Below are 115,343 nucleotides of genomic sequence, written 5' to 3' on the forward strand. Positions count from 1 at the left end.
GCGAATGGGCAGCGCCGGTGAGAGGGCGCTCGTGGCCGCCTTTTGCGAATGGGCAAGTGCGGCGTTGTTTCGGCTTCCTGACCTGCATCGTGCTGGCGTGCGCGATACCCGCCTGTGGCGCGGAAGCAAGTTCCGTTCGTGCCTGTTTTGCTGATTTCTCATACAAATTTTCCTTTCTGAACGTAAAAACGGACATAATACTGCATAAAAACAGTTTTACGTCCGTCGTTCGTGATAGTCTATATTGTAGGCTATTCGGTGTTCTGAAATTCTTACGGTCCGGAGGGCAGACTGCTCCCCGGGCGGGCTACTCTGACTCATGAAAAATCTTACCTAGTTACAAGTTCAGTATACAATTAAAAGTAACCTTCGTAAATAGGAAGTTTTTTCGTATTGCACCATGGATGAAAAAGTGGTTTACTAAAAAGTTCAGACTATCGGTACCCTCGTTCATTTTTCCTTTCCTGAGTAAAAAGGACATAGCACTGCATAGCAGTTCTATGTCCTAAGGGCTTCTGATTTCATGTGAATTTTGTGCGTATACCTGCGGTATCGCGTCAATTCTTGGTTGCCAATCCATTTATAACGGCGCAGAAGGCAGACTGTCCCCTGGGCGGTGATACGATGACAACAAAAAATACGAAAACCTGAGTTCATTTTTATTATAGCGCGGCTGATGCCGCTTGTATAGTTGACATTTTGTCGGGTATATAAATTTATTTGCTGATAGGAGATAATTCAGCTTGCATTTTGAAGTTGCTTTGTCGACGAAAGAATACTGATTAGATTTATCACAATCCAATGCTTTACAAAATTGCGCGAATGTGCGTTGTTGTCTGGAAAAATCAACTAGCCTGTGCTATGCTTAATTAAAACAGAATTATTTCTGGGAGGATATGCTACCATGACAGATGTGCAGCAGCGGGCGGCGGCAAAAGATTTTACAAAATATTGGACAGGCCGAGGGGACGAGAAACAGGAAACACAGCGTTTTTGGATTGACTTGCTGCGGAACGTCTACGGCGTGGAAGAACCGGAAAAAGCCATTGAATTCGAGTATCCCGTGAAGCTGGATCATGTCAGTTTTATTGATGGATATATCCGGGAGACTCGTGTGCTTATTGAGCAAAAGGGCGCGGACATTGATCTGCGGCGGGGCTACAAACAGTCTGATGGTTCCATGCTGACACCCTATCAGCAGGCTCGTCGCTATGCAGGCTATCTGCCCCATGATATGAATCCACGTTGGATTGTGGTTTGCAATTTCCGTGAGTTTCATATCCACGATATGAACCGTCCGAATGACGAGCCGGAAGTAGTGGCACTGGACGATCTAGAGAAAGAATATCATCGCTTGAACTTTCTGATAGACACCGGGGACGAGAATATCAAAAAGGAGATGGAGGTCTCCTTACAGGCCGGCGAAATCGTTGGCGTCCTGTATGATGCTCTCTTGAAGCAATACAAAGACCCGGAATCCCCGGAGACACTGAAAAGTCTGAACGCCCTGTGTGTTCGGCTGGTATTTTGTCTGTACGCCGAGGATGCGGAGATTTTCGGCGGTCATGGTAAATTTCACGACTATATGCAACGGCACCAGAGCGATGCCAGACGCGCCCTGATTGACTTGTTTCGGGTGCTGGATACAAAGCCGGAAGCCAGAGACCCCTATATGGACGACGATCTCGCCGCATTCCCCTATGTCAACGGTGGTCTGTTTGCCGATGAGGATATCATTATCCCCCGGCTGGATGAAAACATCGTAGATCTGATTCTCCACCGGGCAAGCGAGGATTTCGACTGGTCTTCCATTAGTCCCACCATCTTCGGTGCTGTGTTTGAAAGCACTTTGAACCCGGAGACCCGGCGCTCTGGAGGAATGCACTATACCAGTATTGAGAACATTCACAAGGTCATTGACCCGCTGTTTCTGGATGACTTAAAGGCTGAATTGAAGGAAATTCAAGAAATCGCTATCGAACGGACTCGAAAACTCAAGCTCAAAGCGTTTCAGGCCAAACTGGCTGGTCTAACCTTTCTCGACCCGGCTTGCGGTTCAGGCAATTTCCTGACAGAGACTTACTTATCTTTACGTCGATTAGAAAATAAAGTTCTGGCAGTGCTCAATTATGATCAGATAATATTGGATATGGACAATCCAATTCAGGTCTCTATTAGTCAGTTCTATGGCATCGAGATCAATGACTTTGCTGTGACAGTAGCCAAGACAGCATTGTGGATCGCGGAAAGCCAGATGATGAAAGAGACCGAGGACATCATGCACATGTCTCTGGACTTTCTTCCGCTGAAATCCTACGCGAATATTGTGGAGGGTAATGCCTTGCGGCTGGATTGGGAGAGCGTTGTTCCAAAGAATAAGCTGAATTACATTATGGGTAACCCGCCGTTTGTTGGTTTCACCTATATGACCTCAGCACAAAAGGCAGATATGCAAACAGTTTTTCCTAAAACAAAAAATCTTGATTTTGTTTGTGGATGGTATAAGCGGGCTTCTGATTTTATTCATGGCACAGTAATTGAGTGCGGATTTGTTTCTACGAATTCTATTGCACAAGGCGAAACTGTTTCGGCATTATGGAAGTACCTGAATATTAAAATCAATTATGCATACCACACATTTATATGGGATAGTGAAGCAAAATTAAAGGCTCATGTTCACTGTGTTATCATTGGTTTTGCAGATTTCGACAGAAAAGTCAAGTGGATATTTCAGGGAAACAATAGGATTCAAGTAGAAAATATCAATGCGTATCTATGTGACGCGCCCAATATTATCGTTGCGAGTCGAAGTAAGCCATTGTGTAATGCCCCGGCAATGGTGTATGGAAACAAGCCAGCGGATGGTGGAAATTTGCTCATTGAAGATAGCGATTATAATGATTTCATATGTAAAGACCCAGATTCAGCAAAGTTTATTCATCCATTATTAGGAGCATTTGAGTATCTACACAATAAGAAACGATGGTGCCTATGGTTGAAGGGTGTATCACCCGCTGAACTGCAAAAGTGTCCATTAGTAATGGAACGCATTAAACGTTGCAAAGAAACAAGGGAAAATAGCATTGCCGCTGGCATCCGAAAATTTGCTGATACTCCGATGCTATTTGCTCAAATAACCCAACCAGAGGGTGCAGATTATATTATCATTCCGCGAGTATCATCTGAACGCAGACGGTATGTGCCGATGGGATTCATGAGTGCAGAGACGATTGTTACGGATTTAGTTCAAATTGTTCCGAATGCTTCACTCTTCGAATTTGGTGTTCTAACCTCAAATGTACATATGGCTTGGATGCGCGCTGTAAGTGGAAGATTAAAGAGCGATTATCGTTATTTAAAAGACATTGTCTACAATAATTTCCCTTGGCCCACGCCCACCGATGCTCAGAAGACTAAAATCGAGGAGACCGCCCAAGCCATTCTGGACGCTCGCGCCCTTTATCCAGACTCCAGCTTGGCTGATCTTTATGATGAGGCCACCATGCCCCCGGAACTGCGCAAAGCCCATCAGCAGAACGATAAGGCCGTCATGCGCGCCTATGGTTTTGACATCAAAACCACCACCGAGACATCTTGCGTAGCGGAGCTGATGCGGATGTATCAAAAATTGACGGAAGAAAGCAAGAAATAGATGAGAGATTTAATTATTGGCGTTGTTTCAACCCTGATTTCGACAACTATTAAAGGAAAGGCTCGACGCATTTTACGCCGAGCCTTTTATCTGCCGTCAACATGGCAGAAAGGGGAAGCTTACTTCGTAATGATTTGTCCATGGCCGACATTGCCGAACGGAACAAACGCGATTGTTTTATCCGCAGGCTCAGTGACGATCAACATGGTCGTCATATCATAGCCTTTGTTGCGAAGCATGTCCACATCTACGCGAAGGATGGGCTGTCCGGCCTGCACGGTGTCGCCTTCGGCCGCCAGAAGTGTAAATCCGTTGCCCTTTTGCTCAACCGTGTTGATTCCAACGTGTATCAATACCTCTACGCCGTCCGGGCGTGTTATACCGAAAGCATGTCCGGTATCGGCCAGCATACCGATTGTGCCGTTGCAAGGTGCGGTGATGAGACCGTTTTCGAGCACGAAGGCAACGCCGTCGCCCAAAATCTTGCCAGAAAAGGTTTCGTCGTTAACGGTGGTGATGTCTACCATCTCGCCGTCTACAGGTGCGGTCAGCACATCATCTGCTGCAGGGGCGAGGACGGGCGTGTTAGTGTCCTGCGTCGTGTTGGTCGAGGAATCGGTATCCGACGTAATTAGAAAGGTGACCACTGCCGATACAACGATGGCCATAGCAATTGCAGCCGCTGCAGCGATAATCGTATCCTGGAAGATTGGCAGCGCCAACAAGGTCGAATAGCCCATGATGTATACACGCGCACCCAACAGTGCCGCAACAATGCCGCCAGCCGCGCCGCCGACCATCACGCCGATCATTGGCTTCTTACGCGGCAGATTGATGCCGTAGATTGCCGGTTCAGTTACGCCGGCTACAATGCAGCCGAACGCGATGCCCAGCGCTTCCGAGCGCTGGTTTGCATTTTTGGCGCGCAGTCCGACGCCAATGCAGGCGCCGCCTTCGGCCATGTTATGCAGGATGAAAGCGGGACGGAAAATCGAATCATAGCCCGGCTCCACAAGGGCTTGCGTCATAAAAGGCACAAGTGCCGTGTGCATACCGCACATGACCAGCCACGGCAGGCAGGCCGCCAGCGCACCGACTGCCACAAAGCCGATATTGTCGCCAAGGAATACAAAGATTTTGGCAAGATAAGTGCCCAAAAATCCGCCGAGCGGTGCAAGCGCCAGAAAACCGATGCAGGCGGTCACGGTGACGGTGCAAAGCCCGACCAGAAGCGACTTGAAAATACCGGGGATGATTTTGTTGAAGAACTTCTCCATGTAGAAGGCCAGCAGCGAGATCAGAAGTGCCGGCAGCAGGGAACTGGAGTAGGATGCCAGCCACAGCGGCAACCCCAGAAAGCTGACCGGCTCACCGGCTGCGACGAGTGCGGTGTAATTGCCGTGCAGCAGTGCCGCCGCCGCGATCATGGCATAAATGGGGGTTGCGCCCAGCTTGGACGCCGCTCCGTAGGCTACAAAAATCGGCATGAAGAAGAACGCCGCATCCGCTACGCCGCTGAGTACGGTATAGGTGGTCGAATCCGCAAAACCGCTGTTCACCAACGTAATCAGCAGCAGGACAACCTTGAGCATACCGCCTGCCACCAAACCGGGCAGCATAGACGCTACTGCGCCGGATACATAACCCAGCGCACCCAGTACCGCGGTTTTAGGGGTGAGGGGCTGCTTTTTTGCATCCAGATTTTCCGTTGTTTCCGCACTGGCATTCAGGTGGAAATCACGGATTGCTGTTTCGTAGACCGGCAGCAGATTCTGGCCCAGAATAACCATATACTGCCCGCCGGCAGAAACCACGCCCAGAACGCCCTTGACCGCTTTAATCCGCTTGGTATCGGCGCGGCTCTCATCTTTGAGCACAAAGCGCAGACGTGTCATGCAGTGCCCCAGTGAAATAACATTTTCCGCGCCGCCGACCAGCTGGACAATGTCATGCGCCATTTCCGTATAATTTAATTTTTCCGCCATGATTCTTTTCCCCTTTCCCTTTAGTCTTGCGCCCACAGGGATTCGCCTTGCGTGGCGATCACCTGATGCATCCAGTCGTAGGACTTTTTCTTGCGGCGTTCAAGGGTACCGTTGCCCTTGTCGTCCATATCGACATAGATCCAGCCGTACCGCTTTTTCATTTCACCCGTGGAAAGGGATACTAGGTCGATCGGTGCCCACATGGTATAGCCCAGTAGCTCCACACCGTCTTGGCACATGGCCTTCATCATTTCGCGCAGATGGTCGCGCAGGAAGGAAATACGGTAATCGTCCTGAATCGAGCCGTCCGCTTCGATCGTGTCGACTGCCCCCAAGCCGTTTTCCACGATAAACAGCGGTTTCTGATAGCGGTCGTAAAATTCATTGAGCACATACCGCAGGCCAATCGGGTCTACCGGCCAGCCCCACGGTGTGGACTCCAGATAGGGATTGGGGTCACCACTGATTACATTCACCCGTGTTTCCGTCGAGATAACGTTGGAACGGTAATAACTAAAGCTGATAAAGTCCAGCGCGCCCGCAGCAAGAATTTCGTCATCTCCCGGTTGCGTATGCAGCGTTACATCACGGCGGCGGAGCAGGTCGGCCGCGTAACTGGGGTATTGGCCACGCGCCATGGTATCAATGAAATAATAGGTTTCCCGGCGCTGCTGCATATGGCAGAAAACGTCTTCCGGTTTACAGGTGGCGGGGTAAATGGCGCTCGAAGCATACATTGCACCAAACATCGAGCCGGGCATCATCTCGTGGCCGAGCTTGACCGCCTGTGCCGATGCCAAGAACATATTGTGCACCGCGTTGTAGTGCGTCTGATTGTCGCATTTATGGGTGCCGCAGGCTGCAAAACCGCGTACAGCGTTGATCTCGTTGAATGTCAGCCAATAGCGGCATTTGCTGCCATAGCGCGAAAACAGCACCTTGCAGTATCGCAGGTAGCAGTCGATGGTGTGACGGCTCGACCAGCCGTCATAGTGTTCCGCCAGATAGACCGGCAGTTCATCGTGGTGGATGGTGATGAGCGGCTCCATGCCCAGCCGGATCATCTCATCGATCAGTGCATCATAAAAGTCCAGTCCGGCTTGATTGGGCTCGGTTTCCTCGCCGGTCGGGAAAATGCGGCTCCAGCAGATTGAAAAGCGGTACACATTGCAGCCCATTTCTGCCAGCAGGCGAAGATCTTCTTTCCAGTGGTGATAATGGTCAACCGCCTTGTGGCTGGGGTAGTAGTATTGCGCATCCAGACACGGTTCAGCGCCATCCGGCAGGCTTTCCGGATTGAAGAAGCTGCTGCGCGCCAGCCCGATGCTGCCGTCCGGCATGCGGTAGGTGATGCAGCGCGGATGCTCAACCGATCCGTCTGTTTCAAAGTCGTGCGTGGATAAGCCGCGCCCGTCTTCCTGGCAGCCGCCGTCAAACTGAAAGTCTGCGGTTGCACCGCCCCAAAGAAACTCTTTTGGTGTTTTCATGCTTATTCCTCCCGTTTTCTGCCTGTTGTTTGACTTGGATGAATCAATTTTAGCACCAAAAGACAGGAAAACTGTTTTTTTCGAAAAATGGAAACTATGGAAAAGAACAGAACCGGAAGGCAAAAGCTTTCCGGTTCTGTTGATTGTAAGAATGCACAAGTTCATTCAAATATTTTGGCTTTTCTGCACATACTCCCGGTACTTATAGGCGATGATATCCGTAATTACCCCATACACTATGCGATGGGTACATAGGGAGCGGGTTTTCTGATAGCGAACACAATAGGCCACCCGTGGGTCATGCTCGATTTGCGGGTTGGAGGTGATGACAACTACCTTGGCGTGTGTGCGTGAAAAGGCGCGCTTGTTTGCAAAATCATCGATTTGCTGATATTTATCCAGAAAGTCTCCCGAATCGCTGAATACGATAATCAGCACATCTTCTCCTGCATTTTGAATAAAATTGTCTTGCTTCAGGTCGTTGAGGTTAGTGACAATAAATTTTTTGTTGTAAGCCAGCTTGATCTGAAAATCCAATGCAGCCGTTTCGGAGAACATCAGGCCAAACGCGCCGACCCGCTGATAGTGCGCCAAATCCCGCACCAGACGATCCCCCGCACTCCAGTCCAGAGAGCGGTAGGTTTCACCGATATCCTGTTGTACGGTGAGCATATAGGAGTCAAGGGAGGTATCCCGGATATAATCCATCACGTTCGTTACATAGTTAAACTGGTTGTGGTATTTGTTATCCAAAAATACCGATGCATCGCGGAAGTCGGCAAAGTCATCGTATCCAATATAGCGGATGAATTTGGAGATCGTGGATTTGGAAACCATACAGGCTGCCGCCAGTTCACTGATAGAGTAATGCTGTAGTGCATCAAAATTTTGCAGCATGACAACCGCAATGTGATAATAGGTGGAGTCCGCTTCTTCCTCGTTTAAGAGAATCAAAAGACGGTGGAAGAGCATACCCATGATAAACCCTCCTTTTTGTGTCGGTTTGCGACAAACGTTGAATGTGTAAGTTATATAATTGAAATGAACGCATCAAACGATTCACGAAAATCAGATGTCTGTTAGAATTAAGGTTCTCATACGTATTCTGACAGAAAGGGCTAAGTGATAAGATACTCTTTATTCTATCATAGATTTTGCAGACCGCAAGAAGGGGAAGTATCTGAGAGCTGAAGAACACAGTACTATCCAAGTTTTGAAGAAGCAGTGATTCCGTAACCGTATGGCGACCCGTATCATCTATTGCCGCTATCCATGCATAAGCATGTTCGTGATGAAACCGTAATACAGCGAGCGTAGGAAAAAGTTTTTCTGTCATGTTAAAGAAATAGATAATCTGGGATGAAATAGCATAAGTTTATGATAAAAAACCACCCCCGAGAGTCAAGACGCAATGTGTCCCAGTGAACTGCTCCGGATTGTGCGGACAGTACAAAAAAGCCCCCTGATAGGAAATGTTGCGTTTTAGGAGGAGAGGCGTTGCGTTAGCGGCGGCTCTCCTGTTTTTAACTGGATGCGCTCGTGGTTATAAAAGTGAATGTATCGGTCAATCATCTCATTGGCCTCGGAAAAGGTAGCAGGCTTGTGCCGGTAGATACACTCTGTTTTGCGGATAGAAAAGAAATTTTCCGCCATAGCGTTGTCATATGGATTTCCTCTTCTTGACATAGATGGTGTAATGCCGTATTGTTTAGTTAGGTTAAAGTACGCTTGGGAAGTATACTGAAACCCTTGGTCGCTGTGGAGCTGCAACTCCGCAGCGATCTTCTTTTTCTCCTGTTTCATAGCCAGACGAATGGTATCCAGAACCAGATTTACCGTCTGCCGGGTTCCGGTCTTGTAAGCCACAATGCTGTTGTCATAGAGGTCTCGGATCATAGACAGATACACGACACCCTGTTTGGTTTGAATATACGAAATATCCGTTACCCATTTCGAGTTTGGCCTTTGTGCGTGAAATTGGCGGTTGAGCAAATTCGCGTATTTATGTACCTGTCGGCCCATCTGCTGCCATTTTCTGTGACGGCGGATTTTAGAAAGCAGATCATATTTCTTCATAATACGTAAAATTGTTTTAGGATTACGGTAGATACCCTCATTGTTTTTCAGCCATTGCCACATCCTGCGATATCCATAGGTTTCAAAACACTTCCTTTGCTGCTGACTAATTTTTTCTATCAGTTCGGCATCTTTTACCGGCCTGCCCAAGCGACTTACGAAGCTATAGTAACCACTTCGTGATACGGCAAAGAAATCGCACATAACGATTACTGGATATTCTGTTCGATGACGATAGATCACAGCGTATTTTACAGACGGCTTCACTTCCTTCCGGTGGATTGCAGAAAATCCCGCAGTAACTTGTTCTCCATTTTGAGCCGGGCAATCTCGTAAGCCTGTTCCGCTTCTTTATTGCGTGGCAACGCATCTTTCCTCGGCCGACCTACAGGTTTTGGATTGAGTCCTGCCGCGATTTTTCTTTCCCGACGCCGATAGCGCTTTAGCAAATCTTTGACTTGCTCTTTTGAAAGTCCGAAGTGATCTGCAATTTCGCGCTTGGTTTTACCCGCTTTTTTCATCTCGACAATCTCGGCTTCCCAAATTTTAAGATGCGTATATTTTCTCTTGCACATAGCGATACCCCCTGATGTAGTTCTATTTTCCTACATCAAGGGGTATTTTGTCACTGTCCGTTTTTACTGGACCCGTTCACCAGCTCTTGGGGGTTGATAGATTTCAGCACTTAAAAGGTGTAAGCTGCGGTGCGTTTTGAAAAAGCAAACGTTACAGCATGATGCGCGTCATGTGGATGGTCAGGTAGATCAGTTCTTCGCGTGGGATATCGACCTGTAGGTTGCGCTGCATATAGCCTGCGATGCGCTTGGCACAGGCATAGGCCTGCGGGTTCTGTTCCAGCACCGGCTCGAGCACCTGAATATCCTCGCCTTTGAGCATCTTGCCGTCGAGCACACGCTCGATGAAGAACTGCATGTGCGTCAAAAAGCGTGAATAATGGATAGAGTTCTCGTCGATTGTCCGGCCAAAAGACATTTGGATGATGCCGTACATGTCCTTGAGCATGCGCATGGCCTGCATGGTGCGCTCCATATCCGGGTTTTCGGTCTGCGCGTTGACCAGATGGAAGGCGATGTTTCCTGCTTCTTCGGGCGGCAGCTCGATATCCAGCCGCTCGTTCAGCAGCGCGCGGATCTGCTGACCGGTTGCGAACTCCTTGGGGTAAAACCGCTGCACCTCCCACAGCAGCCGGTTGGGCAGCACGATATGCTTGCGGCAGCGCTCGACCGCGTAGACCAGATGGTCGAATAGCGTCACGAACAGCTGGTCGCTCAGCTTGCCGGGGAACTGCTCATAGGCCAGCTGCAAGGCATCTTCGAGTGTTTCGGCAAAGGTATCCGGAATCTCCTGCAGCAGCTGCATATATCGCTGTGCGGAGCTCTCGTCCTGCAGCACGAACACCTTTTGAATTTGTTCCTGCCGCAGCTCTTCGCCCACCTGATTGAGAAAGCGCAGGCCCTTGCCCATGACGATCTGCTCGCGCCCGTTTTCGTCCGCTGCAAGCAGCAGATTGTTGTTAAGGATCTTGCGCACGATCATACCGTTATCTCTCCTACCTGAGAAGTTTCTCTGCTTTCTATTTTATAGGTTTTTGCCGTTTTCGGCAATGGTCTTTTGATACCAGTAAAAGCTGTCCTTGGGATAGCGGCGCAGATCACGCAAGTCCTGTTCGTCGCGGTCGACATAAATAAAGCCGTACCGCTTCGCATAGCCTTGATGCGTGCTGACCACATCCACCGCCGCCCACGGACAATAGCCCAGCATATCCACGCCGTCGGTAATGGCCTCGCGCATCGCGTGCAGGTGCTTTTCGTAAAACTCGATGCGGTAGGGGTCGTGCACGCTGCCGTCCGCTTCCAGCTTGTCGGGCGCGCCGATGCCGTTTTCCGTGATCAGGATGGGCAGGTGGTAGCGCTCGCACACCTTGCGAAGCGTGTAGCGGAAGCCGGTCGGATCGACCACCCAGCCGTACTGCGTTTTGCCGACATAGGGGTTTTCCGCCGCACGGTATACGCCCTCTTCGCCCAGCATGATCTGCTGGTCGCCCGCGCGGGCGGATACGTCGGATGCGTCACCGCGGCTGGCGGCGATGGTCGCGGTAGAATAGTAGTTCATCGCGATAAAGTCTGGCTTTGCGCCCGCGAGGGTGTCCCAGTCTTCCGGCTGGATTTCGGGCGTCAGGCCGCGGTCCTCCAGATAGCGCATGGCGAGCGGGTGATACTGCCCGAACACCGGCACATCCGCAAAGTTCCAGCAGCGCAGCACCTCCCAGTTGTGCGCGGCAATCGCGTCTTCGGGACGGCAGGTCTCGGGGTACATCGCGGTCAGGTTGAGCGCGGGGCCGATTTTGGCCTGCGGGCACAGGACGTGGCACAGCTTCATCACGCGCGCCTGAGCGAGCATCATGTGGTGGTTCATCTGGTAAAGATCTTTGCGCGAGGGCAGTTGGCCACCCTTGGGCAGGCCGATGGCGCCCGGATGCAGAATCATCGTGTTCTGCTCGTTGATGGTCAGCCAGTATTTGACCTCGCTACCGTATTCGGTAAACAGCACGCGGGCGTAGTTTTCAAACGCGTCGATCGTTGCGCGATTGAGCCAGCCGCCCTGCTGCTCAAGACACCACGGCAGGTCGAAGTGGTACATCGTGACGACCGGCTCGATACCGTATTTACGGCATTCCGCAATCACGGCGCGGTAATGCTCGACGCCTGCGGGATTGACCTCACCCGTACCCTGCGGCAGGATGCGCGTCCACGCGATCGAAAAACGGTAGGCTTTCAGCCCCATTTTGGCAAACAGCGCGATATCTTCGGCAAAATGGTGGTAGTGGTCGCTTGCGACCGTGAAATCCGCGTAGCCCGCCGGATGCTCATACATGTCGATGATGGACGGGCTTTTGCCGTCCTCGTCCCACGCCCCCTCGACCTGATAGGCCGAGGTGGACGCGCCCCAGAGGAAATGCTCTGGGAAATCGAGCAGTTTCTGATAGATCATGAGGATGTTTCCTTTCTTATTTCACAGTCAGCACAGTGTCGCCCGGACGTACCTCGCAGCCGGTCTGCGCTTCGATCGCGGTATAGATGTCTGTATTGGTCAGGATGATCGGTGTGACGGTTTCATATCCGGCCTTTTCGATCGCGTCCTTGTCAAACGAGATCAGCAGGTCACCCTTTTTCACGCGGTCGCCCGCCTTAACATGTGCGTCGTAGTATTGGCCTTGCAGGTTGACCGTATCGATGCCAATGTGGATGAGCAGCTCCATGCCGTTGTCGCCCATGAGGCCGATCGCGTGCTTGGTCTCAAACAGCGAGGCAACCTCGCCGTCAAACGGCGCGTAAACCTTGCCCTCGGACGGTTGGATGGCCAGACCGTCGCCCATGACTTTCTGCGAGAACACCGCGTCGTTGACTTCGGTCAGGGGAAGGGCGCGGCCCGCGAGCGGGGCGGCAGCCTGCGCTTCGCCGGCCGCGGCCGGAAGGGGAGCGGAAGGGGCGGACGGAGCGGGCGCTTCGTCTTCTTCATTGGTAGGATCGTCAAAGCCCATGATCCAAGTGGCGACAAAGGCCGCGGCGAACGAAATGATACAGGTGATGACCGCATGGACAATGTTCATCGGGTTTTCACCGATGAAGGCGGGCAGCGCCGCGAGACCCGGCGAGACGAACGCATAGCGCACCAGACCGGACAGGCCGGCGTAGATACCGCCGATGCCGCCGCCGATCATCGAGGCGATAAGCGGCTTTTTGAGCTTGAGGATAACGCCGTACAGGCAGGGCTCGGTGATGCCCATGACGGCGGTAAAGCCAGAGGAGAATGCCAGCTGGCGCAGCTGGTGGTTTTTGGACTTGCAGGCGACTGCAAGCGTCGCGCCGCCCTGTGCGATGTTGGAGGCCAGCATGCCGGGGCCATTGACGATCTCATAGCCGAGCGAGGAGATCTGCACGGTAGCGATCGGGGTCATGGCCCACGCGGTGCCGGTCAGGACAAGGAACGGCTGGAACGCGCCCATCAGCATGGGCAGCAGCCAGCTTGCGGTGGCGTTGATCGAGTTGGCGGCCGTTTCGATGACCGTATTGAGGAACGCGCCGAACGGGCCGACGATCAGCAGTGCGATTGGGGTCGAGATAAATAGGATGATCAGCGGCTTGAGGAAGAACTTGATGATCGAGGGCGTGTATTTTTCTGCGAGCTTTTCGACATAGGACATGATCCAGATGCTCAGGATGATCGGAATGACCGAGTAGGAGTAGTCAACCAGCCGCACCGGGATATTGAAAAAGTCTATCGGTTCGCCCGCAGCGACCATACCGCTCCACGTCGGATGCAGCAGGGCGCAGGCCAGCGTCATCGCAAGTACCGGGTTACATTCAAACTTGATCGCCGCGCCGTAAGCCAGCAGCACGGGCATGAAATAGAACGCCGCATCCGAGATGAAGTTGAGGATCTGATAGGTGGATGAGCTGTCGCTCAGGCCGCACAGTACCAGAATGGAGAGCACAGCCTTGATCATACCGCCGCCGATCAGCGCTGGGATAACCGGCGTGAACGTGGTCGAGATAACGCTAACGATGCGGTTGATGATTGAGGGCTTCTTTTCTGGCTCAGCAGAGGCCGTGTTACCGCCGCCCGAAGCGGTGCCGCCCATTTCGTTGATCAGTGCGCGGTAGGTGATCGGCACGTCGTTGCCGACGACGACCTGAAACTGGCCGCCCTTTTCGACCACGCTGATAACGCCCGGCGTTTTGGAGATCGCTTTGTCGTCGACTTTGCTGCGGTCGTGAAACTCAAAGCGCAGACGAGTTGCGCAGTGTGTCAATTTGCTGATGTTGTCCACGCCACCGACCAACGGCAGCAGGTCATAAGCTAATTTTTTGTAATCCATAAGGAACCCCTTTCTTTGTGGTGCAGAGCCGTCCGGTCCGCTGCGCGCGATACGGTTCAAACGGCACAAAAAAAGACCACAACAAAAAATCATCCAGAAGATGATCCTTTGCGTGGTCTTGCCTGCATTACCAGTAACAGCCATTCAATTGACTGAAATTAGTCTAGCAGAGCACAGTAGAAAAAACAATGCGCAAGTCCGACAAAAAGATGTGTGTTGAGTTGTGCAGGGTGGAGAAAGAATGCTACTGATACGAATTTTTCGCAGTTATTCTATATCGCTGCGCGTTGACACTTCGCTTGATCAGTGCTTCTGGGATTGTGATATGGTTGTTCATCTGCAAACACTCATCTCTTTTACATCGGACGCATTCGTTGGTACGGATGGGAGTACACAGCTTGCAGCATTGACTTCCAGAGAAAAGGATAGTCGGAGTTCGCCCGTGCTATCTATGCATCTATGGATTGAAGCCAATCAACAGAACAGCAGTATGGTATTGTGTTGTCAGGTGCTCGTCATGAACCCGTAACACAGCGAGTGCGGGAAGAAGTTTTTCTGTCATTTTTCTGTCATGTCAAAAGAAAGACATGATTTGGGATAAAATAGTATAAAAATAATACACAGTAATATGAAGTAATATTTGTTAACATCGATACATGAAACAGCTTTTCAATATAGTATATCACCAAATAAAACAAAACGGTATTGTAAGATACGTGAGGAGAATAACATAGCCGAACTGTAAATCTGTCGTCTATGACTTCGGTGGTTCGAATCCACCACCTCCCACCAGTTACGAAAAGCACTCCAAACGGAGTGCTTTTCTTCTTTTATGCCGTGGTTTTGTTTAAAAAAGTTCGTGTTTTGCGTTTTGGCCTTTGACCGCACAAGACGCCGTAAAACATGCAAACCCTGTCCGCAGGCATGCGTCTGCGGACGGGGTTCGTCTGTGTAGGAAAGCGTTCATTCTGCCGTGACGTCCCGCTGCATCAGCCGGATGGCAAGGCCGGTAAAGACCACCGTATATGCGGCGCAGGCCAACAGAAAAGGCACAAGTGCAATCGTCATTTGCGGGTTGTTCGCGCGCATGCCGAGGGAGAGCAGCGAATAGGGGAAAGCGTAGCCCCAGCCCTGCCCGAGAATCAGCAGGCCGAAAATCCCGCCGATCAGGCCAAAGGCCACCGGCGGCGCAGCACACGGCACCGGCTTGAAACTGGTCGCGCAGATCGCGGCGGCGCACGGCGGGCAGGCGCGCTTTTTCCCGGGCGCGGTTTATCGCTGCGAGCTGTGGCTGCCCGCGGCGCACCCATGAAAAATGCCGGCAGCCGGGCGGCATCGCATGGGTTTGAGACAGCCTGTCTGATATCATCCCAGAGAAAAAACGGTCGAAAACAGTTTGCATCCCTTCTTTAATATGATATGATGGAAGAAAATGAGGGGGGCTGGCGATGAAATGGAGATGGCTGCTTCTCGCGTTGTGCGGTGTGGTGTTGACGGTGTGGCTCTGTCTGACGCTGGGCGCATGGGGCGGGCAGCAGGAGGAGCCGCTGCGCATCGGCGCGACGTACATGACGATGAACAACCCGTTTTACAGCGTCATTGACGAAGAACTTCGGCTGATGATCGAAAGCCGCGGCGATATTCTGCTGACGCGCGACCCGGCGCTCGATCAGGACAAGCAGAACGACCAGATCCATGAGCTGCTTTCCGACGGAATCGATCTGCTGGTGATCAACCCGGTGGATTATCAGCAGATCCGCCCGGCTTTGGAAGAGGCGCGCGCGGCAGGTGTGCCGGTTGTGATCGTGGATTCGCAGGTCAGCGATCCCACACTGGTAGCCTGTACGATCGCGTCGGACAATTATGGCGCGGGCGTATTGTGTGCCGAGCATCTGATGCGCACGCGGGATGCGGCGTGCATCGCGCTGCTCGAGCATCCGGCCGCGCAGTCGGGCGTGGACCGCATTCAGGGGTTTTGCGATACGATCGCCGGCCATCCGCAGTATCAGATTGCCGGCCGCGCGAGCAGTGACGGCCAGCTGGAACTGGCCATGCCGGCACTCGACGGCCTGCTGGACAGCAACCCGGCGATTGATGTGGTCATGGCGCTCAACGATCCCACGGCGCTGGGCGCGATGGCGGCGCTGGAGGAACGGCATCTGCTCGACCGGACGCTGGTTTACGGTGTGGATGGCGCGCCGGAAGCGAAAAACATGATTTTTGAAGGTGCCATGACGGCGACGGTTGCCCAGTCGCCCATTCAGATCGGCCAGACCACGGCGCAGGTGATCTATCAGATCCTGTCCGGTGAGCCGTACGAGACCGAAATCATTGTGCCGGTCGAACTGATCACGGCGGAGAACGTCAGCCAGTTCGGCGCGGACGGCTGGCAGTAAAGGGGGAAGGCACCATGCAAAAGGACGAGAGCCTGACCCTGCTGCGGCAGGTGATGCTGCTGATCAATCTGGCGCTGTGCGCGTTTATCAGTGCCGTGTTTGTGCTGACCCCGCTGCGTGCGGCGCAGCGGGCGGAAGGCGTACATTTCTTGCAGGGACTGAGCAGCCTGCCCGCCGCACCGTGGAGCGTCGCCTTTGCGGCGATGGGCTTTGCCGCATTTGTGATGATCGACCTGCTTTGCCGGCGCGGCAAGCTGGGCAGCGGTCGGCCGGCGCTGTGGCTGGAACCGGCCTTTGCGCTGCTCGTGATTCTGGCGCTGCATTTGGACTATAACGGGCTGCTGCTGCTTGCGGTGGTCAACTTGGTCGATCGCCTGCGCGGCCGCGGACGGATGCGCTTTCTCGCGGCGATGACCTCGCTCTATCTGCTGACCAGTCTGGATGTGCTCCGGTCGGGGTTGGGCATGGTTTCCGTGTCCGAATATCTGGCCTATTACGAGGGGCAGCCGCGTCAGCTGATGCAGTCGGCGATCGGCTTGCTCAGCGCGCTCAACCTGATCCTGTTTCTCGGGTATATGGTCATTCTGGTCGGACGGCGGACGGAAGAGAACGCCGCCATCCGCCGGTTGAATGGCGAACTGGAACGGGCGAACGAGAAACTGTCCGTTCTTAATGTCCAGCTGAAAAACTATGCCGCAGAAAGCGAGCGTATGGCGGAGACCCGCGAGCGCAACCGCCTGGCGCGCGAAATCCACGATACGCTCGGCCATGCGCTGACCGGTATCACCGCCGGGGCGGACGCCTGCATCGAGATGATGGATATTTCGCCCGATATGGCGCGCAAACAGATGGAATTGATTGCGAAAACCGCCCGCGCGGGCATGAACGAGGTGCGCCGTTCGGTCAGCGCGCTGCGCCCGGACGCGCTGGAGCGTTTCCGCCTGTCCGAGGCGCTGGCCAAGCTGTGCAGCGAGATGCAGCAGACCTCACATGCCGAGATTCGGCTGGACATGCAGCAGACCGATCTGCGCCTGTCGCAGGACGAAGAGGATGCGGTGTACCGAATCGTGCAGGAAAGCGTGACAAACGCCATCCGGCACGGGCATGCGACCGAAATCAATGTGTGCCTGTCCTGTCAGGAGCGCCGCATGTCGATCGTGGTGCAGGATAACGGCATCGGCTGCGCGAAGATTGAGCAGGGCTTCGGATTGCGGCATATGCGCGAGCGGCTGCGGCTGCTCGGCGGCAGCCTGCGCGTGGACGGAACCAACGGCTTTCGGATTGAGGCCGATATACCGCTTCGATGGGGGGATGAAGTATGATCCGCGTATTGATTGCAGACGATCAGGAGCTGATTCGTCAAAGTTTGAGCTTTGTGCTGGATGCGCAGGCGGATATCGAGATGGTGGGCACCGCGTCCAATGGGCGCGAAGCGATTGAACTGGTGCGCAAGGAAAAACCGGATGTCGTGCTCATGGATATCCGTATGCCGGAGGTGGACGGTGTGGAGTGCACGCGGCTGATCAAGGCCGCTCATCCGGAGATCAAGGTTATCATTCTGACGACCTTTGACGATGACGAATATGTGTTCGGCGCGCTGCGCTACGGCGCGTCCGGCTATCTGCTCAAGGGCGTTTCGGTCAAGGAACTGGCCAATGCCGTGCGCGAGGTGGTGCGCGGCGGGTCGATCATCATGCCGGGCGTGGCGTCCAAGGCGCTGGAAATGTTTGCGCGCATGGCGCGCGGCAGCATGCAGATCCCGGTTAACGCCAAGCAGACGGACGAGCTGCAGGAAAACGAATGGCGTGTGATCCGTGAGGTCGGCTGCGGAAAATCCAACAAGGAGATCGCGGCGGCGCTCTGTCTGTCGGAAGGTACCGTGCGCAATTATCTGAGCAGTGCACTGAGCAAGCTCGACCTGCGCGACCGCACGCAGCTGGCCATCTGGGCGGTGCAGACCGGGGTAGCGGCCAACCCCTATGGAGACAAGCCATGATGAGGGCGGTCAAACGGCTGACGGGCGGGGGGCTGCTGGCGGCGCTGGTGCTCGCCGTCACAGTGTTCGGCTCCTCGCGGGAAACCGTGATCACGGTCGGCGTGATTGCCGGCAGCTACTGGGATGCCCCGACGGGCAACTGCTATGCGGTGATAGATGACGCGATTGCCCGGTTTGAACAGGCGCACCCCAATGTGCGTGTGGAATACACCAGCGGTATCCTCAAACGGGACTATTCCGAATGGCTGGCGGATCAATATCTGCTGGGCAAAGAGCCTGATGTTTTTCTGGTAATGCCAGAGGATTTCGGCATGCTGGCGGAGCTTGGCGCGCTGCAGCCGCTGGACAGTCTGCTGCAAAACGACGGCGCCGTGTCCGAGGCGGATTTTTATCCGGCGGCGCTGGAAAGCGGCGTGTCCGGCGGCGTACAGTACGCGCTGCCGTATGAATGTGTGCCCACGCTCATGTTTGTCAACAAGACGCTGCTCGAGGCGGAGGGCATCCCCGTGCCGGACAGCGACTGGACGTGGGAGGATTTCTATGCGATCTGCGCCAAAGTTACGCGGGATACCGATGGCGACGGCACGATCGACCGCTTCGGCAGCTATGGCTACACCTGGCGGGACGCGTTGGTGTCCAACGGCGCGGCGCTGTTCGACGAAAACGGCAGCCGATGCCTGATTGCGGAGCCGTCCTCGGTGGAGGCGGTGGAATTTGCGCAAAAGCTCGAACAGCTTTATGTGGACTGCGATATCACCGCGCGCAGTTTTGACGAAGGAAATGTCGCGTTCCGGCCGTTTCTGTTTTCCGATTATCGGACCTATCAGCCGTATCCTTGGCGCATCAAGCGGTATTCCGGCTTTGAGTGGGACTGCATCCCCATGCCGGGCGGGCCGTCCGGGTCCGGTCGGTCCGAGCTGAGCACCGTGCTGGCGGCGATCAGCAGCCGTTCCTCCCAGCAGGCGCTGGCGTGGGAGCTGCTCAAAGAGCTGACCTGCTCGGACGAGACGCAGGAGATGCTGTACACCGATTCGCATGGCGTGTCCGCGCTGCGGCGCGTCACGCAGTCGCCGCAGACCCAGCGGATCTTGCAGCAGGATACGCCGGGCGACAGTCAGCTCGGGCTCGAGATTCTGTCGGATGTCATGGAGCAGGCGGTCACAGCGCCGCATTTCCGGTCGTATGATCAGACGCTGCTGCTCGCGGAAAGTCTGGTGGCAACCGCGATGGAGGACGACCATAATCTGGCGCTTCAGCTGCAGCGCGTGCAGCGTGAGCTGGAGGAATATTTGCAAAATTAAATCCGATCTTTTGGGTTAAACCCCGATCAGCCGGTTCCGGCTTTGGCAATGTGTCAAAACCGGAACCGGCTTTTTTGCATTTTTGGACAAAGCAAATGACATTTGTCATGTAAAACAGGATAAGTGTCATCTGACATTCGTGACAAAGTGCAGATGTAAATTGATGGCTCGATTGGTAAAATTGACTCAACAAAAACGAGAAAGGGGAAACACAACATGAGATATCTGATTTTGGTCAGCCACGGCACCTTCGCACCGGGCCTGCACAACGCGGTGGGCATGATGGCCGGCGCAGACCGCAAGGATATCCGCTCGACCAGCCTGCTGGACGGTATGGATGTGGACACCTACCGCAAGGCGTTTGCCGAACTGGTTGCCGATGTCACGGAAGAGGATGAGATCCTGCTGTTTGCCGACATCATCGGCGGCTCACCGCTGACGACCGCGATGGAGGTGCTGACCGAAAAAGGCCTGCTGCCGCACACGGCTGCCATCGGCGGCATGAACCTGCCGCTGGTACTGACTGCTGCCTTTGCGGACGCGGACGCACCGCTCGAGCAGGTTGCAGCCGAAATCATGGAAGAGGGCCGCGGACAGCTCAAGCCGTTTGCGCTGGACGGCGGCGACGAAGACGAGATCTGAGGATAATTTGCAGCACGGAATAAGGAGGAAATCATATGTCTATTTCATTTATTCGCGTAGATGACCGCATGATTCATGGTCAGACCTGCACCCGCTGGGCGCTGGAATATCCCTGCGACGGCCTGATCGCCGTCAACGATAAGGCAGCCAAGACGCCGGTACTCAAGGCAGCGTACAAGAACGCCAGCGACAAAAAGACCTTCGTCTGGACGCTCGACGAGTGGCGCGCCAAGTGCGGCAAGGTGCTGGCCAGCAAGGACCGTTATTTCCTGATCACCAAGGACCCGATCACGATGAAGAAGATCCTCGTCGATGACGGCTTTGATCCCGGCGAGGTCAAGACGGTCATCATCGGGCCGTGCAACGACCGTGAGGGCGCGGTCAAGCTGGGCAACAACCAGTCCATCACGCAGGAAGAGGCGGACGCACTCGAGGCGATCATGCAGAAGGGCTACGAAGTGGAATTTGCCCTGATTAAAGAAGCCGCCATTGGCAACTGGAGAAAATTCCGCGGCCAGTTCGGCTATTGATCGTATCCAAAGGCTGCCTTGTGCGGCTTTGTGATAACAACAAAAGGGGTTTTATCAGAAAGGTAAGGTGAAGGATTTATGGAAATCCAGGTATGGCAGGCAGCATTGTTCGGCTTGTTCGCCTGTTTGGCGTCCATGCCCGGCCTTGGCGGCACGGTATTCGGCAACTACACCTTGGGCCGTCCGTTGGTCGCAGGTTTGGTAGTCGGCCTGATCATGGGTGATGTGCAGACCGGTATCTATCTGGGCGCAGCCATTCAGGTTGTTTACATCGCGCTGGTCACGCCCGGCGGCACGGTATCCGCGGACGTACGCGCCATTTCTTACATCGGCATCCCGCTGTCCATCGTTGCGGTGCACGGCATGGGCCTGAGCCCGGCGTCGCCGGAAGGACAGGCAATGGCAGTCACCCTCGGTTCTGCGGTTGGTACGCTCGGCACGGTGCTGTTCTACGGCACGGCAACCGTCAACCTCGTCTGGCAGCACATGGGCTGGCGCGCGCTGGAAAAGGGTAATCTGCGCAAGCTCTATCTGGTCGATATGGGGCTGCCGTGGATCTCGCACATCCTGTGCTCGTTTATCCCGACGTTCATCATCACCAAGGTCGGCGTCAACATGGTTGACCTGATGAAGGCGTATCTGCCGATGGACGGCATCGCTATGAAAACGCTGTTTACGGTCGGCTCGCTCCTCCCGGCAGTCGGTATTGCGATCCTGCTCAAGCAGGTGGCGACCAAGCCGGTCGATCTGTTGACCTTCCTGTTCGGCTTTACGCTGGCGGCCTGCATGGGTCTGAACCTGATCGCGGCGTCGGTCGTCGGCGGTTTCTTCGCGGTCATCAATTACCGCATCAAGCTGCTGAGCATGCAGAAGGCTGCGCCCGCTGCCGCGTCTGACGCCGGCACGGACGAATTCGACGATGACGAGGAGGAGATTTGACCATGGCTGAAAAGAAGCTTTCCAAAAAGGCGCTTGCGAAATCCTTCCGCAACTGGTATTACGGCCATCTGACCTGCTTCTCGCAGGAGCACATGCAGACGTTCGGCTACCTGTGCGCCATGCTCCCGCTGGTAGAGGAGCTGTATGACACCAAGGAGGAGCAGAAGGAAGCCCTCCAGACCTATTCCGCATTCTTCAACACCGAGCCGCAGCTCGGCACGGTGATCGTCGGCATGACCGCAGGCCTCGAGGAGGCCAAGGCCAACGGCGAAGAGATCGACGGCGAAATGATCAACGGTATCCGCGCCGGCCTGATGGGCCCGGTTGCCGGTATCGGCGACAGCCTGCTGGTCGGTACGCTCATTCCGATCCTGCTGGGCGTGGCGCTCGGCATGTCGTCCGGCGGCTCGCCGCTCGGCGCGATCTTCTACATCATTGTTTACAATCTGGTGCTGACGCTCGGCATGCGCTTTTTGTACTACAAGGGCTACGAACTGGGCGGCAAGGCGGTTGAGCTGATCGTCGGCGAGAAGGCAAACGCCATCCGCGAGTCGGTCATCATGCTGGGCACCATCGTCATCGGCGCGGTTGCCGCAACCTGGATTTCGATCACGACGCCTCTGGTCCTGCCCGGCGACATCGCCTTGCAGACCGGTGTACTTGATACGATCTTCCCCAAGATCCTGCCGCTGGCTGCCGTCATGTTCTGCTACTGGCTGATGAGCAAAAAGAAAATGGCGCCGACGACCGTTATGCTCATTCTGGTCGGCGTGGCGCTGATCGGCGTGCTGCTCGGCTTCTTTGATCCGCAGCTGAGCTACTAAGACAAAGATTTGGAAAGGAGTTTTCGCAGATGAAAACCAAACTGAGTAAGAAAACGCTGCTTTTGGAAGCCCAGCAGCAAAAGGACGCGCTGAAACGGCTGCAAGGCTGGCTCAGGAATGCGATGCTCCTTTCCTCGTGCGCTGCGGTGCTGGCCTGGTGGGGCCTGAGCGGAGGCGGACTCCGCCTGGCCTGCGGCGTGGCGGGCATCGTACTGGCAGCGGTCAGCGTGGCCTGTGCCGCCCTGATCGGGCTGGGCATCCACAACGGCCGCCGCAATGTGGACCACATCCTAAAGGCGGTGGAGCAGGCATGAGCAAGACCGGCAGCACAGCGTTTCCCCTTCGCCTGTTGTGTCTGGATATTGACGGAACCCTGCTCGACACCGCGCATCAGCTGCCGCCCGAAAACCGGGCGGCAGTGCGGTTTGCGGCGGACAGAGGGATATGCATTTGCCTGCTGTCCGCCCGGCCGCCGCAGGCAATCGCGCCGATTGCGCATGCGCTGGGCGTGCCGGGGCCGGTGGCGAGCTTCGGCGGGGCGCTGATTGAACAAGGAGATAAGCGCATTTTCGACCGCAGACTGCCCGTGGATACGGCGCGGACGGTGATCGATCTGGCGCGCAAGCAGGACATTTCGCTCAGCCTGTACCGCGACACCGCTTGGTGTGTCGAGCGGGAGGACGGATGGAGCCTGCGGGAAAGCGCGATCACCGGGCTGCGTCCGACGGCGCTGCCGCTTGTGCAGGCGCTGGCAGAGGGCGCGCCGCACAAGCTGCTGTGCATGGGCGAGGCGGCGCAGATCGACCGGTTTGACCGAACCTTACAGCAGCGGATGCCGGAAGCTGAACTGCTCCGCTCCAAGGACGAATATCTGGAGATCATGCCGCGGCAGGCGGGCAAGGCGGAAGCGCTGCTGACGATGTGCCAGTATCTTGGCATTGCACCGGCGCAGGCTATGGCGATCGGTGATCACGATATCGACTGCGCGCTGCTGCGTGCGGCGGGCGTCGGCGTGGCGATGGGCAACGGCTCGGACGCCGCGCGGAAGGCGGCCGACTGGATCGCGCCGGACAACGACCACGCGGGCGTGGCGGCCGCGGTGTATCATTGGATCGGGGAGGGAGACAAATGAAATATCGTTTGCTTGCGCTCGACTTGGACGGCACGCTGCTCAATTCCCAAAAGGAGATCACGCCCGAAACGCGCAAAGCGCTTGCGTGGGCCAAGGCGCGCGGCGTTTATGTGGTGCTGTCCACCGGCCGCATCGTGGGCGAGGCCGCGGAGTTTGCCCGCGAGATCGCCTGCGAGGACAAGATGGTCACTGCGGGCGGCGCGGCGATCGCCACAGCGTCAGACGAGCGCATTCTGGAAAGCTGGGCGATGCCCTGCGAGATCGGTGCGCAGGCGGTCGCGGCGGTGCAGGATCTGCCCGTGCGCGTGATGATTTATGTGGGCGACAAAATCTATATCAACCCGTTTTCCGACCGCGATTTTGTGCAGAACTATCGCGTCGAAGGGTTTCACGCCAACAAGGTCGTGCTGGACGATATTGCGGGCGCAATCCGGGCGCGCGGGCTGGATGTGACCAAGGTGTATGCAATCGGGGAGCGTGCCGATCTGGACAAGGCGCTCGAGACCATCCGCCTGCTACCGGGCATCACGATCACCAGCTCGGGCAGCGATAATTTCGAAGTCATGCCGGCGGGCGTGGACAAGGGAAGGGCACTGATTCGTCTGGGTGAAATGCTCGGCGTGGCACCCGAGGAAATGGTCGCCATTGGCGACAGCGACAATGACGCGGCCATGCTGCGCGCGGTCGGCATGCCGGTGGCGATGGGCAACGCCGACCCGGCGCTCAAAACTGTGGCGAAGTATGTCACAGCCGACTGTGACCACGACGGCGTGGCACAGGCAGTGTATCATCTTTTTTCATAAAACCTTTGGCATAAAGCATGTATGAGGCTGGCATGAAAGGAGCGTTAAAAATGAAGGATTATATGACCATTCCGGAAGCCGCAATCAAATGGGGCGTCAGCGCGCAGCAGGTGCGGAGAGAATGCGAGAAATCCCGCATTCGCGGCGTGATCCGTCTGAGCCGCCGGTGGTTTATCCCGGCGGATGCCGTATTGCCGCCTGAACTGGAATATGCGGTCATCAAAAGGATTTCCGCTTGAGCAACGACTGGATAGGGGGGCAGAGCAATGGCGCAGACCGATCTGCATATGCATTCTTCCGTCAGCGCGGATGGAGAGATCTCGCCGCGCGGACTGGCGGAGCTGTGCTGTCAGGAGGGCGTGACGCTGGCGGCGCTGACCGATCACAATGATGTTGCGGGATCGGCGGAATTTATCTGGCGCTGTGCGCAGCTGGGGGTGCAGGCGATTCCCGGCGTGGAACTGGACTGCCTGCATCAGGCAACCCATCTGCATCTGCTCGGCTACGGCATTGATATTGCCAGCCCGCGTTTGCAGCATACGATACAGGAGGTGCGCGGCCTGCAAATCGAGGCAGGGCTGCGCCTGATGGACGCCGTGGCGGCGCTTGGCATTCGGTTTCAGCGGGATCAGGTGCTGGAACTGGCGGGAGACGGCGCGGTATGCGCGGAAACGATCGCGCAGTCCGCGCTGCAACTGCCGGAAAACCGCGCGCATCCGCTGATCCGTCCGCTGTTGCCGGGCGGGAAGCTGGCCGACCGTCCACTGGCCAATTTCTATTGGTCGGTCTGTGCACCGGGCAAACCGGCAGCCGTGTCGGTTGATTTTATGACGGCAGCGCAGGCCGTCTGCCTGATCCATGAGGCGGGCGGGATCGCGGTGCTGGCACATCCGGGCGCCAGCATGTCGGACGAAGAGGCGCTGGACGAGGTGCTCGCCCTGCCGCTGGACGGCGTGGAAGCGTTCAGCAGCTATCACACCGCAGAGCAGGCAGCGCTTTATCGGCAGAAAGCGGTGGAGCGCAACCTGTTGCTCACAGGCGGCAGCGATTTCCACGGCAGAAGCAAACCGGATGTGCGCTTGGGCGCGATCGATTGGCAGGGATGCGAAAACGAGGCGTGCTCTACGCTGCTCGCTGCGCTGGCGCAGCTGCGGCAGAACAAGCCGTCATAAATGTGTTTTATGGCAAAAAGAAAGGTCGGAAGCATGCTTCCGACCTTTTTGCGTATTGGATTATGCAGCCTGCGCATTTTCCGGCTGCGCATCGATCTCTTCGGGCGTTTCGGATGCGGTATCCTCCGCGCTTTGAGGCGCGGCGATTTCAATGTCTGCGGAGAGAACAAGCTGTTCCACGCCGGTGCTGCCCGTGGGGCCGACGACGAAGGATAGCGTGTGCAGGCCGGGCTGCGCGTCAGCCGGAACACGGAGCGTGTACTGGCTGGCCGCCTGATCGTTCAGGATCGTGAAGGCGTTGTTGGAATAACCGGGGATTGCCTCGCCGTCCCACTGCCAGCCGGCGGGCAGCTGCACGCGGTAGATGTCGTTTGCGCCGAGGACGTCGGCGGTGATGGTCAGCGTCTTGCCGGGATAGACGGCTGCGCTGCGGATGTTGAGCGAGCCGGTATAGGAGACCGGACGCTGTTCGATCGCGACCGTGGTGTCGGCGCGCTTTTCCGTGCCGTCCGGCATGGTCAGCACAAAGGAAACGTCGAGGGTATCGCCGGTCAGCTCACGCAGCGTATAGTTGAGCGTGCTGGTCTTGTTGGCGGTCACCTGGAAGTTGCTGTTGCCGTAGTTTTCCACAGCTTCCCCGTTGACGTACCACTGCGCTTTTGCGGTATAGGCCGCGGAAACGCCGCTCAGCTGCACGGTGAAGGACGCGGGCTGATAGGGGCGGACGCTGTCGGGCTGCGCAGTGATGCTGACGCCGGTCGAGGCGCGCGATGCGTCGCGCTTCTGGATCTGGTCGAAGCCGTAGTCGAGCAGCTGGCGGGAATCCGCGAAGCGCTGCGCGTCGCTCGTGGACTTCATCACGACTGCGATCACGCGGCGGCCGTTGCGGACGGCGGTCGTGGTCACGCAGTAGCCTGCGGCCGAGATGGTGCCGGTTTTGAAGCCGTCCAGCCCTTCGTACGGCGCCATGGTGTTGAGCAGGTGGTTGGTGTTGTTGTAGTAAGTGCCGTTGAAGCTGAAACCGCTCTTTTTCGTGATGCGCAGGATATCGGGATAGGTGTCAATGAAGATCTTGGTCAGCTTGGCCTGTGAACGGGCCGTGATATAGTTGGGCTGCGCGCCGTGGCAGTTGTAATAGGTGGCGTTCAGGCCGAGGGACTTGGCGGTGGCGTTCATGCGCGTGACAAACGCGCTTTCGCTGCCGCTGATGTGCTCAGCCATGGCGATGCAGGATGCGCTGGCCGACGGAATCATAATCAGGTGCAGCAGGGTGTCCACGGTGTAGGTCGCGCCTTCGGTCAGCGGGACGGCGGTCGGGTAATTGGAATCGCGCGACTTGACTGCGACGTTATGGCTGATCTTCACCGGGGTGTCGAGCGTGATCGTACCGGCTTCCAGCTCTTGATAAACGATGTAGGCCGTTAGAACCTTGGTCATGCTGGCGGGCACGCGTGCGACGTCGCCGTTGTAGGAGTACAGCTCTTCGCCGGTGTCGCCGTCCATGACAAAGACGCTTTCCGCCTGAAAACTCAGCGCCAGCGCGCTGGGTACGCCGCTGCCGACGCATAGAATGGCCGCAAGACATACCGCAAGAATTCTTTTGTACATGATAAAACCCCCTTGTTGTCGCGTATGATTCCGGTAAATAGGCTGCATACGCTTGCGTATTGCCTTTTTGCATAAAAATAGAAACAATACCAAATTCATTTTAGCAGATATGACGAATATTGAAAAGGGGGTTTCATAAAAAATGACAGAATATGCAAAAAAAGAGAAGCGCTTTGCGGGCTTTATAAATAACGTGTGAATTCTGACCGCAATTGCTTGACTTTAACTGGGAAAAATGGTTAGATATATATCAATATCAAACCACAAAAATGGATGAGGGTTTAACGTTGAATCTGAATCGCGATACAATGAAAAAAATCATGGGGCTGATTGCTTTTGGGATCCTGCTGTATGTGGGTTTGCAGAACACCCGGATGGTATCGGCTGCGCTGCGCTATCTGGCGGGATTGACCGCGCCGTTTTTGATCGGCGGCTGCATTGCGTTTATCCTGAACGTCCCCATGCGCTTTTTTGAGCAAAAGATTTTTGCAAACAGCAAGGCAAAAAGCAGCAAACGCATGCGGAAAATGCAGCGGGTGTTCAGCTTGCTGCTCACATTGGCTGTGGTGCTTGGCGTGATCGTGATTGTGCTGTTTATGGTGGCACCGGAACTGTACAGTTCGTTTGCTGCCATCGGGCGCGAAATGACGAGCTTTGGAAGACGCCTGCCGCAGATTCTGGAGGAAGCGGGAGAACGTCTGCCCATGTTCGCCGATGAAATCCGCAAGATCGAGGCCGACCTGCTCGACGTCAACTGGAAAGAGATCGGCCAGATGGCGAAGGATTTCCTGCAAAACAGCAATTTCCTGAGCAGTACAGTTGATATTGCAACGTCTGTGGTCAGCGGCGTGACCAATACCATCATCGGTCTGGTGTTTGCGATCTATATCCTGCTGCAAAAAGAAAATCTGGGCCGTCAGTTCCGCCGTCTGTTTTATGCGGTATTCCCGGAAAAGCATGTTGATCGCTTTCTGGAGGTCTGCAACCTGACGTCCGCTTCCTTCAACAGCTTTCTGTCCGGCCAGTGCCTGGAGGCGTTCATCCTCGGCATGATGTTCTTTATCAGCATGTCGGCGCTGCAAATGCCCTATGCGCTCGTGATTGCCGTTCTCATCGGCGTGACCGCGCTCATCCCAATCTTCGGCGCCTTCATCGGCTGCATTGTGGGCGCGTTCCTGATCCTGATTGCCAGCCCGATGCAAGCGCTGTGGTTCATCGTGCTGTTCTTGGTGCTGCAGCAGATCGAGGGCAACGTCATTTATCCGCGCGTGGTCGGCGGCTCGGTCGGCCTGCCGTCCATCTGGGTATTGGTGGCTGTCACACTTGGCGCAAGTGTGGCGGGCGTGCTGGGCATCCTGTTTGCCATTCCGGTGGTTTCGGTGGTATATACGCTGCTGCGCGAATATGTGCGCGACAGCATCCGCGAGCGCGGCATCGCAGAAAACAAAATTCAATAAGTACAGCGGCCCGAAACCGGATTTCGGGCCGTTTGCTTTTGCCGAAATATAAACAAATCATGAATTTTCTGCTTACTACTTGATTTTTCCTTAACACAGGATTATCATATCAGTGTTGGCACTCTAAGATGGAGAGTGCTAATACCAAAAAACAGAGGTGTAGGAAATCATGGCAAAGAAGCAGTTTAAGGCGGAATCCAAGCGTCTGCTGGATTTGATGATCAATTCCATTTATACGCACAAGGAAATTTTTCTGCGTGAACTGATCTCGAATGCGTCGGATGCGACGGATAAGCTGTACTATAATGCGATGAAGGAAGGCAGAACGGGCATTACGCGCGACAGCCTGCCGATCGAAATCACGCTGGACAAGGAAAACCGCAAGTTCGTGATCGAGGATCATGGCTGCGGCATGACGGCGGAGGAGCTCGAGAGCAACCTCGGCACGATCGCGCGCTCGGGTTCGCTTGCGTTTAAGAAGGAAAACGACGCGATGGACGATGTGGATATCATCGGCCAGTTCGGCGTCGGTTTTTATGCGGCGTTCATGGTGGCAAGCCATGTGGAAGTGGTTTCGCGTGCCGTTGACAGCGAGCAGGCAAACCGCTGGGAGTCGGACGGTGCTGCTGGTTATACTGTAACGCCGTGCGAGAAGGCGGAAAACGGTACACGCATCACGCTGACCATCAAGGAGAACACAGAAAACGAGAATTACGACGAGTTTTTGGAACCGTACCGTGTGCAGGGTCTGGTCAAGAAGTATTCGGATTATATCCGCTACCCGATCAAGATGGATATGACACGCTCGCGCATGAAAGAGAAGCCGGCCGACGCAGGGGACGATTACAAGCCCGAGTGGGAAGAGTATACCGAGAACGTAACGCTCAACTCCATGGTGCCGATCTGGAAGAAGTCCAAGAAAGAACTGAAGGACGAGGATTACAACACCTTCTATACCAGCAAGTTCTATGATTATCAGCCCCCGCTGTGTCATATCCACACCAGCGTGGAAGGCGCGGTCACCTATACCGCGATGCTGTTCATCCCGGCGCATGCCCCGATGGACTATTACACCAAGGATTATGAAAAGGGCTTGCAGCTGTATTCCAACGGCGTGCTGATCATGGATAAGTGCGCGGACCTGCTGCCCGACCATTTCAGCTTTGTGCGCGGCATGGTGGATACGGCGGATCTGTCGCTCAACATCTCGCGTGAGATGCTCCAGCATGACCGTCACCTGAAGGCGATCGCGCAGAGCCTGGAGAAGAAGATCAAGAGCGAGCTTGTCAAGATGCAGAAGGACAAGCGCGAGGATTACGAGAAGTTCTGGCATGCGTTCGGCCGTCAGATCAAGTACGGCGCTTATGTGCAGTACGGCGCGCATAAGGAGCTGCTGCAGGATCTGCTGATGTACTATTCTTCGACCGAGGATAAGCTGGTAACGCTGGACGAGTATGTTTCCCGCATGAAGGAAGACCAGAAGTATATCTACTATGCCTGCGGCGAGACGGTTGACAAGATCAAGCTGCTGCCCGCGATGGAGACGCTGCGCGACAAGGGCTACGAGGTTCTGTGCCTGGATGACAACATCGATGAATTCTGCATCAAGATGCTGGCAAATTACAAGGAGAAGGACTTCAAGTCGATTGCCGATGCGGATCTGGGTCTGGACAGCGAGGACGATAAGGAAGAGATCAAAAAGCTCACCGAGGAGAAGAGCGCATTGCTCACCGCGTTGGGCGACGCCCTGTCCGGCAAGGTGAAAAAGGTCGAGTTGACGCGCCGCCTGAAGAGCCATCCGTGCTGCCTGCGTGCAGAAGGTCCGGTGACGCTCGAGATGGAAAAGGTGCTCAACCAACAGGCGATGGACGACAGCCAGCGCGTACACGCGGAGCGTGTGCTCGAGCTGAACGCCGAGCATCCGATCTTCCGCAAGCTGTGCCAGCTGCAGGAGGAGAACTCCGATCAGCTCAAGACCTATGCCGATATCCTGTATACGCAGGCGCTGCTGATCGAGGGCCTGCCGGTGGATGATCCGGTGGCTTATGCCAATGCGGTCTGCGATCTGATTTCTTGATGTAAGAAAGAATTTTGGGAACAAAGGAGGCGCGCCCCGTGAAAAAATTGCTTTGGATCGTCAATCCGCACGCTGGGCGCGGCGCAATGAGCGGCAAGATCATTGGCTGCGTCAACGCGTTTCAGCAGGCGGGCTATGAAGTGATGCTGTATGTGACGCAGGGCGCGCAGGATGCGACCCGCATGGTGCGCGAGCGCGCCGGGGAATTTGACCGCATTGTGTGTGCGGGCGGAGACGGCACGCTCAACGAAGTGGTCACGGGCCTGATGGAAGCGGACACACGGCCGCCGCTGGGCTATATTCCGGCCGGCACGACCAATGATTTCGCGCTCAGTCTGGGCATTTCCAAAGTGCCGGCGGAGGCAGCCGTGGTCGCCGTCGGGGACAATTTGCAGGCGCTCGATATCGGACGGTTCAACGACCGGTATTTCAACTATATCGCGGCGTTCGGCGTGTTTACCGAGGTGTCCTATGCCACGCCGCAGCAGTCCAAAAATATTTTCGGCCGCGCGGCATATATTCTGGAAGGCGTGAAATCGCTCGCCAATATCAAGGAGCACCATATCCGTGTAACCAGCGCGGAAATGACGATCGAAGACGATTTTATTTACGGCATGGTTTCCAATTCGGTGTCGGTCGGCGGCTTCAAGGCCATCACGCCGGACGGTGTCGCATTGGATGATGGTCTGCACGAAGTGCTGCTTGTGTATCCGGTGGAAAACCCGATGGAATTGCAGTGGCTGGTCAATGACCTGTTGACACACAATATGGAATCGACTCGGTTTGTGTATTTCCGCACATCGCAGATCACGTTTGATGCGGCGGAGGAAGTGCCGTGGACGCTGGACGGCGAGTTCGGCGGCGCAACCAAGCGGGCGGAGATTACCAACTGTGCCCGCGCGATCACCTTTGCCACCGGCAACAACAAGAATCTGGAACAGCCGGCAAAATAAGCAGAAAAAGGCCCGCAGAGCAATGCTCTGCGGGCTTTCTTGTGTCAAATCGTCTTAGTGTTCGCCTGGTGCCAGGAAAATGGGCTGCAATTGCCGGTTTTCCAGCGCGGCGCCGATGGTTTGCGGGATGCGGTCCATGTCTGCGACCAGCGAGCGCGGCTTGGCAAACGGCGCGTCCTGCCGCAGGGGCACAAAGTAATAGTGCTTGCGGTTGAGCAGCGCGCCGAGGTTGGCCGCGCTGCCGGACAGTGCGTCGTTGGTGGAAACGGCGAGCACAACGGGCTTTTCCCCGCGCAGGTGGCTTTTGACCGCCATGGTGACCGGGGTATCGGTTACGCCGTGCGCCAGTTTGGCCAGTGTATTTCCCGTACAGGGCGCGACGACCAGAATGTCGAACATCTTTTTCGGTCCGATGGGTTCGGCGGCGGGGATCGAGTCGATCGCCTCGCGTCCGGTGGCATGATGCAGACGGCTGCGCCACATATCGGCAGAACCGAAGCGGGTGTCCAGCGTTGCGGCGTTGGTGGACAGGATGGGGGTGACCTCGCAGCCGCGGGAGACCAATGTTTCCACGATGGGAAGCACTGCGGCGAAGGTGCAGAAGGAACCGGTCAGCGCAAAGCCGATGCGGATGGGTGGGGTCATAGCATGCCCTCCTCGTGAAAGATGGTGCGGATGGTGTCGTGGATCGCGTGCGCGGCGGTGAGCGGAGCGACTTTGCCGGGCAGTGACAGCGCATGCAGCAGGCGGCAGCCGGACGGCAGCTGCGCGTCGGGCGCGACGCCGCCGGGAAGGGAGGCCAGATCGATCACCAGGCAGGGCGGCGTCAGGCCTGCCAGTTCCGCGTCGCCGAGCACCGGCGCGGGCACGGTGTTGAAGATGAGATCAAATCCGGCCAGCTTTCCGGCGAGATGGCGGGTGTCCAAAGTCTGCATGCCCGCGGTTTGGATGCGTGCGAAATCGCGCGGAGAACGCGCGGAAACCGTGACCAAAGCATCCAGCGCGCGCAGTTTGTGTGCCAGCATCGCGCCGATGCGGCCGTAACCGATCACCAGACAGCGCGCCTTTTGCAGGGTGAACGCTGTCTGCTCCATCGCCAGCTGCAAAGCGCCTTCGCAGGTTGGCACCGCGTTGCGGATGGCGAGCTCGTCGCGCGCTAAGTAGTCGATCAAGCGCAGGTTGTTCTGTACGGCGCGGGCGTGCACCCAAAAGGGCACGGAACCGGCCAGCGTGAGCGTGCCTGCCGGGATGGCGTCCAGCACGTCGATCAGCGGATAGGATGTGTTGGAGAGCGGGGCGTTGAGCTGGGAATTGCCATGCTGCACGGGAAGCGGCAGGATGACGGCCTGCACGTCGGTAAAGCAGCTGCGGGGATCGCTGACAGCGGCACACCCTTCGATCGGGTGGCGTTCCAAGGCAAAGGTGCGCACGGTATACCCATCGGCATGCAGCAGCGCAGCAAGATGGGCCTGCCGGATATCGCCGCCGGCCACCGCAAGGGTTGCCGATTGATTCATAAGTAATTCCTCCTTTGTGCCATCCTATGCTGGCATTCCGGCGGCGGTGCGGCGGGGCAAAAAGCAAACCGCTTTGGCGGATAAAACGCCAAAGCGGTTGGTGAAAAGCTTTTGGAATTGAAATGCCTCAAAGGTTATTCGGGCTTGCGGTCGCCGCCGAAGAAGAACGTGGTCAATACGCCGGGGCCGGTGTGCGAGCCAATGACGGTGCCGATGCAGCGGATATCCGCACGCACGCCGCCTTTTTGCAGCAGATCGGCCAGCGTCTGCGCGTCATCCGGGCAGTCGCCGTGACCGATGCGGACGACCTGGTTTTTGTCGCTGATCTCGCGCAGGGTGCGTTCGGCCAGATACTGGATCGCTTTCTGACGGCCGCGAACCTTGCCGCAAACCTCGAGCTTGCCCTCGTCGTTGACCCAGATCAGCGGCTTGATGCCGAGCAGGCTGCCGACCACGGCCGAGGTTTTGCTCAGGCGGCCGCCGCGGTGCAGGTGGTTTAGGTCGTCCACTGTGACCAGATGGATGACATGCAGGCGCATTTGCTCAATGGCGGCGGCGGTCACTTCAGCGGTGCAGCCGCTGTCGCGCATATCGCGCGCCTTGTCCACCAGCAGATACTCGCCGCCGGTGGCGGAAAGCGAATCCACGCAGAAGATTTTCCGGTCGGGGTAGAGGGGCGCCAGTTCGTCGCGCGCCATGCAGCCCGCGTGAAACGTGCCGGACAGGCCGGACGAAAAACCGATATACAGAACGTCCTGACCGGCGTCCAGCGCTTCGCGGAACAGCTGGAGGAAGGTATCCAGCTTGGCCTGCGAGGTGGTCGAGCGTTTGCCCTGCCGCAGCAGGTCATAAAACTGATGGAAGGGGACGGTTTGACCGCAGTCCTCTTCGATGGTGCGGTTGTCAATGGTAAAGGAAAGCGGCGCGTACTTGATATCGTTCTTGGCGAAATAGGAAGCGTTTTCGTCGATCGTAGAGTCGGTGATGAGCGTGAACGGATGCATGTGCGTTCTCCTTTCGGGATGGTGGTTTTAACCGGTGATTTCCAAATCGGTATCGCACGCACCCGTCAGAGAGCGCGCCGGACCATGGGATACGATTTCGTAGGTGTTTTCGCAGCCGATCAGGCCGATGCCTTCCAGTGCGATCTTGGGTTCGACGGCCAGCGTCATACCGGCGACGAGGGGTTCCTCGAAGCCCTTGGCCAAAACCGGGGTTTCGTCCATGGTCAGGCCGATGGAATGGCCGAGGAATTTGCAGGCGTTCATAAAGCCGCCGCGGAATGCCGGGTCCACACAGGCGAGTATCTTCTGATATACCTCGGCCGGAACGGCGCCGGGCTGCAGCATGGCGGCCGCTTCATTTTCCAGAAACACGCATTGCTCTCTGGCCGCGCGGATCAGGCTGCCCTGCGGGTGACGGCTCAGTTCGCCGAAATAGAAGGTGATGCTTTTATCGGTATGGTAGCCATGCATGCCGCAGGGGATGTCCAGCAGAATGGTATCGCCCACGCGCAGGCGGCGCTCGGAAGAGCCGATGGATTTCATTGCGATGCAGGTGCCGACTGTGCCGGAGGGGCTGTCCAGTGCGGCGGCGCGCAGGCTGTTTTCGCTGAAGCTGGCAACGCCAAGCACGTCCTCGGCTGCCGGCTGGTTGAAGCGCGAAATGCCCATCGCGCCGCGCTCCAGCATGGCGGTGCAGACTTCCACGCAAAGGCGCGCTTCGCTCACGCCGGGACGCAGCAGGGCAGGGGTGATCTGCTCGATCACCTGCTGGTGCAGGCGGCCGGCTTTGCGCATGCAGTCCAGCTCGTATCCGCTCTTGATTGCGCGCAGGCCCGCGAGAACATCATCCGCCGGCTTGGGGGTAAAGGGCAAGTATTTGCGCAGCATGTTCAGCTTTTGCAGCGTCATGGTGCGCGAAGCGACATAGACGGTTTCCGGCACGTTGGGGAAGGCCTCTGCAATGCCGCGGAAGCTGCCAAGCGGACGGATATCCCCGAAAAGCGACTCCTGCTGTGCGCAGTCGAACGAGTGCCGGACAAATAAAACGGCCTCGTCCGGGGTGATGACAAGCGCCCCTTCCTGCATGGTGCCGGTGAAATAATAAAGATCGATTTTGTTGTCCAGAATCATCATGGACCATGCGGGATCGCGCTCGGTCATGACATGGCGTAAACGGTCGAGACGGGCCGACAGTTCATCGGCAGGAACAGGGGTATGGGGCATTGCTATCGTCCTCCGGTAAAGAATTTTAATTTTGTATACTTTATCATAACACAGATTTGAACCAAGGGCAATGCATGCGCATTGACTTTTATAAATTGGTGCGCTATCATGATATATGTGAAAGTTTTTGATGAAAGGAGTCGGGTTATGCGCAGACTGTTTGGCCGCCTGTTGGGCGATCGTCGGGTCGTAGGCGGCTTTTTGCTGGCGCTCCAGCTTTTGATCGTGATATATGGCTTGGATTGGCTGAGCGGAGCATGGAGCTGGGTGCCGCGTGTTTTGACCGTGCTGAGTGTGATCATTGTCATTTGGCTGGTCCGCAAATATGATAATCCGACCTATAAGATCACCTGGATCATCGTTATTTTGCTGCTGCCGCTGTTTGGCGGACTGTTTTATCTGCTCTGGGGCAACACGCCGTTCAACCGGGCGCGCACGCAGCATAAATACGAGCCCAATCCGCCGGATTTCCGCGACTATATGCGCACACCGGCAACCGAAGAGCTGGCGAAGCGCTATCCGCGCCATGCATCGCGGGCGCGTTATATTGCCTCGCTCGACGGCATGCCCGCATGGACCAACACCGAAGTGCATTATTTCCGTGTGGGCGAAGAGATGTTCGCCTCCATGTGCGAGGAACTTAAACGGGCGCATAAATTCATCTTTTTTGAGTACTTTATCATCGAGGAAGGCGTCATGTGGAACACCATCCTCGATATCCTTCAGCAAAAGGTGCGGGAAGGCGTGGATGTGCGCGTCATTTATGACGACGTCGGCTCGATTGCGACGCTGCCGCAGCACTATGACCGCTATCTGCTCTCGCTTGGCATCCGCGCGGTCCGGTTCAACCGGTTTATCCCGACGCTTAACACCTATCTGAACTATCGCAACCATCGCAAGATGATGATTATTGACGGCAACGTCAGCTATATGGGCGGCATCAATCTGGCGGATGAGTATATCAATAAAAAAGTCCGTTTTGGCCATTGGAAGGACACCGGCATCATGCTGCGCGGCGAGGGAACGGCCAACATGACTTCGCTCTTTTTGCAGATGTGGGAGTATGTGACAGGGGAGATCGTGCCGCCGCTGGACGCGTACCTGCCGACGGTCAAACTGCCGCCGGACGGTTATGTGCAGCCGTTTGCGGACTCCCCGCTGGATGATCTGAATATCGGTGAATCCATTTACCTGCAAATTATCCATAATGCACGCGATTATGTGTATATCACAACGCCTTATCTGGTGCTCGACAACGAGATGATCACCGCGCTGACAATCGCGGCCCAGTCCGGCGTGGATGTCCGCATTCTGACGCCGGGCATTCCGGATAAAAAACTGGTTTATATGATCACGCGGTCCTATTACCAGCAGCTGCACCGCGCCGGCGTCAAGATTTACGAATACCGTCCCGGCTTTTTGCATGCGAAAAGCATTGTGTCGGATGATGACACGGCGGTGGTCGGCACGATCAACATGGATTTTCGTTCGTTTTTCCTGCATTTTGAATGCGCGACCTGCTTTTATAACAGTTCGGTGGTCGGCGCGGTCAAGCAGGATATTCTGGAAACCATCAATGTCAGCCGTCAGATCACGGATGAATGGCTGCACAAGGTGCGGTGGCTGCGGTCGATCGTGGCAAGCGTGCTGCGTTTGTTTGCGCCGCTGCTGTGATGCGGCCGCGAGATATGGGGAAGGATGAGAGCATATGCAGCAGCAGGAGCGGATCTTGTTTGCCATCCTGGATGCAGGAGAGCTGTTGCTGACGGCGGGCGCAGAAGTGGCCCGCGTGGAGGATACCATCCGCCGCATGGCGGGGGCGTATGGCTTTGTGCGCACGGACGTTTTGACGATCACGGCCAGCATGGTGGTGACCGCGCAGACATCGGACGGCGAGGTGTTCACCCAGACCCGCCGCATTCTGCGGCGCGAAACCGATATGCGCCGCATCGAAGCGGTCAATGCGCTGTCGCGTGAGGTGTGCCGTAGTCCGCTGCCGCTCGAGATGCTGCATGACCGGGTCGAGGCGATCCGCAACATGCCGGACGGCGCAAAATGGCGCGTGCCGGCAGCATATCTGCTGATCGCGGGCTCGTTCGCGGTGTTTTTCGGCGGCTCGTGGCGTGACGGCATCGCGGCTATGCTGTGCAGCATGGCGCTGTACGGTGTAGGGCGTGTCGGCGCGCGGATCAATTTGCAGCCGATCGTGCTGACCGTCATCAGTGCGGCGGTGATGTGCCTTTGCGCCTTGGTGACCGTCAAGGTCGGACTGGGACAAGGGCTGGATTACATCATCATTGGCAACATCATGCTGTTGATTCCAGGGATCGCGCTGGTGACGTCGCTGCGCGATATGATTGTGGGCGATACCATCAGCGGTCTGCTCGGTGCATGCGAGGCGCTTTTGCGTGCCATCGCCATTGCGGGCGGTTGCGCGCTGGTACTGATGCAGTTGGGAGGCGTGGTATGAACGCGCAAATGATACTGCAAGTGGTTATGGCGATGATCGGTGCGCTGGGGTTCGGACTGTGGTTCCACATGTCCGGCGGGCGGCTGCTGGTGATCACGCTGGGCGGCGCGGCCAACTGGATTTTCTATCTGGTTGGCATGGCCATGTACGGCGATCGCGTGATTGCGTTTTTCGTCGCGGCGCTGGCGACGGCGGTGCTGGCGGAAATTCTGGCGCGGCTGATGAAAACCCCGGTGATTACCTTGCTCGTGCCCATGCTGGTGCCGCTCATTCCGGGCGGCGACCTGTATTACACCACGCTGGCGCTCGTGCAAGGGGATATGGAGGCGTTTGCGCAGTACGGCGGCATGTTCATCCGCGAGGCGGGTGCGATCTCCTTCGGCATCATCTTGGTGGCGTGCGCGGTGCAGATGGCGCTTCGCCTGTGGGGACTGTTTCGCGAGCAAAAGATATAACAAAAAGCGTTCCGCATGACAAAAATGCAGAACGCTTTTCAGTAAATAAAATACAGGATGAGATAGACCAGACAGCCGGCGATCCCGGCCCAGATCAACAGCGTCAGCAGCAGGCAAAACACATAGCTGACGGGAAAACGCGCATGCCGCAGGCTTTCACCGAGTTCGTCCGGATCTCCGAGACTGCGCAGGGCGGCCGAAACCGCCTGGTCGGGGGATTCCCCGCGGTCACGGATCAGATATTCTGCGCGGGATAAAATATGGTCGGTCAGTTCGCGCCGCACGCGCGCGCGGTAAGGCGGCCAGAACAGATGACGACACACCTGATTGAGATAGCGGGTGATGCGTTCATCCGAGGACACATGCCTCACCTCCGACCACCTTGCCGAATTGTTTGCAAAACGATTCCCATTCGCGGCGGCAGCGCGCAAGCGTTTTGACGCCCTGACGGGTCAGCTGATAATAGCGGCGGGGGCGTCCCGCATCGGACGCACGCTCGTAGGAGCGTACCTCGCCGCGCGCTTCCAGCCCATGCAGAATGGGGTAGAGCGTGCCCTCCTTCATGGAGAAGGTCTGGTCGGAACGGCATTCCAGTTCGCGGATGATCTGATAGCCGTATTTGTCCTCATCCTCGAGCAGGGCGAGGACAAGCAGGGTGTTGCTGCCCGGAAAAGCCGGGTCGTTTTTCTTGCGCGGCATGGGGAACACCTCCGGATACCTCGATTTTCGATGTATTCATAGTATATCCCGCAGGATACGTTGTGTCAAACATTTAATTTGGCAGATCCCTTGCTTTATGGGCGGAATTCGTGTATTATAGTCAAGTATTCGTTCGCTTTGGAGGATGAAAATAAATGTTTTCTGATTTGTTCCAATGGCTGCTCGGCGCGGGCCGAGAGCTTGCGGTTGTGATTATTTCCATGGTGCCGCTGGTGGAGCTGCGCGGCGCGGTGCCGCTGGGCGTTGCGGTCGGGATACCGGAAACCACGCTGATTCCGCTGGCGATTCTTGGCAATATGGTCCCGATTCCGTTTTTGCTGTTTTTCGGTGAGAAAATTCTGGACTGGGTATGCACGCTGCCGCCGCTGACCAAATTTGCCACCGCGTATAAACAGAAACTGCTGTCCAAGACCGATCAGGTGACCAAATATGCGCGCATCGGTCTGTTCCTGTTTGTGGCCATCCCGCTGCCGGGTACCGGCGCGTGGTCGGGCGCATTGATCGCCACTATTTTGAAAATGCCCAAAACCAAAGCGCTGCTGTCCATTCTGGCGGGCGTGATCACCGCGGGCATCATCATGCTGATCGCGTCGCACAGCGTGATCGGTGTGGTCAATCTGTTTTGAAAAAAAGTCCCAAGCCAAATGGCTTGGGACTTTTTTGGTTTACTTGGACCGGAAGGTGTGTGCGTTGAGAATGGCGGCGGCCAGCAGGCAGATCGCAGCGATCAGCAGCATGGCGAATCCAAACCGGATGCCGACATGATCCGCCGCAAGGCCGACCACAGTCGGCGCGACGGCGCCGCCGACGCCCGTGATGGAGACGAACAGGCCCATGCAGATCGGATAGCGGGAGAAAATGTCGCCGGCGTTGGACACCGAAGTGCCATACATGCCAGACATGCAAAGGCCGAGGCCCGCGGTGGCGATCAGCAGAAGCGGCAGGGCAGTGGCACAGACCAGCAGCGCGAGGAAGGCGGCAATACCGGTGCACATCACCAGCATCATCTGCCAAGGCTTCCAATGCGCGGCGATCAGGCTGCAGGAGAAGCGGCCGACCAGTAGCGCAACCCAGAGCAGCGAAGTGACGATCTGTGCGGCGCTGGCATCCAGCGCACCGGAATCGATGTAAAACGTGGTCAGCCAGCCCATCATGGACGCTTCCACCGCCTGATAGAAAAACCCGATCGCGGTGGTCTGCCAGAAGATGTGCTCGCGGAAGAACCCAAAGCCGCCGCTGGCCGGCGTTTGATAGCCTTCCGCCGGGCGTTCGTCCTCGATGTGCATGAACAGGCCGAATACCAGCGCCGCAATCAGCAGGACGAGCGCGGCGATCATCGCCAGACGCCAGCCGTTGCTGCCGCGCTGTAGGCAGACCAGCGTCAGAATCGGTGCGACGCAGGCGCCGATGGCAAAGAAGGCATGCAGCAGATTGAGGGGCGTGGCGTTGCCGCCGGAATAATCGCTCATGATGCGGTTGTTGTAGTCGGTGACCGCGCCCTTGGCCAGGCCGGTGAGCAGCATGGCGGCGATCAGCCAGAGGGGAGCGCCGTACAGCAGCATCATCAGGAAGCCGACCGGCATGAGCGCGTACAGCAGCAGGTAGGCGCGTTTGAGGCCGAGCTTGACCGATGCGGTACCGGTAATCAGGCCGACCGCAAGGTAGCCGACCGACTGGACGGACAGCAGCGTGCCGCCGGTTTTATAATCCAGCGCGTAGGCTTCGCGCAGCTGCGGCAGTACCGAACCGAGCATGATCAGGCCGATGCCCAATGCAAAATAGACCAGAAACAGCTCCGCAACGACGTAGGTTTTTTGTTTGCCGAGCGAAGCGAAAAATGCTTTCATGGGATAAGATCTCCTTAATTATATTGCAGGAAGTGAAATGGGATCACTGGACGCAAAAGAACAGCGGACCGGAATCGGTTCGCTGTTCTGGCGGTTTTTGCATCAGATGCGGCAGGATTCAAGCAGTTCGTGTTTGCAGTCCCACAGCTTTTTGGACAGGTCCACAAAATAGGTCTGCGGATTTTCAAAGCGCTTGATCTGGTCCCAAAGCGTTTCCACTTCGGACAGGCAGTAGCTGCGGATGTCCTTGATGTCCGGGCTGGTGTAAACGCAGCGTCCGGCTTTGAAAAGCTGCACGCGCAGCGGGCGCACGGTGTAATCCGTGACCACGCGCTTTTTCCAAGTGTGGATCGGGTGGAACAGGGTATACGGCTGGCTGTCGTCGATGACTTCGTCATAAACGGTCAGCACGTCGCCCAATGCCTTGCCGGTCTTGTTGTCCATCAGGCGGTAAACCTGCTTGAAATGCGGCGTGGTGATCTTTTCGACGTTTTCCGAAACCTTGATCTTGGGGATGATCTCGCCATCGGCGTTTTCGACTGCGGCAAGCTTGTACACACCGCCGAAAACCGGCTCGGACTTGGAGGTAATCAGGCGCTCGCCAATGCCGAAGGAATCCACCTTGGCGCCCTGTACCAGCAGATCGCGTACCAGATATTCGTCCAGTGAGTTGGACGCCATAATCTGCATGTCCGGGAAACCGGCTTCATCCAGCATATGGCGCGCTTCAATGGACAGATAGGCGATATCGCCCGAGTCCAGACGGATGCCGCGCGGGCGGATGCCCTTTTGCTCGACCATCTCGCGGGCGACCCGGATCGCGTTGGGCACGCCGGATTTGAGTACATTATAGGTATCGACCAGGAAAATGCAGTTATCCGGATAGATATCCGCATAGGCCTTGAAGGCTTCGTATTCGCTGTCGAACATCTGCACCCAGGAATGCGCCATGGTGCCGCCGGCAGGGATTTTGAAGTCGCGGTCCGCCAGCACGCAGGCCGTGCCCTGGCAGCCGCCGATGTACGCGGCGCGCGCGCCGTAGATGGCGCCGTCATAGCCTTGCGCCCGGCGCGAGCCGAATTCGAGCACCGTGCGGCCCTGCGCCGCGCGGGTGATGCGGTTCGCCTTGGTAGCGATCAGCGTCTGGTGGTTGATGGTCAGCAGGACCATGGTTTCCACGAACTGCGCCTGAATCATCGGACCGGCGACGGTGACCAGCGGCTCGCCGGGGAAAACCGGCGTGCCTTCCGGCACCGCCCAGACGTCACATTCAAATTTGAAATGGCGGAGGTAGTGCAGGAATGCTTCGGAGAAGCAGCCGCGTCCGCGCAAATATTTGATATCCTCTTCGGTAAAGTGCAGATTTTTGAAATAATCAATCAGCTGCTCCACGCCTGCCATGATGGCATAGCCGCCGCCATCGGGCACGCGGCGGAAAAACATGTCAAAGTATGCGCGGCGATCCGCGATCCCTTTTTCAAAGTAGCCATGTGCCATAGTAAATTCATAAAAGTCGGTCAACATGGTCAGATTTTTGTCTGTCATTGCGAAAACGCCCCTTTGCGCGCGGAAACCGTGCGCTTTTATTCATTCCCTGCATCTGTCTTGACACAGTACATTTATAGATATCATAGTACCTTTTTAACAAAAGTGCAAGCATTTCTTTCACAATGAAAATACAGAGATTGAATATTTATGCATTACATAAAATATTTATAAATTTTTCTTGCCAAACGATGGGATCGGGAGTATAATGAAACAGTCGAAAAAATGACAGGTACGGAGGTACGGAGACATGGAAAAGAAATATAACAAAGTAGTTCTGGCATATTCGGGCGGTCTGGATACTTCGGTGCTGATTCCGTGGCTGAAAGAGCATTACGGCTGCGAGGTCATTGCGGTATCCGGCAATGTCGGTCAGGCGGGTGAGCTGGACGGTCTGGAAGAGAAGGCGCTCAAGACCGGCGCGTCCAAGCTGTACATCGAGGATCTGACCAAGGAATTTGTCGATGACTACATCATCCCGACCATGAAGGCCGGTGCAACCTATGAGCAGTATCTGCTGGGCACTTCGTTTGCGCGTCCGATCATTGCAAAGCGCATCGTGGAGATCGCGCTCAAGGAAGGCGCGGACGCCATCTGCCATGGCTGCACGGGCAAGGGCAACGATCAGGTGCGTTTTGAGCTGGCGATCCATGCGTTTGCACCGCAGATGGATATCATCGCGCCGTGGCGTTTCTGGGAGCTCAACAGCCGTGAAAAGGAAATCGCTTACGCGGAAGCACACAACATTCCGCTCAAGATCAATAAGGAGACCAACTACTCCAAGGATAAGAACCTGTGGCACCTGAGCCACGAGGGCCTCGACCTCGAACTGCCGTCCAACGAGGCGCCGATCAACCGTCCGGGCTTCCTTGAGTTGGGCGTTTCGCCCGAGCAGGCGCCCGACAAGCCGACTTACGTCACCATCCACTTCGAGAAGGGCGTTCCGACCGCGGTTGACGGCGAGGAAATGGATTCGGTTGCCATCATCGAAAAGCTCAACAAGCTCGGCGGTGAAAACGGCGTCGGCATCCTCGATATCGTCGAGAACCGTCTGGTCGGCATGAAGAGCCGCGGCGTATATGAGACCCCGGGCGGCACGGTGCTGTATGCAGCGCATCAGAAGCTCGAGGAGATCACCCTCGACAAGGAGACCGCGCACTACAAGGCGCAGGTCGCGATGAAGTTCGGCGAACTGGTTTACAACGGCCAGTGGTACACCCCGCTGCGCAAGGCGCTCTCCGCGTTCGTGGATTCCACGCAGGAAACCGTCACCGGCGACGTCAAGCTCAAGCTGTACAAGGGCAACATCATCCCGGCGTCCGTCACCTCGCCGTACAGCCTGTACTCCGAGGATATGGCAACCTTCAACGAGGACGACTGCTACGATCAGGCGGATTCTGCAGGCTTCATCAACCTGTTCGGCCTGCCGCTCAAGGTTCGTGCGCTGAACGACCAGATCCTGTATCAGAAGACCGGCAAGCACTTCCCGTCGGTAGAAAAGTAATTGAAAAGATCGTGGGGCGGCATGTCCGAACGTGCCGCCCTGCGGGTGTTTTGTGAGGTAACGCAATATGGCAAAATTATGGGCAGGACGGTTTCAGAAAGAAACCGATCTGGTGGTAAACGACTTTAACTCGTCCATCCTGTTTGACTGCCGCTTATATAAAGAGGATATCACCGGCTCGATCGCACATGCGACCATGCTGGGCAAGCAGGGCATCATCGAGGAGCATGAGGCGGAGAAGATCGTCGAAGGCCTCAAGGGCATCCTGAAGGACATTGAGGACGGTAAGGTGGAGTTCTCGCTCGATTACGAGGATATCCACATGAACATTGAGCAGCTGCTGACCGAGCGTATCGGCGACACGGGCAAGCGCCTGCATACCGGCCGCTCGCGTAACGATCAGGTTGCGCTCGACATGCGTATGTATGTCAAGAGCGAGATCCGCGAGATCATCTCCATGATCTGCACCTTTATGAAGGCGCTGTGCAAGAAGAGCCGCGAAAATTTGGATACGGTCATGCCGGGCTATACGCATCTGCAGCGTGCGCAGCCGACCACGTTTGCACATTATATGATGGCCTATGCCAACATGCTCAAGCGCGATATCGGCCGTTTGCAGGATTGCCTCGAGCGCATGGATGAAATGCCGCTCGGCTCGGGCGCGCTGGCGTCCACGACCTATCCGATCGACCGTGAGTTTGTCCGGCAGCAGCTGGGCTTTGCCCGCCTGACCGACAACTCGCTTGACGGCGTTTCCGACCGTGACTACTGCGTGGAGTTGCTCTCTGCGCTGTCCATCCTGATGATGCACCTGTCGCGTCTGTCCGAGGAGATCATCTCGTGGTGCTCGTGGGAGTTCAAGTTCGTGGAACTGGACGACGCGTATTCCACCGGTTCGTCCATCATGCCGCAGAAGAAAAACCCGGACGTATGTGAGCTGATCCGCGGCAAGACCGGCCGTGTGTACGGCGCACTGACCACCATGCTGACTGTTTTGAAGGGCCTGCCGCTTGCGTATAACAAGGATATGCAGGAGGATAAGGAAGCCGTGTTTGGTGCGATCGATACGGTCAAGCAGTGCCTCGAGGTGTTCACGCCCATGTTCTCCACCATGACGCTGCTCAAGAATAACATGCGCAAGGCGGCGTCCCGCGGCTTTATCAACGCCACCGACTGCGCGGATTACCTGACCAAAAAGGGTGTTCCGTTCCGCGACGCATACAAGACGGTCGGCCGTCTGGTCAACCAGTGCATCAAGGCGGATGAGACGCTCGAAACCATGACCATGCGCGACTTTGCTGCGATTTCGGATAAGTTCGGCGACGACATTTATGACGCGCTCGATCTGCGCACCTGTGTTGCCGGCAGAAAGGTGACCGGCGGCCCTGCGCCGCAGGAGGTCACCCGCCAGATCGACAAGATCGAAAACTTCATCGCGGAGGTAGAGGGCGATGAAGCCTAAAGTATATATTGACGGCAAAGAGGGCACGACCGGCCTGCAGATCTACGACCGCCTTTCCGGCCGGGATGACATCGATCTGCTGCTGATCGACGAGGACAAGCGCAAGGACACCGAGGAGCGCCGCAAGTTCCTGAACGCAGCGGATATCGTGTTCCTGTGCCTGCCGGACGCCGCGGCGAAGGAAGCGGTCACGCTCATCGAAAACGACCATACCCGTGTCATCGACGCGTCCACCGCGCATCGTACCAACCCGGACTGGGATTACGGCTTTGCCGAGCTGTCCAAAGCGCACCGCGCGGCGATTGCAGACTCCAAGCGCGTGGCCAACCCCGGCTGTCACGCAAGTGGGTTTATCTCGTCCGTGTATCCGCTCGTGGCGCGCGATGTCGTGCCTGCGGATTTCGCGTTCACCTGTTTTTCGCTGACCGGCTACTCGGGCGGCGGCAAAAAGATGATCGCGGAATATGAGGACGCAAATCGGGATGTTTGCCATGATTCCGAGCGCATCTACGGACTGAACCTGCATCACAAGCATCTGCCGGAGATGGAATACGTCTGCGGACTGACCCAGCCGCCGGTGTTTGTGCCGGTGGTCGGCGATTTCTATAAAGGCATGGCCACGACCGTCATGCTGCCCGGTTTGGACGCGGAGCGCGTCCACGAAGCGCTGCAAGCGCATTACGAAGGGCAGAAGCTGGTCACGGTGGCGCCGCTTGGCGGGGATGCACCGGTGATTTATGCCAACACGCTCGCCGGACACGACAGCCTGCGGCTGATCGTAAACGGGCACGAGGAGCAGACCATTGTCACAGCGCTGTTTGACAACCTCGGCAAGGGGGCGTCGGGCGCGGCGGTGCAGAATATGAACATCATGCTCGGACTGGACGAGACGACCGGTCTGACACTGTAACGATCCTGACGGCGCATTGCATAAAGGAGAAATGAAACAATGAAAATTATCGAAGGCGGCGTGTGCGCCGCACAGGGGTTTACCGCGGGCAGCATCCGCTGCGGCATCAAGGCAAGCCGCACAAATGACGATACTGCTGTCATTTTCAGCGCGTGCGAGTGCACCGCTGCGGCAACCTATACGATGAACCGCGTCAAGGCGGCGCCGGTTTACGTCACCATGGAGCATCTGGAAAACGGCGTGGCGCGTGCGATCATCGCCAATTCGGGCAACGCCAACGCCTGCGCACCCGATGGTATGGAGAACGCCCGCCGGATGGCGAAGGCGGCTGCTAAGCTGCTCGGCGTGGACGAGGACGACGTGGTCGTGGCTTCCACCGGCGTTATCGGCCAGCGCCTGCCGGTCGAGTGCATTGAGGAGCACCTGCCGGAAATCAAACTGGAAGAGAACGGCTCGGAAAAGGCCAATTATGCCATTATGACGACCGATACGCGCACCAAAACCGCGGCGGTCGAGTTTACGATCGGCGGCAAGACCTGCCGCATCGGTGGCATCTGCAAGGGCAGCGGCATGATCCATCCGAACATGGGCACCATGCTGTCCTTCATCACGACCGACTGCGCGATCACGCATGAAATGCTGACGGATGCCTTGCAGGAGAACGTGCGCAAGACGTATAATCGGGTTACGGTCGATGGCGATACCTCGACCAACGATATGTGCGTCGTGCTGGCAAACGGCAAGGCGGGCAACGAGCTGATCGACTGGCAGGACGAGGATTATCAGGTGTTCTGCAAGGCGCTGAACGAGGTCAACACGCGTCTGGCGCGTCAGATCGCGGCGGACGGCGAGGGCGCGACCAAGCTGGTCACCTGCACGGTGAGCGGTTCGCGTTCGGAAGAGACGGCCGAGCGTCTGGCCAAGGCGGTGGTCGGCTCGAATCTGGTCAAGGCGGCCATGTTCGGCGCGGACGCCAACTGGGGCCGCGTGCTGTGCGCGATGGGCTATTCCAAGGCGCCGTTCCGTCCGGAATACGTCACGGTGGCGTTTTCTTCTCCGGCAGGCAGCATCACGGTCTGCGAGAAGGGCGAGGCGGTCGATTTTGATGAGGATGCCGCCAAGAAGATCCTGAGCGAAAATGAGGTCACCATCGCGATCAATGTCAACGAAGGCGAGGACAGCGCGACCGCATGGGGCTGCGATCTGACATATGATTATGTCAAGATCAACGGGGATTACCGCACCTGATCCATTCATAAAAAATAAAGGGAAGAGGCAACATGGACACACAACTTGATGCAGAGCTGAAGGCCAAAATCCTGGTCGAAGCCCTGCCGTATATCCAGAAATACTATGGCCAGACTGTCGTGGTGAAGTACGGCGGCAACGCCATGATCAACGAAGAACTCAAGGACGCGGTCATCCATGACCTGGTGCTGCTCAATCTGGTCGGCGTCAAGGTCGTTGTGGTGCACGGCGGCGGACCGGAGATTACCGAGATGCTCAAAAAGATCGGTAAGGAGTCCAAGTTTGTCAACGGCCTGCGCTACACCGACCGCGAAACCATGGATATCGTACAGATGGTGCTGTGCGGCAAGGTCAACAAGGACCTTGTCACGCTGCTCGAAAAGGCGGGCGGCCGCGGCATCGGTCTGGGCGGCATGGACGGCGGCATGTTCCAGGCCAAGCGCTTGACCGACCGCACCGGCACGGACTACGGCTATGTCGGCGATATCGTGGACGTCAATCCGGCGCCGGTCATCGACGTGCTCGAGCAGGGCTATATCCCGGTCGTTTCGACGGTCGCGCAGGGCGTGGACGACGAGACCAACTATAACATCAACGCGGACACCGCAGCGTGCAAGCTGGCGGTTGCGCTGGGCGCGAAAAAGCTCATCCTGCTGACCGATGTGCGCGGCCTGATGCTCGATCCGGACGACGAGTCGACCCTGCTGACCAACCTCAAGGTTTCCGAGGTGCCGCGTCTGATGCGCGACGGCGTCATCAAGGGCGGCATGATCCCCAAGGTGGATTGCTGCGTCGAAGCGGTCCGCAAGGGTGTGGATCAGGCAAATATTCAGGATGGCCGTGTCAAGCATTCGATTTTGATCGAACTGCTGTCCAAGGTGGGCGTCGGCACGATGTTCCAGTGAGAAGGAAGAGAAATCAATGACATATCAAGAACTCAAGGCCGAGGAAAACAAATATGTAATGAACACCTACGGCCGTTTCCCGATCGCGCTTGACCATGGCGAGGGCGCGACCGTATGGGATGTGGAAGGCAAAAAGTACATCGACCTTGCCTCGGGCATCGGCGTCAACTGCATGGGATATAACAACCCCAAAATCGTGGACGCGATCACCGAGCAGGCGCACAAGCTGATGCATGTTTCCAACCTGTTTACGACCGCGCCGATGGTGCAGGTGGCCAAAAAGCTGGTGGAAAAGACGCATCTGAACGGCAAGGTGTTTTTCGCAAACTCGGGCGCGGAGGCGAACGAGGGCGCGATCAAGCTGGCGCGCAAGTATTCGTTTGACAAATACGGCGAAGGCCGCTATAAGATCGTAACGCTCATCAATTCGTTCCACGGGCGCACGGTGACCACGCTCAAAGCGACCGGTCAGGACCGGTTCCACAATTACTTTTTCCCGTTTACCGAGGGCTTTGATTACGCCGAGGCCAATGACTTTGACTCGGTCCGCAAAAAAGTGGACGACATGACCTGCGCGGTCATGATGGAGCTTATTCAGGGCGAGGGTGGCGTGCTGCCGCTCGATCCGGCGTTCGTCAAGCAGGTCGAGGCGCTCTGCCGCGAAAAGGATCTGCTGCTCATCATTGATGAGGTGCAGACCGGTATCGGCCGCACGGGCAGCCTGTTCTGCTTCCAGCAGTACGGCATCCGCCCGGATGTCGTGACCATGGCCAAGGGCCTTGGCGGCGGCATGCCGATCGGCGCAGTGCTGGCTGCGGAAAACTGCGCGAATGTGCTGACGCCGGGCACGCATGCGACCACCTTCGGCGGCACGCCGATCGTGTGCGCAGCGGCCAACGCCGTGCTCGACACGGTTGGGGACGGTCAGTTCCTAGCTGCTGTGAAGGAAAAGGGCGAATATTTGAAAAACGGCATCCTGTCCCTCGGCTCGCCCAACATCCACGGTGTGCGCGGCATGGGTCTGATGCTCGGCATCATTGTGGACGAAGGCAAACACACGGTCTTTGCCAACCAACTGATCGAAAAAGGCGTGCTGGCGATCACGGCAGGCAAGAACGCCGTCCGTTTGCTGCCGCCGCTGACCATCTCCAAGGAAGAGATGGACGAAGCGCTCAACATTATGAAAGAGGTGTTTTGATTGAAGCATTTACTCAAGCTGCTGGACTGCTCCACGGAGGATATCATTGGCCTGCTCGATCTGGCCGATCAGCTGAAATACGAAAAGAAGCATAACATTTCGCACCGCCATCTGGAGGGCAAGAGCCTCGGCATGATCTTCCAGAAGTCGTCCACCCGCACGCGCGTCTCGTTCGAGACCGGCATGTATCAGCTGGGCGGTCAGGCGCTGTTCCTGTCCAACCGCGACCTGCAGATCGGCCGCGGCGAGCCGGTGCAGGACACCGCGCGCGTGCTCAGCCGTTATCTGGACGGCATCATGATCCGCACCTATGCGCAGAAGGAAGTCGAGGATCTGGCGGAGTACGGCTCGATTCCGGTCATCAACGGCCTGACCGATTTCTGCCATCCGTGCCAGGTGCTGGCCGACCTGATGACCATTCGTGAGAAGTTCGCGGTGCTCGAGGGCATCAAGATGTGCTACATCGGCGACGGCAACAACATGGCAAACTCCCTGATCGTCGGCGGCCTCAAGACCGGCATGAAGGTGTCGATCGCCACGCCGGAGAAATACCGTCCGCATGCGGACGTGATGGCGTTTGCCGAGGGCAATCCGAACTTCTTCATCACGGACGATCCGATGAAGGCCGCGGAGAATGCGGACGTTGTTATCACCGACACTTGGGCTTCCATGGGCATGGAAGCGGAAAAGGAAATCCGCATGAAGGCGTTCAAGGGCTATCAGGTCAATGACGAACTGCTGGCTGCCGCAAAGCCCGGCTGCATGGTGCAGCACTGCCTGCCGGCGTATCGTGAGCAGGAGATCACCACCAAGGTGTTCGAGGCGCACGCGGATGAGATCTTCGAAGAAGCGGAGAACCGTCTGCACGCGCAGAAGGCCGTCATGGTGACGCTCATGGGCAATCAGGACGCATAAAAAAAGCGCATTTGGGGCGCATCCGTCAGGATTTGTGGCGGATGCGCCTTTGTTTTCCATTCTGCGGGATGGTGTGGTTCTTGACGAACGGTCGGGAGAATGGTAAGATTAGAGAAAACAAGGGAGGAGCTGGGAGCTCCTCCCTTGCTTCCGTATCGGAAAGGCAATGCAGATGAGGTGAAACTTTGAGCGAACAGCAAATTGATTTTTCCAAGGGGAGTGTGCGGCGGAGCACGCTGGCGGTGGCATCGCCGATGCTGGTGGCGCAGGCGCTCAACTTGCTTTACAATATCGTGGACCGGATCTATATCGGTAAAATCCCGGGGGAGGGCACGATCGCGCTGGCGGGACTTGGGATCTGTTTCCCGGTGATCACGCTCGTGACGGCGTTTGCCAACCTGTTCGGTTTGGGCGGTGCGCCGCTGTGTTCGATCGCGCGCGGACAGAAAGACGAGGACGGCGCGCGCAAGGTGATGACCAACGCGTATTTTATGCTGCTGCTGACCGGTGTTGTGCTGACCGTTCTGGGGATCGCGCTGCACAAGCCGATCCTGTATTTATTTGGCGCGAGCGACGCGACCTATCCGTATGCCGCGGCGTATATGATCATCTATCTGCTGGGTACGGTGTTCGTGATGACGTCGCTGGGGCTCAACCCCTATATCAACAGTCAGGGGTTTGCGCGCGTCGGCATGCTCACGGTGCTGCTGGGCGCGGTGGCCAACATCGTGCTCGATCCGATCTTTATTTTTCTGTTGGGCATGGGCGTGCGCGGCGCGGCGCTGGCTACCATTTTGTCGCAGCTTCTGTCGGCCATTTGGGTGTTGCGGTTTTTGACCGGGCAAAAAGCCGAACTGACCATGCATTTCCGTGGATTCCGGCCGGATCTTGGCTGCATCCGGAAAATTGCGCTGCTCGGCACTGCCAGCTTTGTCATGTCGTTTACCGACTGTCTGGTGCAGGTGGCATGCAACGCAACATTGCGGCAGTTCGGCGGTGATCTTTACATCAGCGTGATGACGGTCATCAATTCCGTGCGTCAGATTGCGCAGACGCCGGTCATGGCGATTTCGGACGGCGCGTCGCCGGTCATCAGTTATAACTACGGCGCGCATGCGTTTGCCCGTGTGCGGGAGGCGATCCGCTTTATGACGCAGCTCGCCTTTGGCTATACGCTGCTGATTTGGGGATTGGTGTCCGCGTTCCCGATGTTTTTCATTATGATCTTCAACCATGAGCCTGAGCTGCTGTCGCTCGCTGTGCCGGCGCTGCATATTTACTTTTTCGGCTTTGTGATGATGGCGTTTCAGTTTTCCGGGCAGTGTGTGTTCAAATCGCTCAATAAGGCGCGGCTTGCAATCTTTTTTTCCTTGCTGCGCAAGGCGATCATCGTCGTGCCACTGACACTGTGGCTGCCGCATGTGGCGGGACTCGGCGTCAACGGTGTGTTTATCGCGGAACCCATCTCCAATTTTGTGGGCGGCTTGCTGTGCTATCTGACCATGCGCCTGACCGTGATGCCCGAACTCAAACAAGGCGCAAAGCAGGAAGCGCACGGATGAAAGTCTGGAAAAATACGGTTTGGCCTTGCTTTTGCACAGGCTTTTCGGTATAATGACTGCGTAACCGGCAAAAAAGCCGCAAAGGAGAAACCATTCATGGAACTGCATTATGATATTACCAAACAGGATTATATTGATTTTAACCTCAATTATTATGTGAATAACGCGGTCGTGCAGCGTAGTATTCTGATAACGCGCATCGCCACGGCAGTGATTGTGATTTTGGGCGGTACGGCGCTGATGTACTGGGTCAAGGGCCTGAGCGTGTTCAGCGTGCTGGTCTATCTGGCGCTGGCGGCCGTATGCTTTTTCGGCACGCCGTGGTATATGAAGCGCAAGGTGGTCAAGAACACCGAGCGGATTTTGCGCAATGCCCGCAACAAGCAGCTCTGCGGCCCCAAGACGCTGACGCTGGGGGAGGATTCGTTTGAACTGAAAGGGGAGAACGAGGACACCACCTATCAGTATGAGGCCGTACAGCGTACTGCGTCGGACGAAGGGCATTATTATATTTTTGTCGATGAGTTTTCCGCGATCATCGTGCCGTTTTCCGCGTTTGCCGATGCGTCGCAGAAGCAGGAATTTTATGACCGCATCACGGTGCACATCGAGGACGAAGCGCTCAAATGCTGAAAAAAAGCTCCCTTTTGCGGGAGCTTTTTTGCTTGACAGGGAACCGTATCCCAAAGCGGTGCGTCTAACCAAGTACCATAAACAAGGGAGGGATTGCCATGAAACGAAGGATTTTAGCGGCGCTGCTCAGCTTGTGTCTGCTGCTGCCGGTGGCTGCCGGGGCGACAAGCGTTCCGGCGGAGGGAGATCAGGCGGCTGTGTCCCGCATCGGGTTCCTCGGTGAGCTGGCGCAGGCAATCGGGGCGGACACCAGTGCGTATGCGGATGTGGAGCTGCCGTTTACCGACTGCTCGCAGGATGAAAGCATTGCGTGGGCGTGGTACAACTGGCTGATCAACGGGGACGGAACGGGTGCCTGCCGTGCCAACGAAATCAACCGGGAGGAAGCGGCGACCATCCTCGGCCGCTGGATCGACCACACCTATACCGAGCTGCCCGCAGGCTGCGGTACCGGTGCGCCGAACATGGATAATATCTCCGAATGGGCGCAGGACGGCGTGATGAAATGCTGGATGTACGGCATCATCGACACGGACGACGCGCTGGATTTCCGTCCGCAAGACCGGGTGACCGTGGCGGACGCCAAGGAATGGTGCGGCAATCTGCGCAAGCTGGCGGAGCTGCCTGCGGATTTGCAGACGGATGCGCCGGGCTTTGCCGATGCGCTGGTGCGCGCGGCGGCCCCGAGCGGCAACTGGACGCTTTCGCCGTATTCCGCGCGGCTGTGCCTTGCCATGCTGGCAAACGGCGCGAAGGGCGAAACGCAGCAGGAGCTGCTGGATGCCTTGCAGATCGACGATCTGGATGCGTTTAACCAGCGCGTCAAGGAACTGATGGAAACGTACGACGGCTACGCGCGCATTCTGTCGCTCGACACGGCAAACTCCATCTGGATCAACCAGAGCTGGTTTGACGGCAAGGGCGCATTCCTGTCGGATTTTGCCGAGAAGATGAAGCAAGATTATCGCGCAACTACCGAAGAGGTCACGGACGCGGATTCGGTGGAACGGGTCAACGAATGGGTAAATGAAAAGACCAACGGCAAAATTCCGGCCATCCTGACCGAGGACAACCGCGATTTTGTCACAGCGCTGATTAACGCGGTGTACTTCAAGGCCGCGTGGGAGAATGAATTTTCCGAGAATCAGACAGAAAAAGCCGACTTTACCAATGCCGACGGCACGACCGGCACGGTTGATATGATGCACCAGACTAGCGGCTTTGGTTACTATGCGGCGCCGGGCGTCGAAGCGCTTCGGATGAATTACCGAAAATACGCGGCGGACAACCCGGAGGGAGACAACTGGGAAATTTTCCGGGATGCGGATTTCAGCATGTATCTGATCAAGTCGGACGAGCCATTGGACGTGCAGCATCTGTTGGATCGTGCAGAATTTGAGTATGGATTGGTCAATGTGTCCGTGCCGAAATTTAAGGTGGAATACGGTGCGGCGCTCGACGATGCGCTGCAAGCGCTCGGCGTCAAAACGGCCTATGACCCGGAAAAGGCCGACCTGACCGCGATGCTTGACCCGTCCGGCCTGCCGGGCGGCCAACATTTCCTCGACACGGTGCTGCAAAAGGCGTATATTGCCGTTGACGAAAAGGGCACCGAAGCCGCGGCTGTCACCGTGGCGGCAGACACCGGAGGCGCGGCGATGCCGGATCGTCCGCCGCTCGAGCGCGAATTCACGGCCGACAGCCCGTTCTGGTTTGTCATTCGGGATAACGCAAACGGGGAAATTCTGTTTGTCGGTCGGTACGAAACTGCCGAATAAACGGTTGACAAAAGCGTTTTTGGGGTATAATATAAGCATGTATTATTGCAAAAGGCGATGAAGGAAATCCCGTAGAACCCCAAAAAACACCTGCAAGAGAGCGGATGACGTGGCTGAGAGCGTCCGCAGGTGCGGGCAAGGCGGCACCGATTCCCGAGCCCCGCGGCGGAAAAACGCAGTATGCCGCGGCGTCCCGTCCACGTTACGGACTCCAGAGCGGTAAGCCCGCAAAAGGGCTTGCAAGCAGGGTGGAACCGTGGGTTTATTATAAGCTCACCCCTGATCTTACGTCGGGGGTGGGCTTTTTTGTTCTCCCCGCAACAACAAAAGGAGGAACACTGTGATGTCCGAAGAAAACAAGTACACGTTTGAAAACCCGGAATACCGCGACACCTACCGCCACACGGTATCGCATATTCTTGCGCAGGCGGTCAAGCGCCTGTATCCGGAAGTGAAGCTCGCGATCGGTCCGTCGATCGAAAACGGCTTCTACTATGACTTTGATGCGCCGTTCTCCTTCACGCAGGAGAATCTGGATGCGCTCGAAGCCGAGATGAAGAAGATCTGCAAGGAGAAGCTGCCGCTCGAGCGCTTTGAGCTGCCGCGTGCGGAAGCCCGCAAGCTGATGGAGGACAAGGATGAGCCGTACAAGGTGCAGCTGATCGACGACCTGCCGGAGGACGCGACTATTTCGTTCTACAAGCAGGGCGAGTTCACCGATCTGTGCGCCGGCCCGCATCTGGATTCGACCGGCCGCGTCAAGGGCAACGGCATCAAGCTGATGAATGTCACCGGCGCATATTGGCGCGGCGACAGCAAGAACAAGATGCTGCAGCGTATTTACGGTACGGCTTTTCCGAAGAAGGACGAGCTGGACGCATATCTGAACATGCTGGAAGAGGCTAAAAAGCGCGACCACCGTCGTCTCGGCAAGGAACTCGGTCTGTTCATGCTGACCGAGGAAGGCCCGGGTTTCCCGTTCTTCCTGCCCAACGGCATGACGCTCAAGAACACTCTGATCGACTACTGGCGCGAGGTGCATAAGAAGTACGGCTATGTTGAGGTTTCCACCCCGATCATCCTCAGCCGCAAGCTGTGGGAGCGTTCCGGCCACTGGGATCACTACAAGCAGAACATGTACACCACAGTCATTGACGACGAGGATTTCGCCATCAAGCCGATGAACTGCCCGGGCGGCATGCTGGTTTACAAATCCCAGCCGCACTCCTACCGCGAACTGCCGCTGCGCGTGGGCGAGCTGGGTTTGGTGCACCGTCACGAGCTGTCCGGTGCGCTGCACGGCCTGTTCCGCGTGCGCTGCTTCACGCAGGACGATGCGCACATCTTTATGACCCCGGATCAGATGAAGGACGAGATCAAGAACGTTGTCAAGCTGTTTGACGAAGTGTACTCGGTCTTTGGCCTGACCTATACGATCGAGCTGTCCACTATGCCGGAGGACCACATCGGCACGGTCGAGCAGTGGGAGCACAATCAGGATGTCCTGAAGGAAGCGATCACCGAGCTGGGCAAGCCCTTTACGATCAACGAGGGCGACGGCGCGTTCTACGGCCCGAAACTGGACTTCCATCTGGCCGATTCGCTTGGCCGCACCTGGCAGTGCGGCACGATCCAGCTGGATTCCCAGTTGCCGGAGCGTTTTGAACTCGAGTACATCGGCGCGGACGGCGAGAAGCATCGCCCGATCATGATCCACCGCGTGGTACTGGGTTCGATCGAGCGTTTCATTGGCGTCATCACCGAGCACTTTGCCGGCGCGTTCCCGACTTGGCTTGCACCCGAGCAGGTGCGCATCATGCCGATGACCGACCGCAATGTGCCGTGCGCGCAGGAGGTTGTGAACCAGCTGACGGCTGCCGGCTTCCGCGTGACGATGGACGACCGCAACGAAAAGATCGGCTACAAGATCCGCGAGGCGCAGGTGCACAAGGTGCCGTATATGGTCGTCATTGGCGACAAGGACGAGGAAAAGGGCATCATCTCGGTGCGCGAGCGCAAGACTGGCGAGACCACGCCGATGGAGCTCTCCGAGTTCATTGAGAAGCTCAGCTATGAGGTTAAGGAAAAACTGAGATAAGATTTTTTTGACAAGTCCAAATGATCCGTTGATCTGCCCGATATACCGAAAGGGGATTTTGGTATGAAAAAGCTGGTTGCTGTTTGTTTTGCTTGTCTGATGCTGTTCTGCGCCGCCGGTGCGGCGCAGGTCGGCACAATTGATAACGGCTATCCGGGGGACACGGAAGCACAGGCACAGCTGCTGCATGACCTTGGCCTGTTCCGCGGAACGGAAAACGGATTCGAGCTGGAAAAGCCCATGACCCGCGCCGAGGCCGCCGCGATGCTCACGCGTCTGCTGGGCGCGGAGCAAGAAGCGCTGCATGGGACGTGGACGCATCCGTTTGCCGATGTGCCGCAGTGGGCCGATCCCTATGTCGGCTGGCTGTACGAAAACGGTCTGACCAAGGGCACTTCCGCCACGACGTACGGGGCGGAGCAAAACGTGACCTGTGGACAGTATTGCACTTTCCTTGCCCGTGCTTCAACGGATGATGATTTTTACTCCTGGCTGCTCCGGTATGGGGAAAACGAGGAGGAACGCTGCGATGCGGCGGGCTTTGTCCGGGGTGACGCGGTTTCGCTCTCCGTGCGGCTGCTCGAGCAGCATTACACCAGAAATGGCGATACCAATGGGTTTAGCGTCGCGCAGAAGCTGATCAATCAGGGCGTATTTACTGCGGAACAGCTGAAAACAGCGGCGCAAAACGTGCTGCCGTTTGCGTATCGGTGTTCCGGCGAGGGTGCCGATACCGAGGTGTGTTATACGACGGCAGGCGTGACGGTGGAATCGGTCAAAGCAGGTGCGCAGGTCAGTGTGTGCACACTGGACGATGGTGCGCCGCCGGTTTATGCGGTAGTTGGCGGGTCCGGTGAGGAAAAAACACTGTGCCGGATCGAAATGGAGCCGATGCGGCTGGTTCCGATGGATACCTGTGGCAGCGAAGCGGATTATTATGATTTGTGCCGGGTCGGCGGCACGGACTACTTTTATATCGATGTTTGGCCGGATGATTCGCTCAAAAAGACGTCTGTTTTGATGATACGGGGCAACACCGTGCAGTTGACGGACATCAGATTGGAAGGCGAATGGCAGCTCCGTTCGTGGAAGGACGGGCAGCTTATGCTGGGCGAGACCGGCTGGCTGCTGACCGAAAACGGTGCCGAGTCCACACAGATGCGGGGACTGGTTTTTGCAACCTTGCCGGACGGCAGAATGGTGACCCAGTGGGTGAATGAAGAGCAGACCACGATCTATACCTGGACACCGGATGGGCAGCCGGTCAACACGATCGCCGTGAAGAACGATTTGCTGGCTTATCCGTTGGACGATGCGCGCGTAGTATTTGCGCCGCAGCTGAAAAATTACAATAACGTATACTTTTGGGGCAGTGCGGGTCTGTACCGCATGGATGCGGACGGCCTGACACAGATCACGCCGCTGCCGACCTATGATTATACGCGTAACCCGTCGGACGACAGCATTGTGATTGTCACGCACGACCGCAGCCGCTTTGTGGCTTACTCAGAAAGCGCAGTCACGATGCGCACAGGCGATACGCTTATGCGTATCCTGTCGGACGGCACGGTCGAGCCGCTGCTGCCGGAACTGCCGGAAGGCAGCTTGCTGCTGGATCAGGTCGGCTTTTTGGATGATGGACGCATCCAGTTTACCATGCTCAAGCCAACCGAGCCGCGCATGATGGGGCGTTTTACCTGCGTTCTGGATGATGGCAAGGTCACCGTGACTGACGCGACGGATGATATTTTCTATATGTGGGGCGAGGACGCGATCCAAGTCGAGCAGGCGCGTCTGGACGCGCTCGGCGTCGGCGTCGGTGCGGCTTAACTTCTACTCAAGCGCGCGGAAGTTGTCCGAACGGCGGAACACCTTGACATGGTACAGCCGTCCCGCTTCCAAAGGTCCAAAGGCAAATTGTCCCTGTTCGTCGGTGTACAGCGCGCCGACCGGTGTTTCCGGTGCGTCCGCGCAGTAGATCGTCACGAGCGCTCCGGCGGCGGCTTTGCCGTCTGCGCCGGAAACCGTGCCGACAAGCGCGGGACGTTGATCGGCGGAAAGAGAAACCTTGGTCTGGATGACTTCGTTGGCCGCGGGTTTGACAAAAAAGGACTGGATCAAATTCATTGGGGGAGACCCCTTTCTGATACAAAATTCTATTGACATTTTATGAAATACAAACGGAAAAGGTGAGGAACACAATTATGGCAGACAAGAAAAAGCTGGTCAGCGAGATCACGTCCATGGACGTGGACTTCGCGCAGTGGTACACCGACATCGTGAAAAAGGCGGAGATGATCGATTATTCTTCGGTCAAGGGCTGCGTCATCATGCGTCCGTATGCACAGGCGATCTGGGAGAACATCCAGAAGACGCTGGACGGCATGTTCAAGGAGACCGGCCACGAGAACGTTGCGATGCCGATCTTTATTCCGGAGAGTCTGCTCCAGAAGGAGGCCGACCATGTAGAGGGCTTTGCACCCGAGTGCGCATGGGTCACCCACGGCGGTTCGGAAAAGCTGGAGGAGCGTCTGTGCGTGCGTCCGACTTCGGAAACGCTGTTCTGCGAGCACTACGCCAAGATCGTCCGCTCGTGGCGTGATCTGCCCAAGCTGTACAACCAGTGGTGCTCGGTCGTGCGCTGGGAAAAGACCACCCGTCCGTTCTTGCGCAGCCGCGAGTTCTGGTGGCAGGAAGGCCATACCGTGCACGCCACCGCGGAAGAGGCGATGGAAGAAACCCTGCGCATGCTGAACATCTATGCGAAGTTCTGCGAAGAGTATCTGGCTATTCCGGTGGTCAAGGGCGAAAAGACCGAGAAGGAGCGCTTTGCGGGCGCGGAAAAGACCTATACGATCGAAGCTATGATGCACGACGGCAAGGCGCTGCAGTCCGGCACGAGCCACTATTTCGGCAATGGCTTTGCCAAGGCGTTCAACATGCAGTACACCGATAAGAACAACACCCTCCAGTACATGGAGCAGACCTCGTGGGGCGTGTCCACCCGTCTGATCGGCGCGATCATCATGACCCACGGCGACAACGAGGGCCTTGTCCTGCCGCCGCGCATTGCGCCGACCCAGCTGGTGGTCATTCCGGTTGCGGCGCACAAGCCGGGCGTCATCGAAAAGGCGCAGGAGCTGCTGGATCTGGTCAAGGCAGCCGGTGTGCGTGCCAAGATCGACGTATCGGACAACAGCCCCGGCTGGAAGTTCGCCGAGTACGAGATGAAGGGCGTCCCGCTGCGTCTGGAGGTTGGCCCGCGCGACATCGAGCAGGGTCAGTGCGTTCTGGTGCGCCGCGACAGCCGCGAAAAGACCGTCGTCAAGTTTGAGGATCTGGCAAGCACCATTCCGGCGCTGCTGGAGGACATCCAGAAGGCGCTGTTTGAAAAGGCGCTCAAAAACCGTGAGGAGCACACCTACACGGCCAAGAGCCTGGACGAGATGAAGGAGATCCTGAAGAACCATGTTGGCTTTGTCAAGTCCATGTGGTGCGGCGACCGTGCCTGCGAAGAAAAGGTCAAGGAAGAGACCGGTATGCCCAGCCGCTGCATGCCGTTCGAGCAGGAGCACATTGCCGACGTCTGCCCGGTTTGCGGCAAGCCGGCGCACAAGATGGTTGTTTGGGGCATTGCATATTAAAGACAGAGTACAGGCGATACGGAAGGAGACAGCGCATGCTTGAATTGCTGCAGCCGTTTTTACAAAGCAAGGCAGGATCGGTCATCGGTTCGATCGTTTTTGCGGTGCTGGTGCTGGTTGTCACATTCCTGCTCGCAAAATTGGTCAACCGGGTGATGCGCCGGTTGGTGGACCGGCATCGGAAAACCAACAGCGGCGCGGCGACCGTGCTGGGATTTGCCCGCTATATCGCGGTAGCGGCGGTATATTTTGCCGGCGTCATGGTTGTGGTGTACAGCATCCCGCTGCTGTCGAGCGCGGTGCGCACCCTGTTGACCGCAGGCGGCGTCATCGCTGTGGTGGCCGGCCTTGCCGCGCAGGAAGCGCTCGGCAGTGTAGTCAGCGGCATGATGATTCTCGCGTTTAAGCCCTTCCGGATGGGCGATGTGGTGCGGTATATCGACAACGATATTTCCGGCGTGATCGAAGAGATTACGCTGCACCATACTGCCATCCGCACCTGGGAAAACAAGCGCGTCATCATTCCAAACAGCAAAATGAACAGCGCGATCATTGAAAATGCCGACTATGCCGACAGCAAGGTCTGCGTATTCATGCAGATCGGCATTACCTATGAATCCAATGTGGAGATGGCGAAAAAGCTGCTGGCCGAGGAGATTTTGCAGCAGCCGGATTTTCTCGATGTGCGCACACCGGAGCAGAAAGCGGCAGGTGCGCCGCCGGTGCAGGTGGTTTTGCTGGAACTGGCGGATTCGTCTGTCATATTGCGCGCGTCGCTGTGGGCAAAGGATAACAGCACGGCGTTTGGCCTGAAATGCAAGGTGTTGGAAAACATCAAAAAGACGTATGAGCAGAACGGGATTGATATTGCTTATCCCCATTTGGTTGTCATGCAAAAGTAAATTGCAGCGGACTGTCCACTGGACAGTCCGCTTTTTTGTAAAAAATGTAAAACGATTTCTCAATAATTCTTACATAAACTATTTACTTTGCTGAACTGAAATGATAGAATGAAACAAACAACAGTATGTTGTACTGTTCAATAAAAGGAGGTCACTCTATGAAAAGCAAAATCAGAATTGCGTTGATCGCGGCTGTGGCAGCGGTTGGCCTGATGGCAACGGCGGGGGCTGCCAACTTTGGCCACTGTGCAGATCAGCTCAAGGATCTCGGCCTGTTCCAGGGCACACAGCAGGGCTATGAACTGGATCGTGCGCCGACACGCGCCGAGGCGGCGACCATGCTGGTGCGTCTGCTGGGCAAGGAAGCGGAAGCCAAGACACTGGAGTATACCGCGCCGTTTACCGATCTGGATTCCTGGCAGGAACCGTATGTACAGTATCTGTATGAAAACGGCTTGACGACGGGCGCGACCGCGACCACGTTTGAGCCGGAAGACACCTGCTCGGCGCAGATGTACACAACCTTCCTGCTGCGTGCGCTGGGTTACAGTGATGCAGCCGGCGGCGATTTTACTTACGCACAGGCGATTCCGTTTGGTGAGTCGATCGGTCTGGTGGACTATGCCAACTGCGATCAGAGCAACTTCCTGCGCGATCATGTTGCAGCGATGAGCCTGACGGCGCTCAACACGGATGTCAAGGGTGAAAAAGATACCGCCCTGCTGAAGAAGTTGGTAGCGGACGGCGCAGTAGATAAGAGCAAGGCGGACAACCTGCTGACGTTCTTCGGCCGTTACAACGATTATATGGATGCTTCCAAACAGATGAATGGTGCAACCAAATCGGATATGTCGGCTAACATTGTAGCGGATGTGACGATGAGCGGCGTCAAGGTGATGGATCTGTCCATGCCGCTGCGCATGAAGATGGATCTGAATACGGCGCATATGGATCAGTCCAAGATCGCAGTGACCGGAACGGTCAAGATGGAAATGAACGAAGCACTGGTGGAACCGGGTGCGGAGACCACCATCAATCAGGATATTGCTTACTACTATACCGACGGCGTTTATTACATGAACATGGGTGGCCAGAAGGTCAAGATGGATATGTCTTTTGAAGATGTGATGGCGCAGCTGGGCGATCTGACCGGCATGCAGTCCTCCGAACCGCTTTGCCTGATTGAGTCCATCAGCGAGTCGGGCAGCGCGATGACAGTGCAGTATTCTTCGTCCGGCGTGAACGCATTGGTCAATTCGGTTCTGGCCAATATGGGCATGGATCCAAATACGGTCGATATCAGCGTTCAGCTGGAAGATATGACCTCCAAGGTAACGGTATCCGGCGGCAGCATCAAGAATATGGGCATGACGATGAAGATGTCGATGACCGTGGAAGGTGAGACGGTCACCATGAACATGAGCATGGATTGCGACGTCAACGCACTGGGCGGCAACGTAACGGTGACGCTGCCGAACGATCTGGATACCTATGTGGATATGATCGGCGGCGCAAACGCTCCCGCAGCATAACGATTTTTCAAATCCTATCAAGGGCTTCTTATCAAAAAAACCGGCGGAACTTCCGCCGGTTTTTTCTGCATTTTTCGGTTTACTCAGGACGATGGAGCAGTACGGACGAATAAAAGATCCCATCCTTCCATTCAAAACGCGCTGTCCCATGATAATGCTTTGCGGTGACTTAAACGGATTGTGTTCCAAAACCGAATCCTCTATGCTTGGTGGAGCGCAGGTGGCCGGATTCCCATTGCGGGGATTCCTGACAGCTGTTATCCACGGTGATGACCAGATGGGACGCCCGGTCCTGACAAATCCGCACCTGAATAAAACGATCGCCTGGTATGCTGGCGCAGGCTTCCAATGCGATTTCCAGCAGGTTGCCGATCAGGGAGCAGAGCTCGGTTTCCGGAATAACGGTATCATCGCCCATCTGGACGGAAATGTCCCAATCGATAGCATTCTGCATTGCCTGTTCGGCATAGTAGTGCAGCACAGCATTGACCGCAAGGTTTTTGCAGTAGAGCTGCGGAGCGTCGAGCGGCAGGGCTTTGATATGCGCATGCACATAATTGGAAACCGATTGCAGGTCGCCGCTTTGGATATATCCCTGTAAGGCAACGAAATGATGGCGCAGGTCATGCCGGGCGCGGCGGGTTTCCTCCATGTTTTTTTGCAGCAGGCGGTATTGAGCGGACTGCATTTGCAGGATTTCGTTTTCCTGTTCCAGACGCATTTCCTGACCCAGTCCGCGTGCCATCAAATAAAACATCAGATAGAGGAACAAGAGCAGGCACAGCAAAATAAAAGTCATGACCGGGTATATGATCATCATACGGCCGGTGTAGAGCGTGTTGTAGTCCAGCGGCTGGATAAAAATATTGATGCCGATAAAAACAACCGGCAGAAGCCAGAATACATACCAGGTAGTTGGCATCTCCCATTCGGACAGGAGCCATCGCGCGGCGTGAGTGGCGGGATACCAGACGCAAGCGAGCACGGCCCAGCAAAGCAGGATATGGATGGCAACACCGGGAAGGGTAAACCATGGCGAATGGTTTTCTGGGGCAAGCAGGGCATCCGCGGTGGTAGCCAAGTTGGTTAGGCAGGAAAAGACCGCGCACACAGCCAGAAAAACACTGATGGTTTTCCAGACGGATAAATCGGAGATCCAGCAATAGAATACAGCGAAAGCCACCAGCGACGGAGCAAGCCAGGTGTTGGATTTCCAGGAAAGGGTATTACAAATCAGGCCGCCGGCAACCGTCCAAAGCACGAGAAAGGGAAGCCCGAGCGAAACCAGCGCGTGCGCAGAACGTTTCAATTTGCCCTTCAAGGGTAAGAAACATAAAACAGCGGCCGGAATGACAACGCTCAGCTCCAGTATGGGGCGCAGCGCATTGTATTCCGGCGCAAGATGAATGAACGCGTCCATCTGCATGGCAAACCACCCCTTATGTCTTATTGTATCACAAGTTGGGCAGATGGTGGTGGTGATCTGCAATTTTTTGTCAGGCGCTATGCGGGAAAAGCGGCTGTGATGCGTATGAATTCATGGGACGCTCAGTGGAGTTCCTGGATCAATGCTTTCATTTTTTGTGCCGAGCTTTGCAGGCGGCTGAGTTCCTCTGCGGACAGCGGAATATCGAGCACAGCTTCGACGCCGTTTCGACCCACGATCGAAGGCAGGCCTAGGCAAATCCCGTCCACGCCGTAATGTCCGCGGATCAGAGAGGATACCGGCAGGACGGAATGTTCGTCGCGGACAATCGCCTCTGCAATGCGGCGGACCGCCATGCCGATGCCGTAGTAGGTGGCGCCTTTGCTTTCGATGATGGAATACGCAGCATCGCGCACACTTTCGTAAATATGATGCAGCAGCTCGGCAGGCTCGGCAATGCCGGTGATGCGGCAATAGTCGTCCAGATCCACGCCGGACAGATTGGCGCTCGACCATACGGCCAGTTCGCTGTCGCCGTGTTCACCGATGATGAAGGCATGCACATTGCGGCTGTCCACACCGAGCTTTTGGCCGACCAGATATTTGAGCCGCGCGGTGTCCAGCACCGTGCCCGAGCCGATCACATGACCGGCCGGGAAGCCGGAAAGCTGCTGCGCCATGCAGGTGAGCACGTCCACTGGGTTGGACACGATCAGCAGCACGGCGTCGCGGTTGACGGCGGTCAGCTGCTCCATGATGGAGGACAGGATCACACGGTTTCGGTGCAGCAGCTCAATGCGCGTTTCACCGGGCTTCTGGTTGGCGCCTGCGGCAATGATGACCAGACCGCATGCGGCCAGATCGCCATAGTCTCCGGCGCGCACAAAGCAGGGTTTTGCAAAAGAAACCCCGTGGTTGATATCCGCGGCTTCGCCTTCCGCCTTTTTGCGGTTCATGTCCACGAGCACCACTTCGGAAAACAGGCCGGAAACCGCCAGCGTATAGGCACAGGTGGCGCCCACAAAACCGACGCCGATCACACCGCATTTTTGCATACTGGTCAAATCGAACACTCCCTTTCTTTGGGGTAGTATGTCCGTTTTCTGTTGGAAAAACCGCAAATGTATGATAAGATAAAAAGACCGAAGAATGAAGGAGCGTATGACAATGAGACATTGGTTTCGAGCGGCGATCGCCGGAGCGTTATTGGCCGGTGCGTTAACGGTTTCGGCAGCTGCTGCGGATAATACGGTGTGTGCCGAGCACTTGCAGGATTTGGGGCTGTTTCAGGGAACCGAGCAGGGCTATGAGCTGGACCGTGCGCCCACGCGCGGCGAGGCAGCGGTCATGCTGGTGCGCCTGCTGGGAGAAGAACAGTCCGCGCTGACGCTTACCTATTCTGCGCCGTTTACCGATTTGCAGGATTGGGAAAAGCCTTATGTGCAATATCTGTATGAGATCGGTGCGACGACCGGTGTGTCGGCGACCGAATTTGCCCCCGAGGAATCCTGCACTGCACAGATGTATGCGGCGTTTGTCCTGCGCGCCCTTGGATATACCGAGGCGGACGGTGACTTTACTTATACGGACGTGGACGTCTTTGCGCAGCAAATCGGGTTGTATGATGCCGCGGTGATCGATACGGCAGACTTTTTGCGCGACGATGTGGCGGCTGCCAGCTACACGGCTTTGTCGCTCCCACCGAAGGACAGCGAACAAACGCTGCTGGAGCAGTTGGTTGCGGACGGCGCGGTGGACGCGCAGGCGGCCGAGCCGTATCAGGCGCTGTTTGACACCTATGCGCAGTATCGCACAGCGACGGCAGACATGGCTGCGCTGGAGCAATTTGCCGTGCGCGGCGGTTTGGAAGCCAATGTGATATCCGACGGGAAGAGCAGCCTGACCGTGCAGACGCAGGATTATACGACGGCCAACCGCACGGACGGCACGGCGGTTTCGGAAGGAACGGTCACGCTGGACGCGCCGATGGTGGATGCCTATACGCAGGCCTATCGCCGAGATGCAGCTGATTTGTCCGGAGCAGAGAAAACTGCGCTGCTGTATGGATATGGCACGGTACCGCTGGCTTGCGTGCAGTCCGTGGAGCGGTCGGGGAATGACTGGACGTTCTCGTTTACCGGCCTGCCCGCCCAGTATGATGGCGGTCTGTGGGCGTTGTCGCATTCCGGCATCGCGTTGGAACAGGGGGAAGATGCAGTACTGGTGCAGACCGTACGGAACGGTCACATTGCGTCGCAGGTGCTGCGTGTTTCGACCGCAACACTGCAAGCCGAGCTTTCCGGTGCACTGGAAGAAGTGCGCTGAGCATTGCTTCGAAAATCAATCGCCGGACGGCAGGGGAGAAGTTCCTTGCTGTCCGGCGGCTGCTTGATCGGGATAAAAAAAGCACCGCCGATTGGCGGTGCTTTTTTTATGTTGTTTACTGCTTGTTCTTGATGTATTCGTCCATCGCAGCGGCAGCGCGCTTGCCCGCGCCCATCGCGAGAATAACGGTGGCAGCGCCGGTAACGGCGTCGCCGCCGGCGAACACACCGTCCTTGGACGTGATGCCGTGCTCATCATCCGCAATGATGCAGCCCTTGCGGTTGGTTTCCAGACCCGGGGTGGTGTGACGGATCAGCGGGTTCGGGCTGGTGCCGATCGCGGCGATTACGCAGTCCAGATCGAGCGTAAACTCGCTGCCCGGCACGGGGACCGGACGGCGGCGGCCGGACTCATCCGGCTCACCCAGTTCCATCTGCTGGCACTTCATGCCGGTGACGTTGTAATTCTCGTCCGACAGCACTTCGAGCGGCGCGGTCAGGAACTTGAAGATGATGCCCTCTTCCTTGGCGTGATGGATCTCTTCCAGACGCGCGGGCAGCTCCTTTTCCGAACGGCGGTAAACGATGTAAACCTCTTCCGCGCCCATGCGCTTGGCGCAGCGCGCCGCGTCCATGGCAACGTTGCCGCCGCCGACGACCGCAACCTTGTGCGCGTGGAAGATCGGGGTATCCGAGCCTTCCTTGTAGGCCTTCATCAGGTTGATGCGGGTCAGATACTCGTTAGCCGAGTACACGCCGTTTGCGTTTTCGCCCGGTACGCCCAGGAAGGACGGCAGGCCCGCGCCCGAGCCGACGAAAATCGCTTCATAGCCGTCGGCAAACAGCTCGTCGATGGTCTCCGAGCGGCCGACAACAAAGTTGAGCACAAATTCAACGCCGAGGTCCTTGAGCGTATCGATTTCCTTCTGTACGATCGCCTTGGGCAGACGGAATTCCGGAATGCCGTACATCAGCACACCGCCCGCGGTGTGCAGCGCTTCGAATACGGTCACCTCGTAACCCATACGCGCCAGATCGCCCGCGCAGGTCAGGCCGGCAGGGCCGGCGCCTACGATCGCGCACTTGTGGCCGTTGGAAGCGGGCTTCACCGGCTTCTCTTCGCCATGCTCGCGCGCATAGTCGGCAACAAAGCGCTCCAGACGGCCGATCGCGACCGGCTCGCCCTTGATGCCGCGCACACACTTCATCTCACACTGGGTTTCCTGCGGGCACACACGGCCGCAGACAGCCGGCAGGGCAGAGGTCTCTTTGATCTTGGCGGCCGCTTCAAGGAACTTGCCTTCGGCGACCAGCGCGATAAACTCCGGGATCTTGACCTGAACCGGGCAGCCGGTGATGCAGGGCTTGTTCTTACAGTTGAGGCAGCGCTGTGCTTCTTCGATCGCCATTTCCGGCGTATAGCCCAGCGTTACTTCTTCGAAATTCTTATTGCGCACGTCCGGCGCCTGCTCGGGCATGGGCATCTTTTTCGGATTCATATTCGGCATGATTACTTGACCTCCATCTTGAACAGGTTGCAGTGGTCCTCGCGGCGTTCCACTGCCTGCTTTTCCTGTGCCTTGTACATCGCACCGCGGCGCATTGCACTGTCAAAATCGACAAGATGGCCGTCAAAGTCCGGGCCGTCCACGCAGGCGAACTTGGTCTCGCCGCCGACCGTCAGGCGGCAGCCGCCGCACATGCCGGTGCCGTCTACCATGATGGTGTTCATGGAAACGATGGTCTTGATGCCGTAGGGGCGGGTCACTTCGGAAACAAACTTCATCATAATCATCGGGCCGATCGCAATGACTGCGTCATACTGGTTGCCCGCGTCGATCAGTTCCTTGAGCTTGTCGGTGACGAAACCCTTGTGGCCATTCGAACCGTCGTCGGTCATAATATAAAGGTTGGTGGAAGCGGCCTTCATCTCATCTTCGAGGATGATGATATCCTTGTTGCGGAAGCCAGCGATCAGGTCTACTTCACAGCCCATCTCATGCAGCTTCTTGGCCTGCGGATAGGCGATGGCACAGCCGAGGCCGCCGCCGACGACCGCAACCTTCTTCATGCCGTCAAATTCGCTTGCCTTGCCCAGCGGGCCGACAAAGTCATGCAGGCAGTCGCCTTCGTTCAGCGCGCCGAGCGCCATGGTCGTTGCGCCGACCTCCTGGAAAATAATCGTGACCGCACCCGTCTCGCGGTTATAGTCCGCAATGGTAAGCGGGATACGCTCGCCGTCCTCGCTCACGCGCAGGATAATAAACTGGCCGGGCTCGGCCTTGCGCGCCACATGCGGCGCGTCAATCACCATCAGCTTGGTGTTGGCGTTGAGCGTCTGCTTTTTCAAAATCTGATACACGAAATTTCGTACCTCCTTGCGTTTATCGCATCGAACATATCTATTATACTGTCTATGCAGGTCGAACGCAAGGAGAAATCCAGCCAGAAAGACAGATGTTTGTGTCCCAAAGACACGGTGAATTTAGTAATTCAGCACAATTTTATCGCCGGGAACATAGCCAAGGTATTGTCCGTAGCGGATGGCATGCCAATCAGCACGGCGGCCGAGCACCTGAAGGCAGGCGCCGCATGGCGCGGTGCCGATGACCTCGGCTTGAGAAGAGGGCGACGCATAGATAGACACGTCACCGGAAAAAGACTCGGCGGTTGCCGTCCGGCCGTGGATTGGTCTGCCGGAGTGCTGCAAGGAACGGTCATATGTAAGAACACGATGATACCGCATAGGAATGCCTCCTGTAAATTAAGGTATTGTCAGGGTATGCAGGGGTGGCGAAAATGGTCACAGCGGAGCTTTGTTGTGGATATGACGAAAACGGACCGGATTTTTATCGTGTTTTTGCTGATTTTTGGGTTGAATCTTTAAACAAGCCCATGTATAATAAATCTTGTTTGAAATGTCCGGTAGAAAAACCGGCAATTGGGAGGAGAAGAAAACAATGAAAAAGCTTTCTATTGCTATGCTGAGCATGCTGCTGGCTGGCTCGATGCTGCTGACCGGCTGCGGCGGCGGCAACGACGCGCAGACGACCACGGACGATCAGTCTGACAGCACCGCTTCCGAGACCAATACGGATTATAAGCTGGCGGTTGACGGTACGCTGACCATGGCGACCAATGCGTTCTTTGAGCCGTATGAGTACTACGAGGGCGAAGAGATCGTCGGTATTGATGCTGAGGTTGGTAAGGCAATTGCGGATAAGCTGGGTCTGAACTTCGCAATTTCCGACATGGAGTTCGATTCGATCATCACTGCGGTTTCTTCCGGCAAGGCTGATATGGGTATGGCCGGCATGACCGTTACCCCGGACCGCGAAAAGAACGTTGATTTCTCGCGCACCTATGCAACCGGCGTACAGTCTATCATCGTTCCTGAGGGCTCTGATATCACTTCCCCGGACGATCTGGCTGGCAAGAAGATCGGCGTGCAGCAGGGCACCACGGGCGACCTGTACTGCACCGATGACTTTGGCGAAGAAGCGATGAGCCGTTACAGCAAGGGTACGGACGCCATCATGGCGCTGACGCAGGGCAAGATTGACTGCGTTGTTATCGATAACGCTCCGGCGCAGAAGTATGTGGAAGCAAATGAGGGCCTGAAGATTCTGGATACCGCTTATGCGGAAGAGGATTACGCCATTGCATTTGCTAAGGACAACACCGCGCTGAAGGATGCGGTTGACGCTGCACTGGGCGAGCTGATTGAAGACGGCACGGTTCAGTCGATCATTGATAAGTATATCACGGCGGACTAAGTGAGCAGAAAAAGCTGTGGGGACGGCCTTTTTGGCCGCCCCCTCTGCGCATATTAATCAATAAAAAGGGGGATTGTGCCGGTGTCAAATTTTATCCAATGGTTTCAGGACCAATTTTATCAAACCTTCATTGAGGGCGACCGGTGGTACATCTATTTTGCCAAGGGCCTTGGCACAACGCTGGAGGTTACGGTCGGTGCGCTGATTTTGGGCGTTGTCATTGGCGTTTGTATTGCGATCATCCGCTCGGCTTATGATTCGCAGCGTGTGCACTGGCGCGGCCTGGGCGGCGTGCTGCTCGGTTTGGGCAATATCGTCTGCAAGGTATATCTGACCGTGATTCGCGGTACGCCGAGTACGGTTCAGCTGCTGATCATGTACTTTATTATTTTCGGTTCTTCGCAAAACATGATTGCAGCGGCGATTATATCGTTCGGCGTCAACTCCGGTGCTTATGTTGCGGAGATCGTGCGTTCTGGTATTATGTCCATCAACAAAGGACAGATGGAAGCGGGCCGCTCGCTGGGACTGAATTATGCAGCTACCATGCGATATGTCATCATTCCGCAGGCGATCAAGAATATCCTGCCGGCACTGGGTAATGAGCTAATTACGCTGCTCAAGGAAACCTCGATTTGTACGGTAATCGGTCTGATGGATCTGACTAAGGGCGCAATGATTGTGCAGAGCCGTACCTATGCGCCGTGGATGCCGTATTTGTCGATCGCGGTGATTTATCTGGTGATGGTACTGATCCTGACCAAGTTGCTGGGTATTCTCGAAAGGAGGCTGCGCGCAAGTGATCAGCGTTAAAAACTTACACAAATCCTTTGGTGATCATAAGGTGCTGATTGGCGTGAATGAGCAGATCGAAAAGGGTGAAAAAGTGGTTATTATCGGGCCGTCCGGCTCGGGCAAATCAACTTTTCTGCGCTGCCTGAATCTGCTGGAAGAGCCGACGAGCGGTGAAATCATTTTTGAAGGTCAGAACATCACCAGCAAGCAGACGGATATCAACTTGATCCGCCGTAAGATGGGCATGGTGTTTCAGCAGTTTAACCTGTTCCCGCATTTGACGGTCAAGGAAAACATCAAGCTCGCGCCGGTCAAGCTCAAAGTGATGACCGATGCGGAAGCGGACAAGCGTGCAATGGAACTCCTTGAGCGTGTCGGCCTGCCGGATAAGGCAGACAGCTATCCGATCCAGCTTTCGGGCGGTCAGCAGCAGCGCATCGCGATCGCGCGTGCGCTGGCGATGAACCCGGACGTGATGCTGTTTGACGAGCCGACTTCGGCACTTGATCCGGAGATGGTCGGCGAGGTCCTTGAGATTATGAAGGAACTGGCGGAAGACGGCATGACGATGGTCGTTGTTACGCACGAGATGGGCTTTGCCCGTGAAGTCGGCACCCGTGTGCTGTTCATGGACGGCGGCAATATCGTAGAACAAAATGAGCCGCATGCCTTTTTTGAGCATCCGCAAAATCCTCGTTTGAAAGACTTTCTGTCTAAGGTACTCTAAAAATGAAAATCCCCCTCTGAAACAGAGGGGGATTTTTTCGTGTCGGATGCATGGTTCTTGACAGTTTTAGAACGTTGAAGTATGATTGAAAATGGGGAATGGCAATTGCTGTATAAACTATAAATTTCTGGGGTGGTAACATGAGAAAAAGAATTTTGAGTCTGTTGTTGGCGGTAGTCATGATTTGCACACTGATCCCGTTGTCTTGGGCTGGAGCGGCTTCGGTCAGCGGACGGGATATTGTGGACAAGGCGATGGAATACATCGGAAAGGTGCCCTATGTATGGGGCGGGACAAAGATTGACGGCAGCAATCCGGGGGCGGACTGCTCCGGGTTCATTTGCCGGATTTATGAAAAATTCGGTATCGATATGTGGGCGTACCGCACAAAACTGCGCAATTACGGCACAAACTTGGGTACGGATTTGAATGTTGCAAAGCTGGGTGACATCATCTGGTTTGATGGCCATGTGGCGATTTATGCAGGCAAGGATTCCAAGGGGAATCATATGATCGTGCATGAAACCGGAGGAGATTTCCAGAATGTCGTATACACCAAGGTCAGTGTGGTGAGGGCGGAGCTCAAAGGCGTCATCCGAATTCCTGGGGTAGACGGCGATGGGCTCTACATTGGCGAGCCGGATTCTGTTACCAATACAAGCGGCGTGACATTTTCCATGCCGACCGATTCGAACTATACCTCCAAACAGAAGATCACCAACACCAACGCCGTGGTGGTCAACAAGATCACCAAACCTGCGGGTGTTTCGGTTAACCGCATGGGTGTGATCCTCTTCGATGAAAATGATGGCAAGATCTTTGATCATTCGGAATATGTGTCCAATGTCAAAGATTCCACCAAAACTTATCACTCCTGGTTTGACATCAATTCCGAGCTGCATGTCACGCTGACGCCGGGCACTAAGTATAAGTACCAGTTCTATGGCTATTTCGATGGGCAGAAGATTGCCGGACCGACCTACACCTTCACAACCACCGGCAAACAACCTGTTGCCCGTTTCTGGCTCAGTGATTCGGAAAATAAGACCGTTGCGCTGCGGACGGGATACGGTTATTCCTATCTCGGTCAGTTCCCACAGCCGTATGAGCGGGACGGATACACTTTTGCAGGATGGTATACCGATCCGGTCGGCGGTACCAAGATTTCGCTGTCAATGACGTATACCGGCACCTCGGATGTTGACCTATATCCGCATTATACCAAGAATGAAGTTTCCGAACCGGAAGTGGATGTTTCGGTCGGACCTGATGTGGTAGTTAATCCGGATACCGGAACTGAACCCGAGCCTGAGCCGGAAACCTATACGCTCGTTTATATGGACCTTCGCACGATGATCTCGTACGGCACTTATACCGTGCAGAACGGCGACAAGTATCCGATTCCGTCCAAGACGCCGACCCGCGAGGGATATACCTTTGCCGGCTGGTTTACTGCGTATACGGGCGGCACGCAGGTGACCGCTTCGACCACGGTCAACTTGACGAAGGATCAGAACCTGTATCCGCATTGGACGGAAAATGCAGAGGAAACGAATACCATTACCTTGCAGATCGGCAGCCCGTATTTGTATATCAACGGCGTTCGTCAGACCATTGATGCGCAGGGTACGGTTCCGCTGCTGCGCAATGACCGCACCTTGCTGCCTGTCCGCGCGGTTGTGGAAGCAATGGGCGGTACGGTAGGCTGGATCGGCAGTTCGGAGACCGTTGTGATGAGCATGGACGGCAAGTCGCTCAATCTGCAGATCGGCAGCAAGACCGCGTGGAGCGGCGCCGGGGTGCAGTATTCGATGGATGTAGCACCTATTCTGGTCAATGACCGGACGATGCTTCCGATCCGTTTTATCGTAGAATACTTTGGCGGCACGGTTTCGTGGGCGGATGCGACCCAGACCGTCACGATCCAGTATGCTTCCTGATCGATAGGGGATATGCAAAAAAACAGGCCTTTCGCTTGCTGCGAAGGGCCTGCTTTCTGTCTGCGCATTTGTTTTGGTAAAAAAATAAAAAGCAAACGGGAAAACATTCGCTTTTTATACAAAAACAATATTGACTTATTGTAGAAAAACATGGTATAATAAAACGCTCAACAAAATCGGGTGAACTTCCCGATTCCTAATTACATGTTAGCACGGTCTGCTGACAAAAGCAAGACCAAAAACAATATTTTTGCAACGCCGCCGGGCGTATCAACACCAACACAGCCGAAAGAAACGGAGTGATCAAAGCACATGAAGGTGAAAGACGTACAGCACGGCAAAACCACACGAAAGAGCTTTGCACGCATCAATGAGATTTTGGAGATGCCCAATCTGATTGAGGTGCAGAAGAAGTCCTATCAGTGGTTCCTGGATGAGGGACTGCGTGAGGTTTTCGCCGACACCGCGTCCATCACGGACTACACCGGCAATCTGGAGCTTTCCTTCCTCGATTACTCGATGGATGAGGAGCCGAAGTACAGCATCGAGGAGTGCAAGGCGCGAGACGCCACATACGCTTCGCCCCTGAAGGTGCGCATGCGCCTGCGCAACAAGGAAACCGGTGAGATCAAGGAACAGGAAATCTTCATGGGTGACTTCCCGAAGATGACCGATTCCGCGACCTTCATCATCAACGGTGCGGAACGCGCCATTGTATCGCAGCTCGTTCGTTCGCCTGGCGTATATTACGGCAAGGAATATGACAAGACGGATAAGATGATCCTGTCCGCAACCGTCATCCCGTACCGCGGCGCATGGCTCGAGTACGAGACCGACGCGAACGACGTATTCTATGTCCGTATTGATAAAAACCGCAAGATCCCGATCACCAGCTTTATCCGCGCCATCGGCGTCAAGACCGACGCGGAGATCAAGGAGTTGTTCGGCGAGGACCCGCTGATTCTGGCAACGCTGGATAAGGACCCGGCGCACACCTCGGATGAAGCGCTCATCGAGATTTACAAGAAGATGCGTCCGGGCGAGCCGCCCTCTGTGGAGTCGGCCACCAGCCTGATGGACGCTATGTTCTTTGACGTGCGCCGCTATGATATTTCTGCGGTCGGCCGTTATAAGTACAACAAGAAGCTGGACATTGCCCGCCGCATCACCGGCCACAAGCTGCTCGAGCCTGCCGTTGACCCGATGACCGGCGAAGTGCTGGCCGAGGCGGACGAGGTGCTGAGCCGCGATAAGGCGCGTCTGCTGTCCCGCCGCGGCGTGAACAACGTGACGATCGAGTCCACCGAAGGCACTGCCGTCAAGGTGTTTGGCAACGGCATGGTGGATATCGATGACTTCAGCGACTACACCGGTTTTTCTGCGGAAGAGCTTGGCGTGAAGGAAAAGGTCCGCTTCTCCGTTCTTAAGGAGATCATCGACTCGGGCGTTTCGGGCGAGGAACTGAAAAAGACCGTTCGCGTCCGCATCCACGACCTGATTCCGAAGACCATCATCGTCGATGATATGCTCGCGTCGATCTGCTATCTGCTGGGTCTGAGCCACGGCATCGGCACGACCGACGATATCGACCATCTGGGCAACCGTCGTCTGCGCTGCGTGGGCGAGCTGCTCCAGAATCAGTTCCGCATCGGCTTCTCCCGTATGGAGCGCGTCATCCGTGAGCGCATGACCATTCAGGATCTGGATATCGTCACTCCGCAGAGCTTGATCAATATCCGTCCGGTCACCGCAGCGATCAAGGAATTCTTCGGTTCCTCTCCGCTCAGTCAGTTCATGGACCAGAACAACCCGCTGGCAGAGCTGACGCACAAGCGCCGTATGTCCGCACTCGGCCCTGGCGGCCTGTCGCGTGACCGCGCGTCCTTCGAAGTGCGTGACGTTCACTATTCGCACTACGGTCGTCTGTGCCCGATCGAGACTCCTGAAGGTCCGAACATCGGCCTGATTTCCTATCTGGCGACCTACGCCCGCATCAACGACTTTGGCTTCATCGAAGCGCCGTACCGCATCATCGATAAGGAGCACGGCCGCGTGACCGATCAGGTGCAGTATATGACCGCGGACGTCGAGGACGAATATATCGTCTGCCAGGCGACCGAGCCGATCGACGAAAACGGCTACCTGCTTAACGAGCGTGTTACCTGCCGTATGCGCGATGAATTCGTCGAGGTTGACCGTAAGGACGTTGACCTGATGGACGTTTCCCCGCGTATGATGGTTTCGGTTGCGACCGCGTTCATTCCGTTCCTTGACCACGACGACGCAAACCGCGCACTGATGGGCGCGAACATGCAGCGTCAGGCGGTGCCGCTTCTCAAGACCGAGGCGCCGATCGTGGCAACCGGCATGGAATACAAGGCTGCGGTTGACTCCGGCACGATTCCGCTGGCCGAGGGCGACGGCGTTGTCACCCGCGTGACCGCGCGCGAAGTGGTCGTGCTGTATGATAACGGCGAAGAGAAGTCCTATCATCTGACCAAGTTCCTGCGTTCCAACCAGTCCACCTGCATCAACATGCGTCCGATCGTCGATCTGGGCGAGCGCGTCAAGAAGGGTGACGTACTGGCGGACGGTCCTTCGACCGACAAGGGCGAGATCGCGCTGGGCAAGAATGCGCTGATCGGCTTTATGACTTGGGAAGGTTACAACTACGAGGACGCTGTTCTGCTGAACGAACGTCTGGTGCGTGATGACGTTTACACGTCGATCCACATCGAGGAATATGAATCCGAATCCCGTGACACCAAGCTCGGGCCGGAAGAGATCACCCGTGATATCCCGAATGTCGGTGAAGATGCGCTGCGCAACCTTGACGAGCGCGGCATCATCCGCGTCGGTGCGGAGATCCAGGCGGGCGACATTCTGGTCGGTAAGGTAACGCCCAAGGGCGAGACCGAGCTGACCGCGGAAGAGCGCCTGCTGCGCGCGATCTTCGGTGAGAAGGCGCGCGAAGTGCGCGATACTTCGCTGCGTGCACCGCACGGCGAATCCGGCATCGTAGTCGATGTCAAGGTATTCACTCGTGAGAACGGCGACGAGCTGAGCCCCGGCGTCAACATGGTGGTCCGTGTGTATATTGCGCAGAAGCGCAAGATCTCGGTCGGCGATAAGATGGCGGGCCGTCACGGTAACAAGGGTGTTGTTTCCCGCATTCTGCCGCAGGAAGATATGCCGTTCCTGGAAGATGGTACGCCGCTGGATATCGTTCTGAACCCGCTGGGCGTTCCGTCTCGTATGAACATCGGTCAGGTACTTGAGGTACACCTTGGCTTTGCAGCGAAAAAGCGCGGCTGGAAGGTAGAGACTCCGGTATTCGACGGCGCAACGCTGGATGATATCAAGGAGATGCTGGTCGAGGCCGGCGTCAACGAGGACGGCAAGAGCGTGGTTTATGACGGCCGCACCGGCGAGCAGTTTGACAACCGCGTTACCGTTGGCTATATGTACTACCTCAAGCTGCACCATCTGGTAGACGATAAGATCCATGCCCGTTCGACCGGCCCGTACTCGCTGGTTACCCAGCAGCCTCTGGGCGGCAAGGCGCAGTTCGGCGGCCAGCGCTTCGGCGAGATGGAAGTTTGGGCCCTCGAGGCGTACGGCGCGGCTTATACTCTTCAGGAAATCCTGACGGTCAAGTCGGACGATATCACCGGCCGTGTCAAGACCTACGAGGCAATCGTCAAGGGTCACAACGTACCGCAGCCGGGCGTGCCGGAATCCTTCAAGGTTCTGGTCAAGGAACTGCAGAGCCTGTGCCTGGATATTCAGGTGCTCGACGAGAATATGGAAGTCATCGAGCTGTCTGAGGATGACGAGGACGAAGCGGATTACATCCGCCCGATGGAACAGGCTGTTTCGGGTGCGGATGATGAATTCACTGCTGCCGGCTTTGGCATCAACGATGCCGAGGAAGGCGATACCGATCTCTTTGCGCTGGATAACGCCGTCGAGGACGGCGATGATGCCGTGGATGATTTTGATGATGGCCTGAGCGAATAAGCGTGACGGATAGCAAAAATCATCTGTGAATAGGGAAGGAGCATCTTAAAATATATGGGATATCATACGTTTAACGCCATCAAGATCGGTCTGGCCTCTCCTGACCTGATCCGTCAGTGGTCGTACGGTGAAGTCAAAAAGCCCGAAACCATCAACTACCGCACGCTCAAGCCGGAAAAAGACGGCCTGTTCTGCGAGCGCATCTTTGGCCCAACCAAGGACTGGGAGTGCCACTGCGGTAAGTACAAGAAGGTTCGCTTCAAGGGCAAGATCTGTGATAAGTGCGGCGTAGAAGTCACTCGCGCAAAGGTACGCCGTGAGCGCATGGGCCACATTGAGCTGGCCGCGCCGGTGTCGCACATCTGGTATTTCAAGGGCATTCCGTCGCGCATGGGCCTGATCCTCGACATCAGCCCGCGCGTGCTGGAAAAGGTCCTGTATTTCGCAAACTATATCGTCATCGATCCGGGCGATACGCCGCTGATGAAGAAGCAGATTCTGACCGAGGCGGAGTACCGCGATATGCGCGAAAAGTACGAGGACGACTTCCGCGCCGGCATGGGCGCGGAGGCGATCAAGGAACTGCTGCAGGAACTCGACCTCGACCAGCTCTCCAAGGAGCTGACCACCGAGCTGCGCGAGTCCTCCGGCCAGAAGCGCCTGCGCATCATCAAGCGTCTCGAGGTCGTCGAGTCGTTCCGCCTGTCGCATAACCGTCCGGAATGGATGATTATGGACGTGGTTCCGGTCATTCCGCCGGAAATCCGCCCGATGGTACAGCTGGACGGCGGCCGCTTCGCCACGAGCGACCTGAACGACCTGTACCGCCGCGTGATCAACCGCAACAACCGCCTCAAGCGTCTGCTCGAGCTGGGTGCACCGGATATTATCGTGCGCAACGAGAAGCGCATGCTGCAGGAAGCGGTTGACGCCCTGATCGACAACGGCCGCCGCGGCCGTCCCGTCACCGGCCCGAACAACCGCGCACTGAAGTCCCTGTCCGATATGCTCAAGGGCAAGCAGGGCCGCTTCCGTCAGAACCTGCTCGGCAAGCGTGTTGACTACTCCGGCCGTTCGGTTATCGTCGTCGGTCCGGACCTCAAGATTTATCAGTGCGGCCTGCCGAAGGAAATGGCACTCGAGCTGTTTAAGCCCTTTGTCATGAAGAAGCTGGTCGAGGATGGCACGGCTTCCAACATCAAGTCCGCCAAGAAGATGGTCGAGCGCGCCAAGCCTGAGGTTTGGGACGTGCTCGAAGGCATCATCAAGGGTCACCCGGTTATGCTGAACCGTGCGCCGACGCTGCACCGCCTGGGTATTCAGGCGTTCGAGCCGGTGCTGGTTGAAGGCCGCGCGATCCGCCTGCATCCGCTGGTATGTACGGCATTCAACGCCGACTTCGACGGCGACCAGATGGCGGTGCATGTACCGCTGTCCGCTGAGGCGCAGGCCGAGGCGCGTCTGCTTATGCTGTCGGCCAATAACCTGCTCAAGCCGCAGGACGGCAAGCCGGTTACCATTCCGTCGCAGGATATGGTACTGGGTTCCTATTATCTGACCATTGACCGCGACACCGAAGCTGGCGCCGGCAAGGTGTTCCGCGATCCGGATGAGGCGCTCATGGCGTACACCGAAGGCATCGTCGGCATCCATGCGCCGATCAAGGTGCGCATGACGCGCGAAATCGGCGGCAAGAAGATCTCCAAGATCGTCGATGCAACGCCGGGCCGCCTGATTTTCAACGAGCGCATCCCGCAGGATCTGGGCTTTGTCGATCGTTCCGATCCGGAGAAGATCCTGGATCTCGAGATCATGTTCACCTGCGGCAAGAAGGAGCTTGGCAAGATCATCGACAAGTGCATCCGCGTACACGGCTTCAACGTGACCGCGGAGGTGCTCGACGCGATCAAGGCGATGGGCTACAAGTACTCCACCAAGGGCGCGCTGACCGTTGCGGTCGCGGATATGCTCGTGCCGGAAGGCAAGGATACCTTGATTAAGGAATCCGAGAAAAAGGTTGCGCAGATCGACAAGCGCTACAAGCGCGGCTTTATCACCGATCAGGAGCGTTATCGCCTGACCGTTGCAGAGTGGGAGGAGACCACCAAGAAGGTTACCTCCAAGCTGCAGGACAACATGAAGGCACAGCGCTACAATCCGATTCATATGATGGCGGATTCCGGTGCGCGTGGTTCGATCAACCAGATCCGTCAGCTGGCCGGTATGCGCGGCCTGATGGCGTCCACCTCCGGTAAGACCATCGAAATCCCGATCAAGTCCAACTTCCGTGAGGGTTTGACCGTACTCGAATACTTCATTGCGGCGCGCGGTGCTCGAAAGGGCATGGCCGATACCGCACTGCGTACGGCGGACTCGGGTTACCTGACCCGTCGTCTGGTAGACGTTTCGCAGGATGTCATCATCCGCGAGGACGACTGCGGCGCGACCAAGGGCATCTGGGTCGAGGATATCAAGGAAGGCAACCAGATCATCGAGCCGCTGCATGAGCGTCTGCTCGGCCGCTTCCCGGTTGACGATGTTTGCCATCCGGAGACCGGCGAGGTGATCGTGCCCAAGACCAAGATGATGAACGACGCGGATGCGGACGCGATCATCGCGGCGGGCATCACCCGCGTGCAGATCCGCTCGGTGCTCGAGTGCCGCGCACGCAAGGGCGTCTGCGCACATTGCTACGGCATCAACCTGGCAATGGGCACGCTGGTCGGCAAGGGCGAGGCTGTCGGTATCATCGCGGCCCAGTCCATCGGCGAGCCGGGCACCCAGCTGACCATGCGTACGTTCCATACCGGCGGCGTTGCGGGTTCGGATATTACGCAGGGTCTTCCGCGAGTCGAAGAACTGTTCGAGGCGCGCAAGCCCAAGAAGGCGGCGACGCTCGCCGAGATCAGCGGCGTTGTCACCATCGAGGAATCCAAGCGCACGACCGTCAAGACCGTCAATATTGTCAACCCGGAATCCGGCGAGATGCGTTCCTATCAGCTCGCATCCTCTTCGGGCATCCGCGTGACCGACGGACAGGAAGTGCCGCAGGGCTTCCAGCTCAACGAAGGTTCGCTCAACCCGCATGACATTCTGCGCATCCTGGATCCGCGTGCGGTGCACGACTACGAGATCAAGGAAGTCCAGAAGGTTTACCGTCAGCAGGGCGTTGATATCAACGACAAGCACATCGAGGTTATCGTCCGTCAGATGATGCGCAAGGTGCGCGTGGAAGACGCGGGCGATGCGGAAGTGCTGCCGGGTTCCGTGATGGACCTGCTCGAGTTCGAGGATTACAACCAGAAGGTGCAGGATCGCATCGATGCGGGCGAAGAAGGCCTGCGTCTGGCGATCGCGGAGCCGACGCTCATGGGTATCACCAAGGCGTCTCTGGCAACCGATTCGTGGATGTCGGCGGCTTCCTTCCAGGAGACCACCCGCGTGCTGACCGATGCCGCGATCAAGGGCAAGGTCGATCCGCTGATGGGCCTGAAGGAAAACGTCATCATCGGCAAGCTGATTCCGGCCGGTTCCGGCATGAGCGAGTACTGCGACGGCCATTACGAGCAGACAGTCGATCTGGACTAACAGAAATCGGCGGAATTAATAAAATCAGCCGTATAAAAATGAGAGAACAGGGGAATGCTGAAAGGCGTTCCCCTGTTTTGGTAACTTCAGTTGGGATAAGTCAGGAAGGCAAATTTGCGCATGCCGCCGGATTCGGTAAAATCTGGCCGAAAAACAAGAAAAACTCTTTAAAAATGCTTGACTTCCGAAAGAGAAAGACTTATACTAATGAAGTATGCCGTATAGGAGGGTTAGTATGCTTTCAGAACTTCGCACGGCGCACAAAGTGATCGGCGTGAAGCAGTCGAAAAAGGCCATTCGTGACGGCAAAGCCGCAGAGGTCTTTGTTGCGCTGGACGCCGAAAAACGCGTGGTTGGCCCGATTTATGAGCTGTGTCATGAAATGGATACCAAGCTCACAGAGATCACCACGATGACAGAACTGGGAGACGCAGCCGGCATTGATGTCGGTGCGGCAGTCGTGACCGTTCTGCGCTGAATTCTTATTGGTGAATCGCGCAAAGGCGCTTTTCATAAATATCTTTGAAAGAAGGAGGAAATAAAATGCCAACTTTTAACCAACTCGTCCGTAAGGGTCGCGAGGCAGTCGTTTACAAATCTACGGCACCGGCTCTGCAGGTAGGCTACAATTCTCAGAAGAAGAAGGCCACCGATCAGTCCGCTCCGCAGAAGCGTGGCGTCTGCACGACGGTTAAAACCATGACGCCGAAGAAGCCGAACTCTGCGCTTCGTAAGGTTGCTCGTGTTAAGCTGACCAACCAGATGGAAGTTTCCGCTTACATCCCGGGCGAAGGTCACAACCTGCAGGAGCACTCGGTTGTAATGGTTCGCGGTGGCCGTGTAAAGGACCTTCCTGGTGTCCGTTACCACATCATCCGCGGCACGCTGGATACCCAGGGTGTAGCGAACCGCCGTCAGGCTCGTTCCAAGTACGGCGCGAAGCGCCCGAAGGCCGGCAAGTAATTTTGCCACCCACAAGGTTTTGCGAGAATTAAAAGTTTTCAGCAAAGCACAAAGCATGCTTTGTCTGAGGCGTTTTATATCCGATTTATCTGATAAACGGGTGTATTTCCTCGGACAGGCATTACAACGGCTGTCATAAAGGCACGCCGGAGTACCTATGAAATCAAATTATTTTGAAGGAGGGAAGTAAAGTGCCAAGAAGAGGTAATGTCCCCAAGAGAGACGTTCTGCCCGATCCGCTTTATAATTCCAAGCTCGTCACCAAGCTGGTAAACTCTATCATGCTCGACGGCAAGAAGGGCGTTTCGCAGAAGGTCGTTTATGGTGCTTTCGATATCGTCCGCGAAAAGACCGGACGTGAACCGCTGGAGGTTTTCACCGAAGCGATGGAGAACATCATGCCGTCGCTGGAAGTCAAGGCGCGCCGTGTAGGCGGTGCTACCTATCAGGTACCGATGGAAGTTCGCCCGGAGCGTCGTCAGACCCTGGGCCTGCGCTGGATCACCAAGTATGCCCGTGCTCGTTCTGAGAAGACCATGCGCGAGCGTCTGGCTGGCGAGATCATGGATGCCTGCAACAATCTGGGCGGTGCTGTCAAGAAGCGCGAGGATACGCACAAGATGGCGGAAGCAAACAAGGCGTTTGCACACTATCGTTATTAATCTGCGATCCACTGAGCGTTTGAAAGGAGAGCAATATGCCTAGAGAATATTCCCTGGAAAGAACCAGAAATATCGGCATCATGGCGCACATCGACGCCGGTAAGACCACTACCACCGAGCGTATTCTGTATTACACCGGTGTAAATCACAAGATCGGCGATACCCATGACGGTACCGCCACTATGGACTGGATGGAGCAGGAGCAGGAGCGCGGTATTACCATCACCTCCGCTGCTACCACCTGCCACTGGTCGGGCTCCCAGCATCAGTTCCCGGAGCACCGCATCAACATCATCGACACCCCGGGCCACGTTGACTTTACCGTAGAAGTAGAGCGCTCCCTGCGCGTACTGGACGGTTCGGTTACCGTATTCTGCGCCAAGGGCGGCGTTGAGCCCCAGTCCGAAACCGTATGGCATCAGGCGGACAAGTATCATGTTCCGCGTATGGCGTTCGTCAACAAGATGGACATCATGGGCGCTGATTTCTTTAACGTTGTCCACATGATGAAGGATCGCCTCAAGTGCAACGCTGTTCCGATTCAGTTGCCGATCGGCGTTGAAGATACCTTTAAGGGCATCATCGACCTGATCACCATGCGTGCAGAGGTTTATTATGATGACCTCGGCAAGGATATCCGCGATGAGGATATCCCGGCTGATATGATGGATCAGGCGAAGGAGTACCATGACGCACTGTGGGAAGCAGTTGCCGAGCTGGATGAGGACCTCATGATGAAGTACCTCGAAGGCGAAGAGCTGACCATTCCGGAAGTCAAGGCTGCGATCCGTAAGGGCACCATCGCCAACGAGATCGTTCCGGTACTCTGCGGTACCGCTTACCGCAACAAGGGCGTACAGCCCCTGCTGGATGCGGTTGTCGAGTATATGCCGGCTCCGACCGATATCCCGGATATCAAGGGTATCAACCCGAAGACCGATGAAGAGGATTCCCGTCCGTCTTCCGACGACGCGCCGTTCGCTGCTCTTGCATTCAAGATCGCGACCGACCCGTTTGTTGGTCGTCTGACCTTCTTCCGTGTATATTCCGGTACCATCACCGCGGGCTCCTCGGTCCTCAACGCGACCAAGGATCAGCGCGAGCGTCTGGGCCGTATTCTTCAGATGCATGCAAACCATCGTCAGGATATCGATTGCGTATATTCCGGCGATATCGCTGCGGGCATCGGCTTTAAGAACACCACCACGGGCGATACGCTCTGTGATGAAAAGCATCCGATCATCCTCGAGTCCATGGAGTTCCCGGATCCGGTTATCCGTGTTGCGATCGAACCCAAGACCAAGGCTGGTCAGGAAAAGATGGGCATTGCGCTGGCTAAGCTGGCGGAAGAAGACCCGACCTTCAAGACCTACACCGATGAGGAAACCGGCCAGACCATTATCGCTGGTATGGGCGAGCTTCATCTGGAAATCATCGTTGACCGTCTGCTGCGTGAATTCAAGGTAGAAGCCAACGTTGGCTCGCCTCAGGTTGCGTACAAGGAAACCATCCGTCGTTCTGCCGACGTGGATCAGAAGTACGCTCGTCAGTCCGGTGGTAAGGGCCAGTACGGTCATGTTAAGATCATCGTTGAGCCGAACGAGTCCGGCAAGGGCTATGAGTTCATCAACAAGATCGTTGGCGGTGCGATCCCGAAGGAATATATCGAGCCTGTTAACCAGGGTATTCAGGGCGCTATGCAGTCCGGTATTCTGGCGGGTTACCCGGTTGTTGACGTAAAGGTTACGCTGTACGACGGTTCTTATCACGAAGTTGACTCCTCTGAAATGGCATTCAAGATCGCCGGTTCTATGGCGTTCAAGGAAGCCATGAAGAAGGCGGATCCGGTTCTGATGGAGCCGATCATGCAGGTCGACGTTCTGGTTCCGGAGGACTATATGGGCGACGTTATCGGCGACCTGAACTCCCGCCGTGGCCAGATTCAGGGCATGGAGCCGCGCGGCGGCGTGCAGGCGATTTCGGCTGCTGTTCCGCTGAGCGAGATGTTCGGTTACGCGACTGCGCTGCGTTCTCGTACGCAGGGTCGTGGCCAGTACACCATGCAGCCCAGCCACTACACCGAGGTGCCGAAGAGCATTCAGGAGAAGATCATCGACGCCCGCAATAAAAACGACTAAAACTATTGCAATTTTCTGTGATTTGCAGTAGAATAAATTCACCATGACTTTGAATTTAATTTACGAGGAGGATATCCACAATGGCAAAGGAAAAATTTGACCGCTCCCTGCCGCACGTTAACATCGGTACCATCGGCCACGTTGACCATGGCAAGACCACGCTGACCGCGGCGATCACCAAGGTGCTGGCTCTCGAGGGCGAGGCTGAATATCAGGCTTACGACTCGATCGATAAGGCTCCGGAAGAGAAGGAGCGCGGCATTACCATCAACACTGCGCACGTTGAGTATCACACCAAGAACCGTCACTATGCGCACGTTGACTGCCCGGGCCACGCTGACTACGTTAAGAACATGATCACTGGTGCTGCTCAGATGGACGGCGCTATCCTGGTTGTTTCTTCCGCTGACGGCCCGATGCCCCAGACCCGTGAGCACATCCTGCTCGCTCGTCAGGTAGGCGTACCGTATATCGTTGTATTCATGAACAAGGTTGACCAGGTAGACGACGAGGAGCTGCTCGATCTGGTTGAGATGGAAATCCGCGACCTGCTGTCCTCTTACGAGTTCCCGGGCGACGACATCCCGGTAATCCGTGGTTCTGCACTTCAGGTTCTGACCTGCGATTCCACCGATCCGAACGCTCCGGAGTATGCTTGCATCCACGAGCTGATGGACGCTGTTGACACCTATATCCCGACCCCGGACCGTGCTGCTGACAAGCCGTTCATCATGCCGGTTGAGGACGTATTCTCCATCACCGGTCGTGGTACCGTTGCTACCGGCCGTGTTGAGCGTGGTATGCTCAAGATGGGCGAAGAAGTTGAGATCGTTGGCCTGATGGATGCTCCGCGCAAGACCGTTGTTACCGGTATCGAGATGTTCCGCAAGCTGCTCGACTACGCTGAGGCTGGCGACAACATCGGCGCTCTGCTCCGTGGTATCCAGAAGAATGAGGTTGAGCGTGGCCAGGTTCTGGCTAAGCCGGGCTCCATTCATCCGCACACTAAGTTCCACGGCCAGGTTTACGTCCTGAAGAAGGAAGAGGGCGGCCGCCATACTCCGTTCTTCAACAACTATCGTCCCCAGTTCTACTTCCGCACCACCGACGTTACCGGCGTTATCACCCTGCCGGAAGGCGTTGAGATGTGCATGCCGGGCGACAACGTTGAGATGGACGTTGAGCTGATCACCCCGATCGCCATCGAGGAAGGTCTGCGTTTCGCTATCCGTGAGGGTGGCCGCACCGTAGGTTCCGGCGTTGTTACCAAGATCAACGCTGACTAATTGATCTTTCAAAAGCTCCCATGTTTTACATGGGAGCTTTTTCTTGTCTAAATCCTGTTTTGCTGCGCAAAATACCTTTGAAGGAGGGATGCGCTATCGAGCAGGATAAGCAGAAGCGGTATCAGGAGCAGGCGGCGCAAAAACAGTTTGAATGGTTGGCGCGCAGTACGCCGGCGTCGTCTTGCAGCGATCAAAATGAAGCAGATGGCGTTCCGGAGGGGATCGCTTTGCCGCCGCATGAGCGAGACTGCGGCCGCGCACACCCAATGCGCGGAACAAACAGCGAAGATTTGACCGAATGGTGCACCAAGCACGAATCATAGCAAGCAAAGCTGTCGGTATCAGACCGGCAGCTCTGTTTTTGCATGGCGTTTTACATTTTTCGTGACTTGTGATACAATGTATCAAGATAAAGGAACCGGGATCGGTTCTGCGGCATAGCCTGAAAACAGGAGGGGAGTCTCATGCCTGTTTTTTGGGAGTCTGTACTGGCCATTTTTGCGGCGATCGGGTTTTATTCATTGCTGCATGTTGTGTATGAAATCATCTATGCCCGTCTGCTGCGCATGCACGGTTCTGCGGAGCTGACACTGTATGGTGACGGCAGCGAGGCCGCCAGCGAGCAGCTGCTTCGGATCGCGCTGCGCATGCGAAAGCAGTATTTGCCGGGATTGTCTATCACTTTTGTAGAGATCGGCTGCGGGGAAGAAAATAACGTTGCCAAGCACATGGCAGCCCGCAACGATATCATGTATTTGGAATGACGAGAAAGAGGAACGGTTGCGTTTGGACGAGAGAGAGTATGTGCTGATACGCGGCACGGTAGAGCAAATCGTATTTTATAATCAGGAAAATGGATATGCTGTGCTGCGTCTGAACGCAGAGGACGGTGCAGAGGTCACGGCAACCGGAACATTTCCCAACATTGGTTTGGGGGAAGAGGTAATCCTGACCGGCACCTGGGTCACGCATCCGTCCTACGGCGAACAGTTTGCCACGGAAGCATTTGAGCGGCGCCTGCCGTCGTCGGTGCGTGGTATTGCGGAGTATCTCGGGTCAGGTTTGATCCGTGGTGTGGGTCCGCGCCTTGCGTCGCGAATTGCGGAGAAGTTCGGGGAGGATACGTTTGACGTGCTCGCCTATGAGCCCGAACGCCTGACTGCGATTCGTGGGATCACGGAAAAGAAGGCACGGGAGATCGGCCGTCAGTTCACCGAACAGAACGAAATGCGCCTGCTGATGGACTTTTTGGCCGAGCACGGGTTGCCGGTGTCATTGACACCGCTGCTTTATAAGCGGCTGCACGACAGTGCGATCGACGCGCTGTGCGAAAATCCGTATTTGCTGTGTGACCCATATTATGATGTGGATTTCAAGCTGGCGGACGGGCTGGCAATGGAACTGGGGCTTTCACTGCTCTCGGATGAGCGCGCGGACGCCGGCGTGCTGTATACGCTGGTGTTCAATCTGGATAACGGCCATACGTTCATTCCGGTGGAAAAATTGACGGCGGCGGTGTGTTCGCTGCTGTCGGATGACGATGTGCTGTTTGATGAAGATCGCGCGCTCGCATCCATTGCACGGCTGCGTGAGCGCGGGCGGCTGGTCTGCGAGCATATCGCCGGTCGGGATGCGGTCTATCTGCGCGACATGCATGACGCGGAGGCGTATCTGGCGGAAATGCTGGGCAGCATGGCGGAAAAAAACTATGCGTATGATTTCGATGTGGACGAGCTGCTCAGCGCGTTGGTGATGGACAGCGAAGTGCCGTATTCGGAGACACAAAAGCTCGCCATCACGACCGCTGCGCGCAACGGTTTGGTTATTCTGACCGGCGGACCCGGCACCGGCAAAACGACGACGGTGCGCGGTATCTTGCAGGTGTTTGAGGCGCTGGGGCTCAATACGCTGCTGGCGGCGCCGACCGGGCGTGCAGCGAAGCGCCTGTCCGACCTGACCGGCATGGAAGCGAAAACCATTCACCGGCTGCTGGAAGCCGGATTCGGCGTGGGCGGGCGCACGGCCTTTGCCCGGAATCTGACCAATCCGCTGGAATGTGATGCGGTGATTTTGGACGAGGTGTCCATGGTGGACATCACCTTGATGCAGGCGCTCATCGAAGCGTTGCCACACGGCGCGCGATTGGTCTTGGTTGGCGACGCTGACCAGCTCCCGCCGGTGGGACCGGGCAATTTCCTGCGTGATATCATCGGTTCGCATCGCGTGCCGACGATTCAGCTGACGGATATTTTCCGTCAGGCACAGCAGTCCGATATCGTGATGAACGCGCATGCTGTCAACGAAGGCCGCATGCCGGTGCCGTCCGGTGCGGACGGGGATTTCTTCTTTATGAAGCGTTCGGACCCTGCGGCCGTGATCGAAACCGTTGCACAGCTTTGTTCATACCGGCTGCCGAATCATTATGGCTTGTTGCCGTCGCAAATCCAAGTACTTTCGCCGGCAAAACGGCAGGGAAGCGGCACGATTGCCCTCAATCGCCGTTTGCAGGAAGCGCTCAATCCGCCGTCGGAGGAGAAACTCGAAAAGCGATTCGGCGACTGGATCTTTCGTGAGGGCGACCGGGTGATGCAGGTGCGCAACAATTACGATATCATCTGGGAAAAACGCGAAAACGAGGAGCAGGGTACCGGCGTTTTCAACGGCGACGTTGGGGAGATCCTGCAAATCTTTCCACGGCAGGAATGTATGGTGATCCGGTTTGACGATCGGATTGCGACTTATACATATGACATGCTGGGCGAACTTGAGCTGGCGTATGCCGTGACGGTGCACAAATCGCAGGGCAGTGAGTTTGATGCAGTGGTGTTGGCGCTGTCGGATTCGCTGCCGCGCAGATTGCTCACGCGCAATATCCTGTATACGGCGATCACCAGAGCGAAGCAACTGTTGGTGATCGTTGGAAGTCAGGATGTCGTGGCATATATGGTGGGGAACAACCAGAAGGGACGGCGGTACAGCGCGCTGAAGGCGCGGCTTCGCGAAGAGCAGCCGTCTCAGCCCGCGTTGTGATCGTTTTTTGCGCGTGAAATGTTGTCAGTTTCATAACAAATTTGCAAATTGTCTTGAAAATGGATGTATCTATGGGGTATAATAATAATACTGCAATTTGGTGGTAACAGAGCAAAAAAGGATGATTGTTGATTATGGCTTCTTTTTTGGAAACAATTGCGAAGAAGTTTTCGCTTTTTTCAAGTGATATCGGTATTGACCTTGGCACGGCGACCGTTCTGGTGTATGTCAAGGGCAAGGGCGTTGTGCTCAACGAGCCTTCTGTCGTAGCGGTGGACAAGGTTTCGGGTAAAATTCTGTCTGTCGGTGCGGAGGCACAAAAGATGCTGGGCCGTACGCCGGGCAATATCATTGCCATTCGTCCGCTGCGTGAGGGCGTCATTTCCGACTATGAGATGACCGAGCGCATGATCAAGGAGTTTATCCGTAAGGTGCAGGGGTTCCGCTTGTTCAAGCCTAACGTTGTCATCTGCGTTCCGTCCATCATCACGGAAGTAGAAGAGCGTGCGGTTATCGATGCTGGTACGCAGGCGGGCGCCAAGCGCGTTTTCCTGATCGAGGAGCCGGTCGCGGCCGCGATCGGTGCGGGCATTGACATCGCAAAGCCGAATGGCAATATGGTGGTGGATATCGGCGGCGGTACGACCGACGTTGCGGTCATTTCGCTTGGCGGTATCGTGGAATCCACTTCGATCAAAATTGCGGGCGATAAGTTTGACGAAGCGATCGTCAAATATGTCCGCCGCAAGCACAATGCACTCATCGGCGAGCGCACGGCGGAGCAGATCAAGAAGAATATTGGCTGCGTTTATCCGCGCACGGAAGAAGTGACGATGGAGGTCAAGGGCCGCTGCCTGATGACCGGTCTGCCGCGTACGTTTACCGTGAATTCCACTGAGATTCTGGATGCGCTGGAGGAAGTCTCCACGGCGATCATCGAAGCGATCCATTGGGTCATCGAGCGCACGCCCCCGGAACTGACGGGCGATATTTCCACCAACGGTATCGTGATGACCGGCGGCGGTTCGCTCATCTGGGGTTTTGATAAGCTGGTTGCGTCCAAGACCGGAATTCCGACCCATGTGGCGGACGAGGCCATTTCGTGTGTGGCATACGGTACGGGCAACTGTCTGGAAAACCTGGCCGGTATGCAGGATGGTACCATGAACCTGTCGCGTCAGCGTCAGATGATGCAGTAATCCAAGGGATGTATGTGAAAAAACACCCGTTATTTAACGGGTGTTTTTAATGCAAACAAGTGCCAGTAGATCGACATGGTTGAGGGGAATATGACCGAACAGGAAAAATACATGAAGGCTGCCCTTCGGCTGGCGCGCAAGGCCGCAGAAGAAGGGGAAGTCCCAGTGGGCGCTGTTGTGGTTTGCGACGGCAAGATCGTGGGACGCGGACGAAACCGACGCGAAACCAAGAAGAATGCGCTGCACCATGCGGAAATCGAGGCCATCGGCAAAGCTTGCAAAAAGCTGGGCGGATGGCGGCTGCACCGCTGTGATTTATATGTTACGCTGGAGCCGTGCCCGATGTGCGCCGGAGCGATCATCAATGCCAGAATCAAAACCGTGTATTTTGGCGCTGCTGATCCCAAAGCTGGCTCGTGCGGATCGCTGGTCAATCTGTTTGAACTGCCATATAACCACCAGCCGGAAGTCGTGTCGGACGTGCTGGGGGAAGAATGTGCGGAGGTATTGAAATCCTTTTTCAAGGCATTGCGTGAAAAAAGGAAAGCCCTTCGCCTGCAACAGAAATCAGACACTGCCAACAGTGTTTGAACATAGAATCCAAGAGAAATAAGGGGTTAAAACAATGCAAAGAGAAAAGCTTGGCTCGCGCCTTGGCTTCATTCTGCTCTCTGCGGGATGTGCGATCGGCGTGGGTAACGTTTGGAAGTTCCCGTGGATGGTGGGACAGTACGGCGGCGGTGCGTTCGTTGTCTTTTATGTACTGTTTCTGATTATTCTGGGTCTTCCGATTATGACGATGGAATTTGCCGTCGGCCGTGCCAGTCAGAAAAGCCCGGTGCGTGCCTATCAGGTGCTGGAAAAGCCGGGTACCAAATGGCATATTCATGGCTATCTTGCCATGATCGGCAACTATCTGCTGATGATGTTTTACACGACGGTCTGCGGTTGGATGCTGCACTATTTCTATTTGACCGCTTCCGGCAAGTTTGTCGGCGCGTCCACGGAGCAGGTCGGCGCGGCCTTTCCGGAAATGCTCAGCCAGCCTCTGGTGATGGTGGGCTGGATGATCGTTGTCGTAGTGGTCGGCTTTGCCATCAATTCCTTTGGCCTGCAGGGTGGCCTGGAGCGCGTGACCAAGGTGATGATGATCGCGCTGCTCGCGATCATGGTGGTTTTGGCCATCAACAGCGTGATGACAGAGGGTGCCGGTGAGGGTCTGAAGTTTTACCTGATTCCGGATCTGGATCGCATGATGGAATCCGGCCCGATCAATGTCATCGTGGGCGCGATGAACCAGTCGTTCTTCACCTTGTCGCTCGGCATTGGTGCAATGGCGATCTTCGGCAGCTATATCGGCAAGGGTCGTGCGCTGCTGGGGGAAGCGGTTAACGTTGCAATTCTGGATACCTTTGTTGCTTTTACCGCGGGTCTGATTATTTTCCCGGCCTGCTTTGCATTTGGTGTTTCGCCGGACAGCGGCCCGAATCTGATTTTCGTCACGCTGCCGAACATCTTCAATCACATGGCGGGCGGACGCCTCTGGGGCAGCCTGTTCTTCGTGTTCATGGCGTTTGCCGCGTTCTCGACCGTTCTGGCGGTCTTTGAGAACATCATGTCCTGCTGCATGGATCTGACCGGTTGGAGCCGTAAGAAGGTTGCGCTGCTGAATACCGTTCTGATAATTGTGCTCTCCCTGCCGTGTGTGTTGGGTTATAATATCTGGTCCGGTTTCCAGCCGTTTGGCGATGGTTCTGCTGTGCTGGATCTGGAAGATTTTCTGGTTTCGAATATCTGGCTGCCGCTTGGTTCTTTGGTTTACCTGCTGTTCTGCACTACGCGCTACGGTTGGGGCTGGAAGAACTTCAAGGAGGAAGCCAACGAAGGCGGCGGTCTGAAGGTACGCGATGGCATTCGGTTCTATGTCAGCTATATCCTGCCGCTGATCGTTCTGATTATTTTTGTGCTCGGTATTAAAGATAAATTTTTTGCCTGATATATCTTGAAATTTGGGGTGCAATAGGATATAATATCTATTGTTGCACCCCATATTTGCCGGTGTGATGGAATTGGTAGACGTAGTGGACTCAAAATCCACCGCTGGCGACAGCGTACCGGTTCGAGTCCGGTCACCGGCACCAAAAACCCCTGTATTCGTATGAATACGGGGGTTTGCTATTTTGTTTTTTCTCGTTCCACAATGAAAAAAATCTTGACAATCCGGTGAGAGGCGACTATACTGATAATACATCAAAAATATTTGATATGAGGAATGCCGCAATGAAGGAGAAGTATCTGGACCAGGCAAAGGTTTTCAAAGCGTTGTGCGATCCAAAGCGTTTGGCGATTTTGGAGCAGCTGCGCAGCGGAGAAAAGTGTGCCTGTGTGCTGCAAGAGCCGCTGGACCTGACGCAATCCGGGCTATCGTATCACATGAGAATTTTATGTGAGTCCGGTTTGGTCATCAGCCGCCAAGAGGGAAAATGGACCCATTATTGTCTTGCGCCTGAGGGAAAAGCGTATGCTTTGCAGCTGCTGTCGGATATCCTGACGCCAATTTCCAAAGCCAATGATGTTTGCGTGCAATGCTGACGATCCGCGCCATCCAAGATCGGTGGCGCTTTGCTTTGCACAACACATCAAAATAATTTGATTTGATGGAGATGGAATCGAAATGAAAGTATTTCAATTTTTGCAGGATCAGGTGTTGAGCATGAAGTGGCTCAATCAGCTGATCGGGAATGCGCTTTCCGCACTGGGAATGGACCTCAGCAGCCGGATCGGAGGGAGCATCCAATTCTTTTTGTATGACGTCGTAAAAATTGCCATCCTGCTTTGTCTGCTGATTTTTCTGATTTCGTATATACAAAGCTATTTTCCGCCGGAACGCAGCCGGAAGATTTTGAATCGGTTTCACAGCTGGCAGGCCAACTGCTTGGCTGCATTGCTTGGAACCGTCACGCCGTTCTGCTCCTGCTCATCCATTCCGTTGTTCATCGGCTTTACCAGCGCAGGACTGCCGTTGGGGGTAACTTTTTCATTTCTGATTTCTTCCCCCATGGTGGATCTGGCCAGTCTGTTCTTGCTGATGAGTGTGTTCGGTTGGAAAATCGCGATTGCTTATGTGGTACTCGGCTTGGTAATTGCCGTACTGGGCGGATCGATGATAGAAAAGCTTCATATGGAGCCGTATGTGGAAGAATACATCTTTACAACCCAGAGCATTGACACGTCATCGCCTGAAGTAACGGTACGCGATCGCATTGCATATGCAAAAGAACAAATGAAAAGCACTTTTCAAAAGGTCTTTCCTTATGTGCTGATCGGTGTTGGTGTTGGCGCTGTGATCCATAATTGGATTCCGGAAGGTTGGGTACAGACGATTTTGGGCACCAACAATCCGCTGGGCGTGATTCTGGCGGTGATTGTGGGCATTCCGATGTATGCGGATATTTTCAGCACGATTCCGATTGCGGAAGCATTGCTCAGCAAGGGCGCACAGTTGGGAACCGTTCTCGCCTTTATGATGGCGGTTACCACGTTGTCAGTTCCGTCGTTGATTATGCTTCGTAAAGCCGTGAAGCGTCGCCTTTTGTGGGTGTTCATCGGAATCTGTACGGTGGGCATCGTGCTGGTAGGCTATTTATTTAATCTGTTACAAGTGGTATTATAATATAAGGAGGAGAAGATACAATGAAATGGTTTGGCAAAACGAAGGATACAGCAAAAGAAGCGCCTCACACGGAGCCGCATATGGAAAACGCGCCTGCACAATCGCCGACAGAGGGTGTTTGCGTCTTGGGTTCGGGTTGCAGCAAGTGCCAGGCGCTGGAAAAAGCCGTCTGCGAAGCGTTGGAAGAATTGGGTATGGACACGAAGGTGGTGCATGTCACTGACTTTGCGCAGATCGCAGCCTATGGAGTGATGTCTACGCCGGCGCTGGTCGTGGATGGAAAAGTAGTGTCCAGCGGCAAAGTGCTGCAAAAGGAAGCGGTCAAGAAACTGATTCTGGAAGTGAGAAAATGACAAACAATCGGACCAAACCCAAAGTTGCGTTTGTCTGCGTGCACAACTCCTGCCGAAGTCAAATTGCCGAGGCGCTGGGTAAGCATCTCGCATCGGATGTATTTGAGAGCTTTTCGGGGGGAACCGAAACCAAGCCGCAGATCAATCCGGATGCGGTACGGTTGATGAAACAGGTCTATGGCATTGATATGGAGCGCACACAGCGCAGTAAACTGTTGTCTGAACTGCCGCCTGTGGACGTAGTGATTACTATGGGATGCAATGTGGCGTGTCCGAACTTGCCTTGCCGGCATCGGGAGGATTGGGGCTTGGAAGATCCGACCGGGAAGTCGGATGCGGCTTTTTTGGAAACCATGCAGCGTATTCACGAAAATATTCTGGCTCTGAAAAGAAAACTGCAAAACTGAAAAGGGGGAGCGCGGTGCAGAATACCGATTTGAAATATCCGGCTGCACTGATCCTTCGCACAAAAAGAACCCGGCTGCATCTAAGATGCAGCCGGGTTCACGCATATGCGGTTATCGGAAGAAACGCGCTTTCAGTGGTTCCGTGCATCAATAGGGGACATGCGGAATACCTGCATCCGTTCAATTAGTCTACCACTTTTATCCCTCTTTTGGCATATATGGTTATTTAGTTATATGTATCAATATTTGCAGTGGATTACCGAAAAAAATGTTTCTTTTCCCATTTGTCTTGTAGGGATAATTTTGTTATAATGCTTAAAAGCTGATTGAACCAGGAAACAGTTAGCTGTAATAAAAGGAACGGAGAAGATGAAATGAACAAATTATTCCGGCAGGGGCTTTCTGCGGTGCTTTCCGTTATGGTGCTTGGGCAGGCGCTGCCCGTGTCCTATGCGGCGGCATCCGATCAGGAGCAGGGTTCTGTGTCTATCACAGAGCAGGCGTTCCCGGATCAGAAGTTCCGTCAGTGGCTGACGGATTCGTCAAATATCCATGGCTACGGTGCAGACGGCATTCTGACGACGGCAGAACTGGCGGGGATTTCGGAAATCAATGTTTCAGGGATCGGAGTGCGCTCCTTGCAAGGCATTGAGTATTTTTCTGCACTCGAGCAGCTGGATTGCAAAAACAATGCGCTGACGCAGTTGGATGTGCAAAACAACCGCTCGCTGAAATATCTGCATTGTGCGTTTAACAGCATTGTATCGCTGGATGTGTCCGGGCTCGATCAATTGATTTCGCTCAATTGCGAGAGCAATCAGATGACTTCGCTGGATTTAACAGGCTGCACGGCTCTGGAAATCATCTACTGCCGCAATAACAATCTGCCGAAGGTGGATTTTTCCACCAATACCGCGCTCAAGTTTATCGAAACGTTTGATAATAAGCTCAAAGAGGTGGATCTGTCCAATCTGAAGCAGTTGGAGTTTGTCCATCTGGATCATAACCTGCTGACCCATCTGGATCTGAGCGCAAATACCAATCTCAGCCCGGTGGGCAGCGGCTTTGTCGCTCGCAACAATCAGCTGGATACGCTGACGCTTCCGGTGAAAGCGACCTTGATTGTGGAGGATTCGGTTTACGCGGAGCAGGACCCGAAGAAGGGGTATGAACGGACCGAGTGGTATTTGGATAGCGCGTTCACGCAGCCGGCGCCTTCGGAAATTGTTGCCAACGGGCAGACGCTGTATGTCAAATGGCTGCCGAACGATTATACCATTTCCTTTTCCGGCAATGGCGGCAGCGGTTTGATGCCCGCAGTGCCCGCGGTGTGGGATGCGCCGGTGGAGCTGCCCAAGAGCACATTCAGCCGTGTTGGATATCGGTTTGCAGGTTGGGAAGATACGTTTGGCGATGGTGCGAAATACACCGATCAGCAGACCGTGACCAATCTGGCGGGTGAGATTCAGGGCGACCGCGTTACGCTGTATGCGCAGTGGCAGCCGATCACCTATACGGTGGCGTTTGACGCCAACGGCGGGCAGGGTGAAATGCAACCCGAGACGCATACCTATGATCGGTCCAAAACCCTGTCGAGCAACACGATCCAGGCGCCGGCGGGCAAGGAATTTGCCGGATGGGCAAGACAGAAAAACGGTCCGGTTCTGTATGCGGACGGTGCTTCTGTGCGCAACCTGACGGCAACACAGGATGAAACCATTACACTGTATGCGATTTGGCGCGAGCCGATCGTCAACCAGTATCGGGATGCGTTGGATCAGGCATTCGCCGCCTACCAGGCGGATCAATACACCGAACAGGATTGGAGCCAATTGGCCGGGATCTATGATGAAGCGACCCGCAATCTTGCGGGAACTGCCGAAGAGTCGCAGATGCAGGATATTTTGGCAACTGCCAAAAATGAGATGGCAACGGTGCCGACTTTCGCCATGCGCGTGAAGCAGGCAGTTTCCGCGTGGGAAACCGCTTACCGTACGGTGATTGCACAGGCATCCGGCGGCGCAGTGGACGAGGCAAACGCACAGGAGATCGGCGCTGCGGCACAGGCGGCAGCGGTTGGATTGACGACTGACTTTGTCGCGACAAATTCCGACCTGACGATCGCGGCGGATCGGGAACTGGTGACCGCACGCGCGCTGCAGGAAATTGAAACGACCGTGCAGGCGCTGCAAAAGCTGGCAGATGCGGCCGCTTGGGCGGGCGGTCTGGACGGGTTGTCCACGCGTGCGCTGTCGGAGGTTACTTCGCAGTGGCAGGCAAATTACGAGACCGCATATCAGCAAGCCGGGGCCTATCAGGCGCAGCTCAGTGCCGGTCTGATGAACGCTTTGCAGATGCGTGCGTCGCTCGCGCTGCAAAAGCAGCAGGCGGTGACCCAGCTGCACATGGATTACAGCGGCTTGGATCGGGAACAGTACACCGAAGAAAATCTTCGCAAGCTGGACAGCATTTTCCAGTCCGGTACGGACGGAATCGAAGCGGCGGATTCGAACGGCGCAGTAGCTGCGCTGCTGGCGAAGGCGCAGGAGGAGCTGCGCGCGGTTCCGGACAAAAACCAAACGGAAAAGCCGGGCGGCGGGGAATCCGGTGAATCCGGGGAAGGCGGAGCTGGCGGCGGCGTTTCCGGAGGAGGAACCGCCGGTGGCGGCGGTGCTGCGGGCGGAGGTGCCGGCGGCGGTGGCACCGCGCCGGGACCGTCCGACCAGGTAAGCAGTGAACAGACGATTGCAGCAACGGTTACGGCAGATACTTCGGCAGGCACGGCGAAGGCGCAGCTGGATGCGGCAGAGGTCAAGAAAAAAGTGGATGCCGCACTTCAGGCAGCCCAAAAGGATCAGTCCGCGCCGGTCATCACGGTGACGATGGATTCCAACGCTGCGAAAACCGTATCGCTTTCCGTGCCGTCTCAGGCGCTGGGAGAACTTGCCAAAAATGCAAAAGCTGTGTTTTCCGTGCGGTGCGGACTCGGCAAGGTGACGCTGAACGCCAAGGCCATCCAGGCCGTTGTTCAGCAGGCAGGACAGGATGCGTTTGTTCTGACGATTGCCTCCGTGACCGAAGCGGGACAGAACAACCGTCCGGGATATGATATTTCGATCCAGAGTGCCGGCAAGAAGATCACGGATCTGTCCGGCGGCACTGCTGTGGCAGCAGTACCGTACACGCTTGGGGTAGACCAGCAGGCCGGTGGTGTTATCGCTTATGCGGTGGCGGCAGATGGCGGACGAAGTGCGTGCAGCACGACGTATGATCGGAAAACGCAAACCGTTCAGTTTACGTTGCACCAGCTGTCCCAGGTCGAGATCGTTTACGACGAGACGGCGGCGTGGCAGGGCAGATTTGATGATGTCAAATCGACCGACTGGTACTACGATGCCGTGCGGTATGTCTGTGCCCATGGCATCATGAACGGGCACTCGGCAACTGCATTTGGGCCGGAAGAAAATCTGTCCCGCGCGCAGTTGGCACAGGTGCTTTATAATATGGAAGGCCGTCCGGAAACCGTGCATGCGGAGTATTCCGATGTCACCCCGGGCGCGTGGTATGAAAATGCGATCAACTGGGCTGTGACCAACCATATCCTGACCGGCTATGGAGACGGTCTGATGGGGCCGGACGACGCCGTGACGCGGGAGCAGCTGGCGGCCATGCTGTATCGGTATTCCGGCCTGAAGGGATACGGTACGGATAACCGTGCGGATCTCAGCGCTTTCGCCGACGCATCGCAGATCAGCGCGTATGCGCAGATTCCGATGCAGTGGGCAAATGCGGAGGGGATCGTAAACGGTACCAGCGCAACCGAGCTGACGCCGGGCGGTAATGCGACCCGTGCGCAGACGGCAGCTATGCTGATGCGCTTTGTGCAAAAGCAGGATCAATAAAGAAACAGAAGGGCCGATGCAGCCAAATCGCTGCATCGGCTCTTCTGCTATTTTGGGAAGTGGTATCAGCTGGTTTCAAGACAATCAGATCTGTAATGCGGCATCCAGCGCGTCGCCGGTGGCGTGAACCGCGTTGCCGGGCGCTTTGGCGGCTTCGCCAATGACCAGAACCTGCGGCGCAATGCGTTCCGCGGTTTCTTTGAGTGCGGCATTGGAGCGCGAGCCCATTGCCAGCACGACGTTGTCGTATCCGCGCATCGAACCGACGGTGCCGTCTGCCAGCGTATAATCTACGCCGTCCGGATAGAAATGACCGACCCTAGCGCCGGCGCGAAGCGTAACATGATGCCGCTCGAACGTGTCAAACATAACACGGCGGTTTTCCGGCATGACGTCCGCGGCAATGACGTCCTTCATCTCAATGATGCCGACTTCATGTCCGCGTTCGGCCAGATATTCCGCAGCTTCACAACCGACCATGCCGCCGCCGACGACCAGCACACGCTTGCCGACGGCAGCCTTGCCGACCAGCATATCCTGTGCCGTGACAAAGCCGCAGTCCTGCAATCCGGGGATCGGCAGAATGAGCGGGGTAGAGCCGGTGGCCAGAATGATGGCATCCGGCTGCAAAGCACGCAGCAGTTCCTCGTCGGCTTCCGTGCTCGTGCGGATGTCCACGCCGGCTTTTTGTGCGCGGACGATCATAGCACGGATGGGTTCGGACAACTGTCCCTTGCCGGTCGGGAAGGAGGCAACACGGAAGTTGCCGCCGAGTTCGCTGTCCTTTTCCAGCAGCGTGACCCGATGACCGCGAACCGCACAGGCCCAGGCAGCATACAGACCGCCGGGGCCGCCGCCGATGACAACAACCTGCTTATGCTGCGCGGCGGGTTTGAGATCGGCTTCACGGCCTACGCACGGATTGACGGCGCAGGTGATGGGTTTGCCTGCGAACATGTTCGGCACACAGCCGAGCAGACAGCCGATGCAGGGACACAGTTCTTCCAACTGGCCGTTTCGGGCCTTGTTCGGCAGTTCCGGATCGGCAATGCTTTGACGGCCAAAGGCGATCAAGTCGGCGCGGCCCTGTTTGACCAGCAATTCCGCGTACTGTGGTTCCGTGAAGCGACCGACGGCAATGACAGGCACGGAAACCGCCCGCTTGATTTCGGATACCAGATCGGCGTTGAATCCGCCGTGGGTCACGCCGGGCGCCCACATGAATTCGTCGTGCAGGTGCACCGCGCGGGTGACGTGGATGGCGTCCACGCCGCATTCCTGTTCCAGATAGGCGGCAACGGCTGCGGCGTCCTGGACGCTTTGGCCGCCTTCGACTTCGTCGCTGGCGTTGATGCGGCACAGGATGGGCAGATTCCCGCCGGTTTTGTGGCGGATATTTTCAATAATCAGACGCGGCAGGCGCATTCTGTTCTCAAAGCAGCCGCCGAATTCGTCCGTGCGGTGATTGGTGCGCTGGGAAATAAACGTGCTGACCAGATAGCCGTGCGCGCAGTGCACTTCGACCATGTCGATGCCGGCCTGCTGTGCCCGGCGTGCGGCGTCGCCGTAACATTCAATGATGCGGTAGAGCTCTTCGTTGGAAACAGCCTCGGGAATCTCGCGACCCTGCGCGGCAGGGACTGCGCTGGCGGCTTTGAGCGGATAACCGGTCAGTGCCGAGTTTCCTTCCGGACCGGCGTGCTGCAGCTGAATGGATACCTTGGCGCCATACGCGTGGCAGGCGTCGGCAACCTGACGGAAGCTCTCTACGGTGTCGTCGGAAAACAGGCAGGGTTTGCGCGGTCCGCCCTTGGCCTCCTGATATACGACGGTCGATTCAATGGTGATCAGGCCAAAACCGCCTTTGGCGCGTGCCGCATAGTAGTCCCGCGAGCGGTCGCTCAGGCTGCCGTCGGTGTTGGCAAAGTTGTTGCCCATGGGCGGCACGACAAAGCGGTTGGGAACCGTTACTGTGCCGATCTGGATGGGGGAAAACATGGTGGGAAATTTCATATCTTAACGCTCCTGTTCGGTCTGTCAGGAAAAGAACTTTTCCAGAACTTCCTGCGCGGGCATATCCTTGCCGGTAAACAGCTTAAACGCTGCAACGCCCTGCCACAACAGCATGCCGATGCCGCCAACCGCTGCCTTGCAGCCTGCTGCTTCGGCTTGCTGGATCATGCGGGTCTCCCGCGGATTATATACGGTATCCGCCACTACCAGATCGGAGCGGAGCAGGGAAGCGGGAACGAGAGTCTGGTCATCCAGAGGCTTCATGCCGACCTTGGTGGCGTTGACAAGAATGTTGCAGCCGCGTACAGCGTCGGCCAGTGCGTCCGCGTCTTCCAGCGGCGTGATCGTAGCCTTGCAGCCGGGCACGGCCTGCGCCAGCTTTTCGACGGTCCGCTCGCCGTTGGCATAGAATTCATCGCGGCGGTTGAAGATCGCGATCTCCGCTGCGCCGTCCAGCGCCGCCTGTACGCAGATCGCCGTCGCGGCGCCGCCTGCGCCGAGCACGACCAGTTTCTGGCCCTTTACTTCCACGCCATTTTCATGCAGGTTTTGGACAAAACCGATGCCGTCGGTGTTATGACCGGTCAGCTTGCCGTCTTCGCTTACCGTGACGGTATTGCATGCGCCGATCAGACGGGCGGCAGGCGACAGCTCATCCACGATGCCAGCCACCGCGGTTTTGTCCGGCATGGTGACGTTAAAACCGCCGACATGGAGTGTTTTCAGGGCGGCAACGCCCTCTTCTACCTGCTCCAGCGGAATTTCAAAGGCGAGATATGCGGCGTCCACGCCGGTGCGCTCAAAACTGTAATTGTACATCGCGGGCGAGCCGGAATGACCGACCGGGGAACCGATCAGGCAATAGAGTCTGGTATGACCGGAAATTCTGTTTTCCATAAGTAAATCCTCCTATTTTTTCTGATTATGCTTGCAATACTTCGGGCCAAACCTGTTCCAGAAGGGTTTTGGTCGCGTCAAAGTTTTCCTTGGCAGCTTGGGCAACGCCATGGCTCAGGATTTCGTCGCTGATGACTTCCACGCCGACAACGGCGGGCTCGATGCCCTTGTCGTGGATCATCTTGACAAAGCCTGCGGTGTCGCCGTAACCCGTGCCGGGGAGCATGCGGTCATGCATGGATTCGTCGCGGAGAATGCTCTTGGCATAGGGATGCGCCTGTACGTCGTTGATCTGGATGGAGACGATCTTGTCTGCCGGGATATCAGCCAGCACGGAAAGATCGCAGGGCTGACCGGCGCGGATGTAGTGCCAGGAATCCAGGATCAGCTTGGCATTGTCGCAGCCGGAAGCTTTGACCACGGCCCAAGCCTTTTTCACATCGGGCAGGCCGCTGTACGGCATCGGCTCGACGCCGATCGTGTATTTGCCTGCGCGGTGGCACAGCTCTTTGAGCTTCTGCGCCGTGTATTCTACCGAGTAGTCTTCCATCAGACCGCAGTTGATGTGGTGGACGCCGAACAGCTCGCACATGTGGAAGCATATCTGCTCCTTGTATTTCTGCTCGTAGGAACGGTGCTCTTCCGCCCACTGTACGATGTATTCCACTTCGGTGACCTGCATGTCGTACTTTTTCAGGATCGCCAGCAGATCGGCGTCAAAAAGGCCTTCGTTCAGGGCATCGACATAGGTTTCCGCGCGGAGGCCGATGCCTTCAAAGCCGGCGGCTTTGGCAGCTGCCACACGTTCTTCAAAGGTGCATTGATCGCCGAGCGTCCAGGAACTGATGGTAATGGGATACTTGTGAGACATGGATGATTTCCTCCTGTGATCCAAAATTATTTTGTGGTTGTCTCGGTCTGCGCAGCCAGCTTGATGATTTCCCGGCAGACTTCCTCGATCGTTCGATCCGAGGTATCTACGGTGATATCGGCTGCGGCCTCATATTTCGGTCTGCGTTGTTCCATGAGCGCAGAAATATAAGGAACGTCTTTGTGTCCTTCCAGCAGAGGGCGGCTGTGGTCATGTTCGACCCGCCCAAGAATCACTTCCGGGCGCGCGGTGAGCAGCACAATGGTGCCGCAGCGGCGCATGGCCGCAACATTTTCTTCGCGCATGGGCACGCCGCCGCCGCAGGAGACGATGCGCGGCGCGCCGGCGGTGAAGCTTTCCAGCAGCGCAGTTTCACAGGCCCGGAAGTACGGCTCGCCTTTTTGGGCGAAGATCTCCTGAATGGACATGCCTTCTTTTTGTGCGATGCACGCATCCATTTCGATGACTTCCCGGTGCAGCAGCTGGTGCAGGCGGTGGGAGACGGAAGACTTGCCGGCCCCCATAAATCCAATCAAAAACACATTGTTCATTTGTTATCCCTCGGTTTCCACCGCTGCCCGCTCGCGCTTGAGACAGGCGTTAAGATAGAGTGCCAGAATGATGCCGATCAGCGTAATGACCATGTTGAACAGCAGCACCAGACGCGGGCCTTCGGTGCCGCTGACTTTGGTCAGTACACCGGCGATGCTGATGACGATGTAGTTGGCCAGACTGGAAGAGATCATCACGATCGAGGTGATAACGCCGCGGTTTTTGGGGAACATTTCATTTGCTACCGCGGTCACCAGCTGCAATACGCCACCTGCGGCAAAGAAGCCCAGCAAAAAGCCGCCGATCAGACACATCACAGGCTGCTGGATGAAATAGATCGCGCCCAACGTGATTAATGCAATCGTGGGGTAGGTGACAAGGATCTTTGCCGGCTGCACGTTTCTGCGCAGCAAGGCTGCGCTGACAAACAGCGCCAGTACAATGCCGACCGAGTAGAAGGACTGGATTTTGCTGGGATCTGCAAGACCGTACAGCGTGCCCAGTTCCTGATTGCAGTTCATCCAAAGCATGAAGGTGGTCGAAGTGGTAAAGCCCAGGCAGACCAGCACGATGGCGGCGGGGGAGAAGTGCATTTTTTCTTTCTTTTTCTCGCCTTTCACCGTGCGCTCAAAGGGCGGGAACGGAAGAAACGCAAGGAAGATTCCATCGACCACGATGATGACGGCCGTCGCCAGAAAGATCGTGTTGAACGGCAGATTGCGAACGGCAACAAAGCCGATGGCAAACGGCAGCAAAAACTGTGCGATCGAAATGGACAGTTTGGTGAATATATTGGCGATGGTGCCTTTTTCCTTAAAGATTTCCATGCAGGAGGGGGTGATGCTGGTATCCAGAAAGGAATTGGCCATACCGCTGATGACGGCCAGCACATAGCCGACATACAGATTGGGCGAGAACGTGACTGCCAGCAGAAAAATGGCATAGAGCGTGCAGCCGATCAAGGCGGAGAGCCGACGCCCCAGTCGGTCGCTGAGCGGGCCGGCGATCGGAAACGCCAACAGGCGGCCAAGACCAATGGCGGCGATGACGGCGACCACGCTGGAAACATCATAGCTGCCGTCGGAAAGGGTGGCAGCGCCCCACAGAGCGGCAAAGTTCTGTTTGTATTGTCCCATGATGGTGGAGGCAACACCGAGGACAAAATAGGTGATATACAGCGCCAGCGCCGTTGGATAGTATCGTTTGGATTCGTTCATATGCAGTTCCTTTCTGTTTGTTTATCGATAAAGCAATTGCCGGATTTGTTCGACAGGCATTTCCAGACCGCTGTAAAGCCGGAAAGCAGCAGCGCCCTGACACAGCAGCATGCCCAGACCGTCACAGGTGCGGCAGCCGGCGGCTTTGGCTTCGCGCAGCATTTTGGTCTCTTCGGGAGAGTAGACTACATCGGTTACGACGAGGTCGGGGCGGAACCAGGAAAGGTCGGTGATGTTGCTCTGCTCCTCATAAGGCGCCATGCCAACCCGAGTGGCGTTGGAGAGAATGTCGCAGCGATCGATGGCGGCTTTGAGTTCGTTGCGGTCGCTCAGGTCGTGCAGAGAGAGCTTGCAGCCGGGTGCCGCCTGAGAGATGGATTTCAGCCCATTGCTGACCCGCTCCCAGAATGCGTCTCTCAGGTTGAACACCGCGATTTCAGCGGCGCCTTCCAGCGCGGCCTGAATGGCAATCGCGGAAGCTGCGCCGCCGCCGCCAAGCAATACGATTTTCTTGCCCGCGACGTCCACGCCGTTTCGGCGCAGATTCTGTGTGTAGCCACAGCCGTCAGTGTTGTGGCCGATCAGCCGTCCGTTTTCATTGAGGATGGTGTTGACGGCTTGGATGGCTTTTGCTGCCGGGGAAAGCTCGTCCAAAAAGGGGATGACCGCATTTTTGCAGGGCATCGTCACATTGGCGCCCCGCATGTGCAGGGTGCGGATCGCGGCAACCGCCTTGCCGGCGTCCTCTGCCGGAACGTCAAAGGCGAGGTATGCCCAGTTCAAATCGAATTTGTCAAAACAATAGTTATACATGGCTGGAGATTTGGAATGCGCCACCGGCGTTCCAATCAGTCCAAGCATTTGGGTTGTTCCCGAAATGTGCATGATTGCACAGCTCCTTCTGCCGCAAATACGGCGTTTCTGTTTCGCGACTCCTATCTTAGCTTATTGTTAGAAAAATAACAAATCAATTGTTCTCATAAAACGATAGATTTTATCTATCAAATGTGGTATGGTAAAAATGGAGGTGGACGCCTTGAATTTGTTCCATTTACGATACTTTGTGCAATTGGCGCATACGAAGCATTACACACAAACAGCAAAACAGTTATGTATTACGCAGCCCAGCCTCAGCCATGCGATCGCGCAGTTGGAGGCGGAGTTGGGTGTGCCGCTGTTTGAAAAAACAGGGCGGAATACGGTTCTGACCCACTTCGGTGAGGAATTCCTGATTTGTGCGGAAAATACCCTGTCCACGTTGGATGAAGGGGTGGAAGCCATGCGGCGCAATGCGCGCGGAGAGGGGCTCATTCGTCTTGGCCTGCTGCGCACGCTGGGGGTCGAATATGTTCCGCGCCTCGCCGCCGGTTTTTTGAAAGCAAATCCCGGAAAGGATATTCGTTTCACCTTTCAAACCGGTGTAACACAGGAGTTGTTGGAAAAACTGTCCGCGAGACATTTCGATCTGGTTTTCTGCTCAAAACCGCCTGCGGAAATGGAGTTTACGGCAATTCCGGTCGATAAGCAGGATTTGGTTTTGATCGTTCCGCGCAATCATCCGTTGGCGGGGCGGCATTCGGTGGATTTGGAAGAGACCTTGCCTTATGAGCAAGTTTATTTTTCCAAGGAATCTGGTTTGCGGAACGTCGTGGATGGGCTGTATGCGCAGATCGGCGGGACGCCGCGGATCGCCTATGAAACGGAGGAGGATCAGGTGATTGCCGGACTGGTGGCGCAGGGCTTTGGCATCGCGGTTGTGCCGTATATGGAGATTTTGCTGCGGCTGGACGTGAAGATTATTCAGATCAGTCATCCTGCTTGGGAGCGGAATTTTTATGTGGTCAGTAATGACAAGGCGTTCCAGTCGCCGGCGGTTCGGCAATTTCGACAGTATATTTTGGATGGCGGCGAATTGTGAGTCTTTACCAATAATAAAGATCGTTTTTTTACCCCATAGATAGAATCGATCGTTTGATAAACAGAATACATTGTGCAGTGATGTATAAAAAAACAGACTTGCAGTTTGCAAGTCTGTTTTTTCATCCAATGCTTTACAAAAATAGCAGCAGGCTGACAGCCATGACAGCCATCCCGGAAATCAGTCCGTAGATGGACAGGTGATGCTCTCCATATTCCCGCGCGGCAGGCAGCAGTTCATCGAAAGAGATGAACACCATGATACCGGCTACGCCTGCAAAGAGAATGCCGAATACCGTTGGATTCATGATTGGACGGAGCAGCAGCCATCCCAGCAGCGCGCCGACCGGTTCGGACAGTCCGGAAAGAAAGGAATACCCGAACGCGCGATATCGGGAACCGGTGGCCTGATAGATCGGCACGGAGACCGCAATGCCTTCCGGAATGTTGTGAATCGCAATGGCGACCACAATAGGAATCGCCACGCTGGGCTCTTGCAGGGCGGATACAAAGGTGGCAAGTCCCTCCGGGAAATTATGAATTGCGATGGCCAGCGCCGTGAACAGACCCATGCGCATCAGGCGATTCGGATGCGGCATGTCGCTGCTTGTTTGCTCCATGGATTTGACTTCGTGGGGATTTTCCTCCGATGGGATTAATCGGTCGATCAGAGCGATCAGTAGCATGCCGCCGAAAAAGGAGATAACGGTGACCCAGTTGCCGAGTCGGTCCCCCAACTGGGGAAGCAGATATTCCCGTGCCTTGGAGAAAATCTCGATCATGGATACATAAATCATGACGCCTGCGGAAAATCCAAGCGCAACCGAAAGAAATTTTCGGTTGGTTTGCCGGCAGAGGAAGGCAATGCAGCTGCCGATTCCCGTGCTGAGTCCTGCGAGCAGCGTCAGGGAGAACGCAAGAAAAAGTGATTGATTCAATGAAATCCTCCTGAATAAATAAGAGTTAGATGTAACTAACTGTGATGCAAAAAATATGGGGCATCCTTGCCTCTTATGCTTATATTATAGTAATTCAGTATGAATTTGTCAAGCGTGGATGCACGAGATTGTCTCTTGCTGCTTTGTGCTTGACAAAAAGCAGAACACCGCAGAAGTTTCTGCGGTGTTCCGATCGCGTATGGATGCTGACGCGAAATTCAACTGCACCGGCCGCACAATTCGCAGGCCGAAGGGGTGACGGCGCAGCCGCCCAATGCGGTTTCGCGCAGTTCGATGGGAATACGGCGGCCGACAGCATACATGGTTGCAAGCATTTCGTCAAACGGGATCAGCTGCTGTACACCGCTGAGCGAGAGCTCGGCCGCAATCAGGGCATTGGCAACACCGGCGGCGTTGCGGTTCTGGCAGGGGTATTCGACCAGACCGCCAACCGGATCGCACACCAGACCGAGCATGTTCATCAATACGGTGGAGGCAGCGTCCAAACTTTGCTCAGGGGTGCCGCCCATCAATTCCACGGTTGCGGAGGCCGCCGTGGCAGCGGCGACGCCGATCTCCGCCTGACATCCGCCGACGGCGCCGGCAACCGTTGCGTTGCGCATGGCCAGATAGCCCACGGCACCGGCGTTGAAGAGCGCATCGATCAGGCGGCTGTCGGAGATTTTGTAGCAGTCCTGCAGCGCCAGCAGCAGACCGGGCACCACACCGGCAGAGCCAGCGGTGGGCGCTGCGACAATCAGGCCCATGGATGCGTTGACTTCCAGAACAGCCATGGCGTAGGTCATGGCCTTGGTCAGCACATCGCCGCAGATCGCTTTGCCCTTGGCGGCATGGCTGGATATTTTTTTCGCTTCGCCGCCGATCAGACCGCCCATGGATTTCAGGGGGCTTTTTAGCGGTTGGGTTGCGGAATTGCGCATGATCTCCAAGGCGCGCGCCATGCGGTGATCCACCATGTCGCGGGTCGTTTCGCCCAGAACACATTCCCGGCGGCGCATGATCTCAGAGATCAGACATTGGTCCTGCCGGCATAATTCCAGCAGTTCTTTGGCAGATTTGAAATCCATCTTTTTCCCTCTCTCTACGGTTCTACGATCATAACGTCATGCACATTGGGATTGTTGCGCAGCGGTTCTGCAATCCCCTCCGGGAAGCGCCCGTCGGATTCCACGATGGTATAGGCGGTGTTGCCCTTGGATTCGCGGAACAGGCGCATGAAGGCAATATTGACATTGCTGTCGCTGAGCACTTTGGTGATATGCGCGACCACGCCGGGCTTGTCCTGCTGGACAACGATGACGGTGCTGTAATCGCCGGTGAAATCCACGGAAACGCCGTTGATGCGGGAAATACGCACCTTGCCGCCGCCCAAGGATTCACCGCGAACCGTCATCACTTGTCCGCGTGCGTTTTCCATCCGGATATCGACCGTGTTGGGATGCACATCGGTTTCGGTTTCGCACGGGGTGAAGCTGTAAGCGAGACCGCGCTCCGCGGCGATCTGGAACGAGTTGCGGATGCGGATATCATCTGTGCTGAAGCCCATCATGCCGCCCAGCAGGGCACGGTCGGTGCCGTGCCCGTGATAGGTTTTGGAAAACGAACCATACAGGATAAAATCCACTTTTTTCAGCGGGGGAGCGATCATCTTATGCGCCAGAAAGGCAATGACGGCGGCGCCGGCTGTGTGGGAGCTGGAGGGGCCGATCATATTCGGCCCCAGAACATCGAAAACACTGACATAGGACATTGCAGTTCTCCTTATCTGATGCGGAAAATCAGGATTTGACAGAAGATTTGTTGATGAATTTCCGATAAATGGTGTCAACGATCACGCCGATCGCGTTGTCACCGGATACGTTGCACGCGGTGCCGAAGGAATCCTGCGTGATGTACAGCGCAACCATGATCGCGCAGATCGGGCCGCTGGGGTCGCCGGCTTCCGCACCGAAGATCATATACAGGAAGGGCAGTGCGGTCATGATCGAGCCGCCGGGCGCGCCGGGAGAGGCGACCATCGCAATGCCGAGCGTCATGACGAAGGGAACCACCGTGGCAAGGCTGATCGGAATCTGGTTCATCAGGCAGACTGCGGTAGCGCAGGCGGTAATGGTGATCATCGAACCCGCCATATGGATGTTGGCGCACAGTGGAACGACAAAATTGCGGATTTCTTCGGAAACGCCGTCCGCTTCTGCGCATTGCAGGTTGACCGGAATGGTGGCGGCGGAAGACTGCGTGCCCAGCGCCGTGGCATAACCGGGGATCTGATTCTTGATGAGCGCAAAGGGGTTTTTGCGGCTGACCAGGCCGGCGATGGTGAACTGGATCACGATGCAGATCAGGTGCATGATGATGACAACCAGGAATACCTTCCATAGGATGCCCAGAATTGCGAAGGTTTTACCGGATTTGGTCATATCGGTGAACGTACCGCAGATGTAAAGCGGCAGCAGCGGGATGATGACCGCGTGCAGGACCTTGTCGATGATGCCGGAGAAATCGCTGATTCCATTATATAAGGTATCTCCGATGGTTTTTCCGCGTAGTGTGGACAGACACAGACCGAGCACAAAAGCCAGAACAACTGCGGAAAGAGTGTCCATCAGGGCGGGGAGATTCAGGCTGAAATAGGTCTCCAGCGAATTTTCTGCGGTGGCGGAAATCTGCTCGAGTGCGTCGGCGCTCATAAAACTGGGGAACAGGTTATGCGCAACAAGATAGGAGGCCGAGCCGGCAATCAGGGTGGAACCATAGGCAAGAATGACGGTGATCAGCAGCAGCTTGCCCGCGCCGTTTTTCAGATTGGCGATACCCATGGTGACATAAGCCAGAATCATCAGCGGGATGACAAATGAGAGGAAGGTGCTGAAAAGCGTGGATGCGGTCACCACGACCCGGCAAAACCATTCCGGCAGGAACTGGCCGAAAAGGATACCGACGATGATTGCGATGACGAGTTTGGGGAGCAGGCCGAGTTTGAATTTTTTCTTGTCCATAAGCGAAACAACCTCCTATAATTTTGCTCAATTTTCCCTTGACCCTTTGTTGAAATTAGTATATTCTGTTTATAATGATAAGTCAAATTCATAAATTTAATATTATTGTTTCAAAATTTTAATACTAAAAATGCAATCGAAAAGAGGCGCGTTGATATGGAGTTGCGACAGATCAGCACATTCATCCGGGTTGCTCAATTCAAGAGTTTTTCCAAGGCAGCGGAAAGCCTGGGATATTCGCAGTCCGCTGTGACTGTGCAGATTCATCAGCTGGAAGAAGAACTTCACACCCGTCTGTTTGACCGGATGGGTAAACGGATTGCCCTGACCGATCCGGGCGCGCAGTTCCTCGAACGCGCGTATGAGGTGCTCAATGAAGTCAACAAAGCAAGGCTTTCGGTTTCGGACGCAGGAGAACTGCATGGACGCTTACATATCGGAACGATCGAATCCCTGTGTTACTTTAAGCTGCCCGCTGTTCTCAAATTATACTGGGAACGACACCCGAAGGTGGTCATCAATGTGACCATCGGGGAACCGGAACATTTGATTGAACAAATGGAGCGCGGCGAATTGGATATGATCTATATTTTGGATGAGCCACAGTATAACAACAACTGGCGCAAGCTGATGGAGCAGCGGGAAGAAGTTGTGTTCGTGGCTTCGGCTGCGCTTGGAGAGGAGATGCGTGGCATTTCCGATCTCAGGTTGGAGCAGCTGCTTGATCAGCCGTTTTATCTGACAGAGCGTGATGCCAACTACCGCCGTGTATTGGATCGGTTCCTTGCTTCCCGCGAAACCATTCTGACGCCGTTTTTGGAATGCAGTGATACGTCCTTCATCATCAAAATGCTGGAGAATAATCGGGGGATTTCACTTTTGCCATGGTATGCGGTGGAGCAAAGCGTCCGGCAGGGAAAACTGTCCCTGCTGAGAGTGAGTAATTTTCATGTTTCCCTGTATCGTCAGATTTTCTCGCACAAAGAAAAATGGCACACCAGAGAAATGAATGAATTTGTGCGCCTGGTTGAGGAAATCAATCGCTGAGATATATTCTGCGAACCTTTGCTAGTAAGAGTCATCAATACAGGCTTTATTCGCGGTGCGAGCAGGGATGGAGCATACCGTTTCGGGAAGCACATGATGCAGCATATGATAGGGAAATCACGTGCTTTTGATAGGCGGTCAATATTATGCCAGCGATAGCCGCGTACTCCATCGGCCGGACATTTTTATCGCAGGGAATACGGGCGAAACAGGCGTCATTTTTGCTGCAGCTTCGCAATGGTCGGATTACTGTCCACTGTATACCTCTGCTGCATTTCAATCAGATCATGATGTTTTTTCCGGGGCGGAATGTTGGATGCTGTCGATGGAACCCATTTGACGGACGCGGAAATGCGCGTTATGCATCCTGATGAGTACAGCGATGTGTTGGAAAATACGCTTTTGCTGGCATAAAACAGTATGGGATTGAGTCCAGCTGGATGCTGCCGGATTCCTTCTTAGGGGAAACGCTTTGCATCCAACAGTCACGCTTTTTTATAAATCGCAGTGCGTGGTTTACTCACATTTACGAAAACTACGAACCGGTTCTTCTCATGCAAACTTTGATTTTTCTGATCCTGCAGATATGGTGTGTTACAATTTGACTACCGGCGAACCACTGAGCAGTCCAGCACTGGGGAAAAGCAGTTTTGAACAAGAGTGCGAAATCTTGCTGCGGACGGTAATAGGATCTGCGCTGTCAAAAGTCAGAAAAGTAGATGAATCGAATCGAGAAGATGATGCGTCTATATTATTATAGAGTATTTGCCACCAAAGACACAGAGAAAGTCATGATCCCTGCAGGACGGTACGAGGAACTTCGGTTTTCCTATGATTACGGTACAGATGATGAGACGGTCTGGTGCTTCCATGATGGCAAACTGTGTGCCATTTACGACAAGCAAGGGCGCAAAATTGCGACTGCACCAATCCCCATAGAGGACTGCACGCACGATGGTGGTTATGATTGGCCGCAGCTTGGTTTGTATTCAGCGGGGGATCGCATCTATACGACAGATGGTGATTGCATCCTACAGGCAGATCTTCTGCGTACCGAATGGTCTGGAAATGCGATCTACATCCAGCGGAATGGAAAGTGGCAAGTTGCGATGCTGCACCCCTATGATGGGTCACCTTCTGCATGGGCTGAGCCGGAGATTAACGCGGCAGAGAGCGCCGGGATACTGCCGGATGCTCTAAAAGTGAGCTGGGATATGCCGATCAGCAGAGAGGACTTCTGCGTGCTGGTGATGCAGGCGCTGCACCAGCAAGGAATTGCGGTAGACGATCCTTCGATTTCTGATCCGTTTACAGATACCAGTCATGAGGATGTGGTGGAAGCCTATGCACTCGGAATCGTAAACGGTGTGGGAAACGGGCGGTTCGCTCCGGACGAGTCCATTACTCGAGAGGAAGCGGCCAAAATGCTTTGGAAAGCAGCCATTTTACTAGGATACCAAGCAACGGATGAGCCGCTGTCCTTTGCGGATCAAAATAAGATTTCTGATTGGGCGCTGGAATCGGTAAATGCCATTTCTTCCATCAGCGGTGCTGGCCGACCTGTCATGCATGGAACAGGAAATAACCGTTTCTCGCCAAAAGGTTCTTATACACGGGAGCAGGCCGCAGCCACGGTTTACCGCCTATATATCGGTTAGGGAATCGGGGCAAAAAAGCAAATCCTTTGCAAGTCACCGGCCAAGCCGGTGGCTTTTGCTTACAAATACAAAGGACAACAATCAGATGGGTAGGGGCGGTACATTGGTGAAAAAAACGGTCTTATCCCATGCTATTCTATAGATGAGGAGGTTGGTAACATGAAAAAACTCACAGTTATTTTCCTTGCTGCGCTGTTTTTCTGCCTATCGCCGGCATATGCAGCGACTACGGAGCAAAACAGGGGGATCACTTGGTCGGTAGACGGGACAACGCTGACCATCAGCGGCGAAGGAGCTATACCGGACTATGCCGACCCCAACCATAACTTCAACAACGAATCCATAGCCCCTTGGTATGGCATGAATATTGAAAAAGTAATCATTGAGGAAGGCGTTACACGTATCGGACAACTATCATTTTTGAAAATGAATAATTTGAAAACTGTGGAACTTCCCTCTACGGTTGCTGAAGTTGGATGTTGGGCATTTTCACAGTGTCCAATTACTTCTATCACCTTTTCTGGACCTGTATATTTGGAAAATAATGTTTTTGAAGGGTGCGAGGAATTATATTCCATTATATTTGAAAGTCCTGCTACCTTTTCGAATTTGTCCTTATCAAATTGCCCCAGCTTAACTGCATTACATTTCCCGGATGGTACAACGGATTTGGGTTGGGCTCCGTTTTATAACGGCTCTTTGAAAGCAGTCTGGATTCCTGATAGCGTACAAAATGGCGAAGATATCTTCATGTCATGGGGAAGTGCAGACGGCACATGGAATTACAGAGGTCTGACGGTGTATGGGGAAGCAAGTTCATTTATTGAAGGAGAATGCGAAAAAGATAATATAACCTTTGTCGCTCGTGCAGAAACTCCAAGCCTGACGTTTTTCCGTGGACAGGCCAAATATCCTGCTGGGAAATTCCAAGATATTGCTGCATCGCAAGAGTCTGCGGTCAAAACCGTTTATGAGCTCGGCATCATGAATGGCCAGTCCGACAGCCGCTTTGCGCCGTCCGGTTCGCTGACTGTGGCCGAAGCGGTAAAAATGGCGGCGATGGTGCATAACACTTATAACGGCTTTCAGGGTGTATTTCCGATTCGGGCGCAGGGTGCAGCGTGGTATCAGCCTTATGTAGACTACTGTGTTGCGCTGGGAATCATGACCGGGACAGAATTTGACGATTATAACCAACCGGCTACACGCGCACAGATGGCATACCTGTTTGCAAATGCACTGCCGGAACAGGAACTGGCAGAGATCAGTGATATGTCCGCATTTCCGGATGTCACGGACCAAACCCCTTATTTTGAAAGCATTTTAGCACTGCAAAAGGCCGGCATCGTGATCGGAGATGAAAAAGGATATCGTCCGAATGATACGATTTCTCGTCTGGAAGCGGCCATCATCATTTCCCGCGAAGCTGTACCGGATATGAGAGTTTCGTAAAAGTGGATGAAGGTAGGACTGTTAAGGGTAGGATGAATAGGAGGGAAGGGCCTATGCGCAGACTGAAATACAGCATGATCGCTTGCTGCATGCTGCTCTCTCTTGTGCTTCCTGCAGCGTTTGCAGCAGAAACGGAAACTGATGTACCCAAAGTGTCCGGTCTGTCCATCAGTATGAAAATCTCCGAGCCATCGGCCCTGATAAACGGTGAACCTACTGCTTTGGAAAATGCACCGTTTTTGCTGGATGATGTCCCGTATGTGCCGCTTCGGGAAACGGTTGAGCGATTTGGCGGCATCATTGCGCCGACGTATATCGGCAATAGCATTTCCGGCGCACTTTATGCATTGCCGGAAAGGAACGATCCGGAGAGCTGGTGCTTTTCGCAAATCTGGATGGACAATACGGATTATATGCTCAATGGCAGTATGCAGCCCCGCTGGCAGGACAAATATTATCGCAGGGATTATGGGGCAGAACAGGCATCTCTTTTGCCGCAGCTTCGGCATGGACGAATTTTTGTTCCGGTTCATGTGATGCAGATGAGCG

97 protein-coding genes and 1 tRNA gene (1 of these 98 running past the window's edge) are annotated in these 115,343 nt (G+C 55.7%); 64 read left to right on the plus strand and 34 right to left on the minus strand.

The genetic code is table 11. From position 1 onward, the window contains the following. Window positions 1-904: 904 nt before the first annotated feature. The gene (locus tag EJL02_RS00005; protein WP_125114375.1) at window positions 905-3,652 is read left to right on the plus strand and encodes a DNA methyltransferase; all 2,748 of its coding nucleotides are present in this window, start codon (window positions 905-907) and stop codon (window positions 3,650-3,652) included. A 119-nt stretch (window positions 3,653-3,771) separates the two neighbouring features. Here EJL02_RS00005 and EJL02_RS00010 read toward each other — a convergent pair whose 3' ends face one another. The 9 genes from EJL02_RS00010 to EJL02_RS00050 all read right to left on the minus strand — a co-directional run bounded on the left by EJL02_RS00010 (window position 3,772) and on the right by EJL02_RS00050 (window position 15,303). After that, on the minus strand, window positions 3,772-5,637 hold the full coding sequence (locus EJL02_RS00010; RefSeq protein WP_125114376.1) for a glucose PTS transporter subunit IIA: 1,866 nt from the start codon (window positions 5,635-5,637) through the stop codon (window positions 3,772-3,774). A gap of 20 nt (window positions 5,638-5,657) precedes the next feature. Beyond that, window positions 5,658-7,124 (minus strand): glycoside hydrolase family 1 protein, encoded by a 1,467-nt coding sequence (locus EJL02_RS00015; RefSeq protein ID WP_125114377.1) that lies wholly within the window; start codon window positions 7,122-7,124, stop codon window positions 5,658-5,660. A gap of 165 nt (window positions 7,125-7,289) precedes the next feature. Beyond that, window positions 7,290-8,102, minus strand: a complete 813-nt coding sequence (locus EJL02_RS00020) for a MurR/RpiR family transcriptional regulator (RefSeq protein WP_125114378.1) — start codon at window positions 8,100-8,102, stop codon at window positions 7,290-7,292. A 504-nt stretch (window positions 8,103-8,606) separates the two neighbouring features. After that, window positions 8,607-9,467 carry an IS3 family transposase gene (locus tag EJL02_RS00025; protein ID WP_125114379.1) on the minus strand — a complete coding sequence of 287 codons (861 nt, stop codon included), beginning with the start codon at window positions 9,465-9,467 and terminating at the stop codon, window positions 8,607-8,609. After that, window positions 9,464-9,775: a helix-turn-helix domain-containing protein gene (locus EJL02_RS00030; RefSeq protein WP_125114380.1), complete on the minus strand. Its 312-nt coding sequence runs from the start codon at window positions 9,773-9,775 to the stop codon at window positions 9,464-9,466. The genes EJL02_RS00025 and EJL02_RS00030 overlap by 4 nt, the downstream gene beginning before the upstream one ends. Window positions 9,776-9,926: 151 nt before the next feature. Next, on the minus strand, window positions 9,927-10,757 hold the full coding sequence (locus tag EJL02_RS00035) for a PRD domain-containing protein (RefSeq protein ID WP_125114381.1): 831 nt from the start codon (window positions 10,755-10,757) through the stop codon (window positions 9,927-9,929). Between the two features lie 42 nt (window positions 10,758-10,799). After that, the gene (locus tag EJL02_RS00040; protein ID WP_125114382.1) at window positions 10,800-12,212 is read right to left on the minus strand and encodes a glycoside hydrolase family 1 protein; all 1,413 of its coding nucleotides are present in this window, start codon (window positions 12,210-12,212) and stop codon (window positions 10,800-10,802) included. 16 nt (window positions 12,213-12,228) lie between these two features. Beyond that, the gene (locus EJL02_RS00045; protein ID WP_125114383.1) at window positions 12,229-14,100 is read right to left on the minus strand and encodes a beta-glucoside-specific PTS transporter subunit IIABC; all 1,872 of its coding nucleotides are present in this window, start codon (window positions 14,098-14,100) and stop codon (window positions 12,229-12,231) included. A 963-nt stretch (window positions 14,101-15,063) separates the two neighbouring features. Further along, window positions 15,064-15,303 carry a hypothetical protein gene (locus EJL02_RS00050; RefSeq protein WP_125114384.1) on the minus strand — a complete coding sequence of 80 codons (240 nt, stop codon included), beginning with the start codon at window positions 15,301-15,303 and terminating at the stop codon, window positions 15,064-15,066. Between the two features lie 245 nt (window positions 15,304-15,548). Between EJL02_RS00050 and EJL02_RS00055 the strand changes: the two genes are divergently transcribed. The 13 genes from EJL02_RS00055 (at window position 15,549) to EJL02_RS00115 (ending at window position 25,835) form a co-directional block, all read left to right on the plus strand. Next, on the plus strand, window positions 15,549-16,496 hold the full coding sequence (locus EJL02_RS00055) for a sugar ABC transporter substrate-binding protein (protein WP_125114385.1): 948 nt from the start codon (window positions 15,549-15,551) through the stop codon (window positions 16,494-16,496). A gap of 14 nt (window positions 16,497-16,510) precedes the next feature. Beyond that, window positions 16,511-17,818, plus strand: coding sequence for a sensor histidine kinase (locus EJL02_RS00060; RefSeq protein ID WP_125114386.1), 1,308 nt, complete (start codon window positions 16,511-16,513; stop codon window positions 17,816-17,818). Then, a complete protein-coding gene (locus EJL02_RS00065; RefSeq protein ID WP_125114387.1) occupies window positions 17,815-18,492 on the plus strand; it encodes a response regulator transcription factor in 678 nt (225 codons plus the stop codon). Before EJL02_RS00060 ends, EJL02_RS00065 begins: the two co-directional genes overlap by 4 nt. Further along, window positions 18,489-19,793, plus strand: a complete 1,305-nt coding sequence (locus tag EJL02_RS00070) for an ABC transporter substrate-binding protein (RefSeq protein WP_125114388.1) — start codon at window positions 18,489-18,491, stop codon at window positions 19,791-19,793. Before EJL02_RS00065 ends, EJL02_RS00070 begins: the two co-directional genes overlap by 4 nt. A 216-nt stretch (window positions 19,794-20,009) precedes the next feature. Then, window positions 20,010-20,435: a PTS sugar transporter subunit IIA gene (locus EJL02_RS00075; RefSeq protein ID WP_125114389.1), complete on the plus strand. Its 426-nt coding sequence runs from the start codon at window positions 20,010-20,012 to the stop codon at window positions 20,433-20,435. A gap of 35 nt (window positions 20,436-20,470) precedes the next feature. Then, window positions 20,471-20,965 (plus strand): PTS system mannose/fructose/N-acetylgalactosamine-transporter subunit IIB, encoded by a 495-nt coding sequence (locus EJL02_RS00080; RefSeq protein WP_125114390.1) that lies wholly within the window; start codon window positions 20,471-20,473, stop codon window positions 20,963-20,965. Between the two features lie 78 nt (window positions 20,966-21,043). Continuing rightward, window positions 21,044-21,904 (plus strand): PTS mannose/fructose/sorbose/N-acetylgalactosamine transporter subunit IIC, encoded by an 861-nt coding sequence (locus EJL02_RS00085; protein WP_125114391.1) that lies wholly within the window; start codon window positions 21,044-21,046, stop codon window positions 21,902-21,904. A 2-nt stretch (window positions 21,905-21,906) separates the two neighbouring features. Then, on the plus strand, window positions 21,907-22,728 hold the full coding sequence (locus EJL02_RS00090; RefSeq protein WP_125114392.1) for a PTS system mannose/fructose/sorbose family transporter subunit IID: 822 nt from the start codon (window positions 21,907-21,909) through the stop codon (window positions 22,726-22,728). 29 nt (window positions 22,729-22,757) lie between these two features. Beyond that, window positions 22,758-23,042, plus strand: coding sequence for a hypothetical protein (locus EJL02_RS00095; RefSeq protein WP_125114393.1), 285 nt, complete (start codon window positions 22,758-22,760; stop codon window positions 23,040-23,042). Beyond that, entirely contained in the window at window positions 23,039-23,860 is an 822-nt protein-coding gene (locus tag EJL02_RS00100; protein ID WP_125114394.1) for a Cof-type HAD-IIB family hydrolase, read from the plus strand. The genes EJL02_RS00095 and EJL02_RS00100 overlap by 4 nt, the downstream gene beginning before the upstream one ends. Next, entirely contained in the window at window positions 23,857-24,663 is an 807-nt protein-coding gene (locus tag EJL02_RS00105; protein ID WP_125114395.1) for a Cof-type HAD-IIB family hydrolase, read from the plus strand. The genes EJL02_RS00100 and EJL02_RS00105 overlap by 4 nt, the downstream gene beginning before the upstream one ends. A gap of 50 nt (window positions 24,664-24,713) precedes the next feature. Beyond that, window positions 24,714-24,902, plus strand: coding sequence for a DNA-binding protein (locus EJL02_RS00110; protein WP_125114396.1), 189 nt, complete (start codon window positions 24,714-24,716; stop codon window positions 24,900-24,902). A 27-nt stretch (window positions 24,903-24,929) separates the two neighbouring features. Beyond that, complete coding sequence (locus tag EJL02_RS00115; RefSeq protein WP_125114397.1) at window positions 24,930-25,835, plus strand: PHP domain-containing protein; 906 nt, start codon at window positions 24,930-24,932, stop codon at window positions 25,833-25,835. Window positions 25,836-25,895: 60 nt separating this feature from the next. Here EJL02_RS00115 and EJL02_RS00120 read toward each other — a convergent pair whose 3' ends face one another. Further along, complete coding sequence (locus tag EJL02_RS00120) at window positions 25,896-27,443, minus strand: D-alanyl-D-alanine carboxypeptidase family protein (RefSeq protein ID WP_164510208.1); 1,548 nt, start codon at window positions 27,441-27,443, stop codon at window positions 25,896-25,898. 287 nt (window positions 27,444-27,730) lie between these two features. On the opposite strand from EJL02_RS00120, the gene EJL02_RS00125 reads away from it, so the two are divergent. The 3 genes from EJL02_RS00125 to EJL02_RS00135 all read left to right on the plus strand — a co-directional run bounded on the left by EJL02_RS00125 (window position 27,731) and on the right by EJL02_RS00135 (window position 31,930). Next, window positions 27,731-28,900: an AI-2E family transporter gene (locus EJL02_RS00125; protein ID WP_125114399.1), complete on the plus strand. Its 1,170-nt coding sequence runs from the start codon at window positions 27,731-27,733 to the stop codon at window positions 28,898-28,900. Window positions 28,901-29,069: 169 nt separating this feature from the next. After that, window positions 29,070-30,977, plus strand: coding sequence for a molecular chaperone HtpG (gene htpG, locus EJL02_RS00130; RefSeq protein WP_125114400.1), 1,908 nt, complete (start codon window positions 29,070-29,072; stop codon window positions 30,975-30,977). A 38-nt stretch (window positions 30,978-31,015) separates the two neighbouring features. Next, complete coding sequence (locus tag EJL02_RS00135) at window positions 31,016-31,930, plus strand: diacylglycerol/lipid kinase family protein (RefSeq protein ID WP_125114401.1); 915 nt, start codon at window positions 31,016-31,018, stop codon at window positions 31,928-31,930. Window positions 31,931-31,984: 54 nt separating this feature from the next. Here EJL02_RS00135 and EJL02_RS00140 read toward each other — a convergent pair whose 3' ends face one another. From EJL02_RS00140 to EJL02_RS00155, 4 genes are all read right to left on the minus strand, one after another. Then, window positions 31,985-32,575, minus strand: coding sequence for a dipicolinate synthase subunit B (locus EJL02_RS00140; RefSeq protein WP_125114402.1), 591 nt, complete (start codon window positions 32,573-32,575; stop codon window positions 31,985-31,987). After that, window positions 32,572-33,447, minus strand: a complete 876-nt coding sequence (locus EJL02_RS00145; protein ID WP_125114403.1) for a dipicolinate synthase subunit DpsA — start codon at window positions 33,445-33,447, stop codon at window positions 32,572-32,574. The genes EJL02_RS00140 and EJL02_RS00145 overlap by 4 nt, the downstream gene beginning before the upstream one ends. A gap of 134 nt (window positions 33,448-33,581) precedes the next feature. Further along, on the minus strand, window positions 33,582-34,451 hold the full coding sequence (locus EJL02_RS00150) for a DegV family protein (protein WP_125114404.1): 870 nt from the start codon (window positions 34,449-34,451) through the stop codon (window positions 33,582-33,584). A 27-nt stretch (window positions 34,452-34,478) separates the two neighbouring features. Beyond that, window positions 34,479-35,675, minus strand: a complete 1,197-nt coding sequence (locus EJL02_RS00155) for a M24 family metallopeptidase (RefSeq protein ID WP_125114405.1) — start codon at window positions 35,673-35,675, stop codon at window positions 34,479-34,481. A gap of 147 nt (window positions 35,676-35,822) precedes the next feature. Here EJL02_RS00155 and cls point away from each other — a divergent pair, with 147 nt between their 5' ends. From cls to EJL02_RS00170, 3 genes are read left to right on the plus strand one after another with little or no spacing between them, the layout of a single operon-like run. Then, window positions 35,823-37,349: a cardiolipin synthase gene (cls, locus tag EJL02_RS00160; protein ID WP_125114406.1), complete on the plus strand. Its 1,527-nt coding sequence runs from the start codon at window positions 35,823-35,825 to the stop codon at window positions 37,347-37,349. Between the two features lie 34 nt (window positions 37,350-37,383). Beyond that, window positions 37,384-38,145 (plus strand): threonine/serine exporter family protein, encoded by a 762-nt coding sequence (locus tag EJL02_RS00165; RefSeq protein WP_125114407.1) that lies wholly within the window; start codon window positions 37,384-37,386, stop codon window positions 38,143-38,145. Further along, complete coding sequence (locus EJL02_RS00170; RefSeq protein WP_164510209.1) at window positions 38,142-38,600, plus strand: threonine/serine exporter family protein; 459 nt, start codon at window positions 38,142-38,144, stop codon at window positions 38,598-38,600. Before EJL02_RS00165 ends, EJL02_RS00170 begins: the two co-directional genes overlap by 4 nt. Before the next feature lie 38 nt (window positions 38,601-38,638). Here EJL02_RS00170 and EJL02_RS00175 read toward each other — a convergent pair whose 3' ends face one another. Both EJL02_RS00175 and EJL02_RS00180 read right to left on the minus strand, forming a co-directional pair. Then, the gene (locus EJL02_RS00175) at window positions 38,639-38,962 is read right to left on the minus strand and encodes a permease prefix domain 1-containing protein (protein WP_125114409.1); all 324 of its coding nucleotides are present in this window, start codon (window positions 38,960-38,962) and stop codon (window positions 38,639-38,641) included. After that, window positions 38,949-39,299, minus strand: coding sequence for a PadR family transcriptional regulator (locus EJL02_RS00180; protein WP_125114410.1), 351 nt, complete (start codon window positions 39,297-39,299; stop codon window positions 38,949-38,951). Before EJL02_RS00180 ends, EJL02_RS00175 begins: the two co-directional genes overlap by 14 nt. Before the next feature lie 155 nt (window positions 39,300-39,454). Between EJL02_RS00180 and EJL02_RS00185 the strand changes: the two genes are divergently transcribed. After that, window positions 39,455-39,946 carry a COG2426 family protein gene (locus EJL02_RS00185; protein ID WP_125114411.1) on the plus strand — a complete coding sequence of 164 codons (492 nt, stop codon included), beginning with the start codon at window positions 39,455-39,457 and terminating at the stop codon, window positions 39,944-39,946. Between the two features lie 39 nt (window positions 39,947-39,985). On the opposite strand, the gene EJL02_RS00190 is transcribed toward EJL02_RS00185, so the two are convergent. After that, window positions 39,986-41,167 carry an MFS transporter gene (locus tag EJL02_RS00190; protein WP_125114412.1) on the minus strand — a complete coding sequence of 394 codons (1,182 nt, stop codon included), beginning with the start codon at window positions 41,165-41,167 and terminating at the stop codon, window positions 39,986-39,988. Between the two features lie 102 nt (window positions 41,168-41,269). After that, a complete protein-coding gene (locus EJL02_RS00195; RefSeq protein WP_125114413.1) occupies window positions 41,270-42,712 on the minus strand; it encodes a nicotinate phosphoribosyltransferase in 1,443 nt (480 codons plus the stop codon). A gap of 250 nt (window positions 42,713-42,962) precedes the next feature. Between EJL02_RS00195 and EJL02_RS00200 the strand changes: the two genes are divergently transcribed. The 12 genes from EJL02_RS00200 (at window position 42,963) to EJL02_RS00255 (ending at window position 58,755) form a co-directional block, all read left to right on the plus strand. Then, window positions 42,963-44,216: an argininosuccinate synthase gene (locus EJL02_RS00200; protein ID WP_125114414.1), complete on the plus strand. Its 1,254-nt coding sequence runs from the start codon at window positions 42,963-42,965 to the stop codon at window positions 44,214-44,216. Window positions 44,217-44,283: 67 nt separating this feature from the next. Then, window positions 44,284-45,678 carry an argininosuccinate lyase gene (gene argH / locus EJL02_RS00205; protein WP_125114415.1) on the plus strand — a complete coding sequence of 465 codons (1,395 nt, stop codon included), beginning with the start codon at window positions 44,284-44,286 and terminating at the stop codon, window positions 45,676-45,678. Beyond that, complete coding sequence (gene argC, locus EJL02_RS00210) at window positions 45,668-46,588, plus strand: N-acetyl-gamma-glutamyl-phosphate reductase (RefSeq protein WP_125114416.1); 921 nt, start codon at window positions 45,668-45,670, stop codon at window positions 46,586-46,588. Before argH ends, argC begins: the two co-directional genes overlap by 11 nt. A 39-nt stretch (window positions 46,589-46,627) precedes the next feature. Next, entirely contained in the window at window positions 46,628-47,836 is a 1,209-nt protein-coding gene (gene argJ, locus EJL02_RS00215) for a bifunctional glutamate N-acetyltransferase/amino-acid acetyltransferase ArgJ (RefSeq protein ID WP_125114417.1), read from the plus strand. A gap of 32 nt (window positions 47,837-47,868) precedes the next feature. Further along, window positions 47,869-48,741 (plus strand): acetylglutamate kinase, encoded by an 873-nt coding sequence (argB, locus tag EJL02_RS00220; protein WP_125114418.1) that lies wholly within the window; start codon window positions 47,869-47,871, stop codon window positions 48,739-48,741. Between the two features lie 16 nt (window positions 48,742-48,757). Next, entirely contained in the window at window positions 48,758-49,939 is a 1,182-nt protein-coding gene (locus EJL02_RS00225) for an aspartate aminotransferase family protein (RefSeq protein WP_125114419.1), read from the plus strand. Continuing rightward, entirely contained in the window at window positions 49,940-50,854 is a 915-nt protein-coding gene (gene argF / locus EJL02_RS00230; RefSeq protein ID WP_125114420.1) for an ornithine carbamoyltransferase, read from the plus strand. A 185-nt stretch (window positions 50,855-51,039) separates the two neighbouring features. Next, the gene (locus EJL02_RS00235; protein WP_125114421.1) at window positions 51,040-52,416 is read left to right on the plus strand and encodes an MATE family efflux transporter; all 1,377 of its coding nucleotides are present in this window, start codon (window positions 51,040-51,042) and stop codon (window positions 52,414-52,416) included. A gap of 96 nt (window positions 52,417-52,512) precedes the next feature. After that, entirely contained in the window at window positions 52,513-53,049 is a 537-nt protein-coding gene (locus EJL02_RS00240; protein WP_125114422.1) for a YcxB family protein, read from the plus strand. A gap of 98 nt (window positions 53,050-53,147) precedes the next feature. Further along, window positions 53,148-54,827: a serpin family protein gene (locus EJL02_RS00245; protein ID WP_125114423.1), complete on the plus strand. Its 1,680-nt coding sequence runs from the start codon at window positions 53,148-53,150 to the stop codon at window positions 54,825-54,827. A gap of 343 nt (window positions 54,828-55,170) precedes the next feature. Next, complete coding sequence (gene thrS / locus EJL02_RS00250) at window positions 55,171-56,925, plus strand: threonine--tRNA ligase (RefSeq protein WP_125114424.1); 1,755 nt, start codon at window positions 55,171-55,173, stop codon at window positions 56,923-56,925. Window positions 56,926-56,988: 63 nt separating this feature from the next. Beyond that, the gene (locus tag EJL02_RS00255; RefSeq protein ID WP_125114425.1) at window positions 56,989-58,755 is read left to right on the plus strand and encodes an S-layer homology domain-containing protein; all 1,767 of its coding nucleotides are present in this window, start codon (window positions 56,989-56,991) and stop codon (window positions 58,753-58,755) included. A 3-nt stretch (window positions 58,756-58,758) separates the two neighbouring features. On the opposite strand, the gene EJL02_RS00260 is transcribed toward EJL02_RS00255, so the two are convergent. Continuing rightward, on the minus strand, window positions 58,759-59,052 hold the full coding sequence (locus EJL02_RS00260; protein WP_125114426.1) for a hypothetical protein: 294 nt from the start codon (window positions 59,050-59,052) through the stop codon (window positions 58,759-58,761). Between the two features lie 77 nt (window positions 59,053-59,129). Here EJL02_RS00260 and proS point away from each other — a divergent pair, with 77 nt between their 5' ends. The 3 genes from proS to EJL02_RS00275 all read left to right on the plus strand — a co-directional run bounded on the left by proS (window position 59,130) and on the right by EJL02_RS00275 (window position 63,003). After that, window positions 59,130-60,569, plus strand: a complete 1,440-nt coding sequence (gene proS / locus EJL02_RS00265; RefSeq protein ID WP_125114427.1) for a proline--tRNA ligase — start codon at window positions 59,130-59,132, stop codon at window positions 60,567-60,569. A 35-nt stretch (window positions 60,570-60,604) separates the two neighbouring features. Further along, window positions 60,605-61,471, plus strand: coding sequence for a mechanosensitive ion channel family protein (locus EJL02_RS00270; RefSeq protein WP_125114428.1), 867 nt, complete (start codon window positions 60,605-60,607; stop codon window positions 61,469-61,471). A gap of 158 nt (window positions 61,472-61,629) precedes the next feature. Beyond that, window positions 61,630-63,003 (plus strand): S-layer homology domain-containing protein, encoded by a 1,374-nt coding sequence (locus EJL02_RS00275; protein WP_164510210.1) that lies wholly within the window; start codon window positions 61,630-61,632, stop codon window positions 63,001-63,003. A 169-nt stretch (window positions 63,004-63,172) separates the two neighbouring features. Here EJL02_RS00275 and EJL02_RS00280 read toward each other — a convergent pair whose 3' ends face one another. Together EJL02_RS00280 and EJL02_RS00285 are read right to left on the minus strand one after the other, a co-directional pair. Then, on the minus strand, window positions 63,173-64,492 hold the full coding sequence (locus EJL02_RS00280) for a sensor histidine kinase (RefSeq protein WP_243114363.1): 1,320 nt from the start codon (window positions 64,490-64,492) through the stop codon (window positions 63,173-63,175). A 59-nt stretch (window positions 64,493-64,551) separates the two neighbouring features. Beyond that, window positions 64,552-65,484 (minus strand): L-lactate dehydrogenase, encoded by a 933-nt coding sequence (locus tag EJL02_RS00285; RefSeq protein ID WP_125115015.1) that lies wholly within the window; start codon window positions 65,482-65,484, stop codon window positions 64,552-64,554. A 112-nt stretch (window positions 65,485-65,596) separates the two neighbouring features. Here EJL02_RS00285 and EJL02_RS00290 point away from each other — a divergent pair, with 112 nt between their 5' ends. Then, complete coding sequence (locus EJL02_RS00290; RefSeq protein WP_125114430.1) at window positions 65,597-66,754, plus strand: hypothetical protein; 1,158 nt, start codon at window positions 65,597-65,599, stop codon at window positions 66,752-66,754. A 115-nt stretch (window positions 66,755-66,869) separates the two neighbouring features. Here the strand turns inward: EJL02_RS00290 and gltA are convergent, their stop codons facing one another. The 3 genes from gltA to EJL02_RS00305 all read right to left on the minus strand — a co-directional run bounded on the left by gltA (window position 66,870) and on the right by EJL02_RS00305 (window position 69,499). Then, window positions 66,870-68,261, minus strand: coding sequence for an NADPH-dependent glutamate synthase (gene gltA / locus EJL02_RS00295; RefSeq protein WP_125114431.1), 1,392 nt, complete (start codon window positions 68,259-68,261; stop codon window positions 66,870-66,872). A 2-nt stretch (window positions 68,262-68,263) separates the two neighbouring features. Then, a complete protein-coding gene (locus EJL02_RS00300) occupies window positions 68,264-69,115 on the minus strand; it encodes a sulfide/dihydroorotate dehydrogenase-like FAD/NAD-binding protein (RefSeq protein ID WP_125114432.1) in 852 nt (283 codons plus the stop codon). A gap of 123 nt (window positions 69,116-69,238) precedes the next feature. Next, a complete protein-coding gene (locus EJL02_RS00305) occupies window positions 69,239-69,499 on the minus strand; it encodes an SH3 domain-containing protein (RefSeq protein WP_125114433.1) in 261 nt (86 codons plus the stop codon). Between the two features lie 214 nt (window positions 69,500-69,713). Between EJL02_RS00305 and EJL02_RS00310 the strand changes: the two genes are divergently transcribed. The 22 genes from EJL02_RS00310 (at window position 69,714) to EJL02_RS00415 (ending at window position 99,212) form a co-directional block, all read left to right on the plus strand. Continuing rightward, window positions 69,714-70,529: an ABC transporter substrate-binding protein gene (locus EJL02_RS00310; protein ID WP_125114434.1), complete on the plus strand. Its 816-nt coding sequence runs from the start codon at window positions 69,714-69,716 to the stop codon at window positions 70,527-70,529. An 81-nt stretch (window positions 70,530-70,610) separates the two neighbouring features. After that, window positions 70,611-71,342, plus strand: coding sequence for an amino acid ABC transporter permease (locus EJL02_RS00315; protein WP_243114364.1), 732 nt, complete (start codon window positions 70,611-70,613; stop codon window positions 71,340-71,342). Further along, on the plus strand, window positions 71,329-72,051 hold the full coding sequence (locus EJL02_RS00320; RefSeq protein WP_125114435.1) for an amino acid ABC transporter ATP-binding protein: 723 nt from the start codon (window positions 71,329-71,331) through the stop codon (window positions 72,049-72,051). Before EJL02_RS00315 ends, EJL02_RS00320 begins: the two co-directional genes overlap by 14 nt. Before the next feature lie 179 nt (window positions 72,052-72,230). Continuing rightward, window positions 72,231-73,991, plus strand: coding sequence for a stalk domain-containing protein (locus EJL02_RS00325; RefSeq protein WP_164510212.1), 1,761 nt, complete (start codon window positions 72,231-72,233; stop codon window positions 73,989-73,991). A 312-nt stretch (window positions 73,992-74,303) separates the two neighbouring features. Continuing rightward, on the plus strand, window positions 74,304-78,011 hold the full coding sequence (gene rpoB / locus EJL02_RS00330) for a DNA-directed RNA polymerase subunit beta (RefSeq protein WP_125114437.1): 3,708 nt from the start codon (window positions 74,304-74,306) through the stop codon (window positions 78,009-78,011). A gap of 54 nt (window positions 78,012-78,065) precedes the next feature. Then, window positions 78,066-81,599: a DNA-directed RNA polymerase subunit beta' gene (gene rpoC, locus EJL02_RS00335; RefSeq protein ID WP_125114438.1), complete on the plus strand. Its 3,534-nt coding sequence runs from the start codon at window positions 78,066-78,068 to the stop codon at window positions 81,597-81,599. A 235-nt stretch (window positions 81,600-81,834) separates the two neighbouring features. Further along, entirely contained in the window at window positions 81,835-82,077 is a 243-nt protein-coding gene (locus EJL02_RS00340) for a ribosomal L7Ae/L30e/S12e/Gadd45 family protein (RefSeq protein ID WP_125114439.1), read from the plus strand. A 65-nt stretch (window positions 82,078-82,142) separates the two neighbouring features. Next, window positions 82,143-82,562 carry a 30S ribosomal protein S12 gene (gene rpsL, locus EJL02_RS00345; protein ID WP_054327684.1) on the plus strand — a complete coding sequence of 140 codons (420 nt, stop codon included), beginning with the start codon at window positions 82,143-82,145 and terminating at the stop codon, window positions 82,560-82,562. Between the two features lie 191 nt (window positions 82,563-82,753). After that, complete coding sequence (rpsG, locus tag EJL02_RS00350; RefSeq protein WP_054327683.1) at window positions 82,754-83,224, plus strand: 30S ribosomal protein S7; 471 nt, start codon at window positions 82,754-82,756, stop codon at window positions 83,222-83,224. Between the two features lie 35 nt (window positions 83,225-83,259). Further along, entirely contained in the window at window positions 83,260-85,362 is a 2,103-nt protein-coding gene (fusA, locus tag EJL02_RS00355; RefSeq protein WP_125114440.1) for an elongation factor G, read from the plus strand. Window positions 85,363-85,442: 80 nt separating this feature from the next. Next, a complete protein-coding gene (gene tuf / locus EJL02_RS00360; protein ID WP_125114441.1) occupies window positions 85,443-86,648 on the plus strand; it encodes an elongation factor Tu in 1,206 nt (401 codons plus the stop codon). 464 nt (window positions 86,649-87,112) lie between these two features. Next, complete coding sequence (locus EJL02_RS00365) at window positions 87,113-87,412, plus strand: hypothetical protein (RefSeq protein WP_125114442.1); 300 nt, start codon at window positions 87,113-87,115, stop codon at window positions 87,410-87,412. 22 nt (window positions 87,413-87,434) lie between these two features. Then, window positions 87,435-89,678, plus strand: coding sequence for an SF1B family DNA helicase RecD2 (gene recD2 / locus EJL02_RS00370; RefSeq protein WP_125114443.1), 2,244 nt, complete (start codon window positions 87,435-87,437; stop codon window positions 89,676-89,678). Window positions 89,679-89,812: 134 nt separating this feature from the next. Further along, complete coding sequence (locus EJL02_RS00375) at window positions 89,813-90,877, plus strand: rod shape-determining protein (protein ID WP_125114444.1); 1,065 nt, start codon at window positions 89,813-89,815, stop codon at window positions 90,875-90,877. A 90-nt stretch (window positions 90,878-90,967) separates the two neighbouring features. After that, window positions 90,968-91,468 carry a tRNA adenosine(34) deaminase TadA gene (tadA, locus tag EJL02_RS00380; RefSeq protein WP_125114445.1) on the plus strand — a complete coding sequence of 167 codons (501 nt, stop codon included), beginning with the start codon at window positions 90,968-90,970 and terminating at the stop codon, window positions 91,466-91,468. Between the two features lie 34 nt (window positions 91,469-91,502). Next, window positions 91,503-92,873: a sodium-dependent transporter gene (locus EJL02_RS00385; RefSeq protein WP_125114446.1), complete on the plus strand. Its 1,371-nt coding sequence runs from the start codon at window positions 91,503-91,505 to the stop codon at window positions 92,871-92,873. A gap of 58 nt (window positions 92,874-92,931) precedes the next feature. Continuing rightward, window positions 92,932-93,018, plus strand: a tRNA-Leu gene (locus EJL02_RS00390). 139 nt (window positions 93,019-93,157) lie between these two features. Further along, on the plus strand, window positions 93,158-93,469 hold the full coding sequence (locus EJL02_RS00395) for an ArsR/SmtB family transcription factor (RefSeq protein WP_125115017.1): 312 nt from the start codon (window positions 93,158-93,160) through the stop codon (window positions 93,467-93,469). Window positions 93,470-93,551: 82 nt separating this feature from the next. Next, complete coding sequence (locus EJL02_RS00400; RefSeq protein ID WP_125114447.1) at window positions 93,552-94,550, plus strand: permease; 999 nt, start codon at window positions 93,552-93,554, stop codon at window positions 94,548-94,550. Between the two features lie 80 nt (window positions 94,551-94,630). Beyond that, entirely contained in the window at window positions 94,631-94,903 is a 273-nt protein-coding gene (locus EJL02_RS00405; RefSeq protein WP_125115018.1) for a thioredoxin family protein, read from the plus strand. Beyond that, window positions 94,900-95,310: an arsenate reductase ArsC gene (locus tag EJL02_RS00410; protein ID WP_125114448.1), complete on the plus strand. Its 411-nt coding sequence runs from the start codon at window positions 94,900-94,902 to the stop codon at window positions 95,308-95,310. The genes EJL02_RS00405 and EJL02_RS00410 overlap by 4 nt, the downstream gene beginning before the upstream one ends. 374 nt (window positions 95,311-95,684) lie before the next feature. After that, entirely contained in the window at window positions 95,685-99,212 is a 3,528-nt protein-coding gene (locus EJL02_RS00415; protein WP_125114449.1) for an S-layer homology domain-containing protein, read from the plus strand. Window positions 99,213-99,296: 84 nt separating this feature from the next. Here EJL02_RS00415 and EJL02_RS00420 read toward each other — a convergent pair whose 3' ends face one another. From EJL02_RS00420 to aroE (EJL02_RS00445), 6 genes are read right to left on the minus strand one after another with little or no spacing between them, the layout of a single operon-like run. Beyond that, complete coding sequence (locus tag EJL02_RS00420) at window positions 99,297-101,225, minus strand: oxidoreductase (protein WP_125114450.1); 1,929 nt, start codon at window positions 101,223-101,225, stop codon at window positions 99,297-99,299. A gap of 24 nt (window positions 101,226-101,249) precedes the next feature. Continuing rightward, a complete protein-coding gene (aroE, locus tag EJL02_RS00425; RefSeq protein WP_125114451.1) occupies window positions 101,250-102,122 on the minus strand; it encodes a shikimate dehydrogenase in 873 nt (290 codons plus the stop codon). A gap of 25 nt (window positions 102,123-102,147) precedes the next feature. Continuing rightward, window positions 102,148-102,993 carry a sugar phosphate isomerase/epimerase family protein gene (locus tag EJL02_RS00430; RefSeq protein WP_125114452.1) on the minus strand — a complete coding sequence of 282 codons (846 nt, stop codon included), beginning with the start codon at window positions 102,991-102,993 and terminating at the stop codon, window positions 102,148-102,150. A 26-nt stretch (window positions 102,994-103,019) separates the two neighbouring features. Beyond that, complete coding sequence (locus EJL02_RS00435) at window positions 103,020-103,544, minus strand: shikimate kinase (RefSeq protein ID WP_125114453.1); 525 nt, start codon at window positions 103,542-103,544, stop codon at window positions 103,020-103,022. A gap of 3 nt (window positions 103,545-103,547) precedes the next feature. Then, the gene (locus EJL02_RS00440; protein ID WP_125114454.1) at window positions 103,548-104,762 is read right to left on the minus strand and encodes an MFS transporter; all 1,215 of its coding nucleotides are present in this window, start codon (window positions 104,760-104,762) and stop codon (window positions 103,548-103,550) included. Window positions 104,763-104,783: 21 nt separating this feature from the next. Further along, complete coding sequence (aroE, locus tag EJL02_RS00445) at window positions 104,784-105,623, minus strand: shikimate dehydrogenase (RefSeq protein WP_442857990.1); 840 nt, start codon at window positions 105,621-105,623, stop codon at window positions 104,784-104,786. A gap of 160 nt (window positions 105,624-105,783) precedes the next feature. Here aroE (EJL02_RS00445) and EJL02_RS00450 point away from each other — a divergent pair, with 160 nt between their 5' ends. Then, window positions 105,784-106,680: a LysR family transcriptional regulator gene (locus EJL02_RS00450; protein ID WP_442857991.1), complete on the plus strand. Its 897-nt coding sequence runs from the start codon at window positions 105,784-105,786 to the stop codon at window positions 106,678-106,680. Window positions 106,681-106,813: 133 nt separating this feature from the next. On the opposite strand, the gene zupT is transcribed toward EJL02_RS00450, so the two are convergent. From zupT to EJL02_RS00470, 4 genes are all read right to left on the minus strand, one after another. Continuing rightward, complete coding sequence (gene zupT, locus EJL02_RS00455; RefSeq protein ID WP_125114456.1) at window positions 106,814-107,617, minus strand: zinc transporter ZupT; 804 nt, start codon at window positions 107,615-107,617, stop codon at window positions 106,814-106,816. 218 nt (window positions 107,618-107,835) lie between these two features. Further along, window positions 107,836-108,705 (minus strand): L-serine ammonia-lyase, iron-sulfur-dependent, subunit alpha, encoded by an 870-nt coding sequence (gene sdaAA, locus EJL02_RS00460; protein ID WP_125114457.1) that lies wholly within the window; start codon window positions 108,703-108,705, stop codon window positions 107,836-107,838. 14 nt (window positions 108,706-108,719) lie between these two features. Beyond that, window positions 108,720-109,388 (minus strand): L-serine ammonia-lyase, iron-sulfur-dependent subunit beta, encoded by a 669-nt coding sequence (sdaAB, locus tag EJL02_RS00465; protein WP_125114458.1) that lies wholly within the window; start codon window positions 109,386-109,388, stop codon window positions 108,720-108,722. A 28-nt stretch (window positions 109,389-109,416) separates the two neighbouring features. After that, the gene (locus EJL02_RS00470; RefSeq protein ID WP_125114459.1) at window positions 109,417-110,637 is read right to left on the minus strand and encodes a dicarboxylate/amino acid:cation symporter; all 1,221 of its coding nucleotides are present in this window, start codon (window positions 110,635-110,637) and stop codon (window positions 109,417-109,419) included. Window positions 110,638-110,793: 156 nt separating this feature from the next. Here EJL02_RS00470 and EJL02_RS00475 point away from each other — a divergent pair, with 156 nt between their 5' ends. The 4 genes from EJL02_RS00475 to EJL02_RS00490 all read left to right on the plus strand — a co-directional run. Then, the gene (locus tag EJL02_RS00475; protein WP_125114460.1) at window positions 110,794-111,684 is read left to right on the plus strand and encodes a LysR family transcriptional regulator; all 891 of its coding nucleotides are present in this window, start codon (window positions 110,794-110,796) and stop codon (window positions 111,682-111,684) included. A gap of 719 nt (window positions 111,685-112,403) precedes the next feature. Next, the gene (locus EJL02_RS00480; protein WP_125114461.1) at window positions 112,404-113,342 is read left to right on the plus strand and encodes an S-layer homology domain-containing protein; all 939 of its coding nucleotides are present in this window, start codon (window positions 112,404-112,406) and stop codon (window positions 113,340-113,342) included. A gap of 159 nt (window positions 113,343-113,501) precedes the next feature. After that, complete coding sequence (locus tag EJL02_RS00485; protein ID WP_125114462.1) at window positions 113,502-114,794, plus strand: leucine-rich repeat protein; 1,293 nt, start codon at window positions 113,502-113,504, stop codon at window positions 114,792-114,794. A gap of 53 nt (window positions 114,795-114,847) precedes the next feature. After that, window positions 114,848-115,343, plus strand: partial view of a stalk domain-containing protein gene (locus tag EJL02_RS00490; protein WP_125114463.1) — the 5' portion only. The gene runs 446 nt beyond the window's last position; only the first 496 of its 942 coding nucleotides appear in the window; the start codon lies at window positions 114,848-114,850; the stop codon falls past the right edge of the window.

The sequence above is a fragment of the Agathobaculum sp. Marseille-P7918 genome (assembly GCF_900625105.1).
In the GTDB taxonomy this organism is placed as follows: domain Bacteria; phylum Bacillota; class Clostridia; order Oscillospirales; family Butyricicoccaceae; genus Agathobaculum.

Coding starts and splice junctions, on each gene's coding strand:
- EJL02_RS00005 (WP_125114375.1), top strand. CDS start 905: ATGACAGATGTGCAGCAGCGGGCGGCGGCAAAAGATTTTACAAAATAT.
- EJL02_RS00010 (WP_125114376.1), bottom strand. CDS start 5,637: ATGGCGGAAAAATTAAATTATACGGAAATGGCGCATGACATTGTCCAG.
- EJL02_RS00015 (WP_125114377.1), bottom strand. CDS start 7,124: ATGAAAACACCAAAAGAGTTTCTTTGGGGCGGTGCAACCGCAGACTTT.
- EJL02_RS00020 (WP_125114378.1), bottom strand. CDS start 8,102: ATGGGTATGCTCTTCCACCGTCTTTTGATTCTCTTAAACGAGGAAGAA.
- EJL02_RS00030 (WP_125114380.1), bottom strand. CDS start 9,775: ATGTGCAAGAGAAAATATACGCATCTTAAAATTTGGGAAGCCGAGATT.
- EJL02_RS00035 (WP_125114381.1), bottom strand. CDS start 10,757: ATGATCGTGCGCAAGATCCTTAACAACAATCTGCTGCTTGCAGCGGAC.
- EJL02_RS00040 (WP_125114382.1), bottom strand. CDS start 12,212: ATGATCTATCAGAAACTGCTCGATTTCCCAGAGCATTTCCTCTGGGGC.
- EJL02_RS00045 (WP_125114383.1), bottom strand. CDS start 14,100: ATGGATTACAAAAAATTAGCTTATGACCTGCTGCCGTTGGTCGGTGGC.
- EJL02_RS00055 (WP_125114385.1), top strand. CDS start 15,549: ATGAAATGGAGATGGCTGCTTCTCGCGTTGTGCGGTGTGGTGTTGACG.
- EJL02_RS00060 (WP_125114386.1), top strand. CDS start 16,511: ATGCAAAAGGACGAGAGCCTGACCCTGCTGCGGCAGGTGATGCTGCTG.
- EJL02_RS00065 (WP_125114387.1), top strand. CDS start 17,815: ATGATCCGCGTATTGATTGCAGACGATCAGGAGCTGATTCGTCAAAGT.
- EJL02_RS00070 (WP_125114388.1), top strand. CDS start 18,489: ATGATGAGGGCGGTCAAACGGCTGACGGGCGGGGGGCTGCTGGCGGCG.
- EJL02_RS00075 (WP_125114389.1), top strand. CDS start 20,010: ATGAGATATCTGATTTTGGTCAGCCACGGCACCTTCGCACCGGGCCTG.
- EJL02_RS00080 (WP_125114390.1), top strand. CDS start 20,471: ATGTCTATTTCATTTATTCGCGTAGATGACCGCATGATTCATGGTCAG.
- EJL02_RS00085 (WP_125114391.1), top strand. CDS start 21,044: ATGGAAATCCAGGTATGGCAGGCAGCATTGTTCGGCTTGTTCGCCTGT.
- EJL02_RS00090 (WP_125114392.1), top strand. CDS start 21,907: ATGGCTGAAAAGAAGCTTTCCAAAAAGGCGCTTGCGAAATCCTTCCGC.
- EJL02_RS00095 (WP_125114393.1), top strand. CDS start 22,758: ATGAAAACCAAACTGAGTAAGAAAACGCTGCTTTTGGAAGCCCAGCAG.
- EJL02_RS00100 (WP_125114394.1), top strand. CDS start 23,039: ATGAGCAAGACCGGCAGCACAGCGTTTCCCCTTCGCCTGTTGTGTCTG.
- EJL02_RS00105 (WP_125114395.1), top strand. CDS start 23,857: ATGAAATATCGTTTGCTTGCGCTCGACTTGGACGGCACGCTGCTCAAT.
- EJL02_RS00110 (WP_125114396.1), top strand. CDS start 24,714: ATGAAGGATTATATGACCATTCCGGAAGCCGCAATCAAATGGGGCGTC.
- EJL02_RS00115 (WP_125114397.1), top strand. CDS start 24,930: ATGGCGCAGACCGATCTGCATATGCATTCTTCCGTCAGCGCGGATGGA.
- EJL02_RS00120 (WP_164510208.1), bottom strand. CDS start 27,443: ATGTACAAAAGAATTCTTGCGGTATGTCTTGCGGCCATTCTATGCGTC.
- htpG (WP_125114400.1), top strand. CDS start 29,070: ATGGCAAAGAAGCAGTTTAAGGCGGAATCCAAGCGTCTGCTGGATTTG.
- EJL02_RS00140 (WP_125114402.1), bottom strand. CDS start 32,575: ATGACCCCACCCATCCGCATCGGCTTTGCGCTGACCGGTTCCTTCTGC.
- EJL02_RS00145 (WP_125114403.1), bottom strand. CDS start 33,447: ATGAATCAATCGGCAACCCTTGCGGTGGCCGGCGGCGATATCCGGCAG.
- EJL02_RS00150 (WP_125114404.1), bottom strand. CDS start 34,451: ATGCATCCGTTCACGCTCATCACCGACTCTACGATCGACGAAAACGCT.
- EJL02_RS00155 (WP_125114405.1), bottom strand. CDS start 35,675: ATGCCCCATACCCCTGTTCCTGCCGATGAACTGTCGGCCCGTCTCGAC.
- cls (WP_125114406.1), top strand. CDS start 35,823: ATGCGCAGACTGTTTGGCCGCCTGTTGGGCGATCGTCGGGTCGTAGGC.
- EJL02_RS00165 (WP_125114407.1), top strand. CDS start 37,384: ATGCAGCAGCAGGAGCGGATCTTGTTTGCCATCCTGGATGCAGGAGAG.
- EJL02_RS00170 (WP_164510209.1), top strand. CDS start 38,142: ATGAACGCGCAAATGATACTGCAAGTGGTTATGGCGATGATCGGTGCG.
- EJL02_RS00180 (WP_125114410.1), bottom strand. CDS start 39,299: ATGCCGCGCAAGAAAAACGACCCGGCTTTTCCGGGCAGCAACACCCTG.
- EJL02_RS00185 (WP_125114411.1), top strand. CDS start 39,455: ATGTTTTCTGATTTGTTCCAATGGCTGCTCGGCGCGGGCCGAGAGCTT.
- EJL02_RS00190 (WP_125114412.1), bottom strand. CDS start 41,167: ATGAAAGCATTTTTCGCTTCGCTCGGCAAACAAAAAACCTACGTCGTT.
- EJL02_RS00195 (WP_125114413.1), bottom strand. CDS start 42,712: ATGACAGACAAAAATCTGACCATGTTGACCGACTTTTATGAATTTACT.
- EJL02_RS00200 (WP_125114414.1), top strand. CDS start 42,963: ATGGAAAAGAAATATAACAAAGTAGTTCTGGCATATTCGGGCGGTCTG.
- argH (WP_125114415.1), top strand. CDS start 44,284: ATGGCAAAATTATGGGCAGGACGGTTTCAGAAAGAAACCGATCTGGTG.
- argC (WP_125114416.1), top strand. CDS start 45,668: ATGAAGCCTAAAGTATATATTGACGGCAAAGAGGGCACGACCGGCCTG.
- argJ (WP_125114417.1), top strand. CDS start 46,628: ATGAAAATTATCGAAGGCGGCGTGTGCGCCGCACAGGGGTTTACCGCG.
- argB (WP_125114418.1), top strand. CDS start 47,869: ATGGACACACAACTTGATGCAGAGCTGAAGGCCAAAATCCTGGTCGAA.
- EJL02_RS00225 (WP_125114419.1), top strand. CDS start 48,758: ATGACATATCAAGAACTCAAGGCCGAGGAAAACAAATATGTAATGAAC.
- EJL02_RS00240 (WP_125114422.1), top strand. CDS start 52,513: ATGGAACTGCATTATGATATTACCAAACAGGATTATATTGATTTTAAC.
- EJL02_RS00245 (WP_125114423.1), top strand. CDS start 53,148: ATGAAACGAAGGATTTTAGCGGCGCTGCTCAGCTTGTGTCTGCTGCTG.
- thrS (WP_125114424.1), top strand. CDS start 55,171: ATGTCCGAAGAAAACAAGTACACGTTTGAAAACCCGGAATACCGCGAC.
- EJL02_RS00255 (WP_125114425.1), top strand. CDS start 56,989: ATGAAAAAGCTGGTTGCTGTTTGTTTTGCTTGTCTGATGCTGTTCTGC.
- EJL02_RS00260 (WP_125114426.1), bottom strand. CDS start 59,052: ATGAATTTGATCCAGTCCTTTTTTGTCAAACCCGCGGCCAACGAAGTC.
- proS (WP_125114427.1), top strand. CDS start 59,130: ATGGCAGACAAGAAAAAGCTGGTCAGCGAGATCACGTCCATGGACGTG.
- EJL02_RS00270 (WP_125114428.1), top strand. CDS start 60,605: ATGCTTGAATTGCTGCAGCCGTTTTTACAAAGCAAGGCAGGATCGGTC.
- EJL02_RS00275 (WP_164510210.1), top strand. CDS start 61,630: ATGAAAAGCAAAATCAGAATTGCGTTGATCGCGGCTGTGGCAGCGGTT.
- EJL02_RS00285 (WP_125115015.1), bottom strand. CDS start 65,484: ATGCAAAAATGCGGTGTGATCGGCGTCGGTTTTGTGGGCGCCACCTGT.
- EJL02_RS00290 (WP_125114430.1), top strand. CDS start 65,597: ATGAGACATTGGTTTCGAGCGGCGATCGCCGGAGCGTTATTGGCCGGT.
- gltA (WP_125114431.1), bottom strand. CDS start 68,261: ATGCCGAATATGAATCCGAAAAAGATGCCCATGCCCGAGCAGGCGCCG.
- EJL02_RS00305 (WP_125114433.1), bottom strand. CDS start 69,499: ATGCGGTATCATCGTGTTCTTACATATGACCGTTCCTTGCAGCACTCC.
- EJL02_RS00310 (WP_125114434.1), top strand. CDS start 69,714: ATGAAAAAGCTTTCTATTGCTATGCTGAGCATGCTGCTGGCTGGCTCG.
- EJL02_RS00325 (WP_164510212.1), top strand. CDS start 72,231: ATGATTTGCACACTGATCCCGTTGTCTTGGGCTGGAGCGGCTTCGGTC.
- rpoB (WP_125114437.1), top strand. CDS start 74,304: ATGAAGGTGAAAGACGTACAGCACGGCAAAACCACACGAAAGAGCTTT.
- rpoC (WP_125114438.1), top strand. CDS start 78,066: ATGGGATATCATACGTTTAACGCCATCAAGATCGGTCTGGCCTCTCCT.
- EJL02_RS00340 (WP_125114439.1), top strand. CDS start 81,835: ATGCTTTCAGAACTTCGCACGGCGCACAAAGTGATCGGCGTGAAGCAG.
- rpsL (WP_054327684.1), top strand. CDS start 82,143: ATGCCAACTTTTAACCAACTCGTCCGTAAGGGTCGCGAGGCAGTCGTT.
- fusA (WP_125114440.1), top strand. CDS start 83,260: ATGCCTAGAGAATATTCCCTGGAAAGAACCAGAAATATCGGCATCATG.
- tuf (WP_125114441.1), top strand. CDS start 85,443: ATGGCAAAGGAAAAATTTGACCGCTCCCTGCCGCACGTTAACATCGGT.
- EJL02_RS00365 (WP_125114442.1), top strand. CDS start 87,113: ATGCCTGTTTTTTGGGAGTCTGTACTGGCCATTTTTGCGGCGATCGGG.
- EJL02_RS00375 (WP_125114444.1), top strand. CDS start 89,813: ATGGCTTCTTTTTTGGAAACAATTGCGAAGAAGTTTTCGCTTTTTTCA.
- tadA (WP_125114445.1), top strand. CDS start 90,968: ATGACCGAACAGGAAAAATACATGAAGGCTGCCCTTCGGCTGGCGCGC.
- EJL02_RS00385 (WP_125114446.1), top strand. CDS start 91,503: ATGCAAAGAGAAAAGCTTGGCTCGCGCCTTGGCTTCATTCTGCTCTCT.
- EJL02_RS00395 (WP_125115017.1), top strand. CDS start 93,158: ATGAAGGAGAAGTATCTGGACCAGGCAAAGGTTTTCAAAGCGTTGTGC.
- EJL02_RS00400 (WP_125114447.1), top strand. CDS start 93,552: ATGAAAGTATTTCAATTTTTGCAGGATCAGGTGTTGAGCATGAAGTGG.
- EJL02_RS00405 (WP_125115018.1), top strand. CDS start 94,631: ATGGAAAACGCGCCTGCACAATCGCCGACAGAGGGTGTTTGCGTCTTG.
- EJL02_RS00410 (WP_125114448.1), top strand. CDS start 94,900: ATGACAAACAATCGGACCAAACCCAAAGTTGCGTTTGTCTGCGTGCAC.
- EJL02_RS00415 (WP_125114449.1), top strand. CDS start 95,685: ATGAACAAATTATTCCGGCAGGGGCTTTCTGCGGTGCTTTCCGTTATG.
- EJL02_RS00420 (WP_125114450.1), bottom strand. CDS start 101,225: ATGAAATTTCCCACCATGTTTTCCCCCATCCAGATCGGCACAGTAACG.
- aroE (WP_125114451.1), bottom strand. CDS start 102,122: ATGGAAAACAGAATTTCCGGTCATACCAGACTCTATTGCCTGATCGGT.
- EJL02_RS00430 (WP_125114452.1), bottom strand. CDS start 102,993: ATGTCTCACAAGTATCCCATTACCATCAGTTCCTGGACGCTCGGCGAT.
- EJL02_RS00435 (WP_125114453.1), bottom strand. CDS start 103,544: ATGAACAATGTGTTTTTGATTGGATTTATGGGGGCCGGCAAGTCTTCC.
- EJL02_RS00440 (WP_125114454.1), bottom strand. CDS start 104,762: ATGAACGAATCCAAACGATACTATCCAACGGCGCTGGCGCTGTATATC.
- aroE (WP_442857990.1), bottom strand. CDS start 105,623: ATGCTTGGACTGATTGGAACGCCGGTGGCGCATTCCAAATCTCCAGCC.
- EJL02_RS00450 (WP_442857991.1), top strand. CDS start 105,784: ATGGAGGTGGACGCCTTGAATTTGTTCCATTTACGATACTTTGTGCAA.
- sdaAA (WP_125114457.1), bottom strand. CDS start 108,705: ATGGATTTCAAATCTGCCAAAGAACTGCTGGAATTATGCCGGCAGGAC.
- sdaAB (WP_125114458.1), bottom strand. CDS start 109,388: ATGTCCTATGTCAGTGTTTTCGATGTTCTGGGGCCGAATATGATCGGC.
- EJL02_RS00470 (WP_125114459.1), bottom strand. CDS start 110,637: ATGGACAAGAAAAAATTCAAACTCGGCCTGCTCCCCAAACTCGTCATC.
- EJL02_RS00475 (WP_125114460.1), top strand. CDS start 110,794: ATGGAGTTGCGACAGATCAGCACATTCATCCGGGTTGCTCAATTCAAG.
- EJL02_RS00480 (WP_125114461.1), top strand. CDS start 112,404: ATGAATCGAATCGAGAAGATGATGCGTCTATATTATTATAGAGTATTT.
- EJL02_RS00485 (WP_125114462.1), top strand. CDS start 113,502: ATGAAAAAACTCACAGTTATTTTCCTTGCTGCGCTGTTTTTCTGCCTA.